Here is a 115343-nt window from a genome sequence, read left to right as displayed (position 1 = left end):
CTATATTCTTTTGCGTAAAAAACCTTGGAGGAGTTTTCAGCACGAAGGATGTAGTGATGACCATAAAACACTATTTCGAACACATGGCCTACCACCTTATCGGACTGACCCTGACCCTCATTGGTCTGATTCCCCAACACCGAGCCGACCGGCTCGCCCATTTTCTTGGACATGCCTGGTTCAGAGGCGACACACGGCGCCGCATGGTGGCCATGGACAATCTCACCCATGCCTTCGGGGACTCCATGGACCAGCAGGAGCTTACGGACCTTGCCCGGCGCAATTTTGTCAACACGGCCCGGATGCTCTTTGAGCTGGGACAAAGTACCCGGTGGCCCCTGAAGAGCGTCAGTGATCACTTTCGCTACTACGGCCACCACCACGTCATCAACGCCCACAAAAAAGGCAAAGGGGTGCTGGTGGTCATGGCCCACATGGGCAACTGGGAGTTCCTGGCCCCGGCCATCGTGGCCTCAGGTCTTCAGCCCGCCGCGGTGTACCGACCCCTGGATTTTGCGCCCCTGGACCGCTACACCAAAGACATGCGGGAAAAATTCGGTTGCCGTATGTACCCCACCCGCAAGGCCGTGGACGGTATCCTCAGCGAACTGGATCAGGGTAACCTGGTGGGCCTTCTCATCGACCAGAACGCCAGCAAGCCCCACCAGAGGGTCTTTGTGGATTTCATGGGCCGCAAGGCCAGCGCCCACAAAGGCCTGGCCCAGCTTGCCGCCGTCACCGGGGTGCCGGTGGTCTCCTTTTTTGTGGTGCGTGAGCACGGCAAGTTCCGGGCAGAGTTCGGGCCGGAGATCCCCGTGGTGAACACCGGAAACCCCCAGCAGGACCTTGTGACCAACACCCAGGCTTTCAACCGGGTCATCGAGTCGATGGTGCGCCGTTACCCGGATCAGTGGCTCTGGGGGCACCGTCGCTGGAAGACCCGCCCCGAGGAGGAGCCTGCTCCCGGCGGCCCTGTCGTGGGTTGAACGGTTAAACCGTTTAACAAATAGGTTATAAAAAAAGATTCAGGCCAATCAAAAGTGAAATTCCCTCGAAGCCTGTTTACGAGGTGGCTCACCTCGCCGCCGGAGGCCTCTTTTCGGTTTATTCCCCAAGCCCTTTTGCCCCTGCCGTTCATTCGACTTTGCTCCCGGAGGGCAACGATGTTTTGATGGGTTGTCCTTCATATTATCCCATACGCGTTCGCCCTGCACGAGATCCTGTTTGCCATTGCCAAACCCCTGGTGTGTCAGTATAGTTCTATCCTTTTAGAAGGAACGTTTGAAAGGTGGCGGTACCGTCCTTTTCCCTGTGGAGGGCGCGGGCGCTGTTCTGTGATGAGACACCTGGGTATGGATGTGTGGAATGGAATATCTGGCATACAAGGCCGTTCGTCTGTTGTTTCTGTTGTTGGGGCTCATCCCCGAGCCCGTGGCCGGGAAAATGGCCAGTGCCATCGGCGGTATCTGGTACCGGCGGGACAAGCGCCACCGGGAGGTGGCCATCAAGAACATTAATGATTGTCTTCGGCAAGGAGATGTCCGAAGAAGAGATCAGGGAACTGAGCCGGAAGGCCTTTGATCATATTGCCCTGGTCCCCTTTGAGATGGGACGCAGCCTTCGCTGGAACTGGGCGGATCTGAAGGCCCGGTTTCGGATTTACGGAATTTTTCACCTGACGGCGGCCCACGCCAAGGGCAAGGGTGTTCTGGTGCTGACCTGTCACATGGGGAACTGGGAGTTTCTTCCTGTCTCCATGGGGGCCACGGGGTATCAGATCTCGGCGGTGTACCGCCCCCTGGATTTCAAACCCATGGATCGGTTTATCCTGGAGATGCGGGAACGCTTCGGCTGCCGCATGTACCCCACCAAAAAGGCGGTGAAAGGCATTCTGGATGAACTCTCCCAAGGCAACTCCGTGGGACTTCTGAGCGATCAGAATGCCCCAAAGCCCCATCAGAGCGTGTTTGTCACCATGTTCGGCAAGACCGCCAGCGCCAACAACGGCATCGCCCAGCTTGCCCTTACCACCGGCGCCCCGGTGATCCCCTACTTCGTGGCCCGGGACGGACGGTTCGTCCGGGGTGAGTTCGGCCCGGAGATTCCCCTGGTGAATACCGGTGACTTCGAGGCCGATGTCCGCACCAATACCCAGAACTTCAGCTACGCCATGGAAAAGATGGTTCGACCTGGTAGCGGGTCCACAACCGCTGGAAGACCCGACCCCGGGATGAAGCGCAGGGGTGAGAAGCTCATGGTTGCTCCGGCGGCCTGCGGGCTAACTTTTAAAAAGTTTGACAAAACAGGTCTTAAAAAAAATAGTGAAGAAACCCCGGTTTGGAGGTGAAATGCTGATTTTTCTGAGGAGCGAAGGGGAAAACGCATTCGCAACCTGCTTTCGAGGTGGCACACCTCGCCGCCGGAGGCATCGCTTTTTATATTTTGTCGTCATAGACGGCATGCAAAAGGCCCAGGCCGCCCTTTTTCTATCCCCGGCTATGGGCGACTGAGAACCAAAAAACGCCTTCGGAATATCCGAAGGCGTTTTTTTTATACCTGTCGGCTGGTGAGGCCGAGGGCCAGGTATGAGGGTGGACGGTTTCTGGTCTTACCTGAATGCGTACTGGACGCCTATACCGATGATCCAGAGGTCTTTTTCATAGGTGATGCCGTGGCTGTCGGTGTCGTTTTCGTAAAAGAGTTTGGTGGCCCCCACGTCGAACCGGAGGCCTTCAACGGGCTCGGCCATGAATCCTGCGGAGATGCCGTGGTAGACGTTTTTGGAGAGGGCCGTGCTGTAGTCCTCCGGGTCCACACCGGCATCGGAGTAGGTGTAGCCCGCGCTCACGGCAAAGCCGGGGGTGACGGCGTACTCAAAGGCACAGGCCACCTCCACCCCGTTGTCCAGGCCCTCTTCGGCCCCCTCCCAGTCGATGTCGTCATGCCAGGCGTAGCTCACGTCCGTGGCCAGGGTGAGGCTCTCGGTTGCCTTCCAGGAGACGCCCAGGGCGGTCATGGCGGGGAAGTCTTTGCGGGTTTTGTCGCCTTCGGCCCCAAACATTGGGGATTTCGATAAAGCAGGCGCTACTGTCCCTTCGATTTTGTCCACCTCCCACTCCACCCGGGTGCGGAACTCGTGGCGGAACCCGATGTTGACGGTGGGGCTGGGGGTGTAGTTCAGCCCGACGATGGGGGCAAACCCTGTGCCGGTCTTTTCGTAGTCCAGGATATCCCCTCCGTCGATTTCGTAGGTGTTGGTCCCGTAGACCAGGCGGCCGGTCAGCGACAGGGAGAGGGTGTCGCTCACGGCGCAGGCACCGCCGACATAAGCTCCCACCCAGGCGGAGGCCACCTCTTCGGATACGGCGGGGCCGATAGAGCGTTTCATTGCAGCGTAAGCTAGCTGTTTTGTGGTCACTCCTTTTTCTTTGTTGAGTATTCCGTTGTCATACTCCAGGGCCCCTCCCCCGCCGATGACTCCGAATCCCGTAAATGCGCTCCATTTTTTTCCGTTTTTCACGGCAAAGAGGTTGGGCACCACCGTGGTGAGGGTGGTGGTCTCGTGCCGCACCCCGTCTTTGGTGGCTGGTTCCTTGGGCAGGAACTGGTTGCCCGCCATGATAAAGGTGCCTTCGCCCAGCCGGATGGTGCCGGCCGGGTTGTAGAGGACCGCGTCCACGGAGTCGGTGGCAGCTACCCGGGCGGGCATGCGGGTCCAGTCGGCGCTCAAGTTGGTGTTGTTTTCGATGAGGGTCGCTCCGGCGGTGGAGGAGAAAGCCACCCCCGCAAGGAGCGTTAGAACAGCAGCGATACTTTTTTTCATCTTCATACCTGATCCTTAATTTTCCTAAATCTTAGATAATGGATTCTCAGGTTCATTTGCTACTTGTGAACCCTGAGAGAACATGACAGACAACTGTCCGTCTGGTTCGGCTATCGCCTTGCTGTGGGGCTGTTTCGCCAAACCATATCCGCAACATCGGTTGGGTGGGTATTTACTTTAGTTAGACATCTAAGTAATATTGGGTGTGGATAATTTTATCTTAATTTTAACTGCAGCTATTCAGTTCGTTACACATGGAAAGCGGTTTAGGTGACCCCCCTTAAAAAAAAGATTTAGGTGAATCTCAACCCAGGGCAAAGGTGATTATCCTTCGCAACCTGGGGGCCTGGATCCTTGGGGCGTATTCCCTGGCCGCCGAAGGCTCTTTGGCCCGTGCATTATTTTTTGTTGGAGTGCCGCCAGATTTTCATGGCTTCCGCCTCCTTGATGAGCCCTTCCCTGAAATCGGGGTGGGCGATGCTGATCATCAACTCGGCTCGTTTCCAGGTGGATTGGGCCCTTACCTGGACGGCCCCGTATTCCGTGACCACATAATCGGTCATGTGGCGGGGGATGGTGGTGATGGAACCCGGGGCAAAGGTGGGCAGGATGCGGGACTGGAGCTCCCCTTTGGAATTGGTGAAGGTGGAGGTGAGGCAGATGAAGCTTTTACCGCCCTTGGACCACTGGGAGCCGATGACAAAGTCCCACATGCCTCCGTTGCCCGAGACCTGGTTAGTGCCCAGGCTCTCGGCGTTTACCTGGGTGTAGAGGTCCATTTGCAGGGCGTTGTTGATGGAGACAAAATTATCGAGTTTGGCGATGACCCGGGGATCGTTGGTGTAGTCTGCCGGGTAGGAGGCCGCGGCCGGGTTGTTGTCCACGAAGTCGTAGAGGCGCTTGGAACCCATGGCAAAGGTGTAGGGAACCCGGTACCGGTCCAGGCTTTTGCAGGAGCCGTTCATGCGGCCGGATTCGATCATGTCCACGTAGGCGTCGGAGAGCATCTCTGTGTGGCCTCCCAGGTTCTTCAGGTCGGACTGGGCGATGATTTTGCCCACGGCGTTGGGCATGCCCCCGATGCCGAGCTGGATGCACGAGCCGTCTGTGATGTGGCCCACGATGAGTTCGGCGATGGTGCGTTCCTGCTCGTTGGGCTCGGGGCTGGGCAGATCGGCCAGGGCCAGATCGGCAGGGGCCTCCACCACATAGTCCACGGCGGAGATGTGGACGGCCTCTTCGGCACCGCCCGGGCAGACGGGCAGGTTGGGGTTGACCTCCACGATGACGCAGTCCGACTCTTCCATGGCCGCCAGGGTGGCGGAGTTGTGGAGGCCCAGGTTGAAGTAGCCGTGGTCGTCCATGGGGCAGACCGTGCAGATCACCACGTTGCGGTGGGGGGCCACGCCATCCCGGAACCAGGAGGGGGCCTGGTGGTACATGATGGGGTAGTAGAACCCCACGTTGAAGTCCCGCTGCAGCACCCGTGAGATCTTGCTGAACTGAAGGTCGTGGTAGACAAAGCTTTCGGGGTGCTTGACCACTTCGGGCACCGGGGGCAGGGTGACGGCCACGTGAACCTCCACGCCCCGGAGTTCCTCATGACGGGCCGCCAGGGCGATGTCGCACACCACGGGCTTGCCGTTGAAAAATCCGTAATCCACCACGTCCCCTGATTTGACGATCTTTACCGCTTCCTCGGCGGGAACGCATTTTTGACTGTACTGGCTGCTGTATCGGTTCATACTTCTCCTCCTTTGCACCGTCGGAATTCGAAAATCAGAATTTCTCAATTGCGAATAATGTTTTTATGAGCAAAAGAAACGAATTGACGAACGGAGGATATGGGTATTTATAACAAGGGGATGAGTCTTGCGGGGCTGGAAACCGTCGAGAATGCCCAGGCGTGGCACAGGTGCCACGTCCGTTGAGGGGAGAGGGCATAACAGTCACGAATTATAGATACAAGTCGTTGGGGTGGCAAAAATGCCCCGTCGGGGGACTATTCGATTCCGTAGCCTTTGAGCTTTCGAAACAGGGTTTTTCGGTGCACCCCGAGGAGCTCTGCGGCCCGGGCTTTTTGCCAGCGTGTTGATTCCAGGGTGCGCAGGATGTGAGCTTTTTCCACCTCGGCAAGGACGTCGCTGAGAGGCCTGGGACATCCCTCTTCCCGGGGTTCCCGCGGCAGGTCGGCATGGGGCTCGGGAGACGGCAGGTCGAGGCGGCTCATGGTGATGTATCGGTGAATCACGTTCTGGAGCTCCCGGATGTTGCCGGGCCAGGGGTGGGCCTGGAGCCTGCTCATGACATGGGAGGGGATCACGGGGAGCTTCTCGCCGGTGACCAGCTTTTCCAGGAAGTGGTGGATGAGAAAGGGGAGATCGTCGAGGCGATCCCGCAGCGGGGGCAACGTGATGGGGATGACGCTGATGCGGTAGAAGAAGTCTTCGCGCATGCGGCCCCGCTTCACGAGCTCTTCGGGATTTTTGTTGGTGGCGGCAATGATGCGGATGTCCGGGTGGACCGGTTCGCGGCCCCCCACGGGGAGGAATCCGCCTCCTTCGATGGCTCGCAGGAGCTTGGCCTGCATGTTGAGGTCGATCTCCGAGTTCGTCCATAAAGAGGGTGCCGCCGTGGGCCAGTTCCAGGAGCCCTTTTTTGTCCCGGTCCGCCCCGGAGAAGGCGCCTTTTTTGTACCCGAAGAACTCGCTCTCCATGAGTTTTTCGGGAATGGCCGCGCAGTTCACGGGCACGAATTTTCCTTCTGACCGGTCGCTCAGGTCGTGGACCGCCTTGGAGACCAGCTCCTTTCCTGTGCCGGACTCTCCGTAGACGATGACGTGGGCGGAGGTTCGGGACGCCTTGAGGATGGTCTCCAGGACCTCCTGCATGGGTTTGCTCCGACCGACGATGGTTCCCATGGCGTGGGATTGCCTGACCCGGGTCTCCAGGTGGTGGAGGCGCTCGGTGAGGGCCCGCTCCCGCCTTTTCCGTTCTGTGATGTTGCGAAGGATCCCCAGCACCTCGCTTCCGGCCAGGGCGATGATCCGGGCCTCGTACCACTGGGTGCCCCGGACCTCGGCCCATTTGAATTCGAAACGCTGGACTGTGTGGTGGGCAAGGGCCCTGCCGATGGCGTCCATGGCCTCTTTGAACTTCTCCCGGGGCAGAAAGTCGGAGAGGTGGCTGCCGGCGTAAGGGGCCTTCCCTTTGACCATGGAACTCTTCGGGCCCTTGTAAGTGGTGATGCGGCCGGTTTCCATGATGCGGATGATGGTGTCGGGGATGGCGTTTAAGATACCCCGGGTCACCTTTTCGCTCTCCTCGAGGGCTTCCTGGGCCCGGACCCGCTGGGTGATGTTGTTGAAGAAGGTGAGGCTGGCGGGGCGCCCGTCCCAGACGATCTCGATGGCGTGGATCTCGAACCAGACAATGTCCCCGTCCTTGGTGATGAGGCGGAAGGGGTAGACCTGGGGCACGGGCTGGTGGTTCATCCGTTTTCGGTAGCGAGTGTCCACAAGCGCCACGTCGTCCGGGTGGACAAAGTCTCCGTAGGGACGGCTGACCAGCTCGTGGGCCTCGTATCGGAGGACCTTGACGGCATTGGCATTGACGTTTCGAATGATGCCGTCCTGCAGCACGATGATGGCGTCGCTTGAGTTTTCGAAAAGGGGAAGGTTGTCCGTCTCAAAGCCCATGGCATTGCTCCGTCTGGTTGTCTCCGATTTAAAAGGGGTACCCCCGAGACCTACTAAATGGCGGAGCATAAGGAAAGGGTGTTCTCAAAATAGGGGGGCCATTGTCTCCACAGCTTTTGCTGAAAAAATCAAAATAAATGATTGTTCGGTTTTTTGACTCTGTGGATAGGTGGCCGGGTTTTATTGCGATGAAACAGTGACGCCAATGCACTGATGCTATGGGCCCTTGTCATGTGCAGGGTGGATCGGCCAACTCTCAGGCGAGAGTCTCAATCCACATAGAATGTGGGAATTCTTAAAATGAGTGAATATTCGTTTAAAGGTAATTGCAGGAAAAACTCAAGGCAGTTGGGTGGGGCGGGCATGGTGATTCAGAAAGGGACGCGGGCTGGAAGGCTCGGCAACAATGGGCGGGTCGTGGGCACCGGATTTTATCAACGGGGTGCCGCCGGGCCAACGGGGGGAGCCTCCCCCGGACAGTGGGTGGGTCGATGCTTTTGAGCAACACGACGAATAAACGAATGCTCATTTGGGCGGACCGGACAATAACCTGTGTTGACTCTTACGCAGGCAATCCTTGCCTTTAATCTGTTGGAAGCTATAGAAGAAGAAGGCATTGCCGTGGCGACATGTAGCCCTTTATCTGTGCAGCACGGCATCTTTTCAGGAATCAATTAGATAAATAAACATTCGTTCGTTTAAGATTGACATAAAATGAACATGTTGGGAGCCTTTGCCATGGACGACAGCACACGGGACTATTACGAGCAGGAGGCGCAGCGGTTCTTCGACGCCACCGTGAACATCGACCCCACCCCCATTCTTACCCCCCTGGCCGAGGCGCTTTTGCCCGGGGCCAGGATCCTTGATATCGGCTGCGGGTCCGGTCGGGATCTTCTCTGGTTAAAGGAGAGGGGCTTTCACCCCCACGGACTGGAGCCTTCCGCCGCCCTGGCTTCCCTTGCCGAACAGCACTCGGGCTGCCCAGTAACCGTCGGGGAGCTTACCACCACAGATCTCCTGGATCGCCCCTGGGACGGCATCCTTGTTTCCGGGGTACTCGTCCATCTTCCCCATAAGGCGGTGCCCGGTCATCTTCTCCGTCTTGCAGGGGCCCTGGCAGACGGCGGTCGCCTGTATGTTTCGGTGAAAGAGGGCGAAGGGGAAGGTGCCGATGCCGATCACCGCACCTTTTATTACTGGCAGGATGCCGATTTCAGGGCGGTGGCAAGCCAGGCGGGCCTTGAGGTGTGCTCCATGGGCCGGTCCGCATCGGCCCGGGGCAATACCGATATCTGGCTGGGGTATCTCTTGAAAGCGGAAGGGGCAAAGCCGTAAGGGGCGCCCTGGTGACTTACGGGGAAGGAACTTTGGTCACCGGCATGCGGATTTCGATGAGGTAATCGTCTTCACGGGGGACGGCCAGGGAATCGAGGAGGACTTTTTCAATGGCGGTGTTGCCGGTTGTGTAGCCCTGCCGGGCGATATGCGCCCATAGTTTTGCCCTGGACAGGGAGAGCTCTTCAAAACGCCCCTTGTGGTAGAGGTACGCATACTCCCCTGCCGGAATGGTTGCCCCTGTGGCTCCGGCAACATGGAGGGCGACGCTTTGAAAGCGTTCATCTGCCTCCGGGGATACTTCAGCACAGGTCGCTCAAGGGAAAGCCGGTGGTACTCTGCCTGGTCGTTCCCGCGGGTGGCTTGAAACAGCTTTTTGATGGCAAGCTCCAGGGCATAGAGGTCATGGGGCGCCTCCACCGGCTCCCGGACGACATGCATGGTGTCGAACCACCGGATGCCCATGTCCATGGGAATGATGGTTTGCCGGCTTTTCAGGGCCGTGATGATGGTAGACTGCGAGGCGGTTGACGGGTTTGCTCTCATCTCAGGAGCTCTTGCTGAATCACAGAATGCCTCCTGGTCTTCCAGAATCGTGATTCGCTCATCAATGGACTCTTTGGTCAGGTAGGTTTTGATCTCTTCAAGCTTCATCCCCAGGCTTTTTAGGGAGAGGATCACATCCAGGTCTTCGAACTGGTCCAGGGTGTAGTACCGGTATCCTGTTCTGCTGTGGACCTCCCTGGGCTTAAAAAGGCCGATCCTGTCGTAGTGGAGCAGGCTCTGCTTAGAAATGTTGTGCAACCTCGCCATCTCTCCGGCCATAAATTTAACCTGCATGACGTCTCCTTTTTTCTTGACCCTATAGCAACTATATACCTTAAGAGATGACCGTTTTCATATCGTAATTTTTTAGCTTAATGCCTTCGCTGCCCTTGCCGCCGGAGGCAGTTCGGTTAAAGATGCCTCCGGCGGCCCTGCCGGGGGCCAAACTTTTAAAAAGTTTGATAAACAGGTCTCAACTAATCATTCATAGGCCTCCTATCCGAGCAATTCCGACAATCGCACACCCGCGCTTTGTTTTGATTGCCCTTCGTGGTCATCAAAACGAATCATGGATGCATTAGAAACGTTTTTTGCGGAGCTTTTCTTCAAAAAAGCTAACTTCCTGCTCGGATGCAACTGAATAGTTACACAGGTTTTAAAAAACAGATTCAGTTAAATCTGAATGAAAGGCGAATGTGATTTTCCCTGAGGAACGAAGGGGAAAGCGCATTCGCAACCTGCTTTCAAGGTGGCACACCTTGCCGCCGGAGGCTTTTTTGTTTTTTCCCTCTATAGAAGGCAGCCTTTTAGCAGATGAAGCGTTACTCGACATACATTCATGAGAGCGAAGACCAAGATGGAAGAGCATTTTAAAAGAGAGTGGAGCATGGGTGATTTCCTCCGGTTTGTCACCCCGTCCATATTGAGCATTATCACCATTTCCTTTTACATGGTGGTGGATGGCCTGTTTGTGTCCCGGTATGCCGGGCCCCTTGCCCTGGCCGCCATGAACATCATCATGCCCTTGTTTAGTTTTTGCTTCGGCATCGGCATCATGGTGGCCGCCGGGTCCAGTGCCATCATCGGCATTGAGCTGGGGGAGGGGAATCGGGACGGCGCCAACCGCCACTTTTCCCTGGCCTTTGCGAGCCTTGTGGTGGTGGCGGTGATAATCCTCGTGATGCTGAAGGGGGTTGGGGTGGAACGGATCTCCCGGCTCCTGGGGGCCACGGAAACCCTGCTTCCTTACTGCGCCGTGTACCTCAAGGCCTTTGGGGTCGGGCTCGCGGTTGTGGTGCTGCAGATTTTTTTCGAGTTTTTTATCCGCCTGGACGGCAAGCCTGTGTGGGCCTTTTACATCACCCTGGCAGGCGGGTTTACCAATATCCTTCTTGACTACCTGCTCATCGTGCGCCTGGACATGGGGCTCCACGGTGCGGGCGTGGCCTCGGCGGCAGGTATCGGGCTCTCCGGTGCGATCGGGGTCTTCTATTTTTTGAAGCGTTCTGTCTCCCTTACCTTCACCCGGCCAACGCTTGATGTCCCGTTTCTCCGGGATACCGTCCTGAACGGCTCTTCCGAGATGATCTCGGAGATCGCCAGCGGGGTCAAAACCCTGGTCTTCAACCTGGTGATCATCACGTATGCCGGAGAAAAGGGTGTGGCGGCCCTTTCCATTATTATGTACCTCTACTTTATGCTCTCTTCCCTGTACATCGGCCTCAGCATGGGGGTGGCGCCGGTTCTCAGCTTTAACTACGGTGCCCGGAACGTGGAAAAGCTCAAGGGCTTGATCGGCCACTCGTTCCGTGTCATCGGCGTCACGTCCCTGGTCACCTTTGTACTCACCTGGGTGTGGGGCGGGCAGGTTATCCGCCTGTTTGCCGAGGGGCAGCCCGTGGTGACGGCTGTTGCCGAAGGGGGGCTTCAGATCGTTACCTTTACCTTTCTGATCAACGGGTTGACGATTTTTAGTTCGGCTTTTTTTACCGCTATGAACAACGGGAAAATTTCCGCGCTCCTCACCTTTTTGCGGACCTTTGTCTTTACCCTTGGCTTTGTCTGGCTTCTCCCAAGGGTCATGGGGCTGCCCGGGGTCTGGTTGTCGGTTCCTGCGGCAGAGTTGGCCACCCTTGCCGTGTGCCTCTGGTTTGCCAGGGCCTACCGGGGTGTGCGCGCCAGATGGCGGGGAGCCCCTTGCGCCTCGGGTCTCCAAGGCGTAAAAACCCTTCTAAAAGGTGATGCGGATTCGAGCACCGTTGGCCCCGGAAGAGATGGCCAGGTTCCAGCCTGCCTGGTCGCAGACCCGCTTGACGATGGACAGGCCGATGCCGTGCCCCTGGCTTGATTTTCCCCTGACAAAGGGGTCGGTGACCTGGTGGATGATGGTCGCGTCGATTCCCGGTCCGGTGTCTTCTACCTCGAACCGGGTGGTGCTAAGGCGCACAAGGACGGTCCCCGCCCGTGTGTAGGTGCAGGCGTTGCGGATGAGGTTGGAGACGGCCATCTTGAAATCGGGACCGGACACGGCAAGGGCCGGATTGCCGGTGCACTCGAAGGAGAGGATGACGCCCTTTCCCTCCACGAGGTAGCTGCTCTCCTGTATGGCCTCCTCCACCAGGGTGTCGGCCGCAAAGGATGCGGCACCCATGGCGGTTTCCTCCCGTGCCTTCATCAGCAGGCTTTCGATGAGGGTTTCCATTTCCGAGACCGAGCGATCGATGCGTTTCAGCGGGCGCTGGATGCTTGTTTTGTCATGCTCCGGGAGCTGTTCCATGAGCTCCACAGCCCCTTTGATAACCGTCACAGGGGTCCGGAGCTCATGGCTGGCGTCCCGGGTGAACTGCTGTTCTCGCTCGATGAAGGCCCGGATACGCTTGTTGGTGCTGTCCATGGCCCGGGCCAGGGCCCCCACCTCATCGTGGGCGTATTCCGAGGAGAACCCCACGGGCAGGTCTTCGGGCCTGGAGCGGCTCACCCGCTCCAGGAGCCTGGCCATGGGGTGGATCAGCAGATGGGCGTTGGCAAGGCCCACGATGATGCTTAAGGCCGCCGCCACGAAAAAGCCGTACCGAAACACCCTGTCTATCTGGTCATGGAGGCCGAACCGCGCCTCAAACCCCCCGTCATCGATGATGAAGTAGAGCTTTTTCTCTTGTCCGGGCAGGCTTCGGATGAGGTACCGGTGAAAGGCTGGCCCTCCGATGCCGTCGGGTCTGCTTGAAAAGTAGGTCCCGTCCGGAAGGCCCCGAAGCAGGTCTCGAAAGTTGGGCGGGATGTCCTCGATCTCATCGTAAATATTGATGAACAGGCTCCGGGTGAGAAAGGGGGCCTTGCCTTCGTCGTAGTTGCTCAGGTAGTTCTTGATCTCTTCTTGGACGCGGAAGTTTTCCATCTTTTTATGGATGCGGCGCATCTGGTGGGAGACGGCCAGGCCGTATCCCAGGGTGAGCAGGGAGCCGAAGAGGACAAAGGAGAGAAAGACCCGAAACGCGTGGGTTTTGAAAAACCTCGGTTTGAGCTCCATGGGCGGGCGTCGGTGGCGCGTCATGAGGTTGCCTCCACCCGGTACCCGATCCCGTGGAGGGTATGGAGCAGCGGGGCGTCAAAGGGTTTGTCGATTTTGGTGCGCAGGGTGTAGAGGTGGGACCTCAGGGCATCGCTCCCCGGCGGGGTGTCTCCCCAGAGGGCATGCTCAAGCTCCCTGCGGGTGACCACATGGGGGGAGGCCTCCATCAAGCGTTTCAAGAGGGTGAGGCAGGTGTGGTTCAGTTCGATTTCACGGCCCTCTCGGTGCACCTTGAGGGTGGCGGTGTTCAGGGTGAGGTCTCCCACCCGGAGCAGGGCGGTTGAAGGCTTGCTGCTTCGCCTGGACAGGGCCAGTACCCGTGCGGCCAGCTCTTCCAGGGCAAAGGGTTTCACCAGGTAGTCGTCGGCCCCGGTGTCAAACCCGGCCAGTTTGTCGTCCAGGGTGTCCCGGGCGGTGAGCATGAGGACGGGGGTGGCTTTTCCTCCCTCCTGCCGAAGCTTTGCGCAGAGGGTCAGGCCGTCCATGCCCGGAAGCATCAGGTCCAGGATGATCACGTCGTACGCCTCGGTGAGGGCCAGGTGCAGGCCGGTGATGCCGTCCATGGCAAAGTCGGTGAGGTGGCCGCGGGCGTCGAAGTAGTCGCCGATGTTTTCGGCAATGTCCCGGTTGTCCTCGATGATCAGAATGCGCAACGTGTTTTGTGTCATGTCCGTGCCTTCTCCGTTGCAGGGGATACATCCCCTGCATCCCAGGTTCGCCTTGCCTCCGGCGGGTCGCTTTTTTGAAAAAAAGCTCCGCAAAAAAAACTTTCCGAAAGATTAGAACAGTCAAAATCGCTGAAATTCATGCCAAAGCGGTCAAGAGCTGTTTGTCTAACTTTTCAAAAGTTTGGCCCCCGGTAGGGCCGCCGGAGGCGCATTTTTTACCCTTGCTTTGCTATCTCACCTGGTCAGGTTTGTCCCGGTGACAGACCGGATCTTTTCCCATGCGGTGAGGAGGCTCACCCGGGCGTCCACGAGGCCGCCTTCGGCGCTGACCAGGTTGTTCTGAGCTTCGTTGAGTTTCACCACGCCTGTTTTTCCCGCACGGTACTCCTCTTCCACCAGGTCCCGGCTCTGCCGGGTCAGGGCCACGGTCTCCTCCTGAAGCTTAACCTGCCTGAAGGCCGTGTCAATCTCTTCCACGGCCTCCCGCACCTCTTTTTTCACGGTCAGGGCCACATCCTCCATAGTGTGTCGGGCTTCCCGTCGGGCCGCTTCGGCCTCCGTCACCTTTGCCCGGGTTTCGCCGCCGGAAAAGAGGTTCAGTTTGACGGTGACCCCGATGCTGCTGCCGAAGTCATCTCCCTCGTAGCGTGCATCGTCCTCCCGGGAGCCGGCCAAGGCCCCGGTGAGGCTGACGGTGGGGTAGTAGCCGGAGCGGGCAACACCCACGGCGCTCTCCGCCTGTTTGACGTTTGAATCGCTCTGGGCAAGGTCCGGGCGCAGGGTCAGGGCCGTGGTGATCAGGTCTTCGGTGACAAGGGGGGCGGTGTCCCAGGTACCGGTTGTTTCAAGGGGGGCCAGGGTGAGGTCTTCGGGCAGGGCGGCCTCGTCAATGCCCATGAGGGCTGCCAGGCCGGTGAGGGCCACGGCATGGTTTTTTTCGGCGGTGAGCAGGGTGGCCGCGGCCGTGTTGACCTTGATCTTGAAGTTAAGCACATCGCTGAGGGAGCCAGCCCCTGCTTTGTGGCGGGCCTCTGCCTCCTTCAGTTGCCTTGCGTTGTACGCTTTGTCCGACAGGGCAATGGAAATATTTTCCTCTGCACTCTGGAGGGTGTAGTAGCTCTGGGCCACGTTGAAGATCAGGAGGCGCCGCGCATCTTTTTCCGCTGCCACCGAGGCTGTCTCTCCGTACCTGGCCGATTTGAGGTTATAGGATCTGCTGAATCCGTCAAAGAGGGTGAGGGTGGCGGAAAGGGACGCATCGTAGGTGTCTCCGTCGTTGGACAGGGTGGCGTTGGCCGCGTCCTCCGTGTGGGTGAGGGAGGTGGCGGCGTCGAGGCTAGGAAACCAGGCCGCCTCTTTTTGCCTGACCTGTTGCCGGGCCTGTTCGATGCGATCCTGCACCGCCTGGATGGATGGGTTGCCGGAGACCGCAATGTCCTGGGCCGTGGCCAGGTCCAAAACCTTGAGGGAGGCAATGGGCTGCTGGCCCGCCTGGTCGGCTGCCGCCGGAAGGGCCGTGGCCAGGGCGACCAGGCTGAGATAAAAAAGAAAACGAACTTTCAAAAACATGGTTGTGTACCTGTGCATCGAGGATTTCAAAAAGGGGCCCCCGGCGGGACTGCCGGGGGCGCGGTGTCAGGTGTCGTTGCCTGTGGGGACAGGCTCTTGGGACCCGTGATTCCCTGGGGCGCGTGCCATCAGGCGTGCGAGGGCACAATGGCCGTCATGGAGGACCACCATGAGGGCCGGGACCAGCAGGAGGGTGAGGACCGTGGCAAAGGTGACCCCTGCGGCCAGGGAGACCCCCATGGGAACCATGGTGGCGGCGGCCGGGTCGGTCTCCAGGATCAGCGGGAGGAGTCCGCCCACGGTGGTGACGCTGGTGAGCATCACCGACCGGAACCGCCGGACACCCCCGGAGACCACGGCTTTTACCAGGGGCATGCCTTCGCTTATGTTGGTGTTGATGCGGTCGATGAGGACGATGGCGTCGTTAACCACCACCCCGGAGAGGGCCACCATGCCGAAGACGCTGAACAACGAGAGGTTCAGCCCCATGACTGCATGGCCCAGGGCCGCACCGATGAGGCCGAAGGGCACGGTGAGCAGGATGATCAGGGGCTGGGCATAGGAGCGGAACATGGCAGCCACGATCATGTAGATGCTCAAAACGGCCAGGGGGTACCACAGGGCGAGGCTGCCAAAGGCCTCCCGGTCTTTTTCCGCATGGCCCTTCAGCCTTATCTCCACGCCCCTGTTTTTCTCCAGTTCGCTGAAAAAGCCGCTTTCCAGCTCTGCCAGCACCTCCCCTGCAACGAGCTTGGTGCTGTCCACGTCGGCGCTGACCGTGACCTGGCGTCGGTTGTCGGTTCGTGTGATGGTCGAGTACCCCGGACGGATCTCCATGTCGGCAACGGCCTTCACCGGCACCATGGTGCCGTCGGGGGCTTTCACCATCAGGTCCTTGAGGCTTTCCAGGGTGCTGCGTTCTTCTTCGGTGTAGGTGACTTTTACGTCCACCTCATCGTTTCCCCGCTGGATCTTGACGGCCTCTTTGCCGAAGTAGGCGGCAAAGGCCTGGTTGGCAAGGTCTCTGACCGTGATCCCCAGGTTTCGGGCCTCCGGTTTCAAGGTGAAGCGGATTTCGTTTTTACCGGGGGAGCTGTCGCTTTCGATGCGGAAGACGCCGTCTATTTGCCTGAGCCTTTCCATGACGTCGTCAGCCGCTGCGGTGAGGGCGTCAAGGTCGTTCCCCTCCAGGGCGATTTCGATGTCCCCGCCCGGAGGCCCGCCGCCCCCTGAGGTGTAGGTGAGCTTCTCCACACCGGCGATGGCCCCCACCTCCTGTTCCCAGGCCAGGCAGAGGTCCCGGGTGTGGATGCCACGCTCCGAGGCGTTGAGCAGGGAGACCTGCACCCCGCCCAGGTTGGCGCCGGTGCTTCCCATGGAGCCCATGTGGCCATTGACGGCCTTGCCGGTGACGGAGAGCATGTGGTTCACCAGGGGGGCCCCTGAGGCGGTGTCGGTCTTTGCCGCCAGGGAGTGCATGCCGGCCTCGATGCGGGCCACCGCGGCCTCGGTCACCTCGTAGGGGGTGCCTTCGGGGAAGGTGAGCTGGGCGGCCAGTTCAAATCCGTCGCGCTCGGGAAACATGTTGTACTTGAGGAGTCCGCCACGAAACAGGCCGATGGTGACCAGGGCCACGGCCATGGCTACGCATACGGCCGGGTAGCGATGGGTGAGCACCTTGGTCAGCAACGGCCGGTAGACGGTTTCGGCCACCCGCTCCATGCTCTCCACGCTCCGGGCGTGAAAGGACTCCAGGGCCCGAAGCGGGGCAAATCGTGACGGGGTTTGCCCCTTGGGATCCGGCAGGGTCGACAGGTGGGCCGGCAGGAGGATCAGGCACTCCACCAGGGAGATCACAAGGCAGGCGATGACCGCCACGGCAAGGCAGACAATGACCTTGCCCATGGTGCCTTTGATATGCATCAGGGGAACAAAGGCCAGTACCGTTGTGGCCACGGCGGCAAGGACCGGCATCCCCACTTCCATGAGGCCGTTTACGGCTGCGGTAAGGGGGCCTGCGCCGTTTTTCCTTTGAACGTAGACCGCCTCGCCCACCACAATGGCGTCGTCGGCCACGATGCCCAGGACCATGATCAGGCCGAAGAGGGAGACGGTGTTGATGGTGTACCCGGTGAGCCAGAGGATGGCCAGGCCCCCGGAAAGGGAGATGGGGATGCCCATGCCGGCCCAGAAGGCGAGGCGGGTGTCGAGGAAGAGCCAGAGGACGGCAAAGACGAGGATCAGGCCCATGATGCCGTTTTTCCGGAGGATGCCGATGTTGGTCCGGATCTCTTCGGTGTTGTCGGAGAGGATCGAAATGTGAGCTCCGGGGGGCAGGGTGCGGTTGGCTTCGGTGACGTAGCGGGTGACCCGGTCGGCGATGGCGATGGCGTCTTCCTGCTCGGTTTTGGACACCACCACCAGGGCCATGGGGTTTCCGTTTGACCGGATGGCCAGCTTGTCCTGTTCAAAATCGTCCTTGATGGTGGCCAGCTGACCCAGGGAGAGGCTCTCCCCACCGGTCCCCGCCACCACCACAATGTCTGCCAGCTCTTTCCCGGAATAGCGCTTGCCCATGGTTCTGACGCTGAACTCCTCACCCCTTGTCTTTACCTTGCCGCCGGAGAGGTTCAGGCTGGAGTTTGAAATGGCCGTGGCCACATCAGACAGGGTCAGGTCGTATCTTCGAAGGACCTCTTCGGAGAGTTCCACCGTTATCTGGTAATCCCGGGTGCCGGTGACCTCCACCTGGGAGATCTCCGGGAGGTGCTTGAGCTCATCCTCCATGGTATCGGCCCAGGTCTTGAGGGTCTTTTCATCCATCTCTCCGCTTACGCCCAGGGTCATGACCGGAAAGATGACGGTGGGCACGTTGACCACCGGGTTGTCCGCGTCGTCGGGGAAGGTGGAGATCTGGTCGATTTCGTTTTTTACCCGGTCGTAGACCTTTTCCGTGTCGTACCCGTATTTGACGGTGATCACCGTGGACGAGCTGCCCTCCGTGGAGGTGGTGGTGTAGGTGTCGATGCCCTCCACCGAGTCAATGGCGTCTTCCACCTTGCGGGAGATCCCCTCTTCCGTGTCTTCAGGGGAGGCGCCGTCCCAGGCGAGCTTGACGGTGACGGTGTCCAGGGTCATGGAGGGGAAATCTTCCCGCACCATGAGGCGGGCAGCTCCCAGGCCCGCAAGCAGGATGATGATCAGCAGAATGTTGGCAAACACCGTGTTTCGGGCAAAGGCTTCGGCTATTTTTTTCATCGGGTCCCTCCCGAGGCCAGCTCTTTGGGGACGGCGATGGTGAGCAGGGCGTTTTCAAGGGGGCTTGCCAGGCGGCTCGTGATCACACGGGTGCCTTCGGCGAGCCCGGCCGACACATAGGTGAACCCATCGTGGGTGTAGGCTGTTTCCACGGCCACGGTCTTCAGGCGTCCGTTGCTGTTGATGCGCACGGTGCCGTCGGAGGTGACGGCATGGGAGGGCAGGGGAACCAGGTTTGGCAAGGGCTTGCCCGGGATGGTGATCCGGCAGAACATGCCCTCGGTGACGGGAAATCCTTCCTGGGCCAGCCGGTCTATTCGAACGGCCACATAGACGGTGCGGGATGCGGCGTCATAGCGGACGACCCTGTCCAGGGTGCCGGAGGCCGTTGCCGCGCCGTCGTTCCAGGAGACGAGGCAGATTTTTGGGACCAGGTTGCCAAACCAGGTGGCAGGGGCCGGGCCGTCTTCAAACTCCAGGAACATGGCGGCTTCGTCGCCCTTGATGGGAACGGACACCTCCAGGAGGGCGTCGTCGGCAAGGGTCACCACCTGGGTCCCGGTGGTGACGTACTGATCTTTTTCAATGGAGACAGATTTGACCCGGGCCCTGAAGGGGGCGCGGACCGTGGACTTTTTCAGGTTCAGCTCGGTTTCGGCCAGGGAGTGGGCCAGCTGGTCCACGGCATCCCGTGCTGTGTTGTAGGCCTGCTCTGCGGATTCCACGTCGGAGAGGCTGCCGGTCTTCATGGCGTCGAAGAGCTTTCGGGTTCGTTCGAACTCTTTTTTCAGGAGGTCCCGGTTTCGCTTCAGGGTCACGAGGCGGCGTTCAGCCGTGGTTTTTTCCAGGGTGAGGGTCTCGGTGTCCAGCTGAAAGAGGGGCTCTCCTGCCTCGATCACCTCTCCCTCCTCCAGGCGGGGGTGAACCGCCACCACCCGGCCGGAAACCTCCGGGCTCAGGGCCACGGTATTCAAGGCTGTGACTTCACCATACCCTGAGATCACGGTCTGGACCTCCCGGGGTATGGCCTCGGTGACCTCCACGATCAGGGCGGACTCCTCAATGGCTTTTGCCCCGGGGGGGACCCGGAGCCCGGCCAGGGCCTTCATGGCACAGACGCCCGCCAAGAGAACGGCGCCGCAGAGAAGGGCGCTGGTTGCTTTTTTCATCGGTTGTTCCTTGTCTTGCGTTTTGCTTGGGGGGTTGAAAGGGCGCAGGCCGCCCTCGGGGGGGGGGATGAGGGCGCCTGCGCGGGTTGTCGAGGGGCCCGAAGGCCCGCCTCAATGCAAGACAGGCTACGTGAAAGGGTGTGAAACAGACGTGAAACCCATGTGAAATTTTCGTGAAACCAGAGGTTCGCGAATGCTCCAACCCTCGTTCCTCGGGGGGTCGCATTCGCTTACGGGCTTTGCCCGTGGTGAGCGGTGAATTGCCTCCGGCGGCCCTGCCGAGGCAAGCTGAATCGTAACAAAAAAAGCCATGAAGATATTTATCTCCATGGCTCTTTAGCGTTTTTTACGGGCGCAGCCCGTCAGCACATGTGAAGGGGCGAGGAACGAGCCTCTGAGTATGTGCAAACCTGGGGTGCAGGGGATTTATCCCCTGCCCGCCGGAGGCATTTTCGTTACAGGGAAACCCCCAGGTGCTTCATGAGGTCGTCGCGGGTGATGATGGAGCGGACGTCTTCCACGTGCTCCTTGATGTTTTCCACGCCGCCTTCCTGTCGATCGATGAGGGTGATGACGCGGACGACTTCCAGGCCCTGGACGCGGGCGCGCTCGATGGCCTTTATGGTGGAGCCGCCGGTGGTGACCACGTCATCGATGATGACCACTTTCTCGCCTTTGGCCATGTCTCCTTCCACCCAGTTGATGATGCCGTGGTCCTTGAGTTCTTTACGAATCGAAAAGGCCTTGATGGGCTTGCCGCCCAGCTCGGAGGCAAAGGAGGTGGCCACGGCAATGGGGTCGGCGCCGAAGGTGAGGCCGCCGATGCCGGTGATGTCGAGATCCTTGACGGCGTCGAAGACGAGGTTCCCTACGAGGTACATGCCCCGGGGGGAGAGGGTGGTGGGCTTGCAGTTCACGTAGAAGTGGCTCATTTTGCCCGAGGCCAGTTTAAAGGTGGGCTCTTCGGAAAATTTGAAGGAGGTTTTGCAGACAATATCTAAAAGTTCGTTTTTCATGGAAGGTCCCCTTAATGAGTTCTGGATAAAAATCGGTTGCTTTTGTCCTAGGTGATGGCTATGTAAAAAGGTCACGGACAATATCCGACCTGTAGATACAGGAAACCTCCACTGATGGAAGAAGCCATTTGGGATAGTCAGTGGAGGCTCGCACGTAAGGAAAACCGTTTTGCGGCACTCCTTGACTCGTGCAAGTCCAATTACCAGAAAATGGGGTGAAAAATCAACGGGAATCGTTTCGGTGGAAATGGATTTTTCCCAATGGGTCCCGCCCTTTCCCCCGGACCGGAGCCTATGACACAGCCAGACCCTGCGGACGACGCCGTCATCCGCCTCTTCAATGTCAGCAAGCGTTTCGGCGCCAAGCTGGCCCTCTCCAATATTACCCTGGATATTCACAAAGGGGAGTGGCTTTATGTAACCGGCCCGTCGGGCGCCGGCAAGTCCACCCTCCTCAAGCTTTTTTACCTGGGCGAGAAGACCACCAGCGGCCAGGTTCTTGCCTTCGGCACCAACATGAACCGGCTGACGTCCAAGGAGGTGCCCTTCCTGCGCCGCCGGTTCGGCATCATTTTCCAGGATTTCAAGCTCATCCCCAACCGCAACGTCTTTGAAAACGTGGCCCTGGTCCTGGAAGCCCGGGGGGAGCCCCGGAACATGATCGACAAGCGCACCCGGAACATCCTGCGCCACGCGGGCATGGACAAACGCATGGACGCCATGCCCGCGAGCCTCTCCGGCGGGGAGCAGCAGCGGGTGGCCGTGGCCCGGGCCATTGCCGGTCAGCCGGACGTGATCCTGGCCGATGAGCCCACGGGCAGCCTGGATCCGAAATCCGCGGAGATCATCATCGGCCTTCTGGCCGCCTACCATGAAAAGGGGGCCACGGTGATGGTGGCCACCCATGACCGGGAGCTCCTGGCCCGGAAGCAGGGGCGGATCATCCGCCTGGAAGAGGGGCGCCTGGTGGCACCGGAGCCCGTGGGAGGAGGACGCCCATGAGACGCCACATGAAGCGAACGCTCAAGGATTTTACCAGCCACGCCTTTCTCCACGGCATCACCGTGGTGACCATTGCCCTTACCATTCTTATTGCAGGGGCCCTGCTCCTGGTGGTGGAAAACGGGGAGGCGGTGATCTCCTCGTGGAAAAACGGGGTGCGGGTCATGGTCTACTTGAAGGATGGAGCCGCCTCCGCCGATGTGGAGGAGGCCGGCCATGCCCTGGAAACCATGGGCGGCGTGGCCAGGGTCTCCTTTATCTCCCGGGACGAGGCCCTCACCGACCTGATGGAGAGCATGGAAGGGCAACGTTCCCTTTTTGAGGGGCTGGGGGAGAACCCCCTGCCCGATGCCTACGAGGTGGAGGTGACCCCCGAGGCCGCGGAGTGGGAGCAGGTCCAGGCCATGGCCGCGGCCATGGTGAGGCTTCCTGCCGTGGACGATGTGGAGTACGGGCGTTCCTGGCTGGCGCGGGTCTCCCATCTGCTGGGCATGGTGGAGCTGGCCGGTGTGGCCCTGGCCGGGCTTTTTTTCATCGTGGCCCTTTTTATCGTGTACAACACCGTGCGCCTGGCCCTTTACTCCCGCAGGGACGAGATTGAGATCATGCAGCTTGTGGGGGCCACGGGTGCCTTTATCAAGATTCCCCTCTACCTGGCCGGGGTGCTGGAGGGGGCCATGGGATCGCTCCTGGCCCTTTTGGCCCTGTTCGGGGCTTACGCGCTCTTTGCCTCGGGCACGGGGGGCGGAGCCGAGGCCTTTGACCTGTCATTTCTCTCTCCGGTTTCCATGGGAGGGGTCTTTCTCTACGGGATTTTTGTGGGATGGTTCGGATGTTTTTTGTCTCTTCGAGAATTTATGAAAGAAGCCTCCTCCTGATCCTGGGGCTTTTTCTTCTGGGGGGACCGGTGGCTGCTCTGGCCGGAGGGCCGGATCGCGTTGTCGTGGTGGCCGACACACTCAACGTGCGGCGGCACCCCACGGCCTCGGCCGAGGTGCTCTGGACCCTGTCCCGGGGGGACGTGGGCCAGGTGGAGCGCCGCGCTGGGGACTGGGCCCTGGTGCGTGTGGACAGGGGGCGGGGGTACATCGCCGTCTCCGATGGGCTGGCCGTTCTCTACACGGAAAAGGCCCCCCGCACCGTGAAGAAGAAGGGGGGCAAGGCAGCACCGGTCTCCGAGAAGGGGGCCAACACCTCTTTGGCCGGGATCCGTAAGGCGGTGCGGGCCGAGGAGAAAAAGCTCCTGGCCGTGCGCAAGGAGGAGCGGGACGTGATCCGCGAGCTGGATCGGTTCAACGCCTCGCTGTCCCGGGCCCGGAAAAAGGAGCGGGAGCTCAACCGGGAGCTGGCTGCGGTGGAGGCCAAAGTGTCTGAGGCCCTTAAGGCAAAGAGCCGGGTGGAGGCAGATATCCGTGTGGGGCGAAAGCGGCTCATGGCCCGCCTGGTGGCCTACCATAAGTTGAACCAGATTGGCGAGATGAACACCTTTGCCGCTTCAGGCTCCTTCCACGACATGGTGGTGAAAAAACGGGCCCTGGTCCGCATCTTGGGCAGCGATGCTGTGTTGCTGACCCGGTACACCGCCTTGCTCCGGGAGCGAAAAGGCGTGGAAGCGCAGCTCGCCGCCGAGCGCTCGGCCCTGGCGGCTGCGGCGTCCGAGCATGGAAAGGTCCTGGCCGATGTGGAGGCACGGTATCGCAAGCGGGCGGCCATGCTCAAGGAGGTTCGGGAGAAAGAAAAGCTCAGCCTGGCGGCCATCGCCGAGATGAAGGAGGCCGAAAGGCTCCTGGAGGCGAAGGTGGCGGAGCTGGCCAAGGCGAGGAAAGCCCTTTCCTCGAAAAATCGCTTTGTTCGGTATAAAGGCTTGTTGAAATACCCTGTAACCGGTAAAATTGTCTCATCATTCGGGCGCCACAAAGATCCCCGCATGAACGTCACCACCTTTGAAAACGGCATCAGCATCCGGACCCAGCGAGGGGAACCGGTACGTGCCGTCTCTTCCGGTGAAGTGCTCTTCGCAGACTGGCTGCAGGGGTACGGCAACCTTCTCATCATCAACCACGGTGAGAGCTGGTACACCCTCTACGCCCACACCGACGAGATGTTCAAAACAAAAGGCGATCGCGTGGACGCACGGGAAGTGATCGCCACCGTCGGGGACTCCAGCCTCTCCGGGTATCCCGATCTCCATTTCGAAATTCGACACCACGGCAAACCTCTCAACCCCGGTCCCTGGTTTAAAAAATAAGGGGCGGCATTCCCATGGCGTAAGCCTGGAAGGCCCCCCTTTGTGGCCCTGCGTGTATGCTGCACGGGCGCAGTCGCCCCTCGACGCTGTTCGGGGGGCTTGCGCTGGCCCCAGCGTTTTCACATCCTTTTAGGAGATACCTGCCTATGAAGCGCATGTATATGATCGTGATCCTCATTGCTCTGCTCGTTCCCTTTGCCGTGTCCGCGGCAGAGAACGGCACCTACCGGAACCTGCGGATCTTCACCGACGTCATCGAAGAGATTGAACGGAGCTATGTGGACGAGCCCGACTCCGAAAAGCTCTGCGAGGGCATGAAGGGGATGATCGACGTTCTGGACCCCGTGGGCTGCCCGCGGCCCGCGAAGCTGCGGAGGACGAGGCCGGGGGACACTCTCCGGGGTGGGGCTGGTGCTGGCCATTCGAAACGAGAAGCTGACGGTGGTCTCACCCATCGAAGGCTCACCGGCCAAGGAGGCCGGGATTCGGAACGGGGATGTGATCATCGCCGTGGACGGTGAAAAGACCGCCGCCCTGACCATGGAGGAGTCCATCACCCTCATGCGGGGGCCCAGGGGGAGCATGGTGACCCTGACGGTGCTTCAGAAGCAGGGGGGAAAAGAGGTGGACCTTACCCTGCGCCGGGACGAGATCCCCCTTCAGTCCGTGGCCCACTACGAGCTGAAGCGGGGCTTCCCCTTTATCGCGGTGACCTCCTTCAACGACAACACCGCCCGGGATTTTGAAGCGGCCCTTGTGGCCCATGAGGCACGCGGGCCTGTGAAAGGGCTGGTCCTGGACCTTCGGGACAACCCCGGCGGCATCCTTCAGCAGGCCGTGGACATGGTGGACCTTTTTCTCGATGAAGGGGTGATCGTCTCCATCAAGGGGCGAGATGAGGAGCAGCGCCAGGTGTGGCGGGCCACCACCGAGAAGGCGGTGCGCAGCTTTCCCGTGGTGGTGCTCATCAACGGCGGGTCGGCCAGCGCATCGGAGATCGTGGCCGGGGCCATGAAAGACCACAAGCGGGGGCTTATCCTGGGAACCACCAGCTTTGGCAAAGGGTCTGTCCAGAACATCATCCCCCTCTCCGACGGGTACGGCCTGAAGCTGACCGTGGCCCTCTACTACACCCCCTCCGGGGTCTCCATCCAGGCCCGCGGTATTGTGCCCGATGTGGAGCTTCCCTTTCAGGAGATGGCCTTTACCCCGGAAGAGAAGCATCTGGCGGAGCGGGATCTGCCCAACCATATTGAGGTCAGCGGGGATCAGGAGGAGGAACCCCTGCTCAAGGCACCGGAACGCCTGAGACGGGACAACCAGGTGCAGCGGGCTCTGGAGCTTCTGCTCAGCCGGGATATTTTCGGCAACGGGTGATGGGGCCTGGCGCTTTTTCCATGACCTTGCCCCCTCCTTGGGGTATGAAGGGGCGACAAAAAATAAAGACCGTCGGGTCGATAACGAACGTCACCGTGGGGTGGCCGTCACGAGCGGAACCGGGAAAGGGAGACCATGGCAGGGGCCAAAAAAAAGAAGAAAAAAGGGAGCGCAAAGGCGCCCTCCAGCAGTTCATTCGGGCGGGTGGCCTTTGCCATATCGCTTGTGGCGTGTATCGTGGTGGTGTCAGGCCTTTTGCTGATAAAGTACCTGCCCCCCAGGATGGTGCCCCAGAAGCACGCGGCGGTGCGCAAGTCCGACCTTGCCACCATCCCCCCCCAGTACGAGGTCTTTGAAAAGCACGCCGTGCCCCACCGCAAGGATCGTCCGGTGGTACCGCCGGCGCCCCACAAGCCGACCCTTGTCCTGATCATCGACGACATCGGGTACAGCGAGCCTGCGGCCTATGACCTCATGGCCCTGGACCCGAATATCACTCTCTCCATTCTTCCCGGCAGCCCCCACGGCAAGGACATTGCCGGAGTGGCCCGGAAAAAGGGGCTGGAGCTTATGCTTCACCAGCCCATGGAGCCCAACGAATATCCCAGGGTGGATCCCGGTCCCGGGGCGCTTTTCGAGGCCATGGACCCGGACCAGCTGCTCCAGACCCTGGAGGCGAACCTCACGGCCTACCCCGGGGTCAAGGGGGTGAACAACCACATGGGTTCGCGGCTCACCTCCCTGTCTCCGCAGATGTACCAGGTGATGACCCTTTTAAAGCAGAAGGGGCTCTACTTCATCGACAGCCGCACATCGGCTAAGACGGTGAGCCGTTCGGCGGCCCGCCTTATGCAGGTACCCTTTGCCGAGCGGGACGTCTTTCTGGACCATGTCCAGTCCCGTGAGGCTGTGGTGCGTCAGGTGAAGAAGATGCTGACCATTGCCGAGAAGCACGGCAGCGCCGTGGGCATCGGCCATCCCCATAAGGTCACCTGCACGGTTCTTGCCGAAATGATGCCGGAGATTCACCGAAGGGTGACCCTGGTGCGCCCGTCAGCCCTGGTGGCGCAACCGTGATTCCGTGAGCAGGAAAGCTTTGGGTTGAATTTTTTTTTTGCCGTGGTATTGTAGGGGATTGACCATGATGTGATCATGGTCCCGCGTGGGCCGGTTATGACAGCCCACAACATGTGAGACCCACAACGGAACCCCGGATTTGTCGGCATTTTCACGGGTGAGGGCTACCCTTACGCGAAAAATGCAAAATATTTCTTGACAAATCGCTTAAGGTTTTTAGAATGGTTGGGTTTTTTTGATCCAGAGGCTCAAGTTAGAAAGCACAATTGGGAGAATAAACTATGTATGCTGTAGTTGCTACGGGCGGCAAGCAATATAAGGTTCAGGAAGGCGAGATCCTGCGAGTTGAGAAGCTCGCCGGGGACGTCGGATCCACCGTGACCTTCGATCAGGTCCTGATGACCTCCGACGGCACCGATGTTGCCCTGGGAGCACCCGTTCTCGAGGGAGCCGAAGTGACCGGCACCATCGTCGAGCAGGACAAGTCCAAGAAGGTTCTTGTATTCAAGTACAAGCGCCGCAAGCGGTATCGCAAGATGCAGGGCCATCGTCAGCCCTATACCGCCGTTAAAATCAACACGATCAAGGCGTAAGTCGGCCGCTCCGCGTGCGGAGCTTCCGCAGGACGTGATGCCGGCAGAAAAATCAGTGAACAACAGAGGTGCCCTCCCCTTGCGGTGGGCATTGGGTTTTTTTAGCGGCAGCACCTCCATACAGACACCTACACGGCTTTAAGGAGTATTCGAAATGGCACATAAAAAAGCTGGCGGCAGTACCAAAAACGGTCGCGACAGTAACGCGCAGCGACGCGGGATCAAGAAGTACGGTGGCGAGGCGGTTAAATCCGGCAACATCCTTGTTCGTCAGGTTGGCACCTCCATCCACCCCGGCAATAACGTCGGCCTTGGCAAAGACTTCACCCTCTTTGCCACCATCGACGGTGTGGTCAAGTATGAGCGCATGGGTCGCAGCCGCAAAAAAGTCAGTGTATATGCCGCGTGAAATTCATAGACGAAGCAACCATCACTGTTCAATCCGGTAACGGAGGCAGGGGCTGCGTCAGCTTTCGACGAGAGAAGTTCATCGAATTCGGAGGCCCCGACGGCGGAGATGGCGGCGACGGCGGTGACGTGGTTCTCGAAGCCACGATCAACACGCGCACCCTGTACGAGTTCAGGCACAAGCGCCTGATCAAAGCCGACAACGGCGGCTACGGCATGGGTGCCAACCGACACGGCAAAAACGGTAAAGATATCGTTGTATATCTCCCTGCCGGCACGGTGGTCAGCAATGCAGAAACCGGGGAGATCATTCATGACTTCGTGAACCCCGGTGAACGCTTTGTGATCGCCAAGGGCGGTCAGGGGGGGCGCGGAAACAAACGGTTTACCACGTCGCGCAACCGAGCCCCCCGTTTTGCTCAGACCGGCGAAGAGGGCGAAGCCCTGACCATCCACCTCGAGCTGAAACTGCTTGCGGATGTGGGGATCGTCGGGTTCCCCAATGCCGGAAAGTCGACCCTCATTCGAGTCTCATATCCGTCGGCCCGCCCAAAACGGCCGACTACCCTTTGCACCCTGACCCCCAGCATCGGTATGGTTCAGCATGAGTGGGGTGAACCCTTTGCCGTGGCCGACATTCCCGGCCTCATCGAAGGGGCCCATGAAGGCGTGGGCTTGGGAACGACGTTTCTCAAGCACATTGAACGCACGCGTATGCTGGTGCACCTCATTGATGCCTCAGCCATCGACCCGGACAATCCCCTGGCCCAGTATGATGCCATCAACCGGGAGCTTTTTCTCTTCAGCGACACACTCAAGGAGAGGGAACAGCTTGTGGTTCTCAACAAGCTGGACATCACCGGGGCGGAGGAGAACGCCGATGCCTTTGAAAAGGCATTGGGAGACACGCCTGTCCTTCGTATTTCAGCGGCGTCGACCCAAGGGGTGGACACCCTTAAGGCGAAGTTGAACCAGGCGGTCAACGGCACCGAACGGGATGAGTAAGACCGGCGCTTAGCGCGCCGTCTGTCTCATGCCGTTTTTGTCGTTTCGACGGCCCGGTTGCCTTGGCTTGTTCGATTCTTTTGCGAGACCCCCGTGGACGATGCGTTCGTGATTCGTCACCGCCAGAGCGCCTCGCAATATGGCCATGTGCTGTACCGAGGACCTGAATCATCGCATATCGCAACGCGATATGGCCTGTTTGACGTTTTGCGAGGCTATCTCATGGATAAAGACCAGAAACGACTTTTTGACCACGCCCGTCGGGTGGTGGTGAAAGTGGGCAGCGGGGTCCTCTCCTTTGACGGGGGGATCAACCACAACGTGGTGGCCTCCATCAGCCGCCAGATGGCTGCCCTGAGCCAGGGGGGACGCGAAATGATCCTCGTCTCCTCCGGTGCCGTGGCCGCAGGGGTCGCCAAGGTGGCCCTGGGGCGCAGGCCCGCCAGCATGCCTGAGAAACAGGCGGCGGCCGCCGTGGGCCAGGCAGGGCTTATCCTTGAGTACGAGCTGCGTTTTGCCGAGGCCGGTCTCAAGGTGGCCCAGGTTCTTCTCACGCGCAACGACCTCTCCCACAGGGGGCGCTACCTCAACGCACGGAACACCCTCAATACCCTTCTTGCCTGGGGGGTGATTCCCATTATCAATGAAAACGACACCGTGGTAACCGACGAGATCCGTTTCGGCGACAACGACAATCTCTCGGCCATGATCGCCCTTCTTCTGGACGCGGACCTGCTCATCAACCTCACCGATATCGACGGCCTGTACGACGGCGATCCCCGAACCAACCCGGATGCCAAACGCCTTGAGATCGTGGACAAGATCACACCGGCCATTGAAGCCTCTGCCAAGGGGCGGCCCGGCGTCATGGGCACCGGCGGCATGTGGACCAAGATCGAGGCGGCGAAAAAGAGCATGGCCTCGGGGGTTCCCATGGTCATCGCTTGCGGCTCCCGGCCCAAGGTCCTCACCGATCTGTTCCAGGGCGTGGCCCAGGGAACTTTTTTCGTGCCCCGCGCCGACAAGCTGGGGAGCCGGAAACGGTGGATCGGCTTCACCTCTCAGACCTTTGGCGAGGTCACCGTGGACGACGGAGCGGTCAAGGCCCTTGTGGAACGTGGAAAAAGCCTTTTGCCCAGCGGTATTCTCAATGTCTCCGGAAGCTTTGACGTGGGCGCGGCCGTGGCCGTGTGCGACGCTCGGGGAAACGAGCTGGGGCGTGGGCTGACCAATTTTAACGCCGAGGACATCCAGGCCATCAAAGGGCTGAAGACCGACCAGATTGCCGAGCGCCTGGGATCCAAGGAATACGATGAGGTGATTCACCGGGACAACCTGGTGGTCACGGTGGCGGCCCCTTAAGGGCGGTTCCGGATACGAAGGAAGCATCCATTTCATCCTCTTTCATCTGACCAGGGAGTGACAGACCCATGAGTGTAGAAGCGACTATTGTTGAGATGGCCAGGAAGGCGAAAAAAGCGGCCCGTGACGTGGCCGCAGCCACCACGGACCAGAAAAACCGTGTCCTTTTTTCCATTGCAGAGAAGATTGAAACCCGGGCGGACGCCATCCAGGCGGAAAACAGGAAAGACATCGAACGGGCCCGGGAGATGGGCCTGTCCCCGGCCATGATCGACCGGCTTACCATCACGGATGGCACCATTGCCTCCATGGCAGGGGGCCTTCGTGAGGTGGCGGACCTGGCCGATCCCGTTGGGGAAGTTACCTCCACCGAGGAGCGACCCAGCGGCATCAAGGTGTCGCGGGTGCGCATTCCCCTGGGGGTCATCGGCATGATCTACGAGTCCCGCCCCAACGTCACCATCGACGCGGCCGGGCTCTGCCTGAAGGCGGGCAACGCCATTATTTTGCGGGGAGGCTCCGAGGCGTTTCATTCCAACACGGTCCTTGCCGAATGCATTGCCGATGCCCTTACGGAGAACGACCTGCCTAAAGAGGTTGTGCAGCTTATCCCCATGCGGGATCGCGAGGCGGTGAACATCCTGCTCAAGCAGGAAGATTTCATTGACGTCATGATCCCCCGGGGCGGGGAAGGCCTGATCCGGTTTGTGACAGCCAACTCTCTGATTCCCGTGCTCAAGCACTACAAGGGGGTCTGCCACGTTTACGTGGACAAAGAGGCGGACCTGGAAAAAGCCAAAGCCATCTGCGTCAACGCCAAGGTGCAGCGACCCGGTGTCTGCAACGCCATGGAAACCATGCTCGTTCACAAAGAGGTGGCGTCCGCGTTCCTGCCCCTGGTGGGAGAGGCCTTTAAAGAGGCCGGGGTTACCCTCAAAGGGTGCCCTGAAACCCGCAAGCAGCTGGCCTGGGCCGAAGAGGCCGTGGAATCCGACTGGCCCGCCGAGTACCTGAACCTCACCCTGGCCGTGAAGGTGGTGGACAGCGTGGACGATGCTCTGGACCACATCGCGGCGTACAACTCCGGCCACACCGAGGCCATCGTGACCAAAAACGAGGAGACGGCCAAACGGTTTGTCCAGGGTGCCGATTCGTCTGCGGTCATGGTCAACGCTTCCACCCGGTTCAACGACGGGGGCGAGCTGGGCCTGGGCGCTGAGATCGGCATCAGCACCTCCAAGCTCCACGCCTTCGGCCCCATGGGGCTCGAAGAGCTGACAAGCCGAAAATTCGTGGTCTACGGAGACGGTCAGATCAGGGGCTGAAAGCCCCGGGGGTGCGATTACCCCGAGAGAGCGGTGGGGAACTAGTCTGGTGGGAATGGAAGAGACAAACGAACAGAGCAGGCCAGGCCAGGTGGTTGTTTTCGGTGGCACCTTCAATCCGGTTCACCTGGCCCATACCCATGTGGTCAAAGAGATTTTGAGGCTTCTGGAGCCCGATGGGCTCTATGTGGTGCCTGCGGCGGTGCCGCCCCACAAACCGGGCAAAAAGATCGTTTCAGCCGAGCATCGCATGGCCATGCTGAAGATGGCCATGGCCGGGCTGCCCGTGGTGCTCTCGGACGTGGAGCTGAAGCGCAAGGGCACCTCGTTTACCGTGGACACCCTGCGCACCCTGCGGCAGGAGGTGGGCCCGGAATCGGAGCTCTACCTCACCATGGGGGTGGACGCCTTTTTTGATTTTCACACCTGGCGGGATGAGAAGCTGATTCTCTCCATGGCCGGGATTATTGTGGTGAACCGCCCCGGGACTCCCCACGGCGACCTGCCCGTCGGAGAGCTGCAGAGCTACCTGACGGACCGTATCGATTCCGGATACGCCTGGGACCCGGCGCAAAAGCGCTTCGTGCATCCGACCTTGTGCGGGATCGTACCCCTCTCGGTGACCCTGGTGTCGCCCTTGTCCTCCACGGATGTCCGAACATGCATTGAACAGGGAGACCGTCCGACGGATCTGCTCCACCCGGAAGTTCTCCGATATATCGAAGATAAAGGATTATACAGATGACCCAAGAGCTGGATCCCCGACTCGTCTCCATCATCAAGGCGGTGAAGGGTCGAAAAGCAGAACATATCAAGGTGCTGGACGTGCGTAAGCTCACCTCCTACACCGACGTCTTCATCCTGGCCAGCGCCCGCTCCACACGGCAGGCGGCCGCCATCGGTGAGTACATCAAAGTCGAACTGAAGAAAGAGGAGATCAAGCCCATTACCGTGGATGGCCTCGATGAAGGCTCCTGGGTGCTCCTCGATTACGGGGACGTTATCGTCCACGTGTTCTATGAAGAGACCCGCGATTACTACGATCTCGACGGGCTCTGGGCAGATGCCGTGGTTATCGACCACGAGGGCATCGAGTAGCCCATGGCGTGACCGGTTAAAAAGGGTGCCTGCGGGCACCCTTTTTGCGTTTGGGAGAAACGCAGGTTGATAGGACATAGGTCATGGGCCTGCCATCACCATCACCTGACGACGCCTGAATAACCTGCAGCTTACGAATCGGGCGAAGCCCAGCCGGAAGGCCACAGTGCAAGGGCAATCAGTTTTCGAGGTGTTTTCACTACTGTGGCTTTGCCACCCTCGCCGCCGGAGGCAACCAGGTTAAAGACGCCTCCGGCGGCCCTGCCGGGGGCCAAACTTTTGCCAATTTAGATGCCTTGGGTTTCACAAACAGGTTTTGCTCAATTTGACGAAAATCTTCGCGGAAGCTCTTCCCCTGAGGAACGAAGGGGGAGGGCTTTCGCAACCTGGGGTCCAGGGGTGGCGAAGCCACTTAGGCTAAAAATCCCCTGGCCGCCGGAGGCAGGCTTTTACCGGCCTTGCTGAATTGCGATCGAAAAAAGGAGAGACCATTGACGACTGTACGACCCTGCATGTTGATGATACTGGACGGCTGGGGCCTTCGGGACGATGCCGAGGGAAATGCCGTGGCACTGGCAAAGACTCCGAATCTGGACGCCCTTGCGGCGAATTGTCCCACCACCACCCTGGCCTGTGCCGGAGAGGCTGTGGGGCTTCCTGAAGGGATCATGGGCAACTCCGAGGTGGGACACCTCAACCTCGGGGCCGGGCGCGTTGTGTACCAGACCCTCCTGCGCATCGACCGGGCCATTGAGGACGGCAGCTTCTACGACAACGAGTACTGTTCGTAGCCTACTATGCTGAAGGCAAAGGGCACCACCCTGCACCTCATGGGGCTCGTCTCCGACGGCGGGGTCCACAGCCAGCTCACCCACCTCATGGCCCTCGTACGCATGGCTCGTGACAAGGGCATTGAGTCCGTGCGGATTCACGCCATCCTCGACGGCAGGGATACCCCGCCGGACAGCGGAAAGGGCTATATTGAAACCCTGGAAGCCTTTCTGTCAGACTTTCCCAACACGCGCATTGCCACCCTCTGCGGCCGGTTCTACGCCATGGACCGGGACACCCGCTGGGAGCGCACCGAAGCAGCCTACCGCCTCAACACCGAAGGCGAGGGCATGGCTGAAACCCATGCAGCGGAGGCAGTGGCCCACGCCTACGACCGTGGGGAGACCGATGAGTTCGTCAAGCCCGTGAGCCTGGGAACCGACGGGGGCACCATCACCGACGGCGACGCCGTGATCTTCTTCAACTTCCGAGCGGACCGCGCCCGCCAGATCACCCGGGCCATGACCGTGGACGCATTTGACGGCTTTTCCCGAAAAATCAAGCCCGCCCTGGCCTCCTATGTCTGCATGTCCCTCTACGAAGAGAGTTTCGGGCTGCCCATGGCCTTCGGGCCCCAGCACCATGAGGCCATCCTGGGTGAGGTGGTAAGCAAGGCTGGCCTTCCCCAGCTGCGCATCGCCGAGACCGAAAAATACGCCCACGTCACCTACTTCTTCAACGGCGGGGAGGAGAGCCCCTTTGACCAGGAAGAGCGCTGCCTCATTCCCTCGCCCCGGGAGTTCCCCACCTACGACCTCATCCCCGAGATGAGCGCCGTGGCCGTGGCCGACGAGCTCATCCGTCAGATCGAAGAAAAGGACCACAAGCTCATTGTGGTGAACTTCGCCAACATGGACATGGTGGGCCACACCGGCATCATCGAAGCCGCCGTCAAAGCCGTGGAGACCGTTGACGCCTGCGTGGGCCGCGTGGTCGAAGCCTTCAAGGCCAAGGGCGGGGCCCTGCTGGTCACCGCAGACCACGGGAACTCCGAGCAGATGACCGACGGAAACGGCGGGGCCCACACCGCCCACACCCTCAACCCCGTTCCCCTGATCCTCGTGGACGGAACCGGCAACAGCGCCACCCTGAAACCCGGCAAACTCGCCGATGTCGCTCCCACCCTCCTGGACCTCATGGGCCTTGCCAAGCCCGATGCCATGACCGGTGAGTCCCTGATCAGGTAGGGCTAAATAAGCTAAAAATTGCCTCCTATGGTTAAAGCCGATTCAAAAAGCGTGCCTCCGGCGGCGAGGTGGAGCCACCTCGAAAGCTGATTGCGCGTACGCATTTTCCTTCGTTCCTCAGAAAAATGCGTACGCGCCTTCGGCTCGGGCTTCGCCCGACATAAACGCCGACGGTTTACGCGGGCCGGTTCACAAGCTTCGACCGAACAGGATACGTTGTTGCCACTTGTCCATTGTGGATTTAACCGCACTGCCTCCGGCGGGCAGGGACTACAGGGGCACAAAGGCTCCGTCCCTTTGTTCCTCCGGTTCGTCACATTTGCTGACGGGCTGCGCCCGTGTCTATGCGAAATCGTCCAGCCAAATGCCTTTCATTGTGGTTCCAGAAGAATGAAGTGGGCCTCTCCTGCAAAGACGGTTGCCTTATGTCACACATCACGCGAATGCCCCTGTGGCGATTGCATCATGGTTGCCTCCATGCATTCGCCATAGGGTTTCCAGGTGCCCCACCTGGCCGCCGGAGGCATGTTGTTGGTTTTTTTCTTGCAGCTTTCCATTGGCAGGGGTAAATTCCTTGTTTCGCATATTAAAACAGGAAGGAGAGGACCATGGCGTTTCTGACAGATCTCGAGTTCATGAAGGATTTCATCACCGGCAACAGGGTTCCCCTGGTGGGGGCCGAGCTCAATCGCCAGCAGGTGGAGCAGTATCTGGTGGAGGTACTTGGTTATGAGAAGGATGCCGTGGAGGTGGATCGGAAGCTTGAGTTCATCGCTGCCGGAGAGCCTTGGAAAACCAAGCTGGACCTTGTGGTCCGCGTGGGGGAGACCCCTGTGATGGTGATCAAGTGCGCGGCAGGTTCCCTGGGCTCCCGGGAAAAAGAGGCGGTCTCTGCTGCCCGTATCGCCTTTGACGTCCCCGTTCCCCTGGCCGTGGTCTCCGACGGCAACACCGCCCTGGTTTTCGACACCCTCACCCGCAAGCAGGTGGGCGAGGGCCTGAGCGCCATTCCCACCCCTGCCCGGGCCGCTGAGATCGCTGCTGCCCCTTCCGAGCCCCTTGCCCCCAAAGAGCTGGACCGCGCCCGCATTGTCTTTCGCTCCTACGACTCCATGAACATCAACCGTTAAGGCGGCGTTACCTCAGCCTCAGGATCCACCGTTTGAAAAGGGGGTCTGCAATGGACCAGGATCCGTTGTGGACCACCTCGTCCCGGGTGAGGAGGGAGTTGAGGGCCCTGGTGGCCTGGGAGGGCGTTGTGAAGCCCACGCGTTGAAGGTTCTGGGATGAGAAGAGCTTTTTCCCCTGGCATTGGGCCACGAGTTTCACGGCCTTTTTCTGGTTGGGGGTCATGGCTTTGAAGAGGTTGATGAACTCGATGGCCCGCCTCTCCAGAATGGTGGCTTCCAGGGCATCCAGCCCCAGGTTTCCGAGACCCTCTTCCCAGAGGTGGTAGAGAAATTCCTGAACATACATGGGGTGGTTTTCGCAGCGCTCCACCACCTCCCGGATGACGGTGTCCGGTATGTTTTTTTTACCCTTTTGAAATAGCTCGTTTGCCCAGGTGAGAAAGTGGTCCGTGCTGATTTTGGGCAGGGGGTAGCTGGCGGCGAGTTTGTAGAACGCGCGGTTGGTATCGCTGAACATGGATGAGAGAAGGTGGCGCTGGCTTCCTGAGAAGATGTAGGCGATGCGTCCATGCCCCTGGATCTCTTTTCGGAGTTTCTTTTCAAAGGCCGGGTCCCCGTAGGCCGTGACCTCCTGGAATTCATCGAACGCCACCACGAGCCGCTCTTTTTCCGAGAGGCTGTGGATCAGCTGGAAGAGCTCCGTGAGCACAGGGCCCTGGTCGCCACCGTGGAAAGAGGGGCTCACCACGGGCAGGCCGTTGACCGGGTCCAGGCTGAACTGGAGGTGGAAGGGTGGGGCGGCACTCTTTCCCGCAGCCAGGTCATGGTCCGCTCAATGGGGGAGAGGCTTCGCGTCAGGGACTGGACCACGGAGGTGATAAACTCCTCCACGGTGGTGGTGCCGTACAGATCGATGTAGTACGGGGTGACGCCGTCCAACTCTCCGAGGACCTTGTGCAGGAGGGATGTTTTTCCGAAGCGCCTGTGGGAGTAGAGGAGCACGTTCTGGGAGTTGCGGATGTAGTGCGTCAGGTCCGAGCACTCTTTGGCCCGGTTGCAGAACGAGGGGGCGCTGGCGATGCCGGTGAAATGAAAAGGGTTCTCCATGATGCCTCCGTTATGATACGCACAATGTGTTACGCATGATGCGTAACACTTTATGTGTAATGTATATCTGACTGTATTTGATGTCAATGGCGTGAAATATCCGGGTTCGGGGCACATGCCGTCGGGCGGCTCTGTTTACGGTCTCTGACACATGGGGAGGAAAATCCATGGCACGATTTGTGGGGATTGATGTGCAGGTGAAACGGCCCTGTTGCTACGCCGTCTCCGATGATGAGGGTGTCATCGTGGACTCCGGGTGGTTCCGGGATGCGCTTTGGATGAAAGAAGAGCTGCCGCGTCGTTTTGACGGCCACGCCCTGCATGTGGCCATCGACGCCTGCAGGGTACCCCTCACCGAGCCCCGGCCCTGGTACTGGGAGCGTTCCAGGGGAGAGTGGCGCCCAAAGACCCCTCGGGACAGGGGATACGGCCGCCACTGCGAGGTGGTGATCAGCGCCCTGGGCCTGGGCAGGCCCCAATGGACCCCCACCTTTGATGCGGCACCGGAGTGGATGAAAGTCGGTTTTTCCCTGTTCCAGGCCCTGGACCCCATAGCCGCCACCCACGAAGCCTTTCCCTCGGCCATCTACACCCTTTTTCAGGGCAACACCGACATGCGCCTCACCCTCGACTTTTCCCAGTTCGCCCCAGGGCCCAAGGACATGCTGGACGCCTGCCTGTTGGCTGCTTCCGTGCGTCGATTCGCCGCCGGCCTCGGGGCCGAGGTGGGGGGCGGAGACGGCTTGGGGACAATCATCTTGCCCGGGCCCATACCCGAGAACACCATGCCGGAGCTCTTTTGCTGGCCGGGAAAATAGGAAATTAGGTAATAGGTAATAGGTGATAGGGGATAGGAAAATAGGTTATGGGGAAAAGGGAGGCCTCAGGTGGGACCGCCGGAGGCAAAGGCAAACCGAAGCCCTTTCATCCTGCAAACAAAAAGCCCCTCGGCACATCGTCTGTGCAGAGGGGCTTTTTTTGTTGATGCAATGGCGTATGGTTTGAGTGGGGGCAGGGCGTAAAGGGCCGCTTACTGGCCTGCCACCTCTTTGTTGCAGTGCTTGCAGATTTTGGCCTGCTTTTTGATGATTTCTGCGCAGAAGGGGCACTCCCGCGTGAAGCAGCGCTCGTGGATTTTCTTGATGGCCTCGTTGACGGCGTCCTGGAGCTTGGCCATGCCGAACTTGGTGTTGCGTAAGGGGTCGATGGCCTCGGTGTCGGCGAGGTCGCCGAGCATCTCAGCGGCCTTGAGGCGAACCCTGCCGGGTTCGGAGGGGTCCAGGGTCATCTTGAGGAGCTGGACCAGGTCGTGGTTCACATAGCAGTCGGCGAGGATGGAGAAGCCGGACTTGATGGCCTGCTCCTGGGCTGCCTGCTGGGCCATGGACTCGTCGGTGATGATCTGGCCTTCCCCGCCCATGTGGCTGAATACGGGCAGAAGCTCGAAATTGTCCGTGCCGGGATAGTTCATGCAGCGGTAGGAAGAGACCTGGCCCACCTGCTCCATGAGTTCGTCCCAGCCCCCCTTGAAGAGCGGGCATTCGTCGTTGAAACAGATAAAGAGAAAGGGCTCTCCCCAGCCAAGGCCGTCCCCGCAGGTAATTTGGGGCACTTCCCAGATTTGCATCTCCTGATTGCAGTGAGGGCACTTGGGTTTTTCAAGTGCCAGGACCCTTTCCAGAGCTTCTTCGCGGGTTTCGATGTTCATCACGTTCTCCCTTTCTCGCTTTTTCTCTTATGTATCGTCCGGGCCTGCTGTTTCCTACAGGTGCATCATTTTTTTTGATGAATCTGATCAGCTCAAATAGTAACTCCCAATGGCTGTTTGTCAATAGCTGGGCCACATCTTTGACGGGGTAGATTCGGATTATTCTGTCTGGGCTCGAATTTTGAAATCGTTGCCGCTCGTTAATCTGATAATCATAAACGACCCTCTTGTGCAGGGTATGTCACGGGTAGCGAAACAGTCAAACGAAAAGCCTGCCAGACCAAAAATCGGAGCCGGCCAGAACTTGAAGGGGGATATTGAGCCTGCCACTGGTTCATGTCGTTTGCTTGTGGGCTCCCTGAAATCATTTGGAAATTGCATGGAGGAAGGCGGTCCCCTATAGTTATCGAGGCCTTCGCGGGATGCGTGGCATGAAGGAACCGTTTTCGAAAGCCCTGTTTGTCATATTTTTAAGCGCTTGGGTCCGGTCGGTATGCCGGAGATTTTTTTGGATCTTGACCATATCGAAATAACGCGATATTTAGATTCTATGGATACAAATGAAATTTTCAAGTCTCTTGCCAATCCAGTGAGAGTTCGAATTCTCTCTTGGCTGAAAGATCCTGACACCCATTTCCCTCCGATGCTCCATCTACCGGACGAAGAACAGGGGAAAGGGTATGTGTGTGTTGGGGCGATCCAGGAAAAGGCAGGGGTGAACCAATCAACGGTGTCACATTACTTGGCTCTGATGAAACAGGCGGGGTTGCTCTCCAGCCAGCGGATCGGTCAATGGACCTACTACCGGCGAAATGAAGAAACCCTCAAAGAATTATCTGATTATATAGCAGATCTTTAATGGATACCAGCTTTCTTGCAGACGTTGGTTTTTTGCAAACAAGCATATCGAAAATTATCAATATCCCGATTAATTAATATCCTGTTACGGGTATCTTTCTTAAACACGACGCATTGGGTTTGTCCCAATGTATTTTTTTAACGTAGTACATCGAGAATTATCGATATCTCAATTAATGAATATGAATACAGGAAACCTTATGAAAACTCTGTTCGATACGACCCATATTGGGTCCATGACCTTGAAAAATCGCCTCTGGCGTTCCGCCACCTGGATGAACATGGCAGATGAGAAGGGCCACTTGACCAAGGACCTGGAGCAGGTGTACCTGGATTTGGCCCGCGGAGGCGTGGGAACCATCATCACCGGCTACGCCTTCGTGCTTGAGGGGGAGCAGCCCAACCCCGGGATGCTGGGCATTTATGATGATACCTTTGTTCCCGAATACCGGGCATTCACCCAAAAAATCAAGGCGGAGGGGGCCAACATCATTCTGCAGATCGTCTACGGGGGATCTGCCACCGATTTCAAGCCCGAGGGCCGGGAGATCTGGGGGCCCTCGGCAGTCCCCCACCCCCTTTATCAGGTCACTCCCACTGAAATGACGAAGGCAACGATCCGCACCGTGATTGAGGCCTTTGCCCAGGGGGCAAGGCGGGCTAAAGCCGGAGGGTTTGACGGGGTTCAGATCCACGGGGCCCATACCTATCTTTTAAGCCAGTTCCTCTCCCCTTATTTCAATCGCAGGCAGGATGAATACGGTGGCTCCATAGAAAACCGAAGCAGGATTATCTATGAAATCCTTGAGGCTGTCCGCAAGGAAGTGGGAGCCGACTATCCTGTGTTTATCAAGATGCACTGCTCCGATGACTGGGACGAGAACGGCCTCACCATGGAGGAGAGCTTGGTAGTGGCGAAAGAGCTTGAAAAAAGAGGGATTACCGGCATTGAGTTCAGCGGCGGAAACCTGGATGTCAACGATTACCCCAATGCCGGTCCCGCTCGTACCGGGGTACTAAAACCATCCAACCAATCCTATTTTGCTGAAAAAACCGCAAAAATTGCCCAGCACGTGAACGTTTCGGTCATTTCCGTTGGGGGCCATCGAACACCAGAAAAGCTGGAAGATATACTGAATACAAGCCAAATCGGCTATTTTTCCCTGTCACGACCCCTGCTTTCCGAACCAGGCCTTGTGAACCGATGGCAACAGGGCGATCTGAGTAAACCACGGTGTATCGCCTGCAATAAGTGCTGGGGCAAAGATGGGAATGTCTGCATTCTGGATCGATCGTCCCGATAACAAGCCCCATCGAAGAGAGGGAACCGAACGGGTTGCTTGGGGCGGGGTGACATATCATCTGGTGTGAACAGACGTAAGCCTTCTTATGGTTAAAGTCGGGAGCAAAAGCAAGCCTCCGGCGGTGAGGTGAGCCACCTCGAAAGCTTATTGCCATTCTGCCATCGCTCTCGGGGGATTCGCGTGATGTATGATATGGGGCAGCCTTTTTGCAGGAAAGGCCCGTTTTATTCTTTTGAAAACACCATGCAGAGCACTTGAAACGTGCTTGACTTTAACCGGCATAACTCCGGCGGCAAGGTGGGTGGGGGCTTGCCTGAACTGAAGACTTATAACAAACGAAGGATGGGAACATGAATCACATCGCGGTAGTTGCCGTACTAAAAGCAAAATCAGGCCGAGAGAAAGACCTTGGAGAGGCGTTGGGAGAACTCGTTTCCCCCAGCAGAAAAGACGAGGGGTGTCTCTCGTACGACTTGCACCAGGGGGCAGATGACCGCTCGGTGTTTATTTTTTACGAGCGGTGGGAGAGCAGGGAACGTCTTGAGCAGCACCTTGCTCAACCCCACATGACTTCCTTTGGTGACAGAGCGGGGACGCTCCTGGAAGGCCCCGCCGACATCAAGGTGTTGGACATCCTCTCTTAGAGGATCATCATTAAAACGTAACGGGGTAATGATCCCCTATGCCGGCTTTTAGAAAAGAGTTGGTTTCCAACCCAGGCGTTTTATGACGCCGAAAAGGATTGACGCAGTATGGATATTCAAGACGCCATTTTTTATCGCAGAAGTGTACGAAAATATACCGGTTCACCTGTCTCGGATGAGCAGGTTACCCGCCTCCTCGAGGCGGCCATGATGGCCCCTTCCGCAGGCAACGCCCAGCCTTGGCAGTTTGTGGTGGTCAGAGAAAAAGAGACCCTCTCCAAAATCAAGGAGATCAACCCCTACGCCGGCATGTCCGGGAATGCACCGGTGGGCATCTTGGTCTGTGGGGATCTTTCCCTCGAAAAATACCCCGGCTTCTGGGTGCAGGATTGCTCCGCGGCAGTGCAAAACCTGCTCCTCGCCGTTCATGCCGAAGGGCTGGGGGCTGTCTGGACCGGGGTTTACCCCTTGGAAGAACGGGTTGATGGTTTTCGCAAGCTTTTTGCGCTGCCCGAGCACATCGTGCCCTTGGCCTTTATTCCCGTCGGAGAACCGGCACATGAGCCCAAATCCGAATCGCGGTTTGATAAGGGGAGAGTGCACAGGGAGACGTGGCAAGGCTGATGCGTGGCCCAATCAGGGCCAACGCGTGAACCATTCGGTTGCCTCCGGCGGCCCTGCCGGAGGCCATTGTGGGCGATGCTTGAGCAGCGTTTTGTGAGAGACCCCACCTGGAAACCTATCCCTTCCGGGTTTGGATTTCCTGCATCATGGCTCCCACGGCATCGCGGTGGGGAGGCGGCACCATGAGGACCTGGGCCGGCCGGTTGGCAACGAAGGCCTCGTTTGGTGGCGTCAGGGTTTCGATCTCGTGTGCTGTGCGGTTGTCTTCGTTTTCCAGAAGCAGGAGAATGTCGGTGAGGTTGCCGGTGATGCCTTTGTCGTCAGTGTGTTCAATGTACTGCATGAGCACGTTGTTGACGGTGAGGGTCATCTCGTCCATTTCGGCAAAACCTCCGGTTTCGCAGCGGCTCTGGGAGACCATGCTCCGACAGGCAAAGGGGCGGGCCTCGTAGGCCTGGCAGAGGCCCTCTTCGGAGAGAAGGGGGCAGGCTCCCCAGCCCGGATCGCTGGGCTCTTCAGGGACCTCTTCACCGGCCATGCACATGTCGGTGAGACCGTTGATGGTGTACGTTGGAATCTGTCGGGGCTTTTCGGCCTCCTGTCTGACCCGCTCCATGAGATGGGGGGCTTCCCGGTTGATCCAGTCAAAGAGACGCCGTCCTTCCAGGGTGGTGAGGGTGACGTTTCGTGTACAGCAGGTGGCACAGCCTTTGGCGCAGGCGAGGTTATTGTCGGCCATTCGGGCCTCGTGGACCGAATAGATAATGTCGAGGGTCTTCAGCCGGGCATCCATGAAAAACATCCTCCTGTTGCACGGGTGTTCCGGTGCGGCCGGGCAGGCCGAATCCCGTGTTGAAACATCCCGTTCTCTTACTTGAAGCGGTGTATGGCATGTGGCATAGTGATGGTTTAGCCATCCCCGACCTACAGGTTCTTATCCGATGATGCAACGAAAAAGGAGATCCCATGGCTTCCACCGTCTATCACATTGACCTGCGCGCCACCTTCCAGGAAAGCCTTCCCGAGAAGATCGGTCGCCTGGTCGAGACAGCAGGCCTTGACACCGTATGCGCCGACCGCGAGCTCACCGCGGTAAAGATTCACTTCGGCGAAAAGGGCAACACCGCCTTTATCAATCCCGTGTTCGTGCGAAAAATCATCGACAAGATCAAGGAGACCGGGGCCTCCCCCTTTCTCACCGACACCAACACCCTCTATGCAGGCACCCGGAGCGATACCCCGTCCCACCTGAACACCGCCGTGGAGAACGGGTTCGCCTACTCCGTGGTGGGAGCGCCGGTGATTATCGCAGACGGGCTCAGGGGCCACAGCGACGAAGAGGTGGTTGTGAACGGCAAGCATGTGGAGACCGCCTATGTGGGAGCGGATATTCACCACGCCGACGCCCTGATGGTGCTCTCCCATTTTAAAGGGCATGAACTCTCCGGGTTTGGTGGAGCCCTGAAGAATCTGGGCATGGGGTGTGCCTCCCGGCGCGGGAAGCTGGCCCAGCACTCCACGGTGAGCCCCAAGGTGAAGCGGAAGAAGTGCATCGGCTGCGGCATGTGCGCCAGCCACTGCCCGGTGGAAGCCATTGCCCTGGAAGAGATCGACGGCAAGAAAAAAGCGATCATCAACCCCGAGACCTGCATCGGCTGCGGAGACTGCATCATCGTCTGCCCCACGGGTGCCGTGCAGATCCAGTGGAACCAGTCGGTGCCCTCCTTCCTCGAAATCATGATGGAGTACGCCAAGGCCGCCCTGGTAGGCAAAGAAGGGAAAACCCTTTTTGTCAGCTTCATCACCGATGTGTCGCCTTTGTGCGATTGCATCGGCCACAGCGACGTGCCCATTGTCCCCAATATCGGCATCCTCGCCTCCACAGACCCCGTGGCCATCGACCAGGCCTGCGTGGATCTTGTCAACGCCCAGGCCGCCAACCCGGGCTCCTGCCTGAAAACCAACACCGCCCCCGGCGATGACAAGTTCAAGGGCCTCCACCCCCATGTGGACTGGCCCCTCCAACTGGCCCACGCCGAAGAACTCGGCCTGGGATCCAGGGACTATGAGCTGGTGAAGCTGGAGTCCAAAGGGCTGAAGCTTAAAGGGTAAGATTCAGATGTGAACGTGAATATGGAACGTCTTCTATGGCTAAAGACGGTGGAAAAGCAGCCTCCGGCGGCGAGGTGAGCCACCTCGAAAGCATATTGCCATTGCGTTTTGCCCTTCGTTCCTCAGGGCAAAACGCAATGGCCTTCGGCTCGGGCTACGCCCGACATAAACGCTGATGGTTAAAGTGGCCAGGAAAAGCCTGCCTCCGGCGGCTAGGTGATGATCCCCTGGACCCCAGGTTGCGAAAGCTTCTGTGAAATTGAGCAAAGCCTGTTTGTCAAACTTTTCAAAAGTTTGGCCCCCGGCAGGGCCGCCGGAGGCATCTTTAACATGGCAGTCTCCGGCGGCAAGGTGGGGCACCTTGAAACCCTATGGCAGGCTGTCCTTAGGGGCATTCGCGTGAAGGATGACGTTCGACAACGTCTCTACAGAAGAGGCCCATTTCATGTTTCAGGAAACACGATACCCGCTCTTTTGGCGTTTGTCATAAAGGAGGACAGACCATGGTGATGTTCCTGACCGCCGTCGGGCTGATTCTTTTTTTCGGCGGGGTGGTGGCTGTTGTGTGCGACCCGCCCCGGAAGATGCTTAAGCTCATAGCCCTGGTGATCTTTTCAGGGGCCGTTCTGATGGGCGGGGCAGCCTATGTCGCGTACCAGCATGAGACATACCAGGCAAAGCTGGCAGACCCTTGGGGCTCCGTGGAGGAGATCGAGAAGCACTCCCCCATCAAGATCGGGGAGCGGTGGTACCGCATCGAGTTGATCGAAACCACGGGGCCGGATGATCAGGCCATCGAATGAGCCTATTTTTGCGTGCCACTACGTAGTTCAAAAAAGCCTCCGGCGACCCTGCCGGAGGCAATACGCTTAAAGTCAAACGAACTTCAAATGTCCTTTGTCGTGTTTCCAGAAGAATGAAATGGGCCTCTCCAGAATAAGCCGTTGCCCCATGTCACACATCACGCGAATGCCCTGTGAGCATCCGTATAACAGCGACCTTCATGCATTCACCATAGGGTTAAAAGGTGCCCCACCCTGCCACTGGTGGCAGTGCGGTGAAACCTGCTAAGAAGCAAAATGATGGATGCGTATTCTGTGACTTCGAAGCTTGTAAAGCAGCTGGCATAAACCATCAGCGTTTATGTCGGGCGAAGCCCGAGCCGAAGGCCCTTGCGCTTTGGCCCGAGGAACGAGGGACAAAGCGCAAGGGCAATATGCTTTCGAGGTGGCTCCACCTCGCCGCCGGAGGCATGCTTTATCCGGTGAGTTTGACCATTAGAAGGGGTTGTAAACATGAAGGGAGATGCAATTTGCAGAGGAGTCGGGTACTGAGTAGAGGGTTGTGGGCGGGGTTGGCTTGTGTGGTGGGGTTTATCGCGCTGTTGTGCCTGGTGCCCCCAGTGAGCCGGGATGCCCTGGTGCATCACCTGGCGGTGCCCAAGCTCTATCTTAAAGCCGGGGGCATGGTGGAGATCCCCACCATGGAGTGGGCGTACTATCCCATGAACCTGGATGTTCTTTACTGGGCAAGCCTGGCCCTGGGCAGCGACATCCTGCCCAAGTTTATCCATTTTGCCTTTGGCCTGGGCACGGCCGTGCTCTTGTACCGGTACCTGCGCAAGGCCCTGGGCGGCCCCTGGGGGCTGGCCGGGGCTTTTTTGTTTTTGACCACGCCTGTCATCATGAAGCTTTCCACAACGGTGTACGTGGACCTGGGGTTGGCTTTTTTCTCCCTGGCGGCGACCCTGGCCCTTTTCCGGTGCCGTGAAAACGGCTTCTCCGGGTGGAAGGGGGTGGCCTGGGCCGGGGTGCTCTGCGGCCTTGGGCTGGGGGTAAAGTACAACGGGCTGCTGGTTCTCATGATCCTGTCTGCCCTGGTACCCCTGATGGTGAGCCGAACCGTGCCCAAGGAGGCGCACCGGGATGTCAGGGCCATCGGTCTTGCCGCCCTGTTTGTGGTGGCGGCCCTGCTGGCTTACGGGCCCACGGGGATCCGTAACACGGTGTGGACGGGCAATCCCATCTACCCCCTGTACAACGGCACGGTACAGAAGGTGAGGAAGGCACTGTTTGAGCCTCCGCCAAAGGCCCCGGTGGTGGCTGTGAAGGCCTCTGCCTCGCCGAAGGAAAAGGGGCCTGGGCGCATGCACCCGCTTCAGGTACGGCGGTTGATCTATGACGAATCCTCCCTGGACCTGGCCCTGCTACCCGTGAGGCTTTTTTTTCAGGGACAGGATGGCAACTCTCGGCTCTTTGACGGGCAGTTTTCACCCCTGCTCTTTCTTTTTGTCCCTCTGGTTTTTCTCTGGCGACGCATGCCCGATGCCTGGCGCAGCGATGTGGGTTGCCTCCTGTTTATCTCCTGGATCTATATTGGCCTGGCCATCTGCCTGACGGCGGTGAGGGTGCGGTACCTGGTGCCTGTGGTGCCCCACTTGGTGCTGCTGGCCGTGTACGGGCTGAAACTGTCGATGGATACCCTGGGGCAGGCGGCACGGCCCATGGTGCGACGGGTGGGGCTGGCCTGCCTGGCCCTGTTTGTGGTCTACGGCCTTTTTGTGAACGGAGCCTACGCCGCCTACCTGTACCGCTACGTCAACCCCCTGCCTTATCTGGCGGGGGAGGTGGACCGGGACAGCTATGTGGCCCGGTATCGCGCGGAACATGATGCCTTTCGGTTCGTCAATCAGGCCCTGGTCCCGACGGACCTGCTCTATTTTATCTACCTGGGAAAGCGTGGCTACTACTGCGATATCCCCTATGTGCCGGACAGCGGGGGGCATTTGAGAGGGTTGTTGAACCGGGGGACGGCCCTTCGGTCTGCCGATGAGATGGTTGGTTATTTGAGGGCAAAGGGGATCACTCACCTGGTGATCAACATGTCCATTGTCTGGCCACACCTCACGGAAGACGGACGGCCTGGTGAAGCCGAGGGCTTTGACCGGTTTCTGAAGACCAGGACCCGGCTGCTGTACCAGAGTCGGGGGGTGTATGTGTTTGCGTTGAAACCTTAGATATGAATAATCTCCATCTCCGAACCTGAAAGAACGGCAAGCCCCCACGCTTCCACCGCATCCACGATCTTGTCCAGACGGGAGTTGATGAGGTGGGCGTCGTTGCCCACGATGGTGACGCCCACCTCGGCGCTCTGGTGGAGGTCGTTCAGGCCCGTTTCTGCGGCAGCAGCGTCAAACTGGCTCCGGATGCGGCCGACGATGCCCTTCACCACCTTTCGTTTCTCCTTGAGGCTGGTAACCCCGAACAGCTGAAACTGCAATTTCAGTACGCCCACAACCATGGTGGCCTCCCCTGGGTCTGTGCTGGTGGGTGTGCGTTCTTTTCCTTTTTCCTCACTGCTCATTGGGTACCACAGCCCGCCTTTCAATCCAAAGAAAAATCATTGACAGATAAGGGTTTATCACTGTATTCGAATGTGGTGATATTAACTGACAACGGAGCAAACGGATGAAAGAGATGGCTTCCCTGTTGCGGATCGTGGCCGATGAAACCCGGCTTCGCGTGCTGCGGCTCCTGTCTGAGACCCCTTTGAACGTCACCGAGCTGACGACGATTCTCGGACTGGCCCAGTCCGGGGTCTCCAAGCAGGTGGGGACCCTCAAGAAAGCCGGTCTGGTGCGGGAGCGCCGGGAAGGGCTGAAAACCTTCTATCGCCTCTCGGAAGAGGGCGAGGTGCCGGAAGAGGGGCGACCCCTCTGGGCTCTGCTCATGGACCGGGTCCGCAGCACCGAGGACAGCCGCCACGACCTGGTGCGCCTGGCCGACGTGCTGGAAGCGCGGGAGGGCGACACCCCCATTCTCACGAAGCCGCCCGGCTCCTCGTGAGTCATGACGGCTCCTTGCACCGCAATCGGATCACCCTCCTGCCTCCCATGGAGCGGGCCGTGGACCTGGGGTGCGGCGGCGGGATCCTCACCGCGGAACTGGCCCGGGCCTGCGACGAAGTGGTGGGCGTGGACATCAGTGGTTCGGCCCTGTCTGCGGCACGGGCCCACGCCGAGCGCGTCGGGCTTACCAACGTGCGGTTCCTGGAAGGGGACATGACGACCCTGGACCTGCCGGACAGCTGCTGCGACGTGGCTGTCCTCTCCCAGACCCTCCACCACCTGCCCGACCCCATGGTGGGCCTCCAGGTGGCGGCACGGCTTCTCAAAGCCGGGGGGCGCCTGATCCTCATGGAGCTTCTGCCCCACGACGAAGCCTGGGTCACGGACAAGCTGGGCCACCTCCACCTGGGGTTCGCCGCCACCGACCTGGAGTCCATGATGGAAGAAGCAGGTTTTCGGATAACCTCCCTGGAGACCCTTCCCCCCTCACGCAGCGAACGCTTCCGGGCCGTTCAAGCCTGCGCCGTGTGGCAATGAGTGGCAGGAAAAGCTTGCCCCCCGGTTCGCGTCCAGGGGATAAATCCCCTGGGCCACCCCTAGGATCGCACACGCCCGCCGTCCCTTCGTTCCTCAGGGACGGAGCATGTGCTGACGGATTTGGGAATCTGAGAAAAGCCGGTACACGATGGCACTCGAATAGATTGAAATGACGCTTAAAACCTGTTTGTCAAACTTTTTAAAAGTTTGGCCCCCGGCAGGGCCGCCGGAGGCAAACGCTTTTCGGTTTTACAGATTTTATGGATACGATTTACATACGAAGGTGTGATTGACGATGACGAAGCACGAAGAATTTTTGCGGTATGTGAAGGACAACGTGGTGTTCCTGGACGGCGCCATGGGGACCATGATTCAGCAGTTGGGGCTCACCCCTGCGGATTTCGGGGGGGAGTCGTATGTGATGCTGAGCGACCTGCTCAGTTTTTCCCGGCCCGATGATTTAATGGACATTCACCTGCAGTATTTGCGGGCCGGGGCCCATGCCATTGAGACCAACACCTTTGGTGCCAGCGCCCTGCGCCTTGAGGAGTACGATTTCATGGACCTTGACACCACGGCGTTTCGTGGCGTGCCCGAGGGTGTGGACCTGGCTTCCCTCTCCTCCCATGAGATGGCCCGGGAGATGAGCCTTGCGGCAGCGGCTGTGGCCCGTCGGGCGGTGGATGCCCACAAGGCCGATGCCGATTACGACGGCCGCCCCCTGTACGTGGTGGGGTCCATCGGCCCGTCCAACTACGTGCTCTCTCCCACGGACGCCGATCTCAAGCGGGGCACCTGGGAGCTCATCGAGGAGAACTTTTTCCATCAGGTCACGGCCCTCATCGACGGTGGAGTGGACATCCTCCTTTTGGAGACCCAGCAGGATATCCTGGAGCTGAAAGCGGCCGTGGCCGGAGCCAAGAAGGCCATGGATGAGAAGGGCGTTCGCCTGCCCCTCATGGCCCAGGTGACGGTGAACGAATTCTCCCGCATGCAGATCTTCAACACGGAGATCGTGGCGGCCTCCACCACCCTTGCCGCCTGCGGTGTGGATGTGTTCGGCATCAACTGCTCCATCGGCCCGGATTTGATGGAACCCACCATCAAGAAGCTGTCCGAGACCCAGGACATTCCCATCTCCGTGCTTCCCAACGCGGGCATGCCCGAGTCCGAGTTCGGCCGCACCGTTTATAAGCTGGGGCCGGACCTTTTTGCCGATCAGCTGGAAAAATTCGTCACCCGGTACGGGGTAAACATGGTGGGCGGCTGCTGCGGCACCAGCCCGGACCACATCCGTGCTGTCTCCGAGCGCCTCAAGGGTGTGGCCCCTGCCCGGCGGCAGCCCGACGGCCTCCTGCGCCTCTCCGGTCCCCAGGAGAGCGTGGCCATCAAAGAGGGAGAGTTTCTCCGCATCGGCGAGCGGCTCAACGTGCGCGGCTCCAAAAAGGTAAGGGACGCCGTGGAGAGCGAAGGCCCCATGGACGTGGACGCCCTGGCCGAGGTGGTGCGGGAGCAGATTGAAGATCTGGGGACTTCGGTTCTCGACGTCTGCATGGACTCCAACGTGGTGGACACCGCCGAGGTGCTGCCCGAGGTGATCCAGGCCATGACCGGCGACTTCCGGGGCGTCATGAGCATCGACTCCTTTGATCCCGAGGCCCTGGCAGAAGGGGTGAAGGCCTATCCGGGACGCCCGTTGATCAACTCCATCTCCATGGAGAGCGTGGAAGGCGGCATCAGCAAAGCCGAACAGATTTTGAAAACCACGGCCTTTCATTCGCCCCTGTACATCGGCCTCTGTGCCGACGATACCGGCCCGGCCCAGAAGGCGGACGAAAAGGTGCGCATTGCCAAGGCCATGGCCGATGTGTGCGGCACTTACGGCATCGCTCCCCGCCAGCTCTTTGTGGACATCAACGCCTTCCCCATCGGCTCCGAATCCGAAGAGGGGCTCAACTTCGCCATGGAGTCCCTCAACTCTATCCCGAAGATCAAGGCCCTGGCACCCGGTCTCAAGACCACCATCGGGGTGAGCAACCTCACCAACGGACTGGCCAAGAAGCCCTACATGCGCATGGTGCTGACCTCGGTGTTTCTGGACGAAGGCAAAAAGCTCGGTCTGGACGCGGCCATCGTCAACCCCAACCACTACGTGCCCGTGGAGAGCATCGATAAAAAGGACTACGACCTGGCCCTTGCCATTATCCTCAAGCGGGATATGGACGCCTATGCCGAGCTGGAAGAGGTGGCCGAAGCCAAAAGTGGCCTGCGCAAGGTGAAGAAGAAGAACTACGACGACCTGCCCGCAGAAGAGGCGGTGTGTGAGCGCATCAAGGACGGGGTTCGCGAAGCCCGGCCCGGCACCCTGGAGGTTCGCGGTGCCGAGTTTGCCTACAAGGACGCCGTGGTGGTTCAGGCCGCCGAGGCCCTGAAGACCATCGAGCCCATCGACTTCATCTCCGGCCACCTCATGGCAGCCATGGAAGAGCTGGGAGCCCGGTTTGCCCGGGGCGAGGTCTCCCTGCCCCACCTGCTCAAGTCCGCCGACGTCATGAAGCAGGTGATGACCTATATCGAAGCGGTTCTGGGCACCTCCGAAGGGGGCGCGGTCTCCTACAAAGGAACCCTGGTTCTGGGCACCGTGTTCCAGGATGTTCACAGCATCGGCAAGGACCTCACCCGCACCCTGCTGGAAAACTACGGCTACCGGGTCATCGACCTGGGGGTCCAGGTTCCCCTGGCGGATTTCATCGAGACCGCCAAGCGGGAGAATGCCGACGCCATCGGCATGAGCTCCCTTCTGGTCCAGACCGCAGGCCACATGATCACCGTGGCGGCCATGGCCAAAGAAGCCGGGCTGGATCTTCCCATTCTCATCGGGGGCGCTCCCGTGAACATGAAGCACGCGGCCTCCGTGGCCATGGCAGGGGACGAGAACCCCGAGGCCATGAGGAAAGACGTCTTCTACTGCGACTCCTCCATGACCTGCGTCAACGTCATGGAACACCTTTGCTCCGATGATCGCGACGCCTTTATCGAGGCCAACGGCGAGGCCCTCAAAGCCGCCCTGGGCGGAAAGCCCAAGGCAGCACCCGAAGAGTTGCCCGCCCTGGGGATCTCCTTTGAAGGGCTCAGCGACTCCATCTGCCATGGCACCATCACCTTTTCACCCAAGGTGGAGGACATTCCCCTGAACCGAAAATCCCTGCTGGCCCTGAACTGGCGGGAAGGGAGCCGCAGCAAGCGCCTGGAACGTGGGCTCACCGACGAGGCCGCCGATGCCGAGATCGATGCCTGGATCAAGGACGCCGGAGAAAACGGCTGGGTGGTGCCCAAGGGACGCGTGGCCCTCTACCCGTGCAACAGCGAGGGCGACGACCTCATCGTCTACGATCCCGACGCCCACGACGTGGAGCTCTGCCGCATTCCCATGCCCCCTATGGCCGTGGACGGCAAAAAGGTGAGCCTGGCCCGCTACTTCCGTCCCGTGGGAGACGGCGTCACAGACGTGGTGGGTTTCCAGATGGCAACAGCCGGAAAGGCCTCAGCCTCCCAGGTGAACGCCTTCCAGGAAGCCAACGAATCCGCCTCCGCCCATCTCCTGCAGGGCGTGGCCGACCGCGTGGCCGAAGACTTCGCCGCCCTGCTCAATGAGCGGGTCAAGAAGATGGCAGGTTTTTCCAACGGAAACGGCAAGCGCTTCAGCCCCGGTTACCCCGGTGTGAACATCGAAGCCAACCGCCAGATTTTCGACCTGCTGGGAGGCGAAAGCCTGGGCGCCGTCCTCACCGACGCCGGCGGCTTCTACCCCACCAGCTCCACCGCCGCCATCGTCTGTTTCCACCCGGAGGTGAAGTATTTCTAAGGGCAAAAAAGCCTTGCCTCCGGCGGGCAGGGGATAAATCCCCTGCACCCCAGGTTCGCAAAAGCACCGTCCCTTCGTGCCTCAGGGGCGGTGCTTTTGCTGACGGGCTGCGCCCGTGATCAGCGGTGTGGTTTTATAATGATGCCTTCAGGGCAAAGGCTGAGTCGTCGGGCCAGGGGTACCAGACCTTGATCAACGATGCCTTGAGGCGGGAGTTGGCTCTTGCGGATGCCCCGTTGACGGAGGCACGGCTTCGTGAGGTGATCCGTGAAGAGCTGAGTGGTTATGGGAAGGAGTCGTGATGGTATCTCCTCTGTGCGGGCCCCATTACGGTTTTCGGCAGGATTATTTCTGGCTGGTGTGACGGATGGGTCTCGACCCTTGATGCGCAAGGGGGCGGCAATGAACGAAAAAAGCAGCCGCCGTTTCCAGTGTCAATCGCCTTGACAACAGCCGGTTCAGGTACCACATTGTAGGGGTTTCACGATGCGTTCCGCATCGTGAAGCCCCTTTGTTTTTGGTTTGAAAACACCAGCGAAAAGCCAAGCTCAAGGCTTTGTCTGCCACGGGCGCAGCCCGTCAGCGAATGTGAGCGGCCTGAGGAACGAAGGCCGGGAGCATTCGCCTTCTGGGGTGCAGGGGATCATCCCCTGCCCGCCGAAGGCTTTTTGGGTTTTTGCTGTTTTACAGTTGAAGGTGGTGACGGACGATGGACGAGACAATGGATACCAAAGGTGTGGAGCTGGACGCGGTGCTTGTGAAGGGTGCCCGGGAGCACAACCTCAAGAATATAGACATAGCCATCCCCAAGAAGAAGCTGGTGGTGGTGACCGGGGTGTCGGGCTCGGGCAAATCGAGCCTGGCATTTGATACGATTTATGCCGAGGGGCAGCGTCGGTACGTGGAGTCGCTCTCTGCGTATGCCCGCCAGTTCATCGGCCAGATGGAAAAGCCCAAGTACGAGACCATAAGGGGGCTTTCTCCCACCATCTCCATCGAGCAGAAGGCGGCGAGCAAGAACCCTCGCTCCACGGTGGGGACCATCACGGAGATTTACGACTACCTGCGCGTGCTCTTTGCCCGTGTGGGGGAGCAGCACTGCATCAAGTGCGGGAACAAAGTGGGCCGGGGCGATGCCGAGTCCATGGTGAAGCAGATTCTGGAGCTTCCCCCTGCCACGAAGATCCTGATCCTGGCTCCCTTGGTGGAGAACCGCAAGGGGGAGCACAAGGACCTCTTTGAGCAGCTGCGCAACGATGGCTTCGGCCGGGTGCGCATCGACGGGGTGGTCCATGAGCTGGAAGACGTCCAGGGCCTGGCCAAGAACAAGAAACACAACATCGAGGTGGTGGTGGACCGCCTGGCCATCAAGAAGGGCGAGGAGTTCCGCAAGCGCCTTACGGACTCGGTGGAGACGGCCCTGAAGAGCGGCAGCGGGGAGATCATCCTCCACGTGGTGGGCCGGGAGGACATCCGCATGAGCGAGGCGCGATCCTGCTGCGGCATCGCCTACCCCGAGCCCGAACCCTCCCTCTTCTCCTTCAACTCCCCCCTTGGCATGTGCCCGGAGTGCAACGGCATCGGCACCCACCTTGTCATGGATGAGGAGAAGATCGTGCCCGATCCCTCCCTGACCATCCGTCAGGGTGCGGTGGTGCCCTGGAAGAACTACTTCCTGAAGCAGGAGGACCTGGGCTCCGGGGGCTGGGGCGTGAGCCAGCTTCTGGCCATGGAAGAGCAGTGGGGCATCGACTTCGACACACCCTGGGAGGAGATGGACCTCTGGATGAAGGATATCATCCTCTTCGGCTCCAACGGCAAGACCCTGGTGGTGGACTGGAACTCCAAGTCCGTGAAAGGGGAGGTAACCACCTCTTTTGAGGGGCTGGTCCATGAGATGATGCGCCGCTACCACCAGAGCCACTCCGAGCGCCGCAAGAAGTGGTACGCCTCCTTCATGAGCTCCAAGCAGTGCCGGAGCTGTGAGGGCCGCAGGCTCAAGCCCGAGGTGCTGAACATCCTCATTGACGGGGTCTCCATTATTGATGTCACGGCCATGACCATCACCCAGGCCCACGATTTTATCAAGGACCTGGACCTGTCGGGCAACCGCCGGGTCATCGCCGAAGAGCTGGTGAAAGAGATTGGGGACCGTCTGGGTTTTCTGGTGAACGTGGGCCTTGATTACCTTACCCTGGACCGCAGCGGGCCCACCCTGTCCGGAGGCGAATCCCAGCGGATCCGCCTGGCCTCCCAGGTGGGCTCCGAGCTCACCGGTGTCCTTTACATTCTGGACGAGCCCTCCATCGGCCTTCACCAGCGGGACAACGTCAAGCTCTTGAAGACCCTCTGCCACCTGCGGGATATCGGCAACAGCCTCATCGTGGTGGAGCACGACCAGGAGACCATTGAGTGCGCGGACTGGGTGGTGGACATGGGCCCCGGCGCCGGGCATCTCGGCGGACAGGTGGTGGCCGAGGGCACCCCGGGTTCCCTCATGGACCAACCCCACTCCCTCACCGGGGATTACCTGTCGGGCAGGCGCGCCATTGAGGTGCCGGAGACGAGGCGTCCCGTGAAGAAGAAGGGCCACCCCAAGGTGGTGGTGAAAGGGGCCGTGGAGAACAACCTCAAGGGGGATGACGTGGCCGTTCCCCTGGGGCTCTTTGTGGCGGTGACCGGGGTCTCCGGTGCCGGAAAATCCACCCTCATCAACCAGATCCTCTACCCGGCCCTCTCCCGCCGTCTCAACGGGGGTACCATGCAGGTGGGGCGCCACAAGAAGATCGAGGGGCTGGAGCACCTGGACAAGGTGATCAACATCGACCAGCGGCCCATCGGCCGCACCCCGCGCAGCAACCCGGCCACCTACACCAAGGTGTTCGACCATATCCGGGATCTCTTTGCCATGCTCCCCGAGTCCCAGGCCCGGGGGTACAAGAAGGGGCGTTACTCCTTTAACGTCAAGGGCGGGCGCTGTGAGACCTGCTGCGGGGATGGTTTCCTCAAGGTGGAGATGCACTTTCTGGCCGATGTCTACGTCCCCTGCGAGAGCTGCAAGGGCAAGCGGTTCAACGAAGCCACCCTGGAGATCAAGTACAACGGCCACTCCATCAGCGATGTTCTGGATCTTTCCGTGCGACAGGCCCGGGATCTTTTCGAGAACCATCCCAAGATCACTGCCATCCTGGACACCCTGCTGGACGTGGGCCTCGGTTACATCAAGCTGGGGCAGGCCGCCACCACCCTTTCCGGCGGTGAGGCCCAGCGCATCAAGCTGGCCCGGGAGCTCTCCAAGCGAAGCACCGGCCGGACCCTCTATATCTTGGACGAGCCCACCACCGGCCTTCACTTCGAGGACGTGCGTAAGCTCCTGGAGGTGCTCCAGCGGCTTACCGAAGGGGGCAACACCGTGCTGGTCATTGAGCACAACCTCGACGTGATCAAGAGCGCCGACTGGATCGTGGACATGGGACCCGACGGCGGCGAAGGCGGCGGGTGCGTGGTGGTGGCCGGCACCCCCGAACAGGTGGCTGCCTCCGGAAAAGGGTACACCGCGCCTTTTCTGGCCGACATGCTCCATGTGGACGGTCTGAAGAAGCTTGCCAACTGAGGCATGGACCGGTGACGTAACCTGTTTTGCCGGGGTTTCAGCAGGTTGCCTGCGATAAAGACCGACGGCGGCGCCTGAGACGAGGCGCCGCCGTTTCCCCTGGTCACGGTGTCGCGGGGATGAAAAACCGGGTCTTGCAGCGTCGGTCGTGGTATACTTTATATCATATGACTTGAGGCGCGTGCCCCACGCCCCCCCTGTAACCACCTGAAACAGGGCGCGTATCTCCGCAGCAGAGCCCTTCCCCGGATTGACAAGACAGGGCTGTTTCAGTATCATGAACGGCTTGATATTGGGCGCGGAGGGGCGATTGAAGGGCATCCATGCTCCACCGCAGACCATGCATCGCGAGTGCACAGCAACCCGCCCAGGGGATGGCAACACCACCCCCGCACCGAGGGAGGAGACCTGTACTGATGGCCTCGCAGACTCATGGATCAAGCCATTCTCTCCTGTCGGGAGGGGCGGTAACAGGTAAGGCGTAGGGTGGTGCGAGGCGCTATTTCACGTCGGCTAATTACAACGCATCATTAATTGGCGCTCAGAACCACGGGGTTGTTGACATGGAATCAGAAAACAGAAACCGCATCGGGGTGGCCTCACTCTTTGATGCGGAAGAGATAAAAGAGTACTTCAATACCTTTTTTATTCTTCTCTCGGGTATTGAATTCGTCATTTTTGTGGCGCACTTCATCGGCTCCATCGGCCCGGAAAGCGGCCCTTTCCCCTGGAAACAATACTTCTTCGTCTCCTTCATCGCCCCCCTTGTCATGGTGTTCCTCATCGGCCTTGTGGTCATCGGCTTCAACTTCTATCTTTTCGGCAATGCCCCGGACATGGAACCGGAAGAGGGGGCAGACGGCGAGGAGGAGGGACGCGGGTGCGGAAACCTGGGGCGCACCTTTCAGAGCTTTGTCTCGGTGATCCATCAGCTTCCGGCTTTGGCGGGCATCTTCATCCTCGGGCTCGGCTCGGTGGTGCTCTACAAGCTCGACGTGATCCTGGCTACCATCGGCCATGTGGGAGAGCGCACCGCCTACTACCTCTTCATCGGCCTGGGCGCCCTGGTGGCCGGAACCCTCATCTTTCTTCTCTTCTGGCTTTTCTGGAAATTCAAGCTGCAGAAATACCAGATGGAGCAGCGGTGGAACTACCGCAACCGGGTGATGGAGAAGACCGGCCTGATTATCCTGGACAACAACACGGTGATCAACGAAGAGGGCAAGGTGCTGGTGACCGACGAGAGCCTTAAGCAGATTGAAGGCGATATCATCGATGAGAAGCTGCTTCCGGAGTTCGAGGACGTGGAAGAGCGCATCTCCCAATAAGACTATTTTTATAAGCAGGTTCATGGAACAGACCGACTACTACGCCACCCTCGACGTCGCCAAGGACGCCGACGCGAACACCATCCGCGATGCCTATCGAAAGCTCGCGTTGATTCATCATCCCGACCGCAACCGGAACAACCCCGAGGCTGCGGAGAAGATGAAAGCTGTCAACGAAGCTTACGCCGTCCTCTCCGACCCGGACAAGCGGCGGAATTACGACGCCATGCGCAGTTCCTACGGCTCCGGTGCCGCCCATCGCTTCCGCCAGGATTATACCGATCAGGATATCTTCAAGGGCACGGACATCCACGCCATTTTCGAGGAGCTGGCCAAGGATTTCGGGTTTCGGGGGGGCGATGCCATCTTCAAGGAATTTTACGGCAGCGGCTGGAAATCCTTCCATGCCTCACGGCCCGGGTTTTTCATGAAGGGCTCTTTTTTCAGGTCCTCGGGGGGCGGTGACCCCCGGAGCGTGGGGGATAAGGGCGGTGGCGGGTTTTTAGGCGGACAGGCCGCCTCCCTTTTGGGCTCCCTTCTCTCCAAGGGTTCCAAAAAGGGCGGGGACGTCATGGACACCATCACCATCGAAAAAGCCCTGGCGGCCTCCGGCGGCCCTTTTGCCTACTTTCACAAGGCCCGGGGAAAGAAGCTGGTGGTGAAGATTCCCCCCGGCGTGCGGGAAGGACAGAAGATTCGCCTTACGGGCATGGGAAAAGAGGGCAAAGGGGGCGGGCGGCCCGGGAACCTCTACCTCAAAGTGGTCTACCGGAAAAATCTTTGGGAGCGCATCGTCAGCCTGGTAGGGGCGGTGGGGCGCTTCGGCAACTCTAAATAGCAACAGTTTTAAGGTTTTTTCGGTCAGGGTGGATCAAAGGCATAACCCCTGCTTGACAAGGGGGACGGTGTTCTGGTAACACATTTGTTCATGAATCGATCACTCACCCACACCCGCGCTTTTTTTTGGTTTTTCTGGTTTTTTACCTGCGCCTGGGGTGTTTGCCGATCGTATTGAACCAACCAAAACGACTAAGCAAAGGGCCGCAGGCGACGACAAGCCGGCGGCCTTTTTTTGTTTTTAAAAACCACACACCCACCAGCCGCCGCCGAAGATCAACCCTGCAGAGCCGATGAAGGAGGAGCCATGCTTCTTGGAAAAGCCATCAGACTCGAACGCGTCTTCAACCGCAACACCGGAAAAACCATCATCGTCCCCATGGACCACGGCGTCACCGTGGGCCCCATCTACGGGGTGGTGGACCTGAAGGGCACCGTGGACAAGGTGGCCGAAGGCGGCGCCAACGCCGTGATTATGCACAAAGGACTGCCGCGCCGGACCCACCGGGGCCACGGCAACGACATCGGCCTCATTATCCATCTCTCGGCAAGCACCGTGCTCTCTCCGTTCCCCAACGCCAAGACCCTGGTGGGCTCCGTGGAAGACGCCATCCGCCTGGGGGCCGACGCCATCTCCATCCACGTGAACTTAGGGGACGAAAAGGAGATGGAGATGCTGGAGTCCTTCGGCCGTATCAGCTCCGAGGCCGCCTCCTGGGGCATGCCGCTCCTGGCCATGGTCTACGCCCGTGGGGCCGGGATCCGGGATGAGTACGACGTGGAGGTGGTGAAGCACTCGGCGCGCCTGGCCGAAGAGCTCGGAGCCGACGTGGTGAAGGTGCCCTACACCGGATCCCCCGAAACCTTTGCCAAGGTGGTGGACGGCTGCTGCATCCCTGTTGTCATCGCCGGAGGGCCCAAGATGTCCAGTCACCGGGACATCGTGCAGATGGTTTACGATGCCAACCAGGCCGGAGGCGCGGGCCTCTCCATCGGCCGCAACGTTTTCCAGGACGAGAACCCCGCCCTCCTTGTGAAGGCCTTGAACGGCGTGGTGCACCAGGGCAAGGGCGTGGATGAGACCATGGATTTTCTGGAGGCCCATCTTCAAGGGGCATAGCCGGAGACGGCTCCCGGGAAAAAGCCCGGGCAGGAAAAACAAGAGAGGCAGGCTCACACATGATAAGCGCCGCTGCAGACAGATTGCAGCGGCGCTTTTTTTGTGACGATTCAAACGCCTGCCCCCGGCGGCAAGGTGTGCCACCTTGAAAGCAGGTAGCGGATGTGATTTGCCCCTCGTTCCTCGGGGCAAATCACATCCGCATTTAAAACGGCATTCATGCATATATTTTTTTATGACCTGTTTGTTAAACTTTTTGTAACTATTCAGTTGCCTCCGGCGGGTCGCTTTTTTGAAAAAAAGCTCCGCAAAAAACGTTTCTAAGAAAATGTCGGAATTGTTTCGGCGGAGCCTATAAATGATTACTTGAGACCTGTTTATCAAACTTTTTAAAAGTTTGGCCCCCGGCAGGGCCGCCGGAGGCTGTTTTAAACAGGGTCGTTTACTGCAGCCACGGAATTTCGAGGAACGAGCCTTCTCCGTAATGGAAGGTGATGTCGAACTCCTCGTCCGAAGGCCTGCTGTAGGAGATGTCAAAGGTGTCGATGGCCACGGCCAGGCGGTGGCCCTTGGGAACATTTGCTGCGGTGGTGATGAAGTTGAACTCGTAGGTCTTGGCCATGCCCGGCTCCGCACTGGGCATGAGCCGGTCGGACTCCAGCAGGACCAGGGGAGCATGGGAGATGAGGGTCCCGATGCCCAGGGCGTCCACGGTGTAGAGGTGGGCGATGAGCTGCACCCGCTGGGCAGACGGTGTGAGGGTAAGGCTCAGGGTTGGGGTGCCCGCCAGGGTGCGGGTTGAGCTCACCCGTTCCGTGGCAAAGACGATGGCCTTGCTGCGGCTGGAAAGCGGCAGGCTGGCCGTGATGTTGAGGGCCTGGGTGTGGGCCTCCAAAAGAGAACTCAGCAGGGGGATCCCCAGGGTGAGGCCCGAAACAAGGCCAGAGGAGATGGTATCCGATTCATCCCCTGCGTGGGTTGCCAGCCCCCCTCTGTAGCTGTACCAGGGCCGGTGGGTGAGGTAGCGCTTCTCCGGGACGATGTCGTTTTCTATGGGGGGCCGTGAGATGCCTTCGAGGTGGGTGCCGTTGATGTCCTTGATGTAAAGGTGATCAAGGTAGTGGCGGTCTGTGGAGCTTTTGTTGTCGATGGATATGGGCGGGTTGTCCATGATCCCTGTGTCCATCTCCTTGAGGTGCTCGTCGAACCAGGCGTAGGCCCGGTTTCCGGCGTGTGTGGCCATGGCTGTCGCGCTCCTCGGTTGAGGCGTGGATCCCCCGGTTAAAGTCGATGCGCTTGGCCTTGACGTTGAGGCCGTAATAGAAGCGGAGCATCTGGTTGGGGGTAAACAGAAAATCCTGGAGGTTGGTGCTGATGCAGACGGCCAGGTCCCGGTCCTCATCGTTGAACCGCTCCAGGAAATTGACGGGGGAGCGGTCCAGGGCCCAGGGAAGCAGGGTATCGAAGTGGGCCTCGTGCTCATGGTTGAAGAGCTGGTCCGTGATGATGCTGAGCTCAGGGTCCAGGTTGGCCGCGATGTCGCCCATGCCCACGAGGATCACCTTGACCCAGACCGGTTTGGGGCTCTGGTTGAGGTAGAGGGAGTCCACCAGGTCTCCCCAGGGGACCATGGCCATCACCGCCTTGACCCGGGTGTCGAAGGCGGCTCCCATGAGGGAGAGGCCTCCGCCCAGGGAGATGCCGCACATGCCGATCCTGGCGTCGGAGTCGTCAGCGACGCTTCCGTCCGGTGCCTTCACGACCCCGGTTACCGGTGTGTTGGCCGTGAGCCAGTCAATGAGGGTGGTGATGTCGGACGTGTCCTTTCGACCTCCCACGTTCACCACGCCCTCGGACTGGCCCCAGCCCCTGGCGCTGTAGGAGAGGACGATATAGCCTTTCTCACAGAAGCTTTTGGCCTGGACCCAGTACTCGTGCTCTTCCATGAGCCAGCTGTTGGGCATCACCAGGGCTGGGAATGTCTCCCCCGGCACCTTGGGCTCGGGAAGAAAGAGGTTGCAGGAGAGGGTGACCCCGTCCTCGGGGTTGGTGATGTGCAGTGTGTCCTGATAGGTCCAGCGGTAGTCGGAGGGGCTGAGGGTAAATGTTTCGCCGGGCATGGTGCCCATGGCATGGGCCGCTTGCATGGGGGCAAGGGCCAGGAGAAAAGCAGCTATCCATCGAATCATTGGGTGATCCTCCTTGGGTTGGAGACCTTTCCCGTGACATTCAGGGGGGGAGTGAAGGTCATGATGTGGAACGCTGTTTGTATGAATGAATTCGGTATTATGTTAGAGCAGGGTGGAGGGTAAATCAAGGATAAAGGGTAAGAATGAGAGGGGGTTAGCTGATTTTTGCCGGGATCGTCTGGTTAACCAGACGGGTGATGGTGTCGGCCTCCTTGTCCCGTCCGTGTTTTCGGCAGCCTCCGGCGTAGATCCGCCCCTTTTTCTCTAAAACAGCTCGTGTCGCCTCGGCCTGGGCCGTGGACAGGACGCCGCTCTTCAGCAGTTTCACCAGGGATTGGATGCGGAACCGGTCCAGAAACGGGGTTTTGGAGAGCTGGTCCTCGTGGCCTCCGTGCTTGATCACCAAGGGGGAGGGCGTCGTGTAGACAGGGGTTGTGCAGGCGATCCTCAGCCAGAGGTCGTAGTCTTCGCAGGCGGGAAGGGCCTCGTCGAAGAGGCCGACCTCCTTGAAGAGGGTGCCATGGAGCATCACCGCCGACGGGCTCACCAGGCAGAGGTGGAGGGATGCCTCAAAAATGTCCCCGGAGGGTTTTTTGTGATGCTTGCACGGGTTCACCCGTTTTCCGTTTCGGATCCAGAGCTCTTCGGTCTGGCAGATTCGCGCCTCGGGGTTGGCTTTGAAAAACGCGGCCTGTTCCGAGAGTTTTTCCGGCAGCCACCGGTCATCGGAGTCGAGGAAGGCGATATACTCCCCCTGTGCTGCGGCAATCCCCCGGTTTCGCGCCCGGCTTACGCCCCCGTTGTCCAGGGTGATGACCTGCAGGGCGTCCCCGTAGGCTGCCAGCAGGGACGGGGTCTCGTCCGTGGAGCCGTCGTCCACCACGATGAGCTCCACCTCGGGGTAGTCCTGGGCCAGGACCGAATCCACGGCGTCGGCCAGGGCCCAGGCCCGGTTGTATGTGGGGATGATCACGCTGATCAACGGGTTGTTCATTCTTCCTCCAGGGTGGTGTATGGTATAAGCATCCCGGCAGATAGCCGTGCCGCGTCTCCTTAAGAGCCGTCCAGGCCCATGGCCTGCGACCTTCAGGGAGTGCATGGGCGCATACTTAGCACTTTTTTCCAAAAAAATCGACGCGAGGGGGTTTCCATGATCACCGAATCCATTCCGGGTTTTTCCGATATTGCCGTTTCTCACCTGGTCCTTGACTACAACGGGACCCTTGCCCTGGACGGGAAACCCCTGGTGGGGGTCAGGGAGCGCATTGAGGCCCTGAGCGGGTCCCTGACCATTCACGTGGTCACCGCCGACACCTTTGGCCGGGCCGGGGACGCCCTGGCCGACTGGCCTGTGTTCCTCACCGTCCTGACCCCCGGGGAAGAGGCGGAGCAGAAGGCCACCTATGTGCAGACCCTGGGCGCAGACTCGGTGGTGGCCGTGGGCAACGGCCGCAACGATTGCCGCATGCTGAGCATGGCCTGTGTGGGCGTGGCCGTCACCGGGCCCGAAGGGGCGGCCTCCCCTGCCCTGATGTCCGCGGACATCGTGTGCCCGGATATACTGGCAGCCCTGGATCTGCTTTTACACCCCAACCGCCTGAAGGCCACCCTTCGGACCTGAATCGGTCTCGCGAAAGCGGTGGTGTAACGATTTTGTTCAAAAGCGCCTCCGGCGGCCCTGCCGGGGGCCAAACTTTTAGAACGTCAGACAAACAGGTTTTAAGCCATCATTTCCAGACTCCGGCAAAGCACGAGTGCATTCAGGAATGTTTTTTGCGGCGATTTTCAATAAAGCGCCCCGCCGGAGTTATTCCGGTTAAAGTCAAGCGAATCCCAAAAGTTCTGCATCGTGTTTTTAGAAGAATGAAACGGGACTCTCCTGCAAAGACGGTTGCCGGATGTCACACAACACGCGAATGCCCCGATAACGCAGATAGAATGGCTGCCTTCATGCATTCGCCATAGGGTTTTAAGGTGCCCCCACCTTGCCGCCGGAGGCAAGCTGAACAGTTACCATCGATTCTTTCTTTATTTTTATGGCCACCGGCGCGTTTCGCCCCGCGGTTACGTCCGGTCGTCCCTTTCTCCCATGTTTTCCAATCCTTCTCTCCTGTCTGTTACCTGCGAATAAATATTGACATTCGAACGAACGTTCGTATATCTCCTATAACATTGTTTCTTTCATAAAAACCGAGTTTGCCGGATGGCGTGTTCTTTTTTGTCCGCAGGGACGGGCACGCCGCCATGCCGGAGAAGGGACCCGTTATGCTGCCTTTCAAGTCGACCCGTCAGGTCATCATCGATGCCGCAGGGGCCTTGTTTGCCAGAAAGGGCCTCGACGGAACAGGTATCCGCGAAATCGTCAAAGAGGCGGGGACCTCCCTGTCGTCGGTGAATTATCATTTCACCAACAAGGAGGGGCTCTACCTGGCGTGTATCCGTCACATCATGGAGGAGAAACTGGACCTGCCCGGCCTGTTCGGCACCCTGGACACCGGGGAGTACACCACGCCGCAGCAGGTGTCCGATGTGATGGGGTACATGATGCACCGGTGCCTCCTGGCCCTGCTCGGGCCGGGGGTGCCCGAATGGTACGGCATCCTCATGGTTCGGTCCCGCATGGATCTGCACCCTAAATCGTCGCGGGCCCTCATGCGGCTGGAGGAGCCCCAGAAACTGAGGACCTTTGTTCGGGAGCATGTCCCGGGGGTCGGTGACTCCTTTGTGCAGTACTGGTACGTAAGCGTCATGGCCCAGATCCAGTACTACATCATGGAGCGGGAGGCGGTGCTCATGGCCTTTGACCTGCCCGGGTACGACAAATCTTTTTTAACGGCCACGGCCAGCTATATGGCCGAGAGCATGACACAGGTCCTGGGCCTGCCGGCCCCGGACCACCGAGAGGTGGCAAGGAGGCTTTGATGGGTCGGTGGGAGGCGGTGGGCAGGGAGCGGGGGAAAGAGGGTGGCGGGGTGGGTGCTGGTCTGGCTGATCCTCCTTGGGGCGTCTGTGCCCCACGCGGCGTCGGTGCGCAGAGTGGTGGGGGTTGTCATCGGAGGAGCAGCACCTTCCCAGGACGCCTTGCTTACGGGGGTGCGACGTGAACTTGCCACCCTTGCCGGGCCGGAGATGGAGCTGATGCTCCCCGAAGGCAAGGTGTGGCGGGGAGAGCCCACCCCGGAGGGCATGGCCTCGGCCTTTGACGCTCTGGAGGCCGACGGTGAGGTCGCCTTGGGTGTGGCCCTGGGGTACGTGGCCTCGGGGGTTGCTGCAGAGAGGACCCGGTGGAACACCCCGGTGCTGGCCACCCACCTGTTGACCCGTCCAGAGGCTTCGGTCCCCGGGTTCCGGGGCATTGTGGTGGGGCCCCTGATTCGCACGGGGCTGGGGCAGTTTTTCGGGGCTGTGGAGGTGCCTCGGGTGACGGTTCTGGTGGATGAGCAGGCCCGGCCCATCCTTCCCCGCATCGAGGCGTTTCTGGGAACCGTTCCTTTTTTGCAGGAGGTGCCCTGGACCCTGCGCACGGTCCCTGCGCGGGGGGATGCCCTGCGGGAGGCGGTGCGGCACGAAACGGGTGCGGTGATTTTTTCCCCGTTTCCCGGGATGTCCGAAGCGGCCATGGCCGGGGTGGCGGCAGAGCTCAGGGCCGGTAAGCGCCCCTCATATGCCATGGGGGGAAAAAAGGATGTGGAGGCCGGGCTTCTCTTCGGGTCGGTGCCCAAGGGCGAGACCAGGCGTCTGGCCCGCCGGACGGCATTGACCCTGTACAGCATGGCCCGGGGCGAGACGGTGGGGACGGACCGGGATGAGTGGGCCGTGGAGGGAACCCCGGTGATTCATGTGGGAACGGCAAAGGCCATCGGCTTTTCGCCGCGTTGGGAGCTGTTCCGGTATGCGGAGAAGGTAGGGGAAAAGAGCCCGGAGCCGGTGCTCCTCTCCCTGGCGGAAGCCATGGAACGGGCCCGGCTGTACAACCCCGACCTGGCCTCAGAGGCCCGCCTGGTGGAGGCCGGGGCACAGGAGTCCAAGAAGGTGCTGGCCGCCTTGCTGCCCAGCATTGAGGCGTCGGTGACCGGGATCCGCATCGACGAAAACAGCGCGGAGAAGAGCCGGGGCACGGAGTCCGAAGATACCGTCAAGGGCAGCCTGACCCTGACCCAGGTGATCTATTCCGAAGCGGCCTTGAGCGGCTACAGCGCTTCAAAATCTTTTCAGCTCTCCCGGGAGACGGAGCAGAAGGCCCGGGAGCTGGATAAGGCCCTGGCCGCGGGCCAGGCCTATATCAACCTGCTCAAGGCGCGCAGCCTGGCAGCCGTGCGCAAGGGAAACCTGGGGGTGACCCAGGAGAACCTGGAGAGGGCCCGTGCCCGGAAACAGGTGGGGGCCCTCAACCCGTCGGAGCTGTTCCGGTGGGAGAGCGAGGTGGCGAGCAATCGCACGGAGCTTCTCAACGCGCGGGTTCAGGTGCGGTTTGCGGCAAATGCCCTGAAGCGGCTGTGTGGCATGGAGGTGACCGATACGGTGGACACCCTGAACGGCGAGGCCGACCAGGCGGTTCTTTTGACCGTGCACCCTGCGTTCCGGGAGATGCTGGACCGGCCCACGGAGTTCGGGGCCCTGGTGGCCTCCCTGGTGGACGTGGGCCGGGAGGCCTCGCCGGAGCTTCTCCAGGTGGACCATGCCCTGACCTCGGGCCGTCGCCGTGTCCGGGGGGCCCGGCGAGCCTTCTATCTTCCGGAGGTGGCCCGAGGGGAGCTGTCACCGAGATTTTTCCTACCGGGGCGGGTATGACCGGGTGTTGCCCAATTATGATGAGAAGGAGTGGTACGTGGCCATCCAGGCGAGCTTTCCCCTGGCCACGGGGGGCGAGCGCCTGGCCGACCTGCGGCAGGCGGCCGAGGAGACCTCGGCCCTCTCTTTGAAGCGGCGTTATCTCATGACGGTGCTGGCCGAGCAGATCACCGACGCCGCCGACGCGGTCCAGGCCACCGGGGCCACCATCGGGCTGGCCGCCACCTCCCGGGATGCCGCCGAGAAAAACCTCGCCCTTGTCACCGACGCTTACGCCGAAGGGGCCGTGGCGGTGATTACCCTGCTGGACGCTCAGAACACGGCGGTTTCAGCGCGCATTGCCGCAGACAATGCAGTCTACGATCACATGGCAGCGATGCTCTCGTTCTCAGCGTTTGCTGGGGCGGTTGGACTTTTCCGGGGGGGCCGGAGAGACGATGGTCAGGCGGCTCGCAAAGGCCGCAGCAGAGGAGGTTGGGAGCAGAGACGCGGGCATGGCGCCGATGTGATTGCCGGCCACGTGATGCATGAACCGAGACGGAATTGCATAAGGAGAGGGTATGGGCGGTCGGGTGTGGAGAGGAGTGGTTCTGGCGGCAAGCCTGTTGGCGCTGGAATGCGTGGGGTGTTCGGGGGACAGGGCGGCCGAGGAGGTTCACCTGAGGCCGGTGCGGGTGCAGAGGGCGGTGCGGGTTGCCCCTGAGGTCTCCCGGGTTTTTTCCGGGTATGCCCTGGCCTCGGTGGAGTCCAGGCTCAGCTTCAAGGTGCCGGGCACCCTGGAGCGAATCCCGGTGAGGTGGAGCCGTCCCCAGTGCCGGGACCTTGTGGCGTCCCTGGACGACCGGGACTACCTCCTGCGGGTCCAGGAGGCCGAAGCGGGCCTGGACCAGGCCAGGGCCCAGGCCCGCAACGCCGCCCTCTCCTATGAACGGGCGCGGCGGCTCTGGGAGAACGACAACATTTCCAAGAGCGATCTGGACCGGGCCCGGGCAGCCTGGGAGTCGGCCACGGCCCAGGTGACTTCCATCGAGAAGAAGCGGGACCTGGCAAAGCGCCAGCTGGGATACACCCGCCTGGTGTCGCCCATGTCGGGGTCGGTGACCATGGTCCTGGCCGATGAGAACGAAAACACCGGGGCCGGGGTGCCGGTGGCCATCCTTGCCTCCGGGCGCCGGGTGGAGGTCCATGTGGATATCCCCGAGGTGATGATCTCGGACATCCGTGCAGGGCAGGCGGTGGCCGTGCGGTTTGCCGCCATGGGGAAGAGGCCCTTTCCGGCCGTGGTGTATGAGGTGGGCACGGCGGCCACAGGCTTTGCCGCCACCTACCCCGTGACCCTTCGCCTTGTGGAGGAGGTCAGGGAGGTGCTGCCCGGCATGGCGGCGGAGGCCACCTTTCGATTTCCGGGGCGCGGTGGGGAGCGGTTCCTTGTCCCTTCCCATGTGGTGGGGCAGGATGCGTCCGGGCCTTTTCTCTTTGCCGCAGAGCCCGACGGGGAGGGGAAGGCCACGATCCGGCGCCTTCCCGTGGCCGTGGGAGCCCTGACCCAGGACGGCCTTGAGGTCTTTTCCGGCCTTTCCGGCGACGAGTGGGTGGTGACGGCGGGCATGAGCCGCCTGAGTCATGGCATGCGGGTGCTGCTCAAAGCCGGGGAGGCGCCATGATGCACATCACGGAAGCGGCGATCCGCATGAACCGGGTGACCCTGGTGGTGATCCTCATGGTGGTGCTGGGGGGCTGGGTCACCTTGCACAGGCTGCCCCAGGACGAGGATCCCGGGTACATCATCCGGGTGGCCATGGTCACCACCTATTTCCCCGGTGCCAGCCCGGAGCGGGTGGAGCAGCTGGTCACCGACAGGCTGGAGAAGGCGATTCAGGAGATCTCCGAGCTCGATTACGTGGAGAGCGAGTCCCGGCCCGGGATTTCCATCATCTATGTGCACATCGACGAGTCATACAAAGAGATGCGTCCCCTGTGGGACGAGTTGCGGCGCAAGGTGGACCGGGAGACCCCCAGGCTCCCGGAAGGGGTCATCGGGCCCTTTGTGAACGACGACTTCGGGGATGTGTTCGGCCAGGTCCTGGCTCTTACCGGCGAGGGGTACACCTACCGCGAGCTCAAGGATGTGGCCGACGAGGTGCGTGACGAGCTGCTCCGCATCGACAACGTGGCCAAGGTGGAGATCATCGGCGCTCAGGAAGAGCAGGTGTTCCTGGAGTTCAACTCCGCGCGCCTGGCCCGGTACGGCATTTCGCCCCTTATGCTTCAGCAGGTGCTCTCCCAGCGCAACATCATCATCCCCGGCGGGGCCCTGGAGTCGGGTCAGGAGCGGATCAACCTGGAGCCCACGGGGAATTTTGAGGCCGTGGCCGAGATCCTGGACACGGTGATCTCGGTGCCGGGCCGCAAGGAGGTGGTCTACTTAAAGGACCTGGTGGCCGTGACCCGGGGGTACAAGGATCCGCCCTCCACCCGTATGAGATTCAACGGCGCCCCGGCCCTGGGCCTGGCCATCTCCATGTCCGACGGCGGGGATATCATCGCCCTGGGCAAGGAGGTGACGGCCTTTACCAAGCGGCTGGAGGCCCTCTATCCCATCGGCGTGGGGTTTCAGTTCCTGGCCCGTCAGCCCGAGCGGGTCCACCGGAGCGTCAGCGATTTTCTCTCCAACCTCATGCAGAGCATCGTTATTGTCTGCCTGGTGATGCTGGCGAGCCTGGGGGTGCGGACCGGGCTCCTCGTGGCCAGCCTCATCCCCGTCACCATCCTCATGGCTTTTCTGCTCATGGGCTTTTTTGGCATCGGCATCGACCAGGTCTCCCTGACGGCCCTGCTGATCTCCCTGGGAATCCTGGTGGACAACGCCATTGTCATGAGCGAGTCCATCATGACCCAGGTGCGGGAGGGCCAGAGCGTGGCAGAGGCAGCGGTGACCTCGGCAAAGGAGCTGGCGCGCCCGCTCCTCACGGCCTCGTTGACCACCTCCTTTGCCTTTTTGCCCATCTACATGGCCAAATCGTCCACCGGGGAGTACACCTCCCCCCTGTTCAAGGTGGTGACCCTTACCCTCCTCAGCTCCTGGGTGCTGGCCCTCACCATGATCCCTTTGTTCTGTGTCCGGTTCCTGCGCGTTAAGGGGCCGGATAAGGAGCCGGGGTATCAATCGCCTTTTTATACCCGGTACCGGCGGGCCCTTCTGGGGGTGCTGCGCCACCGCCTGCTGTTCGTTACGGCCATGTGCCTTGCCTTCGTGGTGGCCATGGCTGGGTTTCGGTACGTGCCCAAGCGGTTCATGCCGGATTCGGATCGCCGCATCATCACCGCCACCGTGGAGACGCCCCCGGGCTCGGACATCGCCCACACCGAAGCCATGGTCAAGCAGATGGAAACCTTCATCCAGGCCAACCTCATGGCGGAAGAGGGGGGAGAAGGGGTGGTGAGCTGGGGGAGCTTCATCGGCGAAGGGGCTCCGCGGTTTATCCTCTCCTACCGGCCGGACCCGCCGGAGAGCAGCTTTGCCTATCTCCTCATCAACACCACCTCCTTTGAGGCCGTGGCCGAGGTGGTGAACCGGCTCCAGGATTTCTGTGACGCCGAACTCCCCGAGGTCCGGGCCAAGGTGTCCCGCCTGTCCGTGGGGCCGCCGGTGAACCACCCTGTGGCGGTGCGTATCTCCGGCAAGCGGGATGCCGTGCTCTTTACACTGGTGAATGGGCTCAAAGAGCGTCTGCGCAAGGAACCGGGGGTGCGGGAGGTGGGGGATGACTGGGGGCGCCACACCCGCAAGCTGGTGGTGCGGGTGGACCAGGAGCGGGCCCGGCGCGCTGGCATCACCAGCCGGGATATCGCTCTTTCCCTCCAGGGGACCTTAAGCGGCATCCAGGTGGGGCAGTACCGGGAGGAGGACGACCTCATCCCCATTGTGGTGCGCTCCGTGGCCGAGGACCGAAACGACATCGAAAAACTGGAAGGGCTGCGCATCTACAGCCTGGCAACAGGCCAGTCCGTGCCTTTGAGCCAGGTGGCCCATATGGACACGGACTGGCAGCACGGTAAGATCATTCGTCGGGACCGGCTTCGCACCGTGGAGGTGTACGCCGACCTCTTCGAAGGATTCAACGCCCTGGCCATCAACGAGAAGGTCTCGGCCTGGCTGGCGGAACAGAGCGGCGGCTGGGGTCTGGGGTACCGCTACGAGGTGGCCGGTGAGGCGGAAAAGTCGGCCAAGGCCAACCAGGCCATCGCCGATGAGCTCCCCTTTGCCGCCATGCTGATCATGCTGCTTCTCATCCTTCAGTTCAACTCCCTGAGGCGGACGGCCCTGCTCCTCTGCATCGTGCCCCTGGGGCTCATCGGAGTCACCGTGGGGCTTCTGGTGGCGCGATCCTATTTCGGGTTCATGACCCTTTTGGGGGTGGTGGCCCTTTCGGGCATTGTGATCAACAACGCCAACGTGCTGCTCGATCGCATCCGCATCGAGATCGAAGAGAACGGGCTGGAGCCAGGCGACGCCGTGGTGATTGCGGCCCAGCGGCGGCTTCGTCCCATCCTGCTCACCACCCTCACCACCGTGGGCGGTCTCATTCCCCTCTGGGTGGGGGGCGGGCCCCTTTTCGAGCCCATGGCGGTCTCCATTATTTTCGGGCTGGTCTTTGCCACGGTGATCACCCTGGGCATGGTGCCGGTTCTCTACACCTTGTTCTTCAGGGTTCGCCTCTGAGAAGGCAGAAACACTTCGCGACAACGGACAATGGACCACACGGTGGGGGCGGTCTCCGCCCTCCGTGTGCCTGGCAGGTAACGCAAGCAACGGGGTGACAGGTATGTCCGAGACAACATTCAACCAGGGGCTTCGGCTCAAGCGGTTTGCCATGGCCGCAACCACCTACCTTCTGTGGCTGGGGCTTTTTGCTTATGTTCGCTACATGGGGCTCTCCCAGATTCCCTGGCGCGTGTTGTGGCGGTGCACCTGCCTGGTGGCGTTGTGCAACATCGCCTTGCTGCTGGTGTTTCTGAGCGGGTTGAACCGGTGCTTCAAAGACCCGAGCCTTACCCTGTTTCAGATGGGCATGGGGACCTTCTGGGTCATGGTGGGGGTCTACTATTCGGGGGAGGCCCGGGGCGGGCTGCTTCTTCTTTACCTCGTGGTCTTTGTCTACGGGCTCTTCCGGCTCAAGGTCCGGCAATTCCTCTTTCTCTCGGCCTTTGCCATCGCAAGCTACGGGGCGGTGCTGTTTCTCCTCCAGAGGCAGGACCCAGCCGGGTTCAACACCCGGCTGGAGGTGATGAACCTGCTCATCCTCATGGTGGTGCTTCCCTGGTTTTCCCTGGTGGGAGGCTACATCACCAGCCTTCGGGAAAAGGTGGCCCGGGCCATGGCCACCATAGAGAAGCTGGCCATCCACGACGACCTCACCCAGGTGTTCAACCGCCGCCAGATGTTCGAGATCCTGGAGCGGGAGAAGGCCCTGGGGGATCGCGGGGTTCACCCCTTTTCCATATGTATCTTCGATCTGGATCATTTCAAGCGGGTCAACGACACCTTTGGCCACGAGGCGGGGGATATCGTGTTGCGCACCGTGGCCCAGGCTATTCAAAAAAACCTGCGGGACATCGACCACATCGCCCGGTACGGGGGGGAGGAGTTTATCCTTATTCTTACCAACTCCGGGGTGAGTGAGGCCATGCAATGCGCCGAGCGGGTGAGGGTTCTCACCGAAGGGCTTGTCTTTGAGGGGCTTCCTGCAGATTTTCGGGTGACCATCTCCGTGGGGGTGACCAAGTACACCCCGTCTGAGGACATCAAGGCCTCCATTGGCCGGGCGGACGACGCTTTGTACCGGGCAAAGAGCAAGGGAAGGAATCGGGTGGAATACGAACCGGCAAGGCGCAGGGACGGTCAAGGTCCGGCTGGAACACGGGAGAAAAAGGGGGAGGGAGCCCATCCCGGCATGTGATGGTGACGGCCGGATGGGTTTTTCAGCGGTCGGTGACGCGGGTGGCGCAGTCCGGGCAGCCGTTCCAGTCCGGCTCCAGGTAGCACCCGCAGTTGATGCACTGAAGCAGGATTCGGCCCGAGCAGAAGGGGCAGTAGCGGTGGCGCTCCCTCAAGTTGGCGTTGCAGTGGGGGCACTTGACCTCCAGGGTGTTCTGGGGGCCCAGGACCCGGAGCACCTCTTCGGCGGTGGTGACGCCCTGGTTGATCTTGGTCCACCCGTCTTCCACCAGGGGTTTCATGCCTGCCCATCGGGCGGCCCGGGTGAGTTCGGACTCTGAGGCGGCGGTGTTGATGAGCTGTTTGATCTCCTGAGTGACGGTGAGGATTTCAAAGAGGCCGGTGCGCCCCCGGTAGCCCGAGTTGTTGCACCGGTCGCATCCTTTGCCGTGGAAGGCCGGGAAGGTGCCTCCGTTGGCGTTGATGCCCAGGGCATCGATGGTGGCAGGGGAGAGGGCCTCCTCTTCCTTGCAGTTGTCACAGATGCGGCGGACCAGACGCTGGGCGATGATGCCGCTTAAGGCCTCGCCGATGACGTAGGGCTGGATGCCCATGTCCCTGAGGCGCGTGATGGTGGGGATGCTGCCGTTGGTGTGGAGGGTGCTCAGGACCGTGTGGCCGGTGAGGGCTGCGTGGAAGGCCACCTCGGCGGTCTCGAAGTCCCGGATCTCTCCCAGCATGATGACGTTGGGGTCCTGCCGGAGGATGGCCCGCAGGATGATGGGAAAGTTCAGGCCGATCTTCTCCTTGACCATGACCTGCTCGGCCATGGACATGAAGTACTCCACGGGGTCTTCGATGGTGGTGTAGTTCTTGGTGACCGAGGCGTTTTCCTGCATCAGCGAATAGAGGGTACTGGTCTTGCCGCTGCCCGTGGGGCCGGTGGTGAGGATGCACCCCTGGGGGCGGTTGATGAGGCGGGTGACCATCTCCTTTTCCTCATTGGTGAGCCCCAGGTCCTCCACGCTCTTGATGGAGGCGTTGCGGTCCAGGATGCGGAACACCACCTTCTCCCCGTTGATGGTGGGCAGGCAGGAGAGGCGGATGTCCACCATTTTCGAGGGGGTCTTCACGGTGATGCGCCCGTCCTGGGGGCGCCTTCGCTCGGAGATGTCCAGCTCGGCCATCACCTTGATGCGGGAGACGATGGCCGGGTGCATGGTGATGGGGACGTGGATCTTGTCGTTGAGGAGCCCGTCCATGCGGTACCGCACCATGACGTATTTTGTCTTGGGCTCGATGTGCACATCCGAGGCTTCGTGGCGCAGGGCGTCGGAGATGATGGCGTTGACGATGCGAATGGCCGGGGGCTGGTCCTTGGCGATGAGGAGCTCTTTGAGGTCGGCTTCCTCGTCCTCTTCGTCGAGGATGATCTCAATCGCCTCGGTGGGGTCTTCCATCTCCAGCACGGTGAGCTCATCCAGGCCTGCCTCTTCCTCTCCGTAAAGCTCCTCGATTTTTTTGATGATCTCCTTGCGCGTGGCAATGACCGGCTCCACCCGCAGGCCGGTGATGAACTGAAGGTCCTCGATCTTCAGGTATTCGCTGGGATCGTTCATGGCAATCATGATCCCGGTTTCCGTACGCTTCAGGGGCACCAGCAGGTTGTTTTTGCAGATCTCCCGGGGAATCAGGGCCACCAGGGCCTCGGGTGTGCTGAACTCCGCGGGGTAGACGCGGTTGATGCCCATCTCCCGCTGGATGGCGTTCAAGATCGTTCCCTCGTCCACCAGGCCCATTTCCATGAGTACCTGGGGCATGGGCAGGTTTTTCTTTGCCTGGATTTCCCGGGCATTTTCCAGATCATTTTTTCGAAGGAGGTTCTGCTTCATCAGGATGGATCCCACCTGGCTCCGGTGGGTGTTGATGAAACGGCTCATCTGGTTGATGCGCTTGGTCTGGGAGACCTGGTTTTTTTTCAGGGCCCGGTTTTCCCGGATAAGGTCGTACTGCTCCAGGGCCAGGCCCACGGTGATGCGGAGGTCTTCGTCGCTCCAGGGCTTGGTGATGAACTTGTAGACGGCCCCCTCGTTTACCGCCCCCATGATGGCCCCCACGTCGGCATGGCCGGTGAGCATGATGCGGATGGTGCTGGGGTACTCTCGCTTGATCCGGCGCAGGAGGTCGGCGCCGGTGATGCCGGGCATGCGGTGGTCGGTGATGATGACGTGGATCTCCTCCCGCCGGAGGCACTCCAGGGCCTCTTCACCGCAGGACGCGGTAAAGATGCGGTAGGTCTCCTTTCGAAAGATGCGCTTCATGGCCGACAGCACACCGGCTTCGTCATCCACAAAGAGAATGGCGTAGGGCCGGGAGTCCTCCGGGGGCTCTTCCGAGTCGGGAGGGTCTTTGCCCAGGAAGAGGGATGCGAGTCGGCTCATGGTTCCTTCTCCTCGGCGGGGAGGGCCCGGTGCAGGGGCAGGCGCAGGGTGAAGGTGGTGCCTTTGCCCTCCTCGCTTTTGACGCTGATGGAGCCCCGATGGCGCTTGACGATGTTGTAGACCACGTTGAGGCCCAGGCCGGTGCCCTTGCCTACGGGTTTGGTGGTGTAGAAGGGGTCGAATATTTTTTTCAGCTTTCCCTTGGGGATGCCGGTGCCTGTGTCGGCGATGGCCACCACGGCATGGGTGTTGTCGTGACGGGTGGTGACGGTGATGGTCCCTTTGTCAGTGATGGCCTGGGCCGCGTTGACCAGCAGGTTGATGAAGACCTGGTCAAGTTGCCGGGCGTAACACTGCACCGGGGGAAGGGGCTGGTAGTCCTTTTCCAGGGTGACCTTGTACTTGAGCTCGCTGCCCACGATGTTGATGCTCTTGTCCAGGTTGGTGTTGAGGTCGGCCAGGCTGAGGGTCTCCTCGCCGGGGTGGGCAAAGTCTTTCAGGTCCTGGACGATTTTCCGGATGCGCTCGGCCCCGTCAATGGACTCGCTGAGCAGCGGGGGAATGTCCTTGAGGATGAAGTCGATGTCCGCGCCTTCGTCGATGTGGCGGAGTTCCGACAGGAGGCGGTCTGTTTTCTCTCCGGTGAAAAGGCCTGCCCGGTGTGCCTCGTCAATAAGGTCTCGCTGCAGGGTCACGAAGCGGATGAGCTCTCCGGCATACTCGTCGAGGCTGTTGATGTTGCTGGTGATGAAGCCCATGGGATTGTTGATCTCGTGGGCCACCCCGGCGGCCAGCTGGCCGATGGAGGCCATCTTCTCCTGCTGCATGAGGTGTTCCTGGGCTTGCCGGATCTCTTCGGTTTTCCGTTTAACCTCCTTGTCCAGGCTGGCGGCCAGGAGCCGGTATTTTTTCTCGGATTTGGCCAATTGGGCCGCTTTCTCCTTGAGGTCGGCAAAGGTGTCTTCCACCACCTCGCCGTGGACCCGGGAGGCCATGGCCAGGCCGCATCCGCTTTTCATGATCTGGGTGATGGCCGTGGCCAGGATGGCTTCGGCGGCCGCCAGCTCGTCGGTGGGGACATTGCCGTCGGGGTTGAACCCCAGGGCCAAGTAGCCCAGGATGTCCAGCTCGTGGACCAGGGGCGTGAGGGTCACCCATCCCTTGGGGGTCTCGGTCAGGGCCCTTGTCCCGGGCCGGGTTTCAGCCAGGCGTTCCCCGATGGCGTGGGTCAACTCCCCGCAGCTATCCTCCGGGAGCAGGGGCGTGCCGTCGGGCATGAGCACCGAGAGGTGGCCCAGGCCCAGGGGCGGGGCCGCACGGACCCAGGTGAGGACGACCTCCGAGGGGAGGAGGTCCCTCAAGGAGTACTCCCTGTCAAAGGGGGTGATGGTCTCATGGGAACGCTCCATGGGCGGGGCTCCTTGGGTTTGGGTCAATGGCTCACGGGGTCGGTGTGGGAAGGCAGCACCGAATGAAGGTTCTCTTCCATGATCCGGTAGCTGCCTCCCAGGTCGTGGGAGGCGTCCAGACTGCGGTAGGTGGCCGAGAGAATGGTTTCGAAGGTGGTGCGGACCCCTTGACCGGTGAGGGCGGTGGAGAAGGTGACGGGGAGCCCCGACGGCTCCCAGCGTGAGCGGATCTCCTCGGTGGTGAGGATGTCCGGGAGATCCCGCTTGTTGAACTGGATCACCAGGGGGAGGTGCTCGAAGTCCAGGCCGATGCGCCCGGCGTTTTTTTCCAGGTTTTCAAAGCTCTGAAAGTTGTTGAGGGCCTGTGCCGTCTGGGAGTCGGCCACAAACACCACCCCGTCGGCCCGGGAGAGGACCGCCTTGCGCGTGGCATCGTGGGCCACCTGGCCGGGGACGGTAAAGAGCTTGATTTTTACCCGGTACTCCCCGTCGGTGCTGGCAAGAATGGGGAGCAGGTCAAAGAAAAGGGTGCGGTCACCCCGGGTCTCCAGGCTCATGAGGTCGCCGCACCGGCCTGGCCGGATGAGGTCGTGAAGCTGCATGAGGTTGGTGGTCTTCCCGGAGAGGGCCGGTCCGTAGTAAACGATCTTGATGACGATTTTTTTTTCTTCATCGAGGATCTCGGCCATTGGAACCCCCTTTTGTCAACTTCCTTTGGCCTGTTCGATATCGGTGATGATGGCCGTCAGGGTTTCCTGAAGGCGGCAGTTGAGTTCCTTGTACTGCCTGGCGGTCTCCTCCACATCGGTGAGGCAGGACCTCAGGCGGTTTTCCATCTCGCTGTTCAGGGCCAGCAGGGCTTCGTTTTTCTGTTTGATCACCTGGGACATCTGCTTGTTTTCCATGGCCAGGTTGAAGTGGTCCACCCCGTTTTTCACCGACATTTTAAGCTCGGCCTTGCTCCAGGGCTTGTTGATGAACCGGAAGATGTGGCCTTTATTAATGACGGTGATGGTGGCGTCGATGTCGGAGTGGCCGGTGAGCATGATGCGCACCACCGAGGGCCAGCGGATGCGGACCTTCTCCAGAAACTCCGAGCCGTCCATGTCAGGCATCATGCGGTCGGAGATCACCACGGCCGGTTTGATGACGTGGAGCTCTTCAAGGGCGGTGGTCGGGTCGTCAAAGGCGTAGATCTTGTAAGGCTCGTTTCGAAAGGCGCGGGAGATGGAGTCCAGAATGGGTTTTTCGTCATCCACAAAAACGACTTTGTTATTCATGGGTCACCTCTGTCATGGTGAACGGGTGGGGGCGGGCGGGGCTTCCCGGGATGATCGGAGCCGCAGGAACGGGCTCGTTATCTCCCAATGGGGTAGGGACGGAGAAGGGGCGCTTTGGGGGACTCAGTAAAAAAGGGGGGGGACAGGGTCTGGTTGGAACCGGGAGCTATGGATTCATAATATCACAGCCTGTCAGGAGGTTGCAACTCTCCTGAAACAGGCTGCTTTTTGATCAGGAGCGCGGGGCGCTGCCGCTTTTGGGCAGCCGGGACGCGCCGGGGGCGTGGCCGTACGTGGTCTCTTCGGCGATGCGAATCAGGTCGTTTGGCGCGTAGCTCCCGTTGAGGGTGACGCCCACACAGGTGTTGGGCTGGGCCAGCTCCAGAGCATGCCCGTCAAGACGTTCAATGGCAGCGATGGTGTCGGGGCTGGCAGGTCCTTTTCGCGTGAGGACCTCCACCTCCTGGCCCACGGTGATTTTGTTGCGTACGTGGAGGGTGGCGCGGCATCCGTCCACAGCCGTGATCTTGCCGGCAAAGCGGTGAATGGTGCCGGGACGGGAGTCCCCGTAGTTGGGGGCGGCGTCCCCTTCGTAGCCGAAGTAGAATCCGGTGGAGTACTCCCGGCTGTTGATGCGGGAGAGCTCTTCGCCCCACTCCGGACGGGTCGTGTAGTGTTTCGGGTCCTCGTAGTAGGCGTCGATGGCCTCCCGGTAGGTCTTCACCACCGAGGCCAGGTAGTTGATGCCCTTCATGCGCCCCTCGATTTTCAGGGAGTGGATGCCTGATTCGATGAGGGCGGGGACGTGGTCGATCATGCAGAGGTCTTTGGAGTTGAAGATGTACGAGCCCCTTTCGTCCTCCTGAACCGGGTGGTAGTGCCCCGGGCGCATCTCTTCCACTACGGAGTACTTCCACCGGCAGGGGTGACTGCACTGGCCCCGGTTGCTGTCCCGGTTGGTGAGGTAGCTGGAGAGAAGGCAGCGGCCGGAGTAGGAGATGCACATGGCCCCGTGGACAAAGGCCTCCACCTCCAGGCCGCCGTTGTCCACCACCCCCTTGATGTCGGTGAGGGGCAGCTCCCGGGCCACGTTGATGCGAGTGGCGCCCAGGGACTTCCAGAAGAGGGCGGTCTCCTGATTGGTGGTGTTGGCCTGGGTGCTGATATGGAGATCGATGCCGGGGGCGATGGACCGGGCCGCGGCAAAAATGGCCGGGTCGGCCACGATGAGGGCGTCGGGTTTCACCTCGGCCAGGGCGGCGAGGTAATCGCGCATGGCGTCGAGTTCGTCGTTTCGCGCATAGACGTTGCAGGCCACGTAGACCTTGACGCCGTGGGCGTGGGCGTGGCGGATGCCCGCCGCCATCTCCTCCAAGGTAAAGTTGCCTGAAAAGTTCCTGAGGGAGAAGGCCTTGCCCGCCAGGTAGACGGCGTCGGCGCCGTAGTGGACGGCAATTTCCAGTTTTTCCGGATTTCCCGCCGGTGCGAGGAGTTCAACTCGGTTGCTCATGGTTCGTGTATCCCTTGGGTACGGGGTTCCGGGCCCCAGGGGCCTGGATTATATATAAAGGTTGATAAGGGGACGGGCCCTGCGGGGCTCGGCACCCGGACGTGACGACTCTACCAAAAGGGTTCCCCCTTTGCAACGCGCCGTGGTATGGAGGGGCCGTTTCCACAACCAGTGACAGGAAAGGACGCACGGCATGAAAAATGACACGGGCATACGCGAATATCAGGAGAGGGTGGACCGCTGGGTGAAAGAGGTGGGGGTGCGGTATTTTTCCGAGCTCACCAACCTGGGGATCCTGCTGGAAGAGGCCGGTGAGGTGGCCCGGATCATGACGCGGGTGTACGGGGACCAGAGCTTCAAGCGGGAAGAGCCCGCCCCGGACCTGGGGGACGAGCTGGCCGATCTCATGTTTGTGCTGGTCTGCATCGCCAACCAGACGGGGGTGGACCTGCCCGAGGCCCTGGCCAGGAACCTTGCCAAAAAAAGCGCTCGGGACAAGACCCGGCACTGGAACAACCCCAAACTTTTTAAGGACAGGGACCCCGGTTCGGCGCCGGGGCCCACTGACGATTAGGGCTCGGGCGGCGCCTGGGCCTCTTCGTCATCCGAGGCGTTTCTCAGCTTGGCAAAGCTGAAGACAGCGCTTCGGCCGGAGATTTTGCGCAGGGTCAGGACGTAGGTTTTTTCGTCCAGGGTAAAGGAGACCATTTCGTCGACGCCCATGACCTTGTACTCGTCGTTCAAGAAGAGCTCCACGGTGGGGCCGGTCTCGGCAAAGATGTCCATCTGGTCGTTGACCTGCTTCACGTAGAGTGTGTAGAGGTCGGGGACCAGCTCGTGGTACTGGTTCTCCCCGGTGTTGATAAAGTCCCCGTACTCACCGTTGCGACCCAGGGAGGCGGCCTTGCCCGCGGCCTTTTCGTCCAGCAGGGTGCGGATGTTCCGGTCCTTGGTGATCATGGCCGAGGCCGAGCCGAAGACGCCGCCCGTGCCCGTGGAGATGAGCTGGATGGAGAGCTTCACCGCGTTGCCCAGCACCACGGTGTGGCCCACCACGATGGCGTCGATGTTCAGGGCGCGACCCACCTTGCGGGCATCCTCTTCCTTGATATCGGAGTTTTTGGTCACCGCGCTCTCAACGAGCCCGAGGACGCTGTCTTCCCCGGTGGCCTCCAGCATTTCGCTGCGCACCACCGTGAAGTAGCCGGTTTTGAACAATTTGTCCGAGACCTCCATCTCCAGGTATTTTTCCAGCTGCTTGCGTTTGCCGTCGATGCGGGTAAACTCCTTGACGGCCACGCGGCGGATGCGTCGTCGCGTGAGCTGTTTGGCCACCTGGGTGGAGAGGGTGCCGATTTGACCGTCCACGGCGGATTCATAACTGAACCGGGCCGGTTTTTTGCTGGGAACATACTGGGGAGGGCGAGCACAGGCGGTTGCCAGAACCAAAAGGACCACTACAAAAACCCACTGTTTCATCATATCACTCCAAAAACATTCATACCGGCCCCCGAGAACCTCACGGGAGGCGCCGTAACCTCAATATTTTACAACTGCATCATTCATTATCACAGAAGAGGGGGCGGGGCCACAGGGTTTTCCCCAAGGGCGCACAGCGGTGGGGAAATACCGGTGACCGGGGCCATGGACCCATTTTCCGGGGACGGGGGTGCGGTACGTAGTCTCGGGATAGTACGTATTGTTTTATTGACACGTATTGATGGGGTGTGGCAGGTTGTAGTGGGTAATATTGCGACCATTTCGGGGGATACACATGGCAAAAAAAGTGACGATCAGCGTGCCGGACGAGCTCTACGAGCGCATGAAAGAGTGGCGCTCCAGCATGAACTTTTCCCAGGTTTTCCAGCGCTCCATATCCAACATGATCCGCAAGAAGGAAGCGCTTCGACAGAAGATCCATGACGAGCTGGACATGTCCAGCGTGGTGGAACGCCTGAAACGTGAAAAGGCCGAGTTCGAGGCCAACTTCATCGAAGAGGGAAAACGGGCGGGCCTGGAGTGGTCCCGCACGGCCCACTACCGGGAGCTGCAGTACGCCCTGGGCTGGACGCCGGGGGGCAACCCCTTTAAGGACGAGCACCTGGGGGACTACTTTTCCCAGGTCCTGAAGCATCAGTCCGAGCGTTTCGCCATCACCGGGCGCACCGCCCAGAAGCGGTTCCAGGGGTTCATCGACACCTACCTGAGCGGATGGAAAGAGGGGGTGGAGAGTTTCTGGAATGAGGTGAAGGACAAGGTCTAAGGCGCGGCCTTAGGGTTCTGTCGCAGACCCTCTGGCATGGCTGTGGAAAACTAAGATCGCGGGAACGTGCGTACTGTGTCCCCGCGGCCAATGATTATTTTTTGGGTGCAGGATCCCCGCAGGAGAGAGACAATGGCAATGGGCAACGGGACAAAAAACAGTGTGGAGGCCGCCCTCAGGCGATACGCAGAAGAGTGGGGCGGCAACGTGGAGTGTGCATGGGACCGGGTGTGGGGGCGGTTCGGTCGCTTTTTGTACTGGCCCTACCGATGGGGTGTGGTGGTGCCGTTTCTGGGGCTCTCCACCCTGGTGCTGGCTCCCCTGGCCGTGCTGCTTTCCGTGACCGTCTCCCCAAACTTCGCGTCGAAAACCATCGCCACCTTCTGGGCCCGGGTCAACAGCTTCATGACCCCCATGTGGGTGTCGGTGTCGGGTCGGGAGAAGATCCGGGACGGTGTCTCCTACGTGGTGGTGGCCAACCATCTGAGCCACTACGACATCTATGTCCTCTACGGCTGGCTCGGCCTGGATATCAAGTGGGTGATGAAAAAAGAGCTGGAGAAGGTTCCCCTCATCGGCTGGGTCTGCAAGAGCATGGGCCATATCTTCATCGATCGCAGCGACAGCGCAAAGGCCGTCTCCACCCTCAACCACGCCCGCAAAAAAGTCCGGGGGGGCACCTCGGTGATCTTCTTTCCCGAAGGGACCCGTAGCGACGACGGCAGCCTCAATCCTTTTAAGAAAGGGGCTTTCCGGTTTGCCCATGACCTGGGATTGCCCATCCTTCCCGTGACCATCAAGGGGACCCGCGACATTCTTCCCAAGGGGAGCACCGAGTTGATGCCCGGGGGCGTTTCCCTTGTGGTCCATGACCCGGTGGATGTCCGGGCCTACAAAAAAGAGGAGCTGGGTGCCATTGTCAACCGCGTGCGCAACACGATCCGCACGGAACTGGAAGACGTTTAACGCCCGGTCTTTTTTTCCGGTTGCTTTTTCTTGCGGAACATGAGGGTGACCAGAATCAGGGAGAGGGTCACCACGCAGGCCACGGCCGCCCTGGAGCCCGTGGAGCCGAAACGGGGCATGATGACCTGCGGAATCAGCCACAGGTAGCAGGTGGCGTGGAGGGCCCCGATAAAACAGAGTCGGATTATTTTCGGCACGACTACTCCTCTGACGCAGCGGTGAGGCGTTTTCGAAGGGTCAGCAGGATGTTGGCACCCATGAGGCAGATGAGGGTGGAGAAAGGGGCGAAGGAGCAGAGGGAGCGGTAACCGATGACATTGGGTTCCGTGGCCTGTGTCCAGGGCACAAGGGTGCCCGCCCCGGCAAGGACCAGGAGCCAGGCGGTAACGGCCATGGCCGTGGATTTTAAGCGGTGGTGTGTGGTGTTCATGGCGTCTCAGTCACTGTGTTGGAGCCCTTTGGGCTCTTTTTTTATACAATACGGCATCTTGGGATATCTGCTCGGTAGGCAGGAGACTATAGCACACCCTGTGGCTGAAAGATACCCCGCTGTGGTTGGAACAAGCCCTTGGTATGAATAGGGTTTGACCGCGGTGGCTTAGGTGGGATACTATCCGGGTGAAGAATGGCGGCATAGACACAATATGTCAAAAATTCAAATGGATAGGGGCTCTGCGACGGCGGGGCGTGATTGGAAAAGCGGAACAAGCACGGAAGCATGAATATGGTGAGAATAGCAGCAGGGCAGATCAATCCGGTCATCGGAGATTTTGAGGGCAATTGCCGAAAAATGGAGGCGGCTGCGGCCAAGGCCAGGGAGGCGGGGTGCCGCCTGGTGGTTTTTCCGGAGCTTGCCGTGAGCGGGTACCCGCCGCGCGACCTTCTGGAGAGGCGCTCCTTTATTGCGGACAACCTGGAGGCCGTTGAGCGACTCATGGAACGGGTCCGGGGCATTGCCGTTCTTCTCGGGTATGTGGAGAGAAACGGCGAACCAGGGGAGAACAACCTCTACAACGCAGCCCTTCTCTTTGAAGACGGCCGGGTGCTCCACAAGGTCCGGAAACGGCTGTTGCCCACCTATGACGTGTTCGATGAGCGCAGGTACTTTGAACCGGGCAGCGAGTCCCATCCTGTGATGTGGAACGGGGTGCGGCTCGGCATCACCATCTGCGAGGACATGTGGAACGACAAGGAAGTATTCTCCTCCCGGAAGTATCGCGTGGATCCTGTGTCAGACCTCTGCGAAAAGGGGGCTGAGCTGCTCATCAACATTTCGGCATCCCCCTTTAACGCCGGGAAACCCGCTTTTCGCGAGACACTCATCTCTTCGGTGGCCCGTCGCCACAAGGTGCCGGTGTGTTACGTCAACCAGGTGGGGGGCAACGATCACCTGCTCTTTGACGGGGGAAGCCTGGGCTTTCACGATGACGGCACCCTGGCCGCCCGTGGCGCCTCCTTCGAGGAGGATCTTCTGGTCTTCGAGCCCATGGAGAAGAGCCCTCAGCGCATTGCCGCGGCCCCTTCCTGCGTGGAGGAAGAGGTCTACCGCGCCCTGGTCATGGGCACCCGGGATTACGTCACCAAGTGCGGTTTCAAGAAAGTGGTCATCGGGCTCTCCGGTGGCATTGACTCGGCCCTCACCGCTGCGGTTGCCGCCGACGCCCTGGGGGGCGAGAATGTCTCCACGGTCTTTATGCCGTCGGAGTACACCTCCTCGGACAACGACGTGGATACCCGGTCCCTGGCAGAGAATCTGGGGACCCAGTACGATGTGGTGCCCATCGCTCCCATGTTTGATGCCTTTTTGGGGGCGTCGGAGGTGTTCTGTCGGGAGGAGCACGGTGTCACCGAGCAGAACATCCAGGCCCGGGTCCGGGGCACCCTGCTCATGGCCCTCTCCAACAAGACCGGCGCCCTGGTGCTCACCACCGGCAACAAGTCCGAACTGGCCGTGGGATACTGCACCCTTTACGGGGACATGAACGGGGGGGTGGCCGTCATCTCCGATGTACCCAAGACCCTTGTGTGGGATATCTCCCGGTATGTAAACCGCAATGGGGAGGTGATCCCGCAGCGAATCATCGACAAGGTGCCGTCGGCAGAACTCAGGCCCGACCAGTCCGACCAGGATGAGCTGCCCCCTTACGAGGTGCTGGATGCCATTTTGCACGCCTATGTGGAGGAGGTAAAGGCACCTGCGGAGATCGAGGCCATGGGGTTTGACGCGGCGGTGGTGGCCGATGTGGTCCGGCGGGTTGAGATCAACGAATACAAGCGCCAGCAGGCGGCCCCGGGGCTTCGGGTGACGGCCAAGGCCTTTGGCAGCGGGCGACGTTATCCCATTGCCAAGCGGATCTGATGCCGTACTACCCGATGGGGGATGGAGCACGGGATTTTCTTTTTTGTCTCGGGTCTGTCCCTGTCTTCGACTGACGGGGTAGTAAAGGCAAGGGGCCGTAAAAACAATGCCTTTGATGTCCTTGAATGCTCGAATTTGCAGTGCTTTGAGCCGTTACACGGATGGGCTTGGGGGGATCCCCTAGGTAAATGAATGCATTACTCTATGTACAAAGCCCGGGGGGGCTGCATATAATCTCCAACAAAGCGACGGGGTGTACTTCGATGCGAACTTAGTTCGGCGTCGTGCTTCCACCCCGGCGCCCCCACCGACAAACGGCCCACCTGCTGCCCGTGACCGGTGCCAAGGCCCGCGACGGAAAACTGTCAGGTACGCAGCTCCTGGCCCTTTCTTCTTTCATTTCAGGAATTCCCTTCTGGCACGTATTGTCGGATTTTATGGGTGTGGTGTCATAAAGTCCGACAATACGCAGCACCATTTTTCTTTGTGTCAACGTCCACTTTTTGAATCTCTTGTGTTTTAAGTTTTTCATTGTTATCAATGTTTATTGATAAGCACATGTGAAGTCAGTCTGTAATTGGTTTGATGTGAAGTGTCCATATCGGAAGCAGTTGTGGTAAACGGTTGTAATCGATACGTGTATTGGATAATCCGACATGAATCATTTATGGTTTCAGCGCGGCGGGTATGCCTCCAGCGTGCCAGATATATTGAAAAAGACTTTTCCCGAAAAAAAATCAAGAATATTGCCGTTATCCGCCATGCGGCCCTGGGGGACCAGGTCATCGCCCGGCCCTTTCTCATCGAAGTCAGAAAATTTTTTCCCAATGCCGAGATCACCCTGGTTGGCGTGTCCAACTATCGATACGGCATCCCGTCCGATTTGGCCGACACCACGATCATCGTGGCAGGCCGGGAGCAAAAGAGAGAGATGAGCCCCTTGGAGCGGTTTCGGGACCTCAGGCAGCTCCCGCATCAAGACATCATCTTTGATATTGCAGGGACCAGCCGGTCCCGGTGGATGACTCTCTTAAGCAAGGCGACGCTGAAATTCGGCTTTCCTTACAAATCCTATTTTTACGGGGTTCTCTACAACGTGGCCGTTTTCCGTTCCGACTTTCAGCCGGAGCTGGAGTGCATGCTGGACATGCTGAAACTTCTGGGGCACAATCCCTCGCGCCCCCTGGATTTCGGGTACCCCAGTCACCTGGCGTTGTACGACCCGTCCCGCCCCGCTCCCTCCATTCTCTATTTCAATGGCGCCTCGTCGGTGCTGAAAATACTGCCCCAGGCACAGATGAAAGAGGTCCTTGAGCTCGCCTCCCGGGAGCTTCCCGAGTACCAGCATGTCTACCTGGAGGGGAAAAACGACTACGAAAAAGGGGATTGTTTTCTCGGCCTGACGGAACGGGGCAATGTGTCGATCCAGCCCTGCCTGCCCCTGGACGGGTTGATCGACAGGGTCGCAAGGGCCCGGCTGGTTGTCTCTCCGGACACGGGGGTGCGCAACGTGGCCGTGGCTACCCACACCCCCAGTGTCGGTGTTTTTTATTCCTCGGTGCCCTTTCGCTACACGCCCCTGGACGGCCGTCACCATATCGTGATGCAGGCCGACGGGGCGGTACCGTCAACTGAGCAGATTGTGGATGCCATCAAAGGCGCCCTGGCGTGATTTGCGGTGTCGCTATGCGTTCTCCGGCTTGATGTACCGGGAGCCCTGGCAGGTGCCCCTGCTCTCTAAGGTGGCCTGGATGCGGGCCAGGGTGGTCCCTTTTTTCAGGGGCCACTGGGGGGCGCGAAGCTCATCGCGATGGGGGTCGCCGGTGAGGCGCTGGATCACCATCTCCGGGGGAAGCAGCTCCAGGAAGTCGCACACGGTCTCCACATAGTCGTCCTCTTCCATGCAGGTGTAGTCCCCGTTCAGGTAGAGGGTGTCCAAAGGGGTGTCCTTGACCACGTACAGGAGGTGCAGCTTGACCCCGTCCACGCCCAGGTCCGCCAGGAGCCGGGCCCCCTCCAGCATCATCTCCCGGCTCTCTCCGGGGAGCCCCAGGATGATGTGGGCGCAGATTTTGACTTCAGGGGCTGTTTTTCGGGTGAGGGCCACGGCCTCTTTGAAGCAGGCCACGTCATGGCCGCGGTTTATGGCGGCCAGGGTTGTGTCGTGGGCTGACTGAAGGCCGTATTCGATCCAGACGAGTTTCTCTTTGGAGTAGGCGTCTAAAAGGGCCAGCTTCTCTTCGTCCACGCAGTCGGGCCTTGTGCCGATGGCCAGACCCACCACGTCGTCAAAGGCCAGGGCCTCGTCGTAGAGGGCCTTCAGGCGCTGCACAGGGGCGTAGGTGTTGCTGTAGGCCTGAAAGTAGACCAGAAAGAGCTTTGCCTTGTAGCGTTTGAACAGGGCAAGGCGCCCCTGCCGGATCTGCTCCGACACCGAGGTGCCCAGCAGGTGCGCTCCGTTGCCCGATCCTTTTTCGTTGCAGAAAATACACCCCCCGGTTCCGGTGTGCCCGTCTCGGTTAGGGCAGGTGAAGCCCGCGTCTACGGTGAGTTTCTGCACCCGTTTGCCGAAGCGTTCTTTAAGGTGGCTGTTGAGATCTGTGTACCGTTTTGCCTGTGTTGCGTTCATATTGACCTTGCTTGAAACCCGATAATATATTAAGGGGATGATCGTAAAAATGTGATGGCGTTTCGGGATCCTGCGCCACGCGGGCCCCCGGAGCTGCCGATGGGCTCAGTCGGTGAAAACCGGCTTTTTGCGTTGGGGCTATCCCCCGGCAGAGGCCCATCATACATCGAACGGCCGGAGAGGTCGAAATGAAAAATGATCTCCGGTTGTTTGATCCTTCTGGCAGACAAACGAGCAGGCGAGAGATGGTATCAACGACACGAAAATATGATGTGATTGTGGTGGGGGGCGGCCATGCCGGGTGTGAAGCGGCGCTGGCCTCGGCCCGCATGGGGCTTTCCACCCTGATTCTGGCCATAGACCTGGACAAGGTGGCGTCCATGCCCTGCAGCCCGTCCATCGGCGGCACGGCCAAGGGGCATCTGGTACGGGAGGTGGACGCCATGGGCGGGGAGATGGGCAAGGCCTCTGATGCCTCGGCCATTCAGTTCAAAACCCTCAACACCAAGAAGGGGCCCGCCGTTCACTCCACCCGGACCCAGAACGACAAGAACATTTACCATCGTACCATGAAAGCGGTTCTCGAAGGCCAGGCAAACCTGCACCTGAAGCAGGGGATGGTGGAGCGCCTTGTGGTTGAAGGTGGCGCGGTGACAGGGGTGGTGGACCAGACCGGCTTCGGCTACGGAGCCGGGGCCGTGGTCATCGCCGCCGGGACCTTTCTGGGCGGCCTCGTCCATATCGGGGAGTGTGCCATTAAGGCCGGGCGTGCCGGTGAGTTCGGTTCCTACGGCCTGGCAGCCTCCATGAAGGAGCTGGGCCTGGAGATGGGGCGCATGAAGACCGGCACCCCGCCGAGGGTTCACCGGGATACCATCGATTACTCTCAGCTGGAGGAGCACCGGGCCGACGAGACCCCCTGCTTTTTCTCTTTTTCATCCACCCACGCCCCCTTGCCCCAGCTGCCCAGTTTCATCGGTCACACCACCGAGGCCACCCGCAATGTTGTTATGGAGAACCTCGCCCGTTCTCCCCTCTACTGTGGCACCATCAAGGGGGTGTCGGCCCGCTACTGCCCCTCTTTTGAGGACAAGGCCGTGAAGTTTCCCGACCGGGTCTCCCACCAGGTGATCCTGGAGCCCGAGGGGATCGACACCCGGGAGATGTACATCGGGGGGCTGGGCAACAGCCTGCCCGTGGACCTTCAGATCCCCTTTGTGCGCTCCATACCCGGTTTTGAAGAGGCGGAGATCATCCGCCCCGGCTACGCCATCGAATACGACTACGTGAACCCCGTGCAGCTCCGTCCCTCCCTGGAGACCAGAAAAATCGACGGGCTCTTCCTGGCCGGGCAGATCAACGGCACCTCCGGGTACGAGGAGGCCGCGGCCCAGGGACTCTGGGCCGGCGTCAACGCGGCCTTGAAGGTCATGGGCCGGCCTCCCTTTGTGCTGGACCGCTCCCAGGGCTACATGGGGGTGATGGTGGACGACCTCATCACCCGGGGCACCCTGGAGCCTTACCGCATCTTTACCTCCCGGGCGGAGTACCGGCTGATGATGCGGGAGGACAACGCCGACCTCCGGCTCACCGAGATTGCCTACAACCTGGGCCTGGTAAACGAGGACACCGTGCGGCAGGTCCGCGAGCGGCAGGCGGCCATCGACCGTGAGATGGGCCGGATCCGGCGTGTGGTGGTCAAGCCCTCCCCGGAGATCAACGCTTACCTTCAAGCCCGGGATTCCGCCCCCCTCAAGACCGGGGCACCCCTGGACCAGATCCTCAAGCGCGCCAAGGTGGGCTATGATGTGGTGGAGACCGTGGCCCCTGCCGAGCCCCCGGTGGAGGCCCGGGTGGCCAAGCAGGTGGAGATCGAGGTGAAATACGAGGGGTACATCGACCGCCAGCTGGCCGAGATCGAAAAGTTCAAGCACATGGAAAAGATCCGCATCCCCGAGGATTTTCGCTTTGAGGAGGTGCACGGCCTCTCCAACGAGCTGCGGGCCAAGCTCATGGAGGTGCGGCCGGTCTCCCTGGGGCAGGCGTCGCGTATCGACGGCATCACGCCGGCAGCCCTTTCGGTTCTCATGATCCACCTAAAAAGGCTTGGAGGAAACTAAGTGCAGGGCGGCGACCTGATCATTGACGACCTGGTCATACGAGGCCTGGGCCCGGTGCGGCTTACGGTGCCCGCAGGAACATGCGTGGGGGTGTCCGGCCCCTCGGGCATTGGCAAGAGTTCCCTTTTGCGTGCCGTGGCGGACATGGAACCCCATGACGGGCGAGTCAGCCTGGGAACCACGGCTCGCGATGCCCTTTGCGCTTCCGAGTGGCGGCGCATGGTGGGGTTGTTGCCCAGCGAGAGCGCCTGGTGGGCCGACGGGGTCGCCCAACATTTTTTGACGCCGGAGGCGGTGCGTCCCGAGGTACTGGGGCTCCGCGAGGAGGTCCTCTCCTGGCCGGTGAAGCGTCTCTCCAGCGGAGAGCGCCAACGCCTTTCCTTGCTTCGTCTTCTGGATCGCCGACCCCAGGCCCTGCTCCTGGATGAGCCCACGGCCAACCTGGACGGCGAGAGCACCCGGCGGGTGGAGTCCCTGATCCAGGATTATGCTCAGGCGCACCGGGCGCCGGTGATCTGGGTGGGGCACTCCGTGGATCAGCTCAACCGCGTGGCGCAGCGGGTGGTCTCCTTTGATGCGGACGGTGTGCTGCGCGAAGCCGGCGGGGAGGTGTGCCGATGAATTCGGTGATCGCGCTCTCCCCGGTGGACCTGTCCATTGCCGCCCTTCTGGTGGTGGCCCTGGCCCTGCTCTCCTTTCGCATGGAGCTGGGGGTGACCCGTCAGATCGTGGTGGCCGCCGTGCGCACCACCTTGCAGCTTCTCCTGGTGGGGATGGTTCTCAAGACCCTTTTTGACCACGCCCATCCCCTGCTTTTGGTTGGCATCGCCGTGATCATGGTGACCACGGCAGGACGTGAGGTCATGAGCCGCCAGACCCGGCGTTTTACCGGCCCCTGGGGGTTTGCCACGGGCACAGCCGCCATGACCCTCTCTTCGTTTTCCATCACCTGTCTGGTGCTCTCCACCGTGATCCGTATCGATCCCTGGTATGCCCCCCAGTACGCCATTCCCCTTTTGGGCATGATGCTGGGCAATACCATGACAGGCATCGCCATCGGCATGGAGCGCCTCACCTCCACGGCCTGGAGGGACAGCGCCGTCATTGAAGGGCGCCTGCTCCTTGGTCAGACCTGGGATGAGGCCGTTGGGGAGATCCGGCGAGAGAGCATTCGGAGTGCCATGATCCCCACCTTGAATGCCATGGCCGTGGCCGGTATCGTGAGCCTTCCCGGGATGATGACCGGTCAGATCCTGGCGGGGAGCCCTCCCATGGAGGCCGTAAAGTATCAGATTCTCATCATGTTTATTGTCAGTGCCGGCACGGGCTTTGGTGCGGTCCTGGCTGTTTCCGTTGGGGCCAGGCGCCTGTTCGACGACCGGCAGAGGCTTCGTCTGGACCGCCTCGTCAAGGCCGGTGGCCGCGGTGGCTAAGATTGTGGCGACGTCCTTGACACCTGGGGCCATTGGCCCTATTTTCCTTGTATCGAAAGCGTTTGGATCTCCGGCAGGTGAGCAAACCGGGTGACAACATGGTAATAACGTATGGCCCGACCCCGGGGAAGAAGAGGGTTTCTTCCCGTGCCGGGCTCTTGCGATTGGATCAAACGAAATGGACTACTACAAAGTACTGGGCGTTGAACGAGGCGCCTCCGACGACGAGATTAAGAAGACGTACCGCAAGCTGGCAATGAAATACCATCCCGACAAGACCAAGGGAGACAAGGCCGCCGAGGACAAGTTCAAGCAGATCAGCGAGGCCTACGCTGTGCTCAGCGATCCGGCCAAGCGCAAGGAGTACGATACCTTCGGGGCCTCGGGGTTTCAGCAGCGATACAGTCAGGAAGATATTTTCAGGGGCTTTGATCTCGGAGACATCTTTCGGGAGTTCGGCTTTGGCGGTGGTGGATTTGGCAACGGCGGGTTCAGCAACGGCGGATGCGGCCGTGGCGGAGGCCGCGGATTCCAGAGCCGGCGCCAAGTCAAGGGCGAGGACCGGACCCTGGAGATCAGCCTCACCGTGGAAGAGGTCTACACCGGGACCACCCGTTCCCTCTCCGTGGGTGGCGGGGCGTCCACCATCAATGTGCGCATTCCCAAAGGCCTGGTGGACGGTAAGAAACTCCGGCTTTCCGGCAAAGGGGAGCCCAGCCCGTACGGCGGCCCTGCCGGTGATCTATACATCCGGTCCCGCGTGGTGGGGGCAAAGGGCTTTTTCCCCGACGGCCAGAACGTGATTTACGACACCGACATCCGGGTGTCCGAAGCGCTCCTGGGGACCACCATCACCGTGCCCACCCTGGACGGTGGCGAGATTAACCTCAGGGTGCCCGCCGACCGAGAAGCACAAGACAAAGATGCGAATTCCAGGCAAGGGATTGCCTGAAATGAAAGGGGAGGGCAAAGGCGACCTGTTTGTTCGAATCGGTGTCTCCCTTCCGAAAACCCTGACGGACAGTCAGCGGGCGGCAGTAGAGGATCTGGCGAAAAACGGGCTGTAATGGCTTAAAATGATTGACATCCTGTTGATTTTGCGATACGGCCATGAGACGGATGTTTATCTTCGGTACCGCCGATTCATAACGCGTGAACATATACTCTCTTGCGGACGCCGGTCTGTAATCAGGTGTGGCGTAAGGGATAAAGTAATGATAAAGTAATCAGAATGTCCGAACTTATTGAAGTACTTTCGAAAGAAGAAATCGCTAGAAGTATCACCGAAGTGGGGGAAGTTATCTCCCATGACTACCAGGGCGGCAAGCTGGCCCTGGTGGGTGCCTTGAAAGGGGCCTTCATTTTCATGGCCGACCTGGCTCGTGAGATTACGGTTCCGGTACAAATCGGGTTCCTCGGCGTCTCCAGCTACGGCAAAAGTGCCGAATCTTCCGGGACGACCACAGTCACCAAAGAGCTGGACCTCGATGTCACCGGAATGGATGTTCTGGTTGTGGAAGACATTGTGGACACAGGGTTGACCTTGCGGTTCATCGTGAACTACCTCAAGGAAAAAGGCGCCCGAAGTGTCAAGGTGTGTGCCTTTCTGGACAAGAAAGAACGTCGCGCCATGGACGTCCAGGTGGATTATGCCTGCCACGAGATCCTTGAAGGGTTTCTGGTTGGGTACGGCCTGGATTACGCCGAAGATTATCGGAACCTTCCCGCTATTTACCATTTGGAAATGTAAACAGGGCCGATCGACAGGATGGGTTGCATTCGCATGATGAAAAAGGGGACGCGCACATGATTATCACGTGTCAGGAGTGTGATTCCAGGTTCGTTCTGGATGATAAGCTGATCAAACCCACGGGCAGCAAGGTACGATGCTCAAGTTGCAAACACGTGTTCAAAGTCTTTCCGGAGACGGCGGCCCCGTCCGTTGAGGAGCCCCCCCAGGCCCCTCCGGCCGAGGCACCCGCGGCCCCTGCTCCACGAAATCTTGATGAAGGCGACGACCTGCAAAACGAACTCAACCGGGAGCTGGACCGCCTGTTCGGGTTGGAAGAGGACGAGCCGGGTGAACAGGCCGCTCCGGAAGCGGCAACGCCGTCCGCCGAGGCACCGGTACCTGAGCCCGTTGCCGAGGACACCCCTGCGGAGTCCATAGACGATATCGATCTCGATGACCTGGGCTTGGGGGATCTGGATCTCCAGGCGAGCCCGGACATGGGCATGCCCGAGGACCTGGACCTTTCTGAGTTCGACCTGGCCGATCTGGACCTGGATCTTTCCCTGGACGAAGGCCCGGCGCCTGCGGCTCCGGCCGAGGGGAGCGAAGTCGAGGAGACCCTCGATTTTTCAGGCTTGGAAGAGTCCCTTGCCGGGGTGGAAGCAGAGGGCTCCGGCCAGGAGGCGTCTGATTTTGCCGATGTGAGCCTCTCCCTGGATGACGATGGGACGGTGGATGCCCCCGTGTTTGACGACGACCTCGACTTCTCTGACCTGGAGGCGGCCCTGGGTGTCCCGGAGGGCGATACCGCCAAAGAGGCTGCCGCTCCGGAAGAGGAGTTTGATTTTTCCGAAATGGCTCTCTCCCTGGACGGAGGGGCAGGCGACGTGGAGCTTGTGGGAGATGCCGAGTCCCCGGCACTTTCCGCAGGGGACGGCGACGCAGCTGCCTTGAGCATGGGAGGGCTGGATGAACTGGACCTTTCTCTGGATGACGGCCCCGTAGAGACGCCCAAAGGCACTGCCCACACCGACGCCGAGGAAGGGTTCATGGAACTCGACCTGGATCTCGACCTGGGTGACGAGGAGCCCCTGCAGGCTTCTTTGGAGAGCTCCCTGGATGAAGAGCTGGACCTTTCGGAGCTGGAGGGCCTTCTTCAGGAGGAACCCGCTGCCGGTGAGGCTCACCCGGAAGACGACGATATCGAGCTGGAACTCGACTTTGACTTCAAGGGCGATGAAAAGACCCAGGAGTTCGATCCCCTGGAGAAAGACACCCTGGACGATTCGGATTTCAGTGATATCGAGGCGATGCTCGAAAAAGACGACGCCCCCCTGGATGTGGAAGCCGATGTCAGCGGGGAGGTGGACCTTGAGCTTGAGCTGGACCTTGCCCCGGAGGCTGAAGAGGCCGTTGCCGCCGTGCCCGTGTCCGCCCCTGTGGCGCCTGCACCCGAACCGATGGCCGAAGCCGTCCGCATTGATGAGCCCGAGTCCGAACCGGAGGCCGAGGCACCATCCAAGGCCTCCCGAAGCCATGCCAGGGACGGTGGCCGGGGAAGCGGCTTGCGTATTTTCCTTACCATTCTTCTGGTGCTGGTCCTTCTCTTTGCCATCCTCGTGGGTGTTTACGCCATGCGGGATGAGATTCAGGACCGGACGGGCGTGGCCATTCCCACCATCAACGCCGTGGAAAAGGCCCGTGAAACCCTTTTCGGTTTAGGGATTCCCCTGGTGAGCGATTGGGTGAAGCCCCCGGAGAAAGACCCCGACGGAAGCCTCCATATCCAGACTCAGGATCTCACCGGTCGGTTTGTGGTAAGCTCGGATCTGGGAGATCTGTTTGTGATCACCGGCAAGGTGCGCAACAACTACGGAACCACCCGGCACTCCATTGGCCTTGTGGGCCTTCTCTACAACAAAGAAAATGTGGAGGTCCGCTCCAAAGAGTTCTATGCGGGCAACACCATGACAGACGCCGAACTGGCGACTCTGAGCATGGAAGAGATCGATCAGAGACTCAAGACCACCCTGGGCAGGGAAAACAACAACGCGCGGGTCAGCCCGGGTCAACTGGTGCCCATCATGGTGGTGTTTGAAAAGTACCCCGAAGATCTGGCTAAATTTGCCGTCGTCGTCAAGACCTCAAAGGAGGGTGCCGCCATCAAGTAGCCGAACCTCCGGGCCCTGACCCGAGGCACTGTTTTTGAAAAAGACCCCATGTCGAGCGCTGCTCGGCATGGGGTTTTTGTTTGGAAAGGCTGTGAACATTGATACATTAAAGGGTCATTTGTAAAGCAAGGGCAATTATGTAAGAAACGTTTTGTGTCGTTTTGCAGGGGAATTGTGATTTACAAGCTCACCGGGTTGTATTATAGAATTTTAATTCTATTTATGTAATCAAGGAATCATTTCGCCGGAGGGGATGGGAAGCCCCGAAGGGGACAGCCCAATCAGGAGGGGCTGAAGGTAAGGAAGCAGGAGAGAGTTATGGAAACAAGAGAACCTGTCTATTATCAGGATGTGGAACGATGTGTTGATGATCTGGTGGCCAAGGTGGGCAAGAAGATCATCATGGCTGTCCCGCTGGCCGTGGGCAAACCGAACCATCTGGTTAACGCTATCTATCGGAGGCTCAAGACCGACCCCTCCATGCACCTCACCCTCATCACCGCCGTGACCCTGGAAAAGCCCTCCTGGGGCAACGACCTGGAGCGGCGCTTCATGCAACCCCTTGTGGAGCGCATTTGGGGGGATTTTCCCGATTTTGATTACATCGGCGACCTTCGCAAAAACGAAATCCCGAAAAATTTCGAGCTGGTGGAGTTCTACAACAAGACCGCCCAGTTCATGAACTGTCCCCATGCCCAGCAGCACTACCTGGGCTCCAACTACACCCACGCCATCCGGGACGGGTTGCTCCAGGGGGCCAACGTCATCTCCCAGCTGGTGGCCAAAAAAGAGATCGACGGCAAGACCTTTCTCTCCATGGGCTGCAACCCGGACACCCACCTGGACGGGGCCGAGTACATCCGGGCCAGCGAAGGGGACGGCATTCCCCGGGCCATCATCGGTCAGGTCAATGGGGACATGCCCTTTATGTACGGGGACGCCGTGGTGGAGCCCGGTCACTACGACATGATCATCGAGAACCCCGATTACGAGTTCAAGATCTTCCGCGCTCCCAAAGAATCCGTGAGCACCACGGACTGGATGATCGGCCTCCACGCCAGTGCCCTGGTCAAGGACGGCGGGACCCTGCAGGTGGGCATCGGCTCCCTGGGGGATGCCATTGTGGCGGGGATCATGATGCGTCACACGGAAAATGACGCCTACAAGTCCGTCATGAACGAGCTGGGGGTCATGGAAAGGTACGGGACTCTCATTGAGGAGTGGGGCGGCCTCGACGTGTTCGACGAGGGGCTCATGAGCTCCACGGAAATGTTCGTGGACACCCTCATCGAGCTCTTCAAGTGCGGGGTCCTCAAGCGCAAGGTCTACGAGCACCTGGACCTCCAGACCCTCCTCAACGAAGGGACCATCACCGAAGAGGTGACACCTGAAATGCTCAACGTCCTGCTGGACCGTGAGGTGATCCGGCCCCAGCTTCGGGAAAAGGACGTGACCTTTCTCACGGCCTTCGGCATTTTCAAGAAGGGGATTGTCCTTGAAGGCGACGAGCTGGTGGACGGCGACACCCGCTACTCAGCAGACCTTTCCGATGCGGCCAACCGTGACGCGGTGATTGCGGGCTGCCTGGGCGAGTGCCTGGACCAGGCCGTGGTGATCTACGCCGGGTTCTTTGTGGGGCCCGAGGCCTTCTACGAGACCCTCAAGGCCCTGCCGGAAGACCAGCTCAAGCTCATCGACATGCGCAGCGTGGCCTTCATCAACCAGCTCTACGGGGACGACTACCAGCTGCGCGTGGCCCAGCGCAAGCACGGGCGGTTCATCAACGCAGCCCTCATGGCCATGCTCAACGGCGCCACCGTGGCCGACGGCCTGGACGACCACCGCATCATCAGCGGGCCCGGCGGGCAGTACAACTTTATCTCCATGGCCCACGCCCTGCCCGACGGCCGAGCTGTTACCATGGTACGAAGCACGCGCGGCTCCGGGGCCGGTGCCACCTCCAACATCGTGTGGCAGTACAATCACACCACCATTCCCCGTCACCTGCGGGACATCGTGGTGACGGAGTACGGCATCGCCGACTTAAGGGGCCAGCAGGACCACGTGGCCATGACCCGCCTGATCTGCATCGCAGACTCCCGGTTCCAGCAGCAGCTTCTGGACACGGCCAAGGCCAAGGGCAAGGTGCCTGCGGACTACGAGATCCCCGAAGCCTTCCGGAACAACACCCCCGATCGCCTTGAGAAGATCCTGGTCCCCCATCGCCAAAACGGGCTGTTCCAGGCCTTCCCCTTTGGCACGGACTTCACCGATGAGGAGATCATCATCGGCAAAGCCCTGAAAGGGTTCAAGTCCCGGGCAAACAAAAAAGTGGCCCTGGGACGCGATCTTATCAAGAAGATGATGGCGCCGGTGCCCGAAGCGGCCCGTCCCTACCTCAAGCGCCTTGATCTGGACGCACCCAAGACCATGAAAGAGAAGGTGATGCAGAAGGTCGTTCTGCTGGCCCTGGAGGGCGCAAAGGCGATTTGATAACGCCTTTGGCCTGAGGCCGACACCATAAAAAAAAGGGGAGGGACCGCCTGGCGGTCTCTCCCCTTTTTTATTTCCTGTTGGTGAACGGCTTGAAAAAAAGCCTTCGGCGGCAAGGTGTGCCATGGGTTGTTTATGGCATGTACGGGTCGGCGTCGCAGTTCAGGGTGGCGGTGTAGTCCTGGAAGGTCTCTTCCCTGCGGATCTGGCGCACGGCCCCGTTGGGCTCCAGGAGGAGCTCTTTGGGGCGCATCTTGCCGTTGTAGTTGAAGCCCATGGCGTGGCCGTGGGCGCCGGTGTCGTGGATGAGCAGAAGGTCCCCGTCCTCAAGGGCGGGCAGGGGGCGTTGCACGGCAAACTTGTCGTTGTTTTCGCACAGGGAGCCCACCACGTCCACCACGCGCATTCGTCGGGGGCGTCGCTGGTGGACGGCACGGTGATGTGGTGGTAGGCGCCGTACATGCCGGGGCGCATGAGGGCAGACATGCAGGCGTCCACGCCCACGTAGGTGCGGTAGGTCTCTTTGCGGTTGATCACCCGGGTCACCAGGGCGCCGTGGGGGCCGGCCATGAAGCGGCCGCTCTCCATGTAGAAGCGGGGCATGTAGCCTTCCTCGGCCTGGAACTCCTTGAACAGGGCGGTGATCTCCTCGGCCATGGCACGGACGTCGAGAGCGTCCTGATCGGGCTGGTAGGGGATGCCCAGGCCACCGCCGATGTTGATGAACTCAAAGGTGATGCCCAGGGCTTTTCTCAGGGCCCGGACGCGGTCCAGGAGCATGGCGGCGGTCTCCACCATGTAGCTGTAGTTCAGCTCGTTGGAGGCGAGCATGGTGTGCAGGCCGAAGCGGGTGGCCCCGTTGTCCATGGCTTTGCGGTAGGCCTCTTCGAGCTGGTCGTGGCTGACCCCGTATTTGGCCTCCATGGGGTTTCCGATGATCTCGTTGCCTGTCCGTCGGTTTCCGGGGTTGTAGCGAAAACAGATCAGCTCCGGCATTTCCGGCACCTTGTCGATGAGGGTGATGTCGTCCAGGTTCAGGACGCACCCGCCGTCGGCCGCTGCCGCACGGAACTCCTCCTCGCTGGTGTTGTTGGAGGTGAACATCAGCTCCTCGCCCCGGCCGCCGGCCATGCGGGCCAGGTCCAGCTCCGGTGTGGAGCTGCAATCGAAACCGAATCCCTCGTCCTTGAAAATCTTCAGGATTTCGGGGTTGGGGAGGGCCTTGACGGCAAAGTATTCACAGAACCCGGGGAGGCCGGAAAAGAGCGTTTTGAGCTCCCTGCAGGTGTCTCGGATGCCTTTTTCATCGTAGATGTGAAAGGGGGTTCCGTAGTGGCCTGCGATGCCTTGCAGGGCGGGGGTGAGGCGTTGGGTATAGTCCGGGCTCATGGGCATGGGTCACACTCCTTTGCGGAAAGGGGGATCTGGGAGGTCTCCTTGTAGGTTGACAGGGCCACGGAGGTGGCCGTGGGGCGCAGCCCCTCAAGAGAGCCCAGGGGGCTGGCAAGGAACGCCGCCAGGCTGGCTGTGTCCTCTACCCGGACCTTGATGCGGAAGCCGGTGTTTCCCGAAAGGAGATGGACCTCCTGGACCTCGTCCAGGGCGGCCAGGCGTTGCCCGGCGTCGTCCAGGCGCGAGATATCGTCCACGGCCAGGTCCACGAAGGCGATAAGGCTCCTGCCGAATTTTTCGGGGTTGAGGATGACTTCGTATCCGTTGATGTAGCCCTGGTTTTCCAGTTTGCGGATTCGTTCCAGAACAGCCGAAGGGGCCATGTTGACACGTCGGGCCACTTCCACGTTGGGGATCCGGGCTTTTTCCTGAAGGATCTTCAGGATGGTCAGGCTGATGCAGTCAAGGGTCATGATTGGGTTCTCTCCATGGTTTATAGCAAAGATACCTCGCCCGGAAGGAAGGTGTCAAGAATATAGTTCTGGTTATTTGTAATGCCGCAGAATATAATTCTGTTAAAAAGTGTCGATCAAGAATTAATCACGTCGTCCCCTGACGGTGGGGGACCGTCGGCAATGGCGATGCTGTTGGACCGGTAGACCGAGAGCCGGGCCCGGGCCGCAGACTCCAGGACACCGATTTCAGCGTCCACGTAATCCACGATAAGCGCCTTGTCCTTGCCCTCTCCGGGCCTGAGGACCCGCCCCAGGTACTGGATGAGCCGACCGGAAAAGCGGATGGGATAGGTGAGAAACAGGGTGGCCAGGCAGCTGGCGTCAAACCCCTCTCCCAGGAGCTGACTGGTGGCAAAGAGCACCCGGGTCTCTCCTTTTTCCAGGCGTTCCAGGGCCTCGGTCCGGGCTGATTTCGAGAGGTCTCCGGTGATGAGGTCGGCCTCGATGCCGTGGTTGTAGAAGAGCAGGGTTTTCATGTTTTCGCAGTGGGCTTTCCGGTCGGAGAGGACGAGAAGGGTGCCCTGGGTGTGGGGAAGCTCTTCGGAAATATCCTTGACGATCAGGGCGTTGCGGGCGGTGTCACCGGTAAGTTGCGCCATGAGCTTAGGATAATGGGTGGTTCCGTCGATATCTGAATAGAAGGGGGTGAGTCGGAAGCGCACCTCGGCCTTGAGGAGGTGCCCCTCTTCGATGAGGGGGCTCTTGTCGATCTGCCAGGCGGACTCCCCCAAATGGAAGAAGATGAGGCGGGAGAGTTTGTCCCGCCGCCAGGGCGTGGCCGAGAGACCGGTCATGTAATGGGAGTCAAAGCGGGTTACGGCTTCGGTAAAGGTGCGGCTGGGTGCCCGGTGGCATTCATCCACGATGAGGTGCCCGATGGTGGGGGCCACCTCGGCCGAACGTTTGTACAGGGACTGGACCATGGCCACGGTGACCTTGTCTCCCAAGCGGCAGGTGCCGCCCCCGATGAGGCCCACCTCTTTTTCGGGAATGCCGAGGAAGGATTCGATGCGGGCGATCCACTGGCGGGCCAGGTCCTTGGTGTGGACCACGATGAGGGTGGGTTGTCGCCGCTGGGCCACGAGGTAGAGGGCCATGACGGTTTTTCCGGCGCCGGTGGGGGCCGTGAGGACCCCGAACTCTTTTTTCAGCACCGCATTGCAGGCCTCTTCCTGAAAGGGGCGCAGGGAACCGGCAAATTCAAAGTCAACCTCCGGGCATGTCCTGCGGTTATCCGTAAGGGAGAAGGCCACGTTGTGGTGCCTGCAGGCGGTGATGAGCATCCGCATGCAGCCCCTGGGGACGCTTAAGCCCTCGTCGGTCTCTTCGTAGAAAAGAAGGTCCTTGTCCACCCCGCGGTTCCACCTGCCGCGGCGCTGGTTTTCCTGCCAGACGGGGTTGGGAAGGGTCAGGTTTTGCTTGACGGTATCGGCCAGCTCCTCAGGGGGGGCGATGAGGGTGGCCCGGTTGTCTAAACGAATTTCCACGGTTTTTTTTAGCTGGCTCCCTTTGGGGTTGGGCGGTGCGGAGGGGGAAAGGGCCGAAGATGGCGCGCCCGCTCTGTGCAACGGCATTAAATCGGGTTAGTTTTTGCAAAGGCCTATAAAATGATCTATGATGATGTACCACAAAGGACCGAAGCCTGCAAAAATGAAGGCAGCTTGCCCCGTTTGACGGCTTCGGCTCTCCGGAAAGGGACTCACCTGAGCGCCGGCATTTCTGCGGTGCTTTTTTGCGGTCCCTGTCCCACGGCCACACGGCGGCTCTCCATGCCATTCGTCGATGATCCCATGCCATTGGTAAGCAGCAGATGACGGAACGCGGAAAAGAAACGATACTTTTTGTGGATGACGAGGAGAGCATTCTCGACATCACCGGGGAATACTTCAGGCACAAGGGGTACCAGGTGTTGACGGCGGGCAACGGCCATCAGGCCCTGGAAGTCCTGGCCTCGCACCAGGTGGACTGCTGCTTTACCGACATCAACATGCCGGGCATGGACGGCCTGGAGCTTGCCGAGCACATTCGCCAGAAGGATGTCTCCATTCCCGTGGTGGTCATGACCGGGTTTCCCTCCCTGGAAAACACCCTCTCCACCCTGAAAAACGGGGTTGTTGATTTTCTCATCAAGCCGGTGAAGCTCGAGCAGATGGAGCTGTGCGTCAACCGTGTCTTCAGGGAGCGGGAGCTCTTTTTGAAGAACCTGCTCCTGGCCAAGGAGGTGGAGGGCAAGGAGCGGCTGGAGTCCCTGAACTCCGAGCTTGTGGGCAAGGTGGAAGAGCTCAACATCATGAACCGCATCATGGATGACTTCTCTGCCATCAGTTCCAGCGAGGAGCTCTTCAAGAAGGCCACGGAGTCGGCCGTGGACATCACCGGCGCAGAGTCCTCCCGGTTTTTTATCGTGAGCGAGTCCGTGGACACCCCCTTTGAGATGGCGGCCACCGGTTCCAACGGGGCCCGCATCGCCCTGGACGGCCTCGCCCGCTACGGCGGCGAGCTCGAAACGCTCATTCGGGAGGTGGCCCTGGAAGGGGTCCCCACCCTTATCTCCCACAGCTCCAGGCTCCGGGAGATGAAGGCCCCCATGAGTTCCGTGGTGCTGGTGCCCTTGAAGATCCGGGCCAAGAGCCTGGGGGTGCTGGTGACCTGCCACCTGGACGAAGAGCGCCATTTTTCCGAAAAAGATGTCTACCATCTGAATTTCATGACCCAGAAGGCTGCGGGCAACGTGGAAAACGTGGCCCTCTACGAGAACATCTACGACAATCTTTTCTCCACCCTGTCCGCCTTTGTCAAGGCGGTGGAGGCCCGTGATTCCTACACCAACCAGCACTCCAACCGGGTGGCGGAGCTGGCCATTCTCCTGGGCTCGGAGCTGGGGTGCACGAAAGAGGAACTCGATGTCCTGAATTTTGCCGGACGGCTCCACGACATAGGAAAGATAGGGATTCGAGATGCAATACTCCTAAAGCCCGGGCGCCTGACGGACGAAGAGTTTGAAAAGATCAAAGAGCATCCCGACATCGGGGCCGACATCGTGGGCCAGCTCGGTCTCTGGGACCGGGAGGCGCAGATTATCCGTCACCACCACGAGCGGTTTGACGGCCAGGGCTATCCCGAGGGCCTGCGCGGGGTGGCCATTCCCTTTCTGGCCCGGATCCTGTCCGTGGCCGATGCCTTCGATGCCATGGCCTCGGACAGGGCCTATCGCCGGAAGATGCCTCTGGACAAGGTCACGGCCATCATCCGGGACGGGGCCGGGGGCCAGTTCGACCCCAGGGTGGTGGACGCCTACCTCAAGGTGGTGCGTAGCGGCGGCCTTGAGGGCACGGTGAAAAAAGAGTGACACGGGTATGTGCTGCGGCGCCTTTGCTCAGGGCGGGTGCGGCTCGACGGACCTGGGGCAGCCCCGGGAACGCATGACGTCTTTGGCCCCTGACCTGCTTGGGGGGGGAAGACACCAAACGAGCGAACCAGGCCGAAAGGCCCGACGGACGAGTGAGTGCGTTATGGATGCAAATGTGATCAACCCATTTATTCACGCCACCTCCAATGTTTTGGAGACCATGGCCTTTGTCAGCTGCAAGGCGGGGGCACCCTACCTGAAGAAGGACGACCGGGCCACGGGGGACGTCACCGGGATCATCGGATTGACGGGGGAGACCAACGGCACCATTGCCGTGACCTTTGACGAGGGAAGTATCCTTCGGGTGGTCTCCAACATGTTCGGTGAGGAGATCACCGAATTGTCCCATGAGGTGTCCGATGCCGTCGGTGAGATCATCAACATGATCTCGGGCCAGGCACGGCGTGAGATGGAAGAGAACGGTCGGGTGTTTCACGCTTCGATCCCTTCGGTGGTGAGCGGGCGGGGCCATGCCATCACCCATTACTCCGACGGGCCGAAGATCGCTATCCCCTTTACAACCGACGGAGGGGAATTTACCATAGAAGTTTGCCTTGAATGTTAACGAAAGCGCCTGTTGTGGATTTGTGTCGCAGGTGCTATCTGTTAGGGTGAGGCAGGCCCGTGTGGGATAGATTTTGGAACCGCCTCGACGAGGCGCCATCATCCGGTGTTGTGTCTCGAACAGGAGAGACCGTCCTGTGGGCCATGAGATTAGAGAACCCTTGGGTACCGTCATGAGGATACCCCTTGAAGGGACGGTGGGGTCGCGTTAGAGATCGATGGAGATCGGGAAATGAGTACATCCTTGAAGATCCTTGTTGTTGATGATTTTGCCACCATGCGCCGAATCATGAAAAACATCCTCAAGCAACTGGGGTACACCAACATCACGGAAGCCGATGATGGGACCACGGCGCTGGAGGAGTTGAAGCGGGGCAGCTTTGACCTGATTATTTCGGATTGGAACATGCCCAAGATGACGGGTCTTGATCTGCTGAAACTGGTGCGTTCCGATCCCGTTTATAAAGATATCCCTTTTCTTATGGTGACCGCCGAAGCCCAGAAACAGAACGTCATCGAAGCGGTGCAGGCGGGTGTATCAAACTATGTGGTGAAGCCGTTTACGGCTGAGGCCATCGCAGACAAGCTGGGCAAAATAATTGGATAGACTACCGGGGTGTCCCCTCGTTATCTCCCCTTCCCTTGGCTTTGCGTAATAACCCACTTCCACGACCGAATGCAGTAAGATAGGACCGTAGCAATCATGGCGGACACCAGGATGATCAAAGTACTCATAAAAGGAGAGCTGAACAGCTCTCTGCTTATGGGGATGCTTTCCAATTGCGACCTCAAGATCGAGTCGGCGCCGGAATTGACGGCAGCCACGGAGGTGTCCGGCGACTCCGGCTACGGGGCCGTTGTGGCCTCGCACCTGTCCGAAAGCGACGCTTCGGCCCTCTCCCTGTTCCTGAAACGATGCGGTGAACCGCCCCTTATCCTCGTGGGCAAGGGCCCGGAACCCGATTATGGCAACACCCTGCATCTGGACGACGGGGTAGGTGCGGACGAGCTGGTGGATGCCTGCCGCTCCATGGCCCTTGCCGCCCCGGGCGCATCCGCTGCAACGGGTTTTGACAGCCGGGGCCTCATCGGAGAGAGCGAGGGCATTCGGCGGGTCCTGAAGGTTGCCAACAAGGTTGCCACCACCGACAGCACCGTGCTGATCACCGGGGAGAGCGGGACGGGCAAAGAGCTCATCGCCCGTGCCATCCACCGGAACAGCCCCCGGCGCAACGCCCCTTTGGTGGTGATCAACTGCGGCGCCATTCCCGGAGAACTTCTGGAGAGCGAGCTGTTCGGCCATGAAAAAGGGGCCTTTACCGGCGCCCACAGGGCCCGGCCCGGTCGGTTCGAGCTGGCCGACGGAGGCACCATCTTCCTCGATGAGATCGGTGACATGAGCCCCGACCTCCAGGTGAAGCTTCTCCGAGCCATCCAGGAGAAGTGCTTTGAGCGGGTGGGGGCCACGCGCTCCATCCACGTGGACATCCGCATCATTTCCGCCACCAACAAAGACCTCGCCCTGGCCGTGGAGCAGAAAGCGTTCCGCGAAGATCTCTACTATCGTCTCAACGTGATTCCCGTGATCATGCCCCCCTTGCGTGAGCGGCGAAGCGATATCCCCCTTCTTGCAGAGCATTTCATGGACAAGCTGGCGCGCCGCACCGGCATGGAGAAGAAGAGCTTCTCCCCCGAGGCCATGGAGACCATGACGGCCTATGACTGGCCCGGCAACGTCCGTGAACTCGAGAACCTGGTGGAGCGGTTTTCCGTGCTGGTGGACGGCAACATCGTGGACGTGGAGGACCTGCCCGATCACTTCACTGCAGAGCTTTCCGACGGCGGTGCCCCCCAGGGCGCGGCCCTCTTTTGTGATGTGCGCCACGGAGTCAACTTTCAGGAGTCCGTGGAGCAGCACCAGAAATCCCTGATTCTTCAAGCGCTGAACGAATCCAACTGGGTGAAGGCCAAAGCGGCTGAGCTTCTCAACATGAAGCGGACCACCCTGGTGGAGAAGATCAAAAAGATGAAGATTGAAGAGGGGTCGACCTCCTCTGCTGTGTAGGCCGTTTTGTGTCGGCATGCTTCTCTCCGCGGTTCGGGTGCCCCTTGCGGCACCGGGCCTTACCCGTGCGACTTCCCCTGTCCTGCCCTGTCAAATTCTTGGCGCCTGTCCAGCTCGCTTACCGCCTCTTTTCAGAGGGGCTCCGACTCCGAATTAACGGCATTTTGCCGTGCTTTCCCATGGTTACGGCCTGCCTGGGCCTTCTGGCACAGGGGTTGCAAAACCCATGGACGACCGGCTGCGCCAGATGTGCATCCGGCGGGGAATCACAAGGGACCACGAAGGAGTTGACGATGACGGCATTCCCAAAACGGCAGGGCAGATGGATTCCATGGGCGGCGGCAGCCCTTGTGTTGATGGCGTGGGGGCAGGCCATGGCGGTGGAGGTGACCCGGGTGAAGGTTTTCCGGGCACCGGATCGCGTGGAGCTCACCGTTTCGGAGCCCGTGGCCGCCAAAGTGGTGAAGATCGACGACCATGAACTGCTCATTGCCCTGAAAGACGCCACCGTTTCCGAGAGCCTGCTGCCGGGACCCGGGCCCATAGAAGTTGCAGTTCGGCGCCGGACGCCGTCGGTCACCACCCTGCTGGTGCGGACGGCTGACCCCATTTTGGCCATGGAGCACGGATGGACGGGGTCGCGCCTCGTGATCCTGCTCTCCCTGAAGGAGACCCTCCGGAGCAAGGCGCCCCGTAGCGTCAAGCGCCCGGCCGATGTCCTCACACCGGAGCGGGTCCTCGGACGCATTCCGGCCCCGGCCGGTTCCCGCGCCGAAGAGACCCATCTCGTGGCCCGGGAGGGGTTTTCCGGCACCGTGGACGACCTGCTGCTGGAGGTGAAAAGCACCCTTTGCCGGGAGGGGGACGGCATGGATCGCATCCTGACCCTCATGCAGAGCGGTGCGTACCGACGCGCCGAACAGGAAGCGGCCAAGAGCCTGAAGCTCTCGGACATGCCCCGGGGGTGTGCCGAGGGCCTTGAGATCCTCCGGGTGCTCAGCGCCTTCCGCTCTGCGGAGAGCAGCCGTCATCAGGATGGGTTTGTCTCGCTTCCGGCCCGCATCAACGATTTTATCAGCCGGTACCCGGACTCCCCGTACCTGCCCTATGCCCTCTCCATGCTGGGAAGCACCTATGCGGCCCTGGGGGATCACGGCATGGCCGAAGGGTACTTTCGTGTGGTCCTGGAAGACCACATCGGCTTTACCGGGGCGCCGGACACGGCGTTTCGCCTGGCAAAACTCCTGCGTCGCACGGACCGCGCCGTGGAAGCCCTGCCCATGCTCAAGACCGTGACGGATCTGGGCGAGTCCCTGGCCTTTGCCGACGAGGCTCGAAAGGAGATGGCCCTGGTCCTCTATGACGTGGGGGATTTTGCCAAAAGCCAGGCCCTCTTCGAGGCCCTCATGGCAAAGAGCGAAGAGGCGGTGTGGCAGGATCCGGACCTTCTTCTTTACGGCGGCCAGGCTGCCTTGAGGGCGGGGCATCGCGAGGTGGCGCGCCGCTACCTGGTGCAGTTTGCCAACCTCTTTCCCGATGCCGAAGGCGCGGACATGGCCCTTGAGAGCGTGGGGGAGAGCTGGCTGGACGACGGCCGCCCGGACCGCGCCAAGGCCTTTTTCCGCATGGTCATCGAACGCTACACCGAAGGCGAAGGCTATGTGACGGCCCTGGTCCGCCTGGCTGAGCAGCTTCCGGACCGTAAGGAGAAGGAGGCCCTCTACACCCAGGTCATCGATGATTTTCCCGAACATCCCCTGGCGCGCCTCTCCATGCTGCGCATGGCGTCCCTTTACGATGAGGCCGGTGAGCACGAGGCCAGCGTTGCCATGGTGAAAAAACTGCTGGAGGTCGGTGCCGGGGGCCTGCGGGCCGAAGCCTACGCCCGGGCAGAGCAGGCCGTGCTGGGCCACTTCAAGGGGCTCATGGCCGAGGGGCGGTACGTGGACCTCATCGCTTTTTTTGAAAAGGAGCGGCGTCTCCTGCACAAGCTGGAGAATCCCGACATCTTTCTCCTGGCCGGAGAGGCTTTTATGACGGCCCATCTCTACGGCAGCGCCGCCAAGGAGCTGGAGCGCGCCATTGTCCTGTCCATGAAGCGGCTCAAGTGGTCGGGGGAGGAACGCCTGGCCGGGCTCTACTTCCAGCTGGGGCAGGCCCTGGACGAAGGCGGGCGCAAGAAAGAGGCGCAAACCATTTTTACCCGCTACCTGGAGCGGTACCCCAAGGCTCCGGGCCAGGGAGAATCCTCCCTGCGGCTGGGGCGCATCCTCTACGAGGCCGGTGAGCTGGAGCAGGCCGAGGTGCTGTTCAAAAAAAGCCTGAGCTTCGGCGAGGGGGCTGAGGCCCAGGTCTGGCTCTCTCGGTGCCGGGAAGACCTGGGGGACCACGCCGGAGCTGCGGCTCGTCTCAACAAGGCGATTCCCCTCCTGGAAGCCGGGGACCCCGTGCCGTCGGATGATCTCTACGCGGCGTACCGCCGTCTGGGCGATTTGGAGATGAAGCTGGGCCAGTACCTGAAGGCGGTAACCGCCTTTGCCGGGGCGGAAAAATATGCCGGTGAAGAGGTCTCCGGCGAAGAGCTTCGCTTTTTACGGGCCGATGCCCTGGCCAAAGGGGGCGAGACAAGCCGTGCCATGGTCCTTTACCGGGCCGTTTCAACCTCGGACGACGAGTTCTGGAGCGGCATGGCCACGGAGAGGCTCCGGGCCATGGAGCTCGACAAACGCCTTGGGGGGGATCGCTGATCCCACCGGCGACGATTTAAACCGGTTGGCCTTCTGGGGCCGACAGATGCAGATGTGTTGAGAAGACGAAGGGAAGGACATGGCAGCGTGCCGGGTGTTATTGGTTGATCAGGGGCTCTCCCGAAGCCGGGAGTGGGGCCCCGTCCTGGAAACAAAGGGCCACGTCCTGGATCGCGTGCCGGAGCTTCCCCATGTGTCGGAGCTTGCGGCCGGTCATCACGACCTGGTTGTGGTCCATGCCCCGTCCGCGGGCCATGGCCTCACCCCCTTTCTTGCGGCCCTGGCCGCCGAGGAGGAGGGGCCCGAAGCCGTGGTGGTGATGGACACCCCGGACGCCGCCCTTGCCGTGGCCTGGATGAAAGAGGGGGCCCGGGATTGCCTCATGGCCCCGGTGAGCCCGGAACAGATTGCCCTTTTGGCCGACGCACGGGTGGCTGCCTCGGCCGCGGGCCGGGGACGGGTGGCCGGAAAGACCCGCATCGTCACCTGCAACCCGTGCATGGAGGCCCTGCTCTCCATGCTGGACCGGGTGGCCGACAGCTCGGCCTCGGTCCTCATCACAGGAGAGAGCGGCACGGGCAAGGAACTTATTGCCCGGTACGTGCACGGCAAGAGCCGCAGGGGCGGCGGCCCCTTTGTGGCGGTGAACTGCGCAGCCCTGCCCGAGAGCCTTATGGAGAGCGAGCTTTTCGGCCATGAAAAGGGCGCCTTTACCGGCGCCACCTCCCGAAAGGCCGGAAAATTTGAGCTGGCCCAGGGGGGGACCCTGCTCCTGGACGAGATCACGGAGATGCCCGTGATTCTCCAGGCCAAGCTGCTTCGGGCCATCCAGGAGAAAGAGGTGGATCGTCTGGGCGGGACCTCGCCGGTTTCCGTGGATGTGCGGGTGGTGGCCACCTCCAACCGGGACTTAAAAGAGGCCATCGAGCAGGGGCTGTTCCGGGAAGACCTTTACTTCCGGCTCAACGTCATCCCCGTCAAGATTCCCCCGCTCCGGGAGCGGCAGGAAGACATCGAAGCCCTGGCCCGTCATTTCATGGCGCGGTTCAGCGCCCAGGACGGGCGCGCCGTCAAAAATTTGACGTCCGACGCCGTGGACCGCCTGCGAAACTACCCCTTTGCCGGCAACGTGCGGGAGCTGGAGAACCTCATTCACCGCGCCGTGCTTCTGGCCGACGGGGAGACCATCGGAGCCGAGGCCCTCTGGTTCGAGGAGGGGGAGATGCCCCAGCCCGCTGCAGCTCCTGACGCGAGTATGTCCCGTGATTTCAAGGGCGCACCCCTGCGTGAGGTGGAGCGCATGGTGATCTTCGACACCCTCGAGCAGACCGGCGGCAACCGGACCCACGCGGCTCGGATCCTGGGGATCAGCGTGCGGACCTTAAGGAACAAATTGAACGAATACCGTGCCGACGGTTCCGAAATTCCGTAAAGGCACGGATGTTGCATTGAATTCTCCCCCAGGAACGTAAAGGGCGCTCACGCGCCAGTGGACAACCCATCACCACAAAAGAGGCCGGACCATCATGTCACGCGACTTACCCATCGACAGCACCTACGCCATGCTCGGCAAGGCCATGGATGTCTCCGCACGACGCCATAACCTCATCACGGGCAACATTGCCAACATGGACACGGTGGGGTACAAGGCCAAGGACCTGGACTTCCAGAAAACCCTGGAGATGGAGATGACCCGGGGGGGCGGCCCCCTGGACCGGACCCACGAGAAACACCTCCAGGGTCGCCCCGCAGGGGCCTTTGACGCCGAGATGGAGGAAGACGCGCCCGTGGACCTGGACCGGGAGATGTCACGGCTGGTGGAGAACAACATCCGGTACCGCTCCACCGTGGAGATGATGATGCGCAAGGTGGCCACCCTTCGGGATGCCATCGGTGAAGGCGTGAAATAACACTTGAGGGGGAATGACCATGGATCTTCTGGGAGCCATTAAAGTCAGCAGTTCGGCCCTTACGGCCCACCGCACCAAGATGAACGTGGTGGCGGAAAACATCGCCAACTCCGAGACCACCCGCACCGCCGAGGGCGGGCCCTACCGTCGCAAGATGGTGGTCTTTGAAAAAGAGGAGCCCCAAAGCTTCGATGACGTCTTCGCTCGGGAGATGGCCCGGGGTGACGCCGTGAAGGTGACGGAGATCGTCAGCTCCCCCGAGGATTACCGCCTGGAGTACAACCCAGAGCACCCGGACGCCGACCCGGAGACGGGGTACGTGAAGATGCCCAACGTGGATGTCCTCTCCGAGGTGGCGGACATGATGGTGGCCAGGCGCTCTTACGACGCCAGCGCCACGGCCGTGGAAAACTCCAAGAACATGATCATGAAGGCCCTTGAGATCGGGCGCTGATAGGAGACAGGTGGCACCATGAAGATTACCCAGCTCACACAAGGCGTCTCCACCCCGCAGCCTTCGGCTGAAAACCGGGTGGCAAACGGCCCCTCCTTTGAAGAGCGCTTCAAGGGCGCCCTGGCCGAGGTCAATACCAAGCAGCAGGACGCCGACAGCGCCGCCCAGCAGGTGGTCTCCGGCAAGAAGGGCATCCACGAAGGGATGCTGGCCCTCCAGGAAGCGGACATTGCCATGAAGGCCCTGCTCCAGGTGCGCAACAAGGTGATCTCCGCCTACAACGATGTGATGAAAATGCAGGTGTAGTCCCTGCCCGTTGTCTTATTCCCCCTCCCGTGACGCATCTTCCGATGGACCGAGGAGCTCGATTTACGCTGTCTGCCATGAGGTAACCTGCAGGTGTTTCAGTTTTTTCAACAGATCCGTGACGTTCTCGCCAAGATGCCCCTCTCCCGCAAGATTGCGGTGGGCGCCCTTCTTTTTGTGGTCATCAGCCTCTTTGCCGGGATTATTCTCTGGAGCAATATGGTGGAGTACCGCTCCCTGTACCGCGGTCTCTCTCCGGAAGACGCCTCCCAGGTGGTGACCCGCCTCAAGGAGCTCAAGATCCCCTACAAGCTGGAATCCGGTGGCTCCGGTATCTCCGTGCCCGCGGACAAGCTCTACGACCTGCGCCTCTCCATGGCCGCCGAGGGCCTGCCCAAGGGCTCCGGCGTGGGCTTTGAGATCTTCAACAAGACCGAGTTCGGCACCACCGAGTTTGTCCAGAAGCTGAACTTTCAGCGGGCCCTCCAGGGGGAGCTGGCCCGGACCATCCGTGAGATCGAGGAGGTGCGGGATGCCCGCGTCCTCATCGTTATGCCCAAGGATTCTGTTTTCGTGGAAGAGTCCAAGCCCCCGTCGGCCTCCGTGCTTCTCAAATTGCGCAAGACCCTGCCCCAGAGCCAGGTGGAGGCCATCGTGCACCTGGTGGCAAGTTCCGTGGAAGACCTCACCCCGGATCGGGTCACCGTGGTGGATTCCCGGGGCAAGATCCTCTCCAGCGGTACCCCCGAGGATGCAGACAAGCAGCTTCTCAACTCCCAGCTCTCCTACAAGCTTGCCTACGAGCGGAACGTGACACAGCGCATCCAGAGTATGCTGGAGCGCATCGTGGGCCAGGGCAAGTGCATTGTGCGCGTTACCGTGGACATGGACTTTTCCCGGGTGGACGTGAGCGAAGAGCTCTTCGACCCGGACGGGCAGGTGGTGCGCAGCCGCCAGAACGTCGCTGAAAAGAGCGATAAGAGCAATGTCGGGCCGGACAAGATCTCCAGCGTCAACCCCCTGGCCGACCTGGATCCCAACCGAAAAACCGAGAGCAAGCAGCGCAACGACGACACGGTCAACTATGAAATCAGCCGCACCACGCGCCGCACCACCCGCCCCCTGGGCGAGGTGATGCGCATCTCCGTGGCCGCGGTTTTAGACGGTACCTACACCACGGAGATCGCCGAAGACGGCACCCGGAGCCGCAAGTACGTTCCCAGGAGCGCCGAAGAGATGAAGCTCTTTACCACCATCGTGCGCCAGGCCATGGGCTACAGCGCGGACCGGGAAGACCAGGTCTCGGTGGAGTCCATGCCTTTTACCATGGACGACGACTGGGAGCTGGAACAGCCCCCTGCCACCGGTGTGGACAAGCTGGTGGACGATTACGGCAAGCTGGGGCTGAACCTCCTGGCCATCCTCCTGGTCTTTCTCTTTGTGGTGCGGCCCCTGATCCGCACCCTGCGTGAGGTGAACCAGAAGGAGGAGGACGACATCTTCGATGAGGATGACGACGGCGTCACCGTCTCCATCGGTGGGGATGCCCAGGCAGAGGGGGTACTACGGGACGGTACGCCCCAGGAGCGCGCCATGCGCCTGGTGCGTGAAGACGTGGATAAAGCGGCCAACATTATCAAAGGCTGGCTGGGGGAGGAGTAGGGACAATGCCTGCAGAAAACGCACAAAAAGGGGACAAGGCCATGACAGGCCCCATGAAGGCCGCCATTTTTCTTCTCTCGCTGGGGGAAGGCCGGGCCGCCGAGGTCTTCAAGAAATTAAACGACGCCGAGATCCGGCTGGTGGCCACCACCATGACCCAGATCCGGGAGATCCTGCCCGAAGATCTGGCTGCCGTGGCCAACGAGTTTATTGAGCTCTTCGAAGGGGACACCAAGCTGATGGTGGAGTCCGGGGACTTCCTCCGAAACGTCATCAAAAACACCCTGCCTGCGGACCGGGCCGAAGAGATCCTCAAAGAGATCGAGGCCCTGCAGCGGGACAAACCCTTTGGCTGGAGCCGGGACGTCAACGTGGCTTCCCTTTCCACGGCCCTGCTCCTGGAGCATCCCCAGACCATCGCCATGATCATGGCCCATCTGCCCCCGGACATTGCCGCAGATGTGCTGATCTCCTTTCCCGAGGATATGAAAGGGGACGTTGCCTTAAGGGTGGCCCGCATCGGGCAGATCCCCGAGGAGATCGTCCGGGACGTGGACGGCGCCCTCAAAGACGAGCTCAAGAACATGGTCAGCTCCGGCGGCAAAGTGGGCGGACTCCAGGTGCTGGTGGACATCATCGGCGGCGTGGACAAGGCCACCGAGGACACCGTCATGGAGATGATCGAGGAAGAGGATATGGAGATGGCCATGAACGTCCGGGACATGATGTTTGTCTTCGAGGACCTCGTGGGCGTGGACGACCGCGGCATGCGCGAGGTGCTCAAGCGGGTGGAGGGAGCTCAGCTCACCATTGCCCTGAAGACCGCCAGCGAAGACATGAAGAACAAGATCCTCGGCAACCTCTCTTCACGTGCCGCCGAGATGATCCTGGAGGACCTGGAAGTCATGGGGCCGGTGAAACTCTCCGAGGTGGAGGGGGCCCAGCAGGCCGTGGTCCAGGCGGCCAAGGACCTGGAGGCCGAGGGCACCATTACCCTGGCCGGAAAAGGCAAAGACGATATCCTGGTGTAACCCAGAAGGTGTCCGCGGCCGAGTTTGCGCAGGAACGGACACGCACCAGGCAGTGTGAGTTTGAATGGTTTGCCCGGGGCATCGGGCTGGTTGGGAGACGGTATGACGGAAAACGGGTTTCGCCCCCTGGTGGGGGTCTCCTCCGGAGCGTTTGAAACATCAACGGTACCCAGTGGGGAGAGTGGCGGAGGAGTACAGAATTTCCACCGCCTGGAGTTCAAACAGGAAGAGCCCAACCCCGAAGGGGACGAGCCGGTGGAGACCGGAGAGGCCCCCTTTGCCCCCGAAGCGCCGGAGCCTCCCCCGGCCCAGGCCGCACCGACGCCCCCGCCTGCCCCTGAACCGCCCCCTGAGCCCGACACCGCCGATGTGGAAGCCGGTGATGAAGAGGCAGCCCCTGCTGCCGCCCCCGCCGAGGACTCCGGCCTTTTTGAGGTGGAGCGCCAGGCCTTTGAGATGGGATTTGAGAAGGGCGAGCGCGAAGGCTTCAGCAAAGGCGAAGAGCGGGCCATGGAGATGCTGGTGCGCCTTGAAAACCTGATCCTGGGCTTTGAAGGTGCGTGGCGCAAGAGTTGTGAAAACCGGGAAGAAGAGATCGTCCGCCTGGCCCTGGTGGTGGCGGAAAAAGTGGCCCTGGCCAAGGCAGACCGGGACGATGAAATGGAGGAGAAGATCCGCTCCCTCGGTGAAGCCCTGGCAGCCCTGGAGAATCCCGGGACCTGTACCGTGCGCGTGAATCCCGATGACTTTGATTCAGTGGAACGCCTGAGGGGCGATCTTTTCCAGCGTGTGGCCAACCTCCAGGAGATCACCATTCTCCCGGACGGGGTGGTGGACGAAGGCGAGGTGCGCCTGGAGAGCGATAACGGGTGGCTGGAAACCCACGCCAAAAAACGCCTGGATGAGGTCCTCTCCCGCGTGGGCGAAGCCGCGGGCATCTCCATGGGCGACACCGGGGAGGTGCCGGGTGGCGTATGACCACGGGGTCTGGAAGATCATGGAAGAGGCGGCCCGCCAGACGCGTCTCTTTTCGTCGGAAGGCCGTGTAGAGCAGGTCCTGGGGCTTGTGGTGGAAGGCCGGGGCCTCAAGGCGGGCATCGGCAGCCTGGTTACCATCCTCACCGCTTCGGGCAGAGCCCTGGCAGGGGAGGTGGTGGGGTTCCGGGAAGGCCGCGTGGTGATCATGCCCTACGGCGATATCGCCGGGGTGTGCGAGGGCGACCGCATCCGCCTGTCTGAATCCGAGCCCGCCGCCAGCGTGGGAGACGGTTTTCTGGGCCGGGTGGTGGATGGCCTGGGCCATCCCATTGACGGCAAGGGGCCTTTGGGGCCCTGTGTGGATTACCCTCTCTACGGCAAACCCATCAACCCCATGGAACGACGGCCCGTGGAGGAGTTCCTGGACGTGGGGATCTCCGCCATCAACCTCATGACCCCGGTGGGACGGGGCCAGCGCGTGGCCATCATGGCCGGTTCCGGGGTGGGCAAGAGCGTGCTCATGGGCATGATGACACGCTACACCGAAGCCGAGGTGGTCATCATCGGCCTCATCGGCGAGCGCGGCCGGGAGGTCAAAGATTTTGTGGACAAGACCCTGGGCGAAGAGGGGCTGAAGCGGGCCGTGGTGGTGGCGGCAACCTCGGACAGCCCCCCGCTGGTGCGCATGCGCGGTGCCTACCAGGCCACGGCTCTGGCAGAGTACTTCCGGGATCAGGGCAAGGACGTGCTCCTGATCATCGACTCCATCACCCGTTTTGCCATGTCCTCACGGGACGTGGGGCTCTCCGCAGGCGAGGCCCCCACCAACCGCGGTTACACCTCCTCATTTTTCGTGAAGATCCCCATCCTGCTGGAGCGGGCCGGGGCCGTGGAGGGCAAGGGCTCCATCACCGGGTTCTACACCACCCTGGTGGAAGGGGACGACATGAACGACCCCGTGGGGGACACCGTGCGCTCCATCGTGGACGGCCACATCGTCCTCTCCAGGGACCTGGCCAACCGGGGCCATTACCCCGCCATCGAAGTACTGGGCAGCGTGAGCCGTGTGGCAAGCGACGTGGTGGGACCCGACCACCTGGCCCTGCGAAGCAGGCTCCAGGGACTGATGTCCACCTACCGTCAGTCCGAAGACATGATCGCCATCGGGGCCTACAACCAGGGAAGTAACGCCCAGATCGACGAGGCCATTGCCTTAAAGCCCAAGATCGACGACCTGCTTCGCCAGAACGTGGAGATGAAGTGCAGCTACGGCGTCTCCCTCAACCGTCTGAAGGCCCTTTTTATGGCGTAATGAGGGTAACCGTTTATCTCCCGGCAGGGCCGCCGGAGGCACTCTATGCACTCATTCAAATTAGAGTCGGTGCTCTCCCTGCGCGAGCACAAGGAGCGCCTTGTGATGCAGGAGGTGGGGGCCCTCACCCAGGAGCTGGCCCGGGTCAAGGGGGAGATGACGGCCCTTGAAGAGGAGCGGGCCGAGGTGGAACAGAACCTGGCCCGGCGCATGGGCCACGGCATGAGCGGCGCCGAGCTTCAGGGGGTTCAGGCCTACATCAAGGGCATCGCCGTTCGGTGGCAGGAAGAGCTGGTTCTGTCCGAGAAGGTCCAGCGGTACCTGGACGCCAAGCGCAGTGAGCTGGCCAAGTGCGCGGTGGAGCGAAAGGCCATGGAAACCCTGAAGGAGAGACAGCGTGACGCGTTTTTCCGCGAACAGGACGAAGAGCAGCGCAAATTGGACGAAGAGACAGTACTGGTGCACCGGGCAGCC

General features: G+C 60.4%; 100 protein-coding genes and 4 pseudogenes (1 of these 104 cut by a window edge). 71 read left to right on the top strand and 33 right to left on the bottom strand.

The window, feature by feature from the left end:
- Nucleotides 1-56: 56 nt before the first annotated feature.
- The 3 genes from ACOYW2_RS24325 to ACOYW2_RS24315 all read left to right on the top strand — a co-directional run bounded on the left by ACOYW2_RS24325 (nucleotide 57) and on the right by ACOYW2_RS24315 (nucleotide 2347).
- Nucleotides 57-986: a lysophospholipid acyltransferase family protein gene (locus tag ACOYW2_RS24325; protein ID WP_482768260.1), complete on the top strand. Its 930-nt coding sequence runs from the start codon at nucleotides 57-59 to the stop codon at nucleotides 984-986.
- A 379-nt stretch (nucleotides 987-1365) separates the two neighbouring features.
- The gene (locus ACOYW2_RS24320; protein ID WP_482768259.1) at nucleotides 1366-1581 is read left to right on the top strand and encodes a hypothetical protein; all 216 of its coding nucleotides are present in this window, start codon (nucleotides 1366-1368) and stop codon (nucleotides 1579-1581) included.
- Nucleotides 1517-2347, top strand: coding sequence for a lysophospholipid acyltransferase family protein (locus tag ACOYW2_RS24315; RefSeq protein ID WP_482768258.1), 831 nt, complete (start codon nucleotides 1517-1519; stop codon nucleotides 2345-2347). The genes ACOYW2_RS24320 and ACOYW2_RS24315 overlap by 65 nt, the downstream gene beginning before the upstream one ends.
- Nucleotides 2348-2608: 261 nt before the next feature.
- Here the strand turns inward: ACOYW2_RS24315 and ACOYW2_RS24310 are convergent, their stop codons facing one another.
- The 4 genes and pseudogenes from ACOYW2_RS24310 to ACOYW2_RS24295 all read right to left on the bottom strand — a co-directional run.
- Nucleotides 2609-3829, bottom strand: a complete 1221-nt coding sequence (locus ACOYW2_RS24310) for an OmpP1/FadL family transporter (RefSeq protein WP_482768257.1) — start codon at nucleotides 3827-3829, stop codon at nucleotides 2609-2611.
- Nucleotides 3830-4221: 392 nt separating this feature from the next.
- Nucleotides 4222-5568 (bottom strand): acetyl-CoA hydrolase/transferase family protein, encoded by a 1347-nt coding sequence (locus tag ACOYW2_RS24305; protein WP_482768256.1) that lies wholly within the window; start codon nucleotides 5566-5568, stop codon nucleotides 4222-4224.
- A gap of 257 nt (nucleotides 5569-5825) precedes the next feature.
- Nucleotides 5826-6053, bottom strand: coding sequence for a helix-turn-helix domain-containing protein (locus ACOYW2_RS24300; protein WP_482771080.1), 228 nt, complete (start codon nucleotides 6051-6053; stop codon nucleotides 5826-5828).
- A 42-nt stretch (nucleotides 6054-6095) separates the two neighbouring features.
- Nucleotides 6096-7521, bottom strand: a pseudogene (locus ACOYW2_RS24295) (sigma 54-interacting transcriptional regulator); the annotation flags it as partial.
- A 714-nt stretch (nucleotides 7522-8235) separates the two neighbouring features.
- Here ACOYW2_RS24295 and ACOYW2_RS24290 point away from each other — a divergent pair.
- Nucleotides 8236-8859, top strand: a complete 624-nt coding sequence (locus ACOYW2_RS24290; RefSeq protein WP_482768255.1) for a class I SAM-dependent methyltransferase — start codon at nucleotides 8236-8238, stop codon at nucleotides 8857-8859.
- 16 nt (nucleotides 8860-8875) lie between these two features.
- Here ACOYW2_RS24290 and ACOYW2_RS24285 read toward each other — a convergent pair whose 3' ends face one another.
- A complete protein-coding gene (locus tag ACOYW2_RS24285; RefSeq protein WP_482423827.1) occupies nucleotides 8876-9034 on the bottom strand; it encodes a hypothetical protein in 159 nt (52 codons plus the stop codon).
- Between the two features lie 458 nt (nucleotides 9035-9492).
- Nucleotides 9493-9672: pseudogene (locus tag ACOYW2_RS24280) on the bottom strand (MerR family transcriptional regulator); the annotation flags it as partial.
- A 619-nt stretch (nucleotides 9673-10291) separates the two neighbouring features.
- On the opposite strand from ACOYW2_RS24280, the gene ACOYW2_RS24275 reads away from it, so the two are divergent.
- Nucleotides 10292-11752 carry an MATE family efflux transporter gene (locus ACOYW2_RS24275; RefSeq protein WP_482768254.1) on the top strand — a complete coding sequence of 487 codons (1461 nt, stop codon included), beginning with the start codon at nucleotides 10292-10294 and terminating at the stop codon, nucleotides 11750-11752.
- Here ACOYW2_RS24275 and ACOYW2_RS24270 read toward each other — a convergent pair.
- The 6 genes from ACOYW2_RS24270 to pyrE all read right to left on the bottom strand — a co-directional run bounded on the left by ACOYW2_RS24270 (nucleotide 11636) and on the right by pyrE (nucleotide 20653).
- The gene (locus ACOYW2_RS24270) at nucleotides 11636-12955 is read right to left on the bottom strand and encodes a sensor histidine kinase (RefSeq protein ID WP_482768253.1); all 1320 of its coding nucleotides are present in this window, start codon (nucleotides 12953-12955) and stop codon (nucleotides 11636-11638) included. The two genes, ACOYW2_RS24275 and ACOYW2_RS24270, sit on opposite strands and share 117 nt — an antisense overlap.
- Nucleotides 12952-13641 (bottom strand): response regulator transcription factor, encoded by a 690-nt coding sequence (locus ACOYW2_RS24265; RefSeq protein WP_482768252.1) that lies wholly within the window; start codon nucleotides 13639-13641, stop codon nucleotides 12952-12954. The genes ACOYW2_RS24270 and ACOYW2_RS24265 overlap by 4 nt, the downstream gene beginning before the upstream one ends.
- Nucleotides 13642-13875: 234 nt before the next feature.
- The gene (locus ACOYW2_RS24260; protein ID WP_482768251.1) at nucleotides 13876-15210 is read right to left on the bottom strand and encodes a TolC family protein; all 1335 of its coding nucleotides are present in this window, start codon (nucleotides 15208-15210) and stop codon (nucleotides 13876-13878) included.
- A 66-nt stretch (nucleotides 15211-15276) separates the two neighbouring features.
- A complete protein-coding gene (locus tag ACOYW2_RS24255) occupies nucleotides 15277-18468 on the bottom strand; it encodes an efflux RND transporter permease subunit (RefSeq protein ID WP_482768250.1) in 3192 nt (1063 codons plus the stop codon).
- Entirely contained in the window at nucleotides 18465-19637 is a 1173-nt protein-coding gene (locus ACOYW2_RS24250) for an efflux RND transporter periplasmic adaptor subunit (RefSeq protein ID WP_482768249.1), read from the bottom strand. The genes ACOYW2_RS24255 and ACOYW2_RS24250 overlap by 4 nt, the downstream gene beginning before the upstream one ends.
- A gap of 455 nt (nucleotides 19638-20092) precedes the next feature.
- Nucleotides 20093-20653 (bottom strand): orotate phosphoribosyltransferase, encoded by a 561-nt coding sequence (gene pyrE / locus ACOYW2_RS24245; RefSeq protein ID WP_482418407.1) that lies wholly within the window; start codon nucleotides 20651-20653, stop codon nucleotides 20093-20095.
- A 294-nt stretch (nucleotides 20654-20947) separates the two neighbouring features.
- Here pyrE and ACOYW2_RS24240 point away from each other — a divergent pair, with 294 nt between their 5' ends.
- The 16 genes from ACOYW2_RS24240 (at nucleotide 20948) to ACOYW2_RS24165 (ending at nucleotide 35296) form a co-directional block, all read left to right on the top strand.
- Nucleotides 20948-21655, top strand: a complete 708-nt coding sequence (locus tag ACOYW2_RS24240) for a cell division ATP-binding protein FtsE (protein ID WP_482418406.1) — start codon at nucleotides 20948-20950, stop codon at nucleotides 21653-21655.
- A complete protein-coding gene (ftsX, locus tag ACOYW2_RS24235; RefSeq protein WP_482768248.1) occupies nucleotides 21652-22533 on the top strand; it encodes a permease-like cell division protein FtsX in 882 nt (293 codons plus the stop codon). The genes ACOYW2_RS24240 and ftsX overlap by 4 nt, the downstream gene beginning before the upstream one ends.
- Nucleotides 22488-23903, top strand: coding sequence for a murein hydrolase activator EnvC family protein (locus tag ACOYW2_RS24230; RefSeq protein ID WP_482768247.1), 1416 nt, complete (start codon nucleotides 22488-22490; stop codon nucleotides 23901-23903). Before ftsX ends, ACOYW2_RS24230 begins: the two co-directional genes overlap by 46 nt.
- 146 nt (nucleotides 23904-24049) lie before the next feature.
- Nucleotides 24050-24424: a hypothetical protein gene (locus tag ACOYW2_RS24225; RefSeq protein ID WP_482768246.1), complete on the top strand. Its 375-nt coding sequence runs from the start codon at nucleotides 24050-24052 to the stop codon at nucleotides 24422-24424.
- Nucleotides 24315-25280, top strand: a complete 966-nt coding sequence (locus ACOYW2_RS24220; RefSeq protein ID WP_482768245.1) for a S41 family peptidase — start codon at nucleotides 24315-24317, stop codon at nucleotides 25278-25280. The genes ACOYW2_RS24225 and ACOYW2_RS24220 overlap by 110 nt, the downstream gene beginning before the upstream one ends.
- 135 nt (nucleotides 25281-25415) lie before the next feature.
- On the top strand, nucleotides 25416-26357 hold the full coding sequence (locus tag ACOYW2_RS24215) for a divergent polysaccharide deacetylase family protein (RefSeq protein ID WP_482768244.1): 942 nt from the start codon (nucleotides 25416-25418) through the stop codon (nucleotides 26355-26357).
- A gap of 281 nt (nucleotides 26358-26638) precedes the next feature.
- On the top strand, nucleotides 26639-26950 hold the full coding sequence (gene rplU / locus ACOYW2_RS24210) for a 50S ribosomal protein L21 (RefSeq protein WP_180137843.1): 312 nt from the start codon (nucleotides 26639-26641) through the stop codon (nucleotides 26948-26950).
- 154 nt (nucleotides 26951-27104) lie between these two features.
- Nucleotides 27105-27359 (top strand): 50S ribosomal protein L27, encoded by a 255-nt coding sequence (rpmA, locus tag ACOYW2_RS24205; protein ID WP_180137841.1) that lies wholly within the window; start codon nucleotides 27105-27107, stop codon nucleotides 27357-27359.
- The gene (obgE, locus tag ACOYW2_RS24200) at nucleotides 27356-28363 is read left to right on the top strand and encodes a GTPase ObgE (RefSeq protein WP_482768243.1); all 1008 of its coding nucleotides are present in this window, start codon (nucleotides 27356-27358) and stop codon (nucleotides 28361-28363) included. Before rpmA ends, obgE begins: the two co-directional genes overlap by 4 nt.
- 222 nt (nucleotides 28364-28585) lie before the next feature.
- Nucleotides 28586-29725: a glutamate 5-kinase gene (gene proB, locus ACOYW2_RS24195; RefSeq protein ID WP_482420326.1), complete on the top strand. Its 1140-nt coding sequence runs from the start codon at nucleotides 28586-28588 to the stop codon at nucleotides 29723-29725.
- A gap of 68 nt (nucleotides 29726-29793) precedes the next feature.
- Nucleotides 29794-31050 carry a glutamate-5-semialdehyde dehydrogenase gene (locus ACOYW2_RS24190; RefSeq protein WP_482768242.1) on the top strand — a complete coding sequence of 419 codons (1257 nt, stop codon included), beginning with the start codon at nucleotides 29794-29796 and terminating at the stop codon, nucleotides 31048-31050.
- A 55-nt stretch (nucleotides 31051-31105) separates the two neighbouring features.
- Nucleotides 31106-31795 (top strand): nicotinate (nicotinamide) nucleotide adenylyltransferase, encoded by a 690-nt coding sequence (nadD, locus tag ACOYW2_RS24185; protein ID WP_482418398.1) that lies wholly within the window; start codon nucleotides 31106-31108, stop codon nucleotides 31793-31795.
- Complete coding sequence (rsfS, locus tag ACOYW2_RS24180) at nucleotides 31792-32148, top strand: ribosome silencing factor (protein ID WP_180137830.1); 357 nt, start codon at nucleotides 31792-31794, stop codon at nucleotides 32146-32148. The genes nadD and rsfS overlap by 4 nt, the downstream gene beginning before the upstream one ends.
- Nucleotides 32149-32639: 491 nt before the next feature.
- The gene (locus ACOYW2_RS24175; RefSeq protein ID WP_482768241.1) at nucleotides 32640-32939 is read left to right on the top strand and encodes a hypothetical protein; all 300 of its coding nucleotides are present in this window, start codon (nucleotides 32640-32642) and stop codon (nucleotides 32937-32939) included.
- Between the two features lie 6 nt (nucleotides 32940-32945).
- The gene (gpmI, locus tag ACOYW2_RS24170) at nucleotides 32946-34166 is read left to right on the top strand and encodes a 2,3-bisphosphoglycerate-independent phosphoglycerate mutase (RefSeq protein ID WP_482768240.1); all 1221 of its coding nucleotides are present in this window, start codon (nucleotides 32946-32948) and stop codon (nucleotides 34164-34166) included.
- 608 nt (nucleotides 34167-34774) lie between these two features.
- Entirely contained in the window at nucleotides 34775-35296 is a 522-nt protein-coding gene (locus ACOYW2_RS24165; RefSeq protein ID WP_180137828.1) for a type I restriction enzyme HsdR N-terminal domain-containing protein, read from the top strand.
- Nucleotides 35297-35303: 7 nt separating this feature from the next.
- Here ACOYW2_RS24165 and ACOYW2_RS24160 read toward each other — a convergent pair whose 3' ends face one another.
- Nucleotides 35304-36044: an AAA family ATPase gene (locus tag ACOYW2_RS24160; RefSeq protein WP_482768239.1), complete on the bottom strand. Its 741-nt coding sequence runs from the start codon at nucleotides 36042-36044 to the stop codon at nucleotides 35304-35306.
- Nucleotides 36038-36403 carry a hypothetical protein gene (locus tag ACOYW2_RS24155; RefSeq protein WP_482768238.1) on the bottom strand — a complete coding sequence of 122 codons (366 nt, stop codon included), beginning with the start codon at nucleotides 36401-36403 and terminating at the stop codon, nucleotides 36038-36040. Before ACOYW2_RS24155 ends, ACOYW2_RS24160 begins: the two co-directional genes overlap by 7 nt.
- Before the next feature lie 167 nt (nucleotides 36404-36570).
- Between ACOYW2_RS24155 and ACOYW2_RS24150 the strand changes: the two genes are divergently transcribed.
- Nucleotides 36571-37221 (top strand): hypothetical protein, encoded by a 651-nt coding sequence (locus ACOYW2_RS24150; protein WP_482768237.1) that lies wholly within the window; start codon nucleotides 36571-36573, stop codon nucleotides 37219-37221.
- A 212-nt stretch (nucleotides 37222-37433) separates the two neighbouring features.
- Here the strand turns inward: ACOYW2_RS24150 and ACOYW2_RS24145 are convergent, their stop codons facing one another.
- The gene (locus ACOYW2_RS24145; protein ID WP_482768236.1) at nucleotides 37434-38111 is read right to left on the bottom strand and encodes a zinc ribbon domain-containing protein; all 678 of its coding nucleotides are present in this window, start codon (nucleotides 38109-38111) and stop codon (nucleotides 37434-37436) included.
- Between the two features lie 508 nt (nucleotides 38112-38619).
- Here ACOYW2_RS24145 and ACOYW2_RS24140 point away from each other — a divergent pair.
- The 4 genes from ACOYW2_RS24140 (at nucleotide 38620) to ACOYW2_RS24125 (ending at nucleotide 41541) form a co-directional block, all read left to right on the top strand.
- Nucleotides 38620-38970 (top strand): ArsR/SmtB family transcription factor, encoded by a 351-nt coding sequence (locus tag ACOYW2_RS24140; RefSeq protein WP_482420318.1) that lies wholly within the window; start codon nucleotides 38620-38622, stop codon nucleotides 38968-38970.
- A gap of 199 nt (nucleotides 38971-39169) precedes the next feature.
- Nucleotides 39170-40273, top strand: coding sequence for an NADH:flavin oxidoreductase (locus tag ACOYW2_RS24135; RefSeq protein WP_482768235.1), 1104 nt, complete (start codon nucleotides 39170-39172; stop codon nucleotides 40271-40273).
- A 350-nt stretch (nucleotides 40274-40623) separates the two neighbouring features.
- Nucleotides 40624-40917, top strand: a complete 294-nt coding sequence (locus ACOYW2_RS24130) for a putative quinol monooxygenase (protein ID WP_482420316.1) — start codon at nucleotides 40624-40626, stop codon at nucleotides 40915-40917.
- A gap of 108 nt (nucleotides 40918-41025) precedes the next feature.
- The gene (locus tag ACOYW2_RS24125) at nucleotides 41026-41541 is read left to right on the top strand and encodes a nitroreductase family protein (RefSeq protein ID WP_482420315.1); all 516 of its coding nucleotides are present in this window, start codon (nucleotides 41026-41028) and stop codon (nucleotides 41539-41541) included.
- 115 nt (nucleotides 41542-41656) lie between these two features.
- Here the strand turns inward: ACOYW2_RS24125 and ACOYW2_RS24120 are convergent, their stop codons facing one another.
- Nucleotides 41657-42334 (bottom strand): YkgJ family cysteine cluster protein, encoded by a 678-nt coding sequence (locus ACOYW2_RS24120; protein WP_482768234.1) that lies wholly within the window; start codon nucleotides 42332-42334, stop codon nucleotides 41657-41659.
- A gap of 173 nt (nucleotides 42335-42507) precedes the next feature.
- On the opposite strand from ACOYW2_RS24120, the gene ACOYW2_RS24115 reads away from it, so the two are divergent.
- The 3 genes from ACOYW2_RS24115 (at nucleotide 42508) to ACOYW2_RS24105 (ending at nucleotide 46669) form a co-directional block, all read left to right on the top strand.
- Nucleotides 42508-43653, top strand: a complete 1146-nt coding sequence (locus ACOYW2_RS24115) for a DUF362 domain-containing protein (RefSeq protein WP_482768233.1) — start codon at nucleotides 42508-42510, stop codon at nucleotides 43651-43653.
- A gap of 503 nt (nucleotides 43654-44156) precedes the next feature.
- Nucleotides 44157-44456: a hypothetical protein gene (locus ACOYW2_RS24110; RefSeq protein ID WP_482768232.1), complete on the top strand. Its 300-nt coding sequence runs from the start codon at nucleotides 44157-44159 to the stop codon at nucleotides 44454-44456.
- Nucleotides 44457-45016: 560 nt separating this feature from the next.
- Nucleotides 45017-46669: an ArnT family glycosyltransferase gene (locus ACOYW2_RS24105; protein WP_482768231.1), complete on the top strand. Its 1653-nt coding sequence runs from the start codon at nucleotides 45017-45019 to the stop codon at nucleotides 46667-46669.
- Here the strand turns inward: ACOYW2_RS24105 and ACOYW2_RS24100 are convergent.
- Nucleotides 46666-46953 (bottom strand): DUF503 domain-containing protein, encoded by a 288-nt coding sequence (locus tag ACOYW2_RS24100; protein ID WP_482768230.1) that lies wholly within the window; start codon nucleotides 46951-46953, stop codon nucleotides 46666-46668. The two genes, ACOYW2_RS24105 and ACOYW2_RS24100, sit on opposite strands and share 4 nt — an antisense overlap.
- A 167-nt stretch (nucleotides 46954-47120) precedes the next feature.
- Here ACOYW2_RS24100 and ACOYW2_RS24095 point away from each other — a divergent pair.
- From ACOYW2_RS24095 to ACOYW2_RS24060, 8 genes and pseudogenes are all read left to right on the top strand, one after another.
- Nucleotides 47121-47492, top strand: a pseudogene (locus ACOYW2_RS24095) (ArsR/SmtB family transcription factor); the annotation flags it as partial.
- Nucleotides 47493-47512: 20 nt separating this feature from the next.
- Nucleotides 47513-48037, top strand: a complete 525-nt coding sequence (locus ACOYW2_RS24090; protein WP_482768229.1) for a class I SAM-dependent methyltransferase — start codon at nucleotides 47513-47515, stop codon at nucleotides 48035-48037.
- Between the two features lie 295 nt (nucleotides 48038-48332).
- The gene (locus tag ACOYW2_RS24085) at nucleotides 48333-51902 is read left to right on the top strand and encodes a homocysteine S-methyltransferase family protein (RefSeq protein ID WP_482768228.1); all 3570 of its coding nucleotides are present in this window, start codon (nucleotides 48333-48335) and stop codon (nucleotides 51900-51902) included.
- A 125-nt stretch (nucleotides 51903-52027) separates the two neighbouring features.
- Nucleotides 52028-52204, top strand: a complete 177-nt coding sequence (locus ACOYW2_RS24080; RefSeq protein WP_482768227.1) for a hypothetical protein — start codon at nucleotides 52028-52030, stop codon at nucleotides 52202-52204.
- A gap of 419 nt (nucleotides 52205-52623) precedes the next feature.
- Complete coding sequence (gene uvrA, locus ACOYW2_RS24075; protein WP_482768226.1) at nucleotides 52624-55515, top strand: excinuclease ABC subunit UvrA; 2892 nt, start codon at nucleotides 52624-52626, stop codon at nucleotides 55513-55515.
- A gap of 563 nt (nucleotides 55516-56078) precedes the next feature.
- On the top strand, nucleotides 56079-56843 hold the full coding sequence (locus ACOYW2_RS24070) for a hypothetical protein (protein ID WP_482768225.1): 765 nt from the start codon (nucleotides 56079-56081) through the stop codon (nucleotides 56841-56843).
- Between the two features lie 22 nt (nucleotides 56844-56865).
- Nucleotides 56866-57681: a DnaJ domain-containing protein gene (locus ACOYW2_RS24065; protein WP_482768224.1), complete on the top strand. Its 816-nt coding sequence runs from the start codon at nucleotides 56866-56868 to the stop codon at nucleotides 57679-57681.
- A 306-nt stretch (nucleotides 57682-57987) separates the two neighbouring features.
- Nucleotides 57988-58800, top strand: a complete 813-nt coding sequence (locus ACOYW2_RS24060) for a 2-amino-3,7-dideoxy-D-threo-hept-6-ulosonate synthase (RefSeq protein WP_180137795.1) — start codon at nucleotides 57988-57990, stop codon at nucleotides 58798-58800.
- 442 nt (nucleotides 58801-59242) lie between these two features.
- Here ACOYW2_RS24060 and ACOYW2_RS24055 read toward each other — a convergent pair whose 3' ends face one another.
- The 3 genes from ACOYW2_RS24055 to ACOYW2_RS24045 form a co-directional block, all read right to left on the bottom strand.
- The gene (locus tag ACOYW2_RS24055; RefSeq protein ID WP_482771079.1) at nucleotides 59243-59971 is read right to left on the bottom strand and encodes a CocE/NonD family hydrolase C-terminal non-catalytic domain-containing protein; all 729 of its coding nucleotides are present in this window, start codon (nucleotides 59969-59971) and stop codon (nucleotides 59243-59245) included.
- On the bottom strand, nucleotides 59913-60989 hold the full coding sequence (locus tag ACOYW2_RS24050) for an alpha/beta hydrolase (RefSeq protein ID WP_482768223.1): 1077 nt from the start codon (nucleotides 60987-60989) through the stop codon (nucleotides 59913-59915). Before ACOYW2_RS24050 ends, ACOYW2_RS24055 begins: the two co-directional genes overlap by 59 nt.
- A gap of 154 nt (nucleotides 60990-61143) precedes the next feature.
- On the bottom strand, nucleotides 61144-61983 hold the full coding sequence (locus tag ACOYW2_RS24045) for a glycosyltransferase family 2 protein (RefSeq protein ID WP_482768222.1): 840 nt from the start codon (nucleotides 61981-61983) through the stop codon (nucleotides 61144-61146).
- A gap of 156 nt (nucleotides 61984-62139) precedes the next feature.
- On the opposite strand from ACOYW2_RS24045, the gene ACOYW2_RS24040 reads away from it, so the two are divergent.
- The 7 genes from ACOYW2_RS24040 to ACOYW2_RS24010 all read left to right on the top strand — a co-directional run bounded on the left by ACOYW2_RS24040 (nucleotide 62140) and on the right by ACOYW2_RS24010 (nucleotide 71740).
- Nucleotides 62140-62610, top strand: a complete 471-nt coding sequence (locus tag ACOYW2_RS24040; RefSeq protein WP_482768221.1) for an HAD family hydrolase — start codon at nucleotides 62140-62142, stop codon at nucleotides 62608-62610.
- A 644-nt stretch (nucleotides 62611-63254) separates the two neighbouring features.
- The gene (locus ACOYW2_RS24035; RefSeq protein WP_482768220.1) at nucleotides 63255-63911 is read left to right on the top strand and encodes a TetR/AcrR family transcriptional regulator; all 657 of its coding nucleotides are present in this window, start codon (nucleotides 63255-63257) and stop codon (nucleotides 63909-63911) included.
- A gap of 42 nt (nucleotides 63912-63953) precedes the next feature.
- Nucleotides 63954-65780, top strand: coding sequence for a TolC family protein (locus ACOYW2_RS24030; protein WP_482768219.1), 1827 nt, complete (start codon nucleotides 63954-63956; stop codon nucleotides 65778-65780).
- 7 nt (nucleotides 65781-65787) lie between these two features.
- On the top strand, nucleotides 65788-66483 hold the full coding sequence (locus ACOYW2_RS24025; protein ID WP_482768218.1) for a TolC family protein: 696 nt from the start codon (nucleotides 65788-65790) through the stop codon (nucleotides 66481-66483).
- Entirely contained in the window at nucleotides 66365-67444 is a 1080-nt protein-coding gene (locus tag ACOYW2_RS24020; protein WP_482771078.1) for an efflux RND transporter periplasmic adaptor subunit, read from the top strand. Before ACOYW2_RS24025 ends, ACOYW2_RS24020 begins: the two co-directional genes overlap by 119 nt.
- Complete coding sequence (locus ACOYW2_RS24015; RefSeq protein ID WP_482768217.1) at nucleotides 67441-70503, top strand: efflux RND transporter permease subunit; 3063 nt, start codon at nucleotides 67441-67443, stop codon at nucleotides 70501-70503. Before ACOYW2_RS24020 ends, ACOYW2_RS24015 begins: the two co-directional genes overlap by 4 nt.
- A 103-nt stretch (nucleotides 70504-70606) precedes the next feature.
- Nucleotides 70607-71740, top strand: coding sequence for a GGDEF domain-containing protein (locus ACOYW2_RS24010; RefSeq protein WP_482768216.1), 1134 nt, complete (start codon nucleotides 70607-70609; stop codon nucleotides 71738-71740).
- A gap of 22 nt (nucleotides 71741-71762) precedes the next feature.
- Here ACOYW2_RS24010 and ACOYW2_RS24005 read toward each other — a convergent pair whose 3' ends face one another.
- The 5 genes from ACOYW2_RS24005 to ACOYW2_RS23985 form a co-directional block, all read right to left on the bottom strand.
- Nucleotides 71763-74159, bottom strand: coding sequence for an ATPase, T2SS/T4P/T4SS family (locus ACOYW2_RS24005; RefSeq protein ID WP_482768215.1), 2397 nt, complete (start codon nucleotides 74157-74159; stop codon nucleotides 71763-71765).
- Nucleotides 74156-75568: a sensor histidine kinase gene (locus tag ACOYW2_RS24000; RefSeq protein ID WP_482768214.1), complete on the bottom strand. Its 1413-nt coding sequence runs from the start codon at nucleotides 75566-75568 to the stop codon at nucleotides 74156-74158. Before ACOYW2_RS24000 ends, ACOYW2_RS24005 begins: the two co-directional genes overlap by 4 nt.
- Nucleotides 75569-75591: 23 nt before the next feature.
- Nucleotides 75592-76257 carry a GTP-binding protein gene (locus ACOYW2_RS23995; protein WP_482768213.1) on the bottom strand — a complete coding sequence of 222 codons (666 nt, stop codon included), beginning with the start codon at nucleotides 76255-76257 and terminating at the stop codon, nucleotides 75592-75594.
- A gap of 15 nt (nucleotides 76258-76272) precedes the next feature.
- On the bottom strand, nucleotides 76273-76848 hold the full coding sequence (locus ACOYW2_RS23990) for a response regulator (RefSeq protein WP_482768212.1): 576 nt from the start codon (nucleotides 76846-76848) through the stop codon (nucleotides 76273-76275).
- 232 nt (nucleotides 76849-77080) lie between these two features.
- Nucleotides 77081-78358, bottom strand: a complete 1278-nt coding sequence (locus tag ACOYW2_RS23985; RefSeq protein ID WP_482768211.1) for a peptidase U32 family protein — start codon at nucleotides 78356-78358, stop codon at nucleotides 77081-77083.
- 193 nt (nucleotides 78359-78551) lie between these two features.
- On the opposite strand from ACOYW2_RS23985, the gene ACOYW2_RS23980 reads away from it, so the two are divergent.
- The gene (locus ACOYW2_RS23980) at nucleotides 78552-78932 is read left to right on the top strand and encodes a nucleotide pyrophosphohydrolase (RefSeq protein WP_482420294.1); all 381 of its coding nucleotides are present in this window, start codon (nucleotides 78552-78554) and stop codon (nucleotides 78930-78932) included.
- On the opposite strand, the gene ACOYW2_RS23975 is transcribed toward ACOYW2_RS23980, so the two are convergent.
- Complete coding sequence (locus ACOYW2_RS23975; protein WP_180137769.1) at nucleotides 78929-79840, bottom strand: hypothetical protein; 912 nt, start codon at nucleotides 79838-79840, stop codon at nucleotides 78929-78931. The genes ACOYW2_RS23980 and ACOYW2_RS23975 overlap by 4 nt on opposite strands.
- 292 nt (nucleotides 79841-80132) lie before the next feature.
- On the opposite strand from ACOYW2_RS23975, the gene ACOYW2_RS23970 reads away from it, so the two are divergent.
- Together ACOYW2_RS23970 and ACOYW2_RS23965 are read left to right on the top strand one after the other, a co-directional pair.
- The gene (locus ACOYW2_RS23970) at nucleotides 80133-80621 is read left to right on the top strand and encodes a hypothetical protein (protein ID WP_482418368.1); all 489 of its coding nucleotides are present in this window, start codon (nucleotides 80133-80135) and stop codon (nucleotides 80619-80621) included.
- 132 nt (nucleotides 80622-80753) lie between these two features.
- Entirely contained in the window at nucleotides 80754-81587 is an 834-nt protein-coding gene (locus ACOYW2_RS23965) for a lysophospholipid acyltransferase family protein (protein WP_482768210.1), read from the top strand.
- On the opposite strand, the gene ACOYW2_RS23960 is transcribed toward ACOYW2_RS23965, so the two are convergent.
- Entirely contained in the window at nucleotides 81584-81784 is a 201-nt protein-coding gene (locus ACOYW2_RS23960) for a hypothetical protein (RefSeq protein ID WP_482418366.1), read from the bottom strand. The two genes, ACOYW2_RS23965 and ACOYW2_RS23960, sit on opposite strands and share 4 nt — an antisense overlap.
- A 2-nt stretch (nucleotides 81785-81786) precedes the next feature.
- A complete protein-coding gene (locus ACOYW2_RS23955) occupies nucleotides 81787-82017 on the bottom strand; it encodes a hypothetical protein (RefSeq protein ID WP_482420292.1) in 231 nt (76 codons plus the stop codon).
- 294 nt (nucleotides 82018-82311) lie between these two features.
- On the opposite strand from ACOYW2_RS23955, the gene ACOYW2_RS23950 reads away from it, so the two are divergent.
- Together ACOYW2_RS23950 and ACOYW2_RS23945 are read left to right on the top strand one after the other, a co-directional pair.
- A complete protein-coding gene (locus ACOYW2_RS23950) occupies nucleotides 82312-83946 on the top strand; it encodes an NAD+ synthase (protein WP_482768209.1) in 1635 nt (544 codons plus the stop codon).
- Between the two features lie 667 nt (nucleotides 83947-84613).
- Entirely contained in the window at nucleotides 84614-85618 is a 1005-nt protein-coding gene (locus ACOYW2_RS23945; RefSeq protein ID WP_482768208.1) for a glycosyltransferase family 9 protein, read from the top strand.
- A gap of 12 nt (nucleotides 85619-85630) precedes the next feature.
- Here the strand turns inward: ACOYW2_RS23945 and mnmL are convergent, their stop codons facing one another.
- Nucleotides 85631-86575 (bottom strand): tRNA modification radical SAM protein MnmL/YtqA, encoded by a 945-nt coding sequence (gene mnmL / locus ACOYW2_RS23940; RefSeq protein ID WP_482768207.1) that lies wholly within the window; start codon nucleotides 86573-86575, stop codon nucleotides 85631-85633.
- 245 nt (nucleotides 86576-86820) lie between these two features.
- On the opposite strand from mnmL, the gene mnmG reads away from it, so the two are divergent.
- From mnmG to ACOYW2_RS23900, 8 genes are all read left to right on the top strand, one after another.
- Complete coding sequence (gene mnmG / locus ACOYW2_RS23935) at nucleotides 86821-88695, top strand: tRNA uridine-5-carboxymethylaminomethyl(34) synthesis enzyme MnmG (protein WP_482768206.1); 1875 nt, start codon at nucleotides 86821-86823, stop codon at nucleotides 88693-88695.
- Nucleotides 88696-89316, top strand: a complete 621-nt coding sequence (locus ACOYW2_RS23930; protein WP_482418360.1) for an ABC transporter ATP-binding protein — start codon at nucleotides 88696-88698, stop codon at nucleotides 89314-89316.
- Nucleotides 89313-90128 carry an ABC transporter permease gene (locus tag ACOYW2_RS23925; protein WP_482418359.1) on the top strand — a complete coding sequence of 272 codons (816 nt, stop codon included), beginning with the start codon at nucleotides 89313-89315 and terminating at the stop codon, nucleotides 90126-90128. The genes ACOYW2_RS23930 and ACOYW2_RS23925 overlap by 4 nt, the downstream gene beginning before the upstream one ends.
- 178 nt (nucleotides 90129-90306) lie before the next feature.
- Complete coding sequence (locus ACOYW2_RS23920; RefSeq protein ID WP_482420288.1) at nucleotides 90307-91080, top strand: DnaJ domain-containing protein; 774 nt, start codon at nucleotides 90307-90309, stop codon at nucleotides 91078-91080.
- Nucleotides 91052-91195, top strand: a complete 144-nt coding sequence (locus ACOYW2_RS23915) for a hypothetical protein (protein WP_482420287.1) — start codon at nucleotides 91052-91054, stop codon at nucleotides 91193-91195. The genes ACOYW2_RS23920 and ACOYW2_RS23915 overlap by 29 nt, the downstream gene beginning before the upstream one ends.
- A gap of 164 nt (nucleotides 91196-91359) precedes the next feature.
- Nucleotides 91360-91878, top strand: a complete 519-nt coding sequence (gene hpt / locus ACOYW2_RS23910) for a hypoxanthine phosphoribosyltransferase (RefSeq protein WP_482418357.1) — start codon at nucleotides 91360-91362, stop codon at nucleotides 91876-91878.
- 56 nt (nucleotides 91879-91934) lie between these two features.
- A complete protein-coding gene (locus tag ACOYW2_RS23905; RefSeq protein ID WP_482768204.1) occupies nucleotides 91935-94031 on the top strand; it encodes a DUF3426 domain-containing protein in 2097 nt (698 codons plus the stop codon).
- A 318-nt stretch (nucleotides 94032-94349) separates the two neighbouring features.
- Nucleotides 94350-96524: an acetyl-CoA hydrolase/transferase C-terminal domain-containing protein gene (locus ACOYW2_RS23900; protein WP_482420285.1), complete on the top strand. Its 2175-nt coding sequence runs from the start codon at nucleotides 94350-94352 to the stop codon at nucleotides 96522-96524.
- A 133-nt stretch (nucleotides 96525-96657) separates the two neighbouring features.
- Here ACOYW2_RS23900 and ACOYW2_RS23895 read toward each other — a convergent pair whose 3' ends face one another.
- The 4 genes and pseudogenes from ACOYW2_RS23895 to ACOYW2_RS23880 all read right to left on the bottom strand — a co-directional run bounded on the left by ACOYW2_RS23895 (nucleotide 96658) and on the right by ACOYW2_RS23880 (nucleotide 99918).
- On the bottom strand, nucleotides 96658-96930 hold the full coding sequence (locus ACOYW2_RS23895) for a hypothetical protein (protein WP_482768203.1): 273 nt from the start codon (nucleotides 96928-96930) through the stop codon (nucleotides 96658-96660).
- Between the two features lie 89 nt (nucleotides 96931-97019).
- Nucleotides 97020-97913 (bottom strand): annotated as a pseudogene (locus ACOYW2_RS23890) (type III PLP-dependent enzyme domain-containing protein); the annotation flags it as partial.
- Nucleotides 97910-98389, bottom strand: coding sequence for an Lrp/AsnC family transcriptional regulator (locus ACOYW2_RS23885; protein ID WP_180137742.1), 480 nt, complete (start codon nucleotides 98387-98389; stop codon nucleotides 97910-97912). The pseudogene ACOYW2_RS23890 and the gene ACOYW2_RS23885, both read right to left, overlap by 4 nt.
- A gap of 116 nt (nucleotides 98390-98505) precedes the next feature.
- Nucleotides 98506-99918, bottom strand: a complete 1413-nt coding sequence (locus tag ACOYW2_RS23880; RefSeq protein WP_482768202.1) for a DEAD/DEAH box helicase — start codon at nucleotides 99916-99918, stop codon at nucleotides 98506-98508.
- Between the two features lie 323 nt (nucleotides 99919-100241).
- On the opposite strand from ACOYW2_RS23880, the gene ACOYW2_RS23875 reads away from it, so the two are divergent.
- The 14 genes from ACOYW2_RS23875 to fliJ form a co-directional block, all read left to right on the top strand.
- Complete coding sequence (locus tag ACOYW2_RS23875; RefSeq protein WP_482420282.1) at nucleotides 100242-101780, top strand: HD-GYP domain-containing protein; 1539 nt, start codon at nucleotides 100242-100244, stop codon at nucleotides 101778-101780.
- 175 nt (nucleotides 101781-101955) lie between these two features.
- Nucleotides 101956-102405 (top strand): chemotaxis protein CheX, encoded by a 450-nt coding sequence (locus ACOYW2_RS23870; protein ID WP_482418350.1) that lies wholly within the window; start codon nucleotides 101956-101958, stop codon nucleotides 102403-102405.
- 231 nt (nucleotides 102406-102636) lie between these two features.
- Nucleotides 102637-103011: a chemotaxis response regulator CheY gene (locus ACOYW2_RS23865; RefSeq protein WP_092213365.1), complete on the top strand. Its 375-nt coding sequence runs from the start codon at nucleotides 102637-102639 to the stop codon at nucleotides 103009-103011.
- A 111-nt stretch (nucleotides 103012-103122) separates the two neighbouring features.
- Entirely contained in the window at nucleotides 103123-104469 is a 1347-nt protein-coding gene (locus tag ACOYW2_RS23860) for a sigma-54 interaction domain-containing protein (RefSeq protein WP_482418349.1), read from the top strand.
- A 293-nt stretch (nucleotides 104470-104762) separates the two neighbouring features.
- On the top strand, nucleotides 104763-107216 hold the full coding sequence (locus ACOYW2_RS23855) for a tetratricopeptide repeat protein (protein ID WP_482768201.1): 2454 nt from the start codon (nucleotides 104763-104765) through the stop codon (nucleotides 107214-107216).
- A 94-nt stretch (nucleotides 107217-107310) separates the two neighbouring features.
- A complete protein-coding gene (locus ACOYW2_RS23850) occupies nucleotides 107311-108648 on the top strand; it encodes a sigma-54 interaction domain-containing protein (protein WP_482768200.1) in 1338 nt (445 codons plus the stop codon).
- A gap of 94 nt (nucleotides 108649-108742) precedes the next feature.
- Nucleotides 108743-109126, top strand: a complete 384-nt coding sequence (gene flgB / locus ACOYW2_RS23845) for a flagellar basal body rod protein FlgB (protein ID WP_482768199.1) — start codon at nucleotides 108743-108745, stop codon at nucleotides 109124-109126.
- Nucleotides 109127-109145: 19 nt separating this feature from the next.
- The gene (flgC, locus tag ACOYW2_RS23840; RefSeq protein ID WP_482418345.1) at nucleotides 109146-109580 is read left to right on the top strand and encodes a flagellar basal body rod protein FlgC; all 435 of its coding nucleotides are present in this window, start codon (nucleotides 109146-109148) and stop codon (nucleotides 109578-109580) included.
- A gap of 18 nt (nucleotides 109581-109598) precedes the next feature.
- On the top strand, nucleotides 109599-109886 hold the full coding sequence (gene fliE / locus ACOYW2_RS23835; protein WP_482768198.1) for a flagellar hook-basal body complex protein FliE: 288 nt from the start codon (nucleotides 109599-109601) through the stop codon (nucleotides 109884-109886).
- Between the two features lie 93 nt (nucleotides 109887-109979).
- Entirely contained in the window at nucleotides 109980-111548 is a 1569-nt protein-coding gene (fliF, locus tag ACOYW2_RS23830; RefSeq protein ID WP_482418343.1) for a flagellar basal-body MS-ring/collar protein FliF, read from the top strand.
- Nucleotides 111549-111553: 5 nt separating this feature from the next.
- Nucleotides 111554-112579, top strand: a complete 1026-nt coding sequence (fliG, locus tag ACOYW2_RS23825; RefSeq protein WP_482418342.1) for a flagellar motor switch protein FliG — start codon at nucleotides 111554-111556, stop codon at nucleotides 112577-112579.
- A gap of 102 nt (nucleotides 112580-112681) precedes the next feature.
- Nucleotides 112682-113557, top strand: a complete 876-nt coding sequence (locus tag ACOYW2_RS23820) for a FliH/SctL family protein (protein ID WP_482768197.1) — start codon at nucleotides 112682-112684, stop codon at nucleotides 113555-113557.
- Entirely contained in the window at nucleotides 113547-114869 is a 1323-nt protein-coding gene (locus tag ACOYW2_RS23815) for a FliI/YscN family ATPase (protein WP_482418340.1), read from the top strand. Before ACOYW2_RS23820 ends, ACOYW2_RS23815 begins: the two co-directional genes overlap by 11 nt.
- Before the next feature lie 45 nt (nucleotides 114870-114914).
- On the top strand, nucleotides 114915-115343 hold the 5' portion of the coding sequence (fliJ, locus tag ACOYW2_RS23810; RefSeq protein ID WP_482768196.1) for a flagellar export protein FliJ. The gene runs 21 nt beyond the window's last position; only the first 429 of its 450 coding nucleotides appear in the window; its start codon is at nucleotides 114915-114917; the stop codon falls past the right edge of the window.

This window comes from Desulfoluna sp. CLI2B (assembly GCF_056847375.1).
The sequence above is the reverse complement of the archived record's forward strand: the minus strand, read 5'-3'. Positions and strand labels throughout refer to the sequence as shown.

Coding starts and splice junctions, on each gene's coding strand:
- ACOYW2_RS24325 (WP_482768260.1), top strand. CDS start 57: ATGACCATAAAACACTATTTCGAACACATGGCCTACCACCTTATCGGA.
- ACOYW2_RS24320 (WP_482768259.1), top strand. CDS start 1,366: ATGGAATATCTGGCATACAAGGCCGTTCGTCTGTTGTTTCTGTTGTTG.
- ACOYW2_RS24315 (WP_482768258.1), top strand. CDS start 1,517: ATGATTGTCTTCGGCAAGGAGATGTCCGAAGAAGAGATCAGGGAACTG.
- ACOYW2_RS24310 (WP_482768257.1), bottom strand. CDS start 3,829: ATGAAGATGAAAAAAAGTATCGCTGCTGTTCTAACGCTCCTTGCGGGG.
- ACOYW2_RS24305 (WP_482768256.1), bottom strand. CDS start 5,568: ATGAACCGATACAGCAGCCAGTACAGTCAAAAATGCGTTCCCGCCGAG.
- ACOYW2_RS24300 (WP_482771080.1), bottom strand. CDS start 6,053: ATGAGCCGCCTCGACCTGCCGTCTCCCGAGCCCCATGCCGACCTGCCG.
- ACOYW2_RS24290 (WP_482768255.1), top strand. CDS start 8,236: ATGAACATGTTGGGAGCCTTTGCCATGGACGACAGCACACGGGACTAT.
- ACOYW2_RS24275 (WP_482768254.1), top strand. CDS start 10,292: ATGGGTGATTTCCTCCGGTTTGTCACCCCGTCCATATTGAGCATTATC.
- ACOYW2_RS24270 (WP_482768253.1), bottom strand. CDS start 12,955: ATGACGCGCCACCGACGCCCGCCCATGGAGCTCAAACCGAGGTTTTTC.
- ACOYW2_RS24265 (WP_482768252.1), bottom strand. CDS start 13,641: ATGACACAAAACACGTTGCGCATTCTGATCATCGAGGACAACCGGGAC.
- ACOYW2_RS24260 (WP_482768251.1), bottom strand. CDS start 15,210: ATGTTTTTGAAAGTTCGTTTTCTTTTTTATCTCAGCCTGGTCGCCCTG.
- ACOYW2_RS24255 (WP_482768250.1), bottom strand. CDS start 18,468: ATGAAAAAAATAGCCGAAGCCTTTGCCCGAAACACGGTGTTTGCCAAC.
- ACOYW2_RS24250 (WP_482768249.1), bottom strand. CDS start 19,637: ATGAAAAAAGCAACCAGCGCCCTTCTCTGCGGCGCCGTTCTCTTGGCG.
- pyrE (WP_482418407.1), bottom strand. CDS start 20,653: ATGAAAAACGAACTTTTAGATATTGTCTGCAAAACCTCCTTCAAATTT.
- ACOYW2_RS24240 (WP_482418406.1), top strand. CDS start 20,948: ATGACACAGCCAGACCCTGCGGACGACGCCGTCATCCGCCTCTTCAAT.
- ftsX (WP_482768248.1), top strand. CDS start 21,652: ATGAGACGCCACATGAAGCGAACGCTCAAGGATTTTACCAGCCACGCC.
- ACOYW2_RS24230 (WP_482768247.1), top strand. CDS start 22,488: ATGTTTTTTGTCTCTTCGAGAATTTATGAAAGAAGCCTCCTCCTGATC.
- ACOYW2_RS24225 (WP_482768246.1), top strand. CDS start 24,050: ATGAAGCGCATGTATATGATCGTGATCCTCATTGCTCTGCTCGTTCCC.
- ACOYW2_RS24215 (WP_482768244.1), top strand. CDS start 25,416: ATGGCAGGGGCCAAAAAAAAGAAGAAAAAAGGGAGCGCAAAGGCGCCC.
- rplU (WP_180137843.1), top strand. CDS start 26,639: ATGTATGCTGTAGTTGCTACGGGCGGCAAGCAATATAAGGTTCAGGAA.
- rpmA (WP_180137841.1), top strand. CDS start 27,105: ATGGCACATAAAAAAGCTGGCGGCAGTACCAAAAACGGTCGCGACAGT.
- proB (WP_482420326.1), top strand. CDS start 28,586: ATGGATAAAGACCAGAAACGACTTTTTGACCACGCCCGTCGGGTGGTG.
- ACOYW2_RS24190 (WP_482768242.1), top strand. CDS start 29,794: ATGAGTGTAGAAGCGACTATTGTTGAGATGGCCAGGAAGGCGAAAAAA.
- nadD (WP_482418398.1), top strand. CDS start 31,106: ATGGAAGAGACAAACGAACAGAGCAGGCCAGGCCAGGTGGTTGTTTTC.
- rsfS (WP_180137830.1), top strand. CDS start 31,792: ATGACCCAAGAGCTGGATCCCCGACTCGTCTCCATCATCAAGGCGGTG.
- gpmI (WP_482768240.1), top strand. CDS start 32,946: ATGCTGAAGGCAAAGGGCACCACCCTGCACCTCATGGGGCTCGTCTCC.
- ACOYW2_RS24165 (WP_180137828.1), top strand. CDS start 34,775: ATGGCGTTTCTGACAGATCTCGAGTTCATGAAGGATTTCATCACCGGC.
- ACOYW2_RS24155 (WP_482768238.1), bottom strand. CDS start 36,403: ATGGAGAACCCTTTTCATTTCACCGGCATCGCCAGCGCCCCCTCGTTC.
- ACOYW2_RS24150 (WP_482768237.1), top strand. CDS start 36,571: ATGGCACGATTTGTGGGGATTGATGTGCAGGTGAAACGGCCCTGTTGC.
- ACOYW2_RS24145 (WP_482768236.1), bottom strand. CDS start 38,111: ATGAACATCGAAACCCGCGAAGAAGCTCTGGAAAGGGTCCTGGCACTT.
- ACOYW2_RS24135 (WP_482768235.1), top strand. CDS start 39,170: ATGAAAACTCTGTTCGATACGACCCATATTGGGTCCATGACCTTGAAA.
- ACOYW2_RS24130 (WP_482420316.1), top strand. CDS start 40,624: ATGAATCACATCGCGGTAGTTGCCGTACTAAAAGCAAAATCAGGCCGA.
- ACOYW2_RS24125 (WP_482420315.1), top strand. CDS start 41,026: ATGGATATTCAAGACGCCATTTTTTATCGCAGAAGTGTACGAAAATAT.
- ACOYW2_RS24120 (WP_482768234.1), bottom strand. CDS start 42,334: ATGGATGCCCGGCTGAAGACCCTCGACATTATCTATTCGGTCCACGAG.
- ACOYW2_RS24115 (WP_482768233.1), top strand. CDS start 42,508: ATGGCTTCCACCGTCTATCACATTGACCTGCGCGCCACCTTCCAGGAA.
- ACOYW2_RS24110 (WP_482768232.1), top strand. CDS start 44,157: ATGGTGATGTTCCTGACCGCCGTCGGGCTGATTCTTTTTTTCGGCGGG.
- ACOYW2_RS24100 (WP_482768230.1), bottom strand. CDS start 46,953: ATGGTTGTGGGCGTACTGAAATTGCAGTTTCAGCTGTTCGGGGTTACC.
- ACOYW2_RS24085 (WP_482768228.1), top strand. CDS start 48,333: ATGACGAAGCACGAAGAATTTTTGCGGTATGTGAAGGACAACGTGGTG.
- uvrA (WP_482768226.1), top strand. CDS start 52,624: ATGGATACCAAAGGTGTGGAGCTGGACGCGGTGCTTGTGAAGGGTGCC.
- ACOYW2_RS24070 (WP_482768225.1), top strand. CDS start 56,079: ATGGAATCAGAAAACAGAAACCGCATCGGGGTGGCCTCACTCTTTGAT.
- ACOYW2_RS24065 (WP_482768224.1), top strand. CDS start 56,866: ATGGAACAGACCGACTACTACGCCACCCTCGACGTCGCCAAGGACGCC.
- ACOYW2_RS24060 (WP_180137795.1), top strand. CDS start 57,988: ATGCTTCTTGGAAAAGCCATCAGACTCGAACGCGTCTTCAACCGCAAC.
- ACOYW2_RS24055 (WP_482771079.1), bottom strand. CDS start 59,971: ATGGACAACCCGCCCATATCCATCGACAACAAAAGCTCCACAGACCGC.
- ACOYW2_RS24050 (WP_482768223.1), bottom strand. CDS start 60,989: ATGATTCGATGGATAGCTGCTTTTCTCCTGGCCCTTGCCCCCATGCAA.
- ACOYW2_RS24045 (WP_482768222.1), bottom strand. CDS start 61,983: ATGAACAACCCGTTGATCAGCGTGATCATCCCCACATACAACCGGGCC.
- ACOYW2_RS24040 (WP_482768221.1), top strand. CDS start 62,140: ATGATCACCGAATCCATTCCGGGTTTTTCCGATATTGCCGTTTCTCAC.
- ACOYW2_RS24035 (WP_482768220.1), top strand. CDS start 63,255: ATGCTGCCTTTCAAGTCGACCCGTCAGGTCATCATCGATGCCGCAGGG.
- ACOYW2_RS24015 (WP_482768217.1), top strand. CDS start 67,441: ATGATGCACATCACGGAAGCGGCGATCCGCATGAACCGGGTGACCCTG.
- ACOYW2_RS24010 (WP_482768216.1), top strand. CDS start 70,607: ATGTCCGAGACAACATTCAACCAGGGGCTTCGGCTCAAGCGGTTTGCC.
- ACOYW2_RS24005 (WP_482768215.1), bottom strand. CDS start 74,159: ATGAGCCGACTCGCATCCCTCTTCCTGGGCAAAGACCCTCCCGACTCG.
- ACOYW2_RS24000 (WP_482768214.1), bottom strand. CDS start 75,568: ATGGAGCGTTCCCATGAGACCATCACCCCCTTTGACAGGGAGTACTCC.
- ACOYW2_RS23995 (WP_482768213.1), bottom strand. CDS start 76,257: ATGGCCGAGATCCTCGATGAAGAAAAAAAAATCGTCATCAAGATCGTT.
- ACOYW2_RS23990 (WP_482768212.1), bottom strand. CDS start 76,848: ATGAATAACAAAGTCGTTTTTGTGGATGACGAAAAACCCATTCTGGAC.
- ACOYW2_RS23985 (WP_482768211.1), bottom strand. CDS start 78,358: ATGAGCAACCGAGTTGAACTCCTCGCACCGGCGGGAAATCCGGAAAAA.
- ACOYW2_RS23980 (WP_482420294.1), top strand. CDS start 78,552: ATGAAAAATGACACGGGCATACGCGAATATCAGGAGAGGGTGGACCGC.
- ACOYW2_RS23975 (WP_180137769.1), bottom strand. CDS start 79,840: ATGATGAAACAGTGGGTTTTTGTAGTGGTCCTTTTGGTTCTGGCAACC.
- ACOYW2_RS23970 (WP_482418368.1), top strand. CDS start 80,133: ATGGCAAAAAAAGTGACGATCAGCGTGCCGGACGAGCTCTACGAGCGC.
- ACOYW2_RS23965 (WP_482768210.1), top strand. CDS start 80,754: ATGGCAATGGGCAACGGGACAAAAAACAGTGTGGAGGCCGCCCTCAGG.
- ACOYW2_RS23955 (WP_482420292.1), bottom strand. CDS start 82,017: ATGAACACCACACACCACCGCTTAAAATCCACGGCCATGGCCGTTACC.
- ACOYW2_RS23950 (WP_482768209.1), top strand. CDS start 82,312: ATGGTGAGAATAGCAGCAGGGCAGATCAATCCGGTCATCGGAGATTTT.
- ACOYW2_RS23945 (WP_482768208.1), top strand. CDS start 84,614: ATGGTTTCAGCGCGGCGGGTATGCCTCCAGCGTGCCAGATATATTGAA.
- mnmL (WP_482768207.1), bottom strand. CDS start 86,575: ATGAACGCAACACAGGCAAAACGGTACACAGATCTCAACAGCCACCTT.
- mnmG (WP_482768206.1), top strand. CDS start 86,821: ATGGTATCAACGACACGAAAATATGATGTGATTGTGGTGGGGGGCGGC.
- ACOYW2_RS23925 (WP_482418359.1), top strand. CDS start 89,313: ATGAATTCGGTGATCGCGCTCTCCCCGGTGGACCTGTCCATTGCCGCC.
- ACOYW2_RS23920 (WP_482420288.1), top strand. CDS start 90,307: ATGGACTACTACAAAGTACTGGGCGTTGAACGAGGCGCCTCCGACGAC.
- ACOYW2_RS23915 (WP_482420287.1), top strand. CDS start 91,052: ATGCGAATTCCAGGCAAGGGATTGCCTGAAATGAAAGGGGAGGGCAAA.
- hpt (WP_482418357.1), top strand. CDS start 91,360: ATGTCCGAACTTATTGAAGTACTTTCGAAAGAAGAAATCGCTAGAAGT.
- ACOYW2_RS23905 (WP_482768204.1), top strand. CDS start 91,935: ATGATTATCACGTGTCAGGAGTGTGATTCCAGGTTCGTTCTGGATGAT.
- ACOYW2_RS23900 (WP_482420285.1), top strand. CDS start 94,350: ATGGAAACAAGAGAACCTGTCTATTATCAGGATGTGGAACGATGTGTT.
- ACOYW2_RS23895 (WP_482768203.1), bottom strand. CDS start 96,930: ATGCGCGTGGTGGACGTGGTGGGCTCCCTGTGCGAAAACAACGACAAG.
- ACOYW2_RS23885 (WP_180137742.1), bottom strand. CDS start 98,389: ATGACCCTTGACTGCATCAGCCTGACCATCCTGAAGATCCTTCAGGAA.
- ACOYW2_RS23875 (WP_482420282.1), top strand. CDS start 100,242: ATGACGGAACGCGGAAAAGAAACGATACTTTTTGTGGATGACGAGGAG.
- ACOYW2_RS23865 (WP_092213365.1), top strand. CDS start 102,637: ATGAGTACATCCTTGAAGATCCTTGTTGTTGATGATTTTGCCACCATG.
- ACOYW2_RS23860 (WP_482418349.1), top strand. CDS start 103,123: ATGATCAAAGTACTCATAAAAGGAGAGCTGAACAGCTCTCTGCTTATG.
- ACOYW2_RS23855 (WP_482768201.1), top strand. CDS start 104,763: ATGACGGCATTCCCAAAACGGCAGGGCAGATGGATTCCATGGGCGGCG.
- flgB (WP_482768199.1), top strand. CDS start 108,743: ATGTCACGCGACTTACCCATCGACAGCACCTACGCCATGCTCGGCAAG.
- flgC (WP_482418345.1), top strand. CDS start 109,146: ATGGATCTTCTGGGAGCCATTAAAGTCAGCAGTTCGGCCCTTACGGCC.
- fliE (WP_482768198.1), top strand. CDS start 109,599: ATGAAGATTACCCAGCTCACACAAGGCGTCTCCACCCCGCAGCCTTCG.
- fliG (WP_482418342.1), top strand. CDS start 111,554: ATGCCTGCAGAAAACGCACAAAAAGGGGACAAGGCCATGACAGGCCCC.
- ACOYW2_RS23820 (WP_482768197.1), top strand. CDS start 112,682: ATGACGGAAAACGGGTTTCGCCCCCTGGTGGGGGTCTCCTCCGGAGCG.